This is a genomic window from Haloprofundus halophilus (assembly GCF_003439925.1).
In the GTDB taxonomy this organism is placed as follows: Archaea; Halobacteriota; Halobacteria; order Halobacteriales; family Haloferacaceae; genus Haloprofundus; species Haloprofundus halophilus.
In genome coordinates, this window is record NZ_QQRR01000002.1 from 444,667 (window position 1) to 553,468 (window position 108,802).

Consider the following 108,802-nt stretch of genomic DNA (forward strand, 5'->3'; position numbering starts at 1 on the left):
TGGCGTCGTTGGCTCGCTTCGCTCCCGAGTCGCTCCTGCGTGTACCTCGCTCCCGAACCGCCCCCGTGTTTACCTCGCTCGCTCCCGTACATCCCACGATGGACACAGACCGCATTCCGGACGGCTGGTACGAGGAGTCCGACCCCGAGTTCATCGACCGGAAGTACGACCCGCGACCGGTCACCGTCTTCCGGCACGTCGACCACGGCGCGACGCTCGTCGCGATGCCGTCGGAACCGAACACCGAACACGCCGAGACGGACACCTACCGCCTCGCCGTCGCCCGCGAGGAGACGTCGAACTTCGGCGACGTGGAGCCGTTCGCGGAGGTACGCGGCGACGACGCGGCGCTCGATGCCGCCGAGACGTTCGCGAGGGCGTACAACGACGAAGGCGGCGGCGACGCCGGCGTCGAAGCCGGGAAACGGGCGGTGTCCGAACAACGGGAGCGGAAAACGGAGTAGACGCGGCTCAGACGAGCTCTTCGGCCACGACCGACGCCGAGAGCAGTTTCGGGTCGACCGCGAGGTCTGCCTGCCCCTTCGCGAACTCCGGGAGCGACTGGTTCGCGTAGACGACGACGCGCACGTCGGGGTTCAGCTCCTTCGCCAGCGGAATCGCCGTCGCCTCCGCGACATCGGTGAGGACGACGAGGGCGGCGTCGACGACGCCGGCGTCTTCGAGCGCCGGGCGGGTGACGACGCCGTCGATGCGCGTGAGTTCGACTCCCTCGTCGGTGAGGGCGTCGGCCAGTCCGTTCTCGTCGGGACCGCAGAGTATCGCTTTCATAGATTACGTGGGGTGTGAAGGGCTGTCGAAGCGGGCCGAGTCGGGTCGCGATCGTCGAGTTACTCGTACTCGATGGTCGCGGGCGGCTTGTGCGTCACGTCGTAGACGACGCGCGCGACGTTGTCGTTCGTTCCGGTGATTCGGCTCTGGATGCGCTGGAGCGTCTCCCAGTCGAGTTCCTGGGCGCGGGCGGTCATCCCGTCTCGGCTCTCGACCGAGCGGACGGCGACGATCCACCCGTGGACGCGGTTGTCGCCTTTCACGCCGGTCCCTTTGCCGACGACGGCGGCGAACGCCTGCCACGGGTCGTACTCCTCCAGTTCCTCTTCGACGACGTGGCACGCCTCGCGGGCCACCTCGACTTTCTCCTGTGTGACTTCGCCGATGACGCGGACGGCCAGACCGGGGCCGGGGAACGGCATCCGCTCGGCGACGACCTCCTCTAAATCGAGCGCGCGGGCGACTTCGCGGACTTCGTCCTTGTAGAGGTCGCGGACCGGTTCGACGATGCCCTCGAAGTCGACGACGTCCGGGAGGCCGCCGACGTTGTGGTGCGACTTGATGCCGCCCTCCGACTCGATGCGGTCGGGGTAGATGGTCCCCTGCACGAGGTAGTCGGCGTCGGTGTCCTTCGCTTCGCGCTCGAACTCGCGGATGAACTGCTCGCCGATGACCTCGCGCTTCTTCTCCGGGTCGACGACGCCCGAGAGCGCCTCGAAGAAGCGCTCGTGCGCGTCGACGACGCGGAGGCTCTCCATGAAACTGAAGATTTCGCGGATGCCCTCGGTTTCGCCTTTGCGCATCAGGCCGGTGTCGACGTAGACGGGGGTGAGCTGCTCGCCGACGGCCTCGTAGGCGAGCGCGGCGGCGACCGAGGAGTCGACGCCGCCCGAGAGCGCGATGACGGCGTTGGCGTCGCCCACTTCTTCTCTGATCTCTGCGACGGCTTCGTCGATGAACGAGTCGGTGTCGACCATCAGGCTTCGACCTCCGTGACTTCCTCAGTTTGTTCGAGAATCGCCTCGACGAGACCGACGAACGGCGGACTCGCCCTGTCGGGCCGCGAGCGGTACTCGGGGTGGAACTGCGTCCCCAGGAAGTACGGGTGGTCCCCGAGTTCGACGATCTCCATGCGGTTTCCGGACTTCCCCGAGAACGTCAGGGCACCGGATTCGAGTTCCGAGAAGTACTCGGGGTTCACCTCGTAGCGGTGTCGGTGCCGTTCGGTACAGGTGTCGGCACCGTAGACGCGATGTGCGAGCGTCCCCGGCTCGATGTCGGTGTCGTGCGCGCCGAGGCGCATCGTCCCGCCCATATCTTCGAGGTCGTACTGGTCGGGCAGGAGGTCGATGACGGGGTGGGTAGTGCCGGGGTCGAGTTCCGCCGAATGGGCGTCCTCCCACCCGAGAACGTTGCGAGCGTACTCGACGACCGCCATCTGGAAGCCGAGGCAGAGGCCGAGGAAGGGGATATCGTTCTCGCGGGCGTAGCGGATGGCCGCTATCTTCCCCCTGGTGCCCCGGGAGCCGAATCCGCCGGGGACGACGATGCCGTCGGCGCTCTCCAGGCGTTCGGTGTGGTGGTCGCGCATCTCGTCGGAGTCGACCCAGTGGACGTTCACCTCGACGCCCGTCTCGATGCCGGCGTGCTTGAGCGCCTCGCGGACGGACATGTAGGCGTCTTCGAGGTCGTACTTGCCGACGAGCGCGATATCGACGGAACCTTCCCGGTTGCGCGTCACGAGGTCGCGCCAGCGGTTGTCGCGCTCGCCTTCGGGGAGCGCCTCGTCGCCGAGTCCAAGCCGCTGCATCACGTACTCGTCGAGTCCCTCCTCCTCGACCATCAGCGGGACGTGGTAGATGTCGTCCACGTCGGGGTTCGAGAACACTGCCTCGGTGGGCACGTCGCAGAACAGCGCGATCTTCTCCTTCGTGTCGATGTCGAGGCGGTTCTGGTTGCGGCCGATGAGGATGTCCGGCTGAAGCCCGATGCTCCGCAGTTCCTTGACGCTGTGCTGGGTGGGTTTCGTCTTCTGCTCGCCGTTCTTCGAGTCGGGGACGAGCGTGACGTGCATGAAGAGGATGTCCTCCTCGTCCTCCTCGTGGGCGAACTGCCGGAGCGCTTCGAGGTACGGCATCGACTCGATGTCGCCGACCGTCCCGCCGACCTCGACGAGACAGACGTCGGTACCCTCGGCGGCCTCGCGCACGCGACGCTTGATGTCGTCGGTGATGTGCGGGATGATCTGGACCGTCTTCCCGAGGTAGTCGCCGGCGCGCTCCTTCTCGATGACGTGCTGGTACGTCTTGCCCGTGGTGACGTTATGGTCGGAGGTCATGTCGACCCCGAGGAACCGCTCGTAGTTCCCGAGGTCCAGGTCGACCTCGCCGCCGTCCTTCAGCACGTACACCTCGCCGTGCTGGTACGGGTTCATCGTTCCGGCGTCCACGTTCAGGTAGGGGTCGATCTTCACCGCGGTGACGTCGAACCCGGCGTTCGACAGCAAGCGCCCGGTGCTGGCTGCCGTGATTCCTTTGCCGAGTCCGGACATCACACCCCCGGTGACGAAAATGAACTTCCTCCCTAAGTTCGGGTTGTAGCCCGTGTCGGGTTCCGTCGGCATACCGACTGTGCGCGAGGCCCGTTGAAGAACGTTTCGTCACGCGCAACCGTTTGCGAGAGGCCCACAAAGACGCGCTCCGTATTGGCGTCGCAGTCGCCATCTACCGGACAGCGGACGGCGCCTCCGCGGTCCCCTCGTCCGCGCTCGCTGCGGGTTCGGCACGAACTACCGCGTCCGAATCGGCAGCAGAAACGTCTATCCGCGTGCCCGTCTATGGACGAACGTGCCGCCGACTCACGACTACCATATTCACTCGACGTACTCGGACGGCAAGTTCCTCTATCGGATGCTGCGCGCGGCCGAGGAGGCCGGTCTCGACGCCGTCGGGTTCGCCGACCACTGCAACGCCTCCACCCGCGACCAGGCCCGCCGGCGGACCTACGAACTCGGGTTCAACCTCGACCAGACGTATCCGCGTCGGCGGGCGGCCATCGACTCGCTCCGCGAGTCGTTCGACGTCCGCGTCTTCGACGCCGTCGAGATGGACTACGACCCGCGCGACGAGGACGACATCCGCGCGTTCCTCGACGACGCCGGGTTCGATTACGCCGTCGGGAGCGTCCACCGACTCGACGGGACGAACGTCCACACCGAGGGGTTCTTCGCGGCGAAATCCGAGGCCGAACAGCAGGCGTACGTCGACGACTACTTCGAGAAAGTCGTCTCGCTCGTCGAGTCGGAACTGTTCGAGATCGCCGCCCACGTCGACCTCGTCGAGCGAAACCCCGCGCTCCGCGGCTACGCCACCGCCGACCACTACGAACGCGTCGCCGACGCGTTCGCGCACTCCCGGACCGTCCCCGAGATAAACGCCGGACGCGTCCTCCGGGAGTACGGCGAGGTCCACCCGTCGCCGCCGCTTCTCGCACTGCTCTTGGAACGCGACGTCGGTTTCACCGTCGGCACCGACTCGCACCGCCCGCGCGAACTCCGCGAGCGCCTGCCGGTGTTGCTGGAGTACTTCGAGGAGTACGGTATCGAACCGGTCCGGTTGTTCGACTGACGGCGGTTACTCGTCCGGTCTGGCCTCGTCGTCCGAGTTCGCCTCCGAGTCCGCTTCCGCGTCGACCCCGCTGGTTTCCCCGTTCTCGTCCGTAGCGTCTGACTCTTCCTCGTCCGCAGCGTCCGACTCGCCCGTCACAGCGGCGTCGTCGTCGGCTTCCTCGACGACTTCGCGCTTCTCGATGACCTCGTCGTCGACTCCCTCTGCCGTCTCGTCGTCGGACTCGATCTCGCTCACGTCGCCCTCGGCTTCGTCGACGTTCTCGGACTCTTCGGCTTCGTCGACGTTCCCGAGTTCTTCGGCTTTGTCGACGTTCTCGGACTCTTCGGCTTCGTCGCTCGCTCGAACGTCGTCGTCGGTTCGCTCGACGCCCGGTACCGCTAAAATCAGGTCGGGGCCGAACGCGCTCGCGGGCGTCTGATACCCCGGCGGCGCGTCGCCGGCGAGCGTCTTTTCGGCGCACAGAATCGCTGTCTCGGCCGTGAGCGCGTAGGCGTGCGGCGTTCGGAGTCGGGAGACGACGCGCTCGTCGCCGTCGGCGGCCGCCTCGCCCCAGACGTACACCGTCGCGTCCGCTCGCTCCTCGGCGCTCGGATTCCCGGCATAGCGGTCGGCCAGCCGTTTGAGCAACCGCTTCGCCGGCTTCGTCTCCAGCAGCGGAGCGAGGTACCGCTGCGCCTCCATCGTCCGCCGCGTCGATTCGGGGAACGCCGCGTACACCTCGATGTTCGGGATGCCCGTCGTCGTGTACGCCGTCGACACGTCGCCCCACGGGATGGTGACGGCGGTGCGCCACCCGCGGCCGAAGTCGATTTCCCGCGTCTTCCACCCGCTCGGCACGTGGTGGAGATTTCCGTCCTCGCGAATCGCGCCACCCTCGCCGAGGCCTTCGATAGCCGTCTTCAGCGTCCCCGTCGACAGCGACCCCGAGGTGTCGAACCCCAGCGAGAGGTGCGTCGCCTCCGGGAGTCTCTCGGCGAGGTGAGCGGCGAGACAGTCGGTCGGCACCACGTCGAAGCCGACTCCGGGCAGAATCGTGACGCCGGCTTCTTCGGCCTCCGGGCCGCGGCGCTTCAGCCGCTCGAACACCTGTATCTCGCCGGTGATGTCGAGGTAGTTCGCGCCCGCGTCGAGGCAGGCGTCGACCATCGGTTCGGCCGTCTCCGAGAACGGCCCGGCGCAGTTCAACACGGTGTGGGCGTCGTCGATTCGGTCGGCGACGGTGTCGAGGGAAGCGACGCGGGCGCGGACCCCGAGTTCGTCGGCTTGGGCGGTGACTTTCTCGGCGTCTCGCCCGACGAGAATCGGGTCGAGACCGCGATCGACGGCCTTCTCGGCGACGAGCGACCCGGTGTAGCCGTACGAGCCGTAGATGACGAGTTCGGACATACTGTCGCTGTACGGGACCGTGACTGTTGGGCGTTGCGGCGTCTCTCACCCGGCGAGCGCGAAGTAGACGGTCCTGCCGCGACCGGAGGATTTTGGCGTCGTCTCCGCGAACTGACCCCATGGAGTTCCCACGACTCGGTCTCGGTACGTACCAGAACAAAGACCTCGACCAGTGCGCGACGAGCGTCGAGACGGCCATCGACGTCGGTTACCGCCACGTCGACACCGCCCAGGGCTACGAGAACGAGGAGGCCGTCGGCGACGGAATCGACGCAGCAGGTGTGTCTCGCGACGACCTCTTCGTCGCGACGAAACTCGACACCGGAAACCTCGGCTACGACGACGTGCTGGAGACGACCCGCGAGAGCGCCGAGAAACTCGGCGTCGACACCATCGACCTCATGTACGTCCACTGGCCGCTGAACACCTACGACCCCGAGGAGACGCTGCCCGCGCTGGACGAACTCGTCGACAAGGGCGTCGTCGAGCACGTCGGCCTCAGCAACTTCCGCCCCGACCAGCTCGACGAGGCGAAAGACCACCTCGACGCGCCCATCTTCGCCCACCAGGTCGAGATGCACCCGATGCTCCAGCAGGACGAACTCCGCGAGTACGCCCGCGAAGACGACCACTGGCTGGTCGCGTACTGTCCCATCGCCCGCAACGGCGTCGCCGACGTCTCCGAGATTCGAGAGATTGCCGAGAAACACGACGCGAGCCCCGCGCAGGTCGCGCTCGCGTGGCTGCTCTCGAAGGACGAAGTCGCGCCCATCCCGAAGGCGACCGGCGAGGAGCACATCCGGCAGAACTTCGAGGCCGAAGCGCTGGAACTGGACGACGAGGACGTCTCGACCATCGACAGCCTCGACCGCGAGGAGCGCATCGTCGACTTCGACGACGCGCCGTGGAACCAGGTCTGAGGCCCCGTACGGGGTAGCTACGACGCGGCCTCGACCGCACAACCACTTTCACCGTGGTTGGCTCGCGCTTATTGCAGCCAAAGCCGTCTGAGTAAAACACGAGCATCAGCAGTGGTCGGTGGTGGGACACCGACGCGGTGCTCGTTCCCCTTGAGAGGATTGAGCATGTGGAGACAGACGGTTTCACGACATAGGAGTTTCGACGAACCGAACGAGAGACGCCATCGCGCCGCCGGAGGTGCGCGATGAACGCTGAAGCCGACGACGGCGTCGACGCCGACGAGAAGACGGAACCAGACGGGAGAACGGAAACCAGCGAGAGGACGGAAACGGACGAAACCGACGAGAGCGCGGCCAGACGCGGTCAGACCCGCACGGTCGTCGCCGTCGCGCTCCTCTTCTCGCTCCTCGGCGCGACGCTTCCGCGACTGGCCAGCGGCGACCCGCTCGCGGCGTGGGAGATTCTCCTGCTCTCGACGCTCGGGCTCGCGGCGGGCGTCGCGACGCTCGGCGGCGAGTCGATTCGGACCGCCGCCGCCGTGTTTCGCGAGAGCGGACCGTGAATCGATCGACGGGCGATGCGGGACCGGTCAGGCGACTGGTTGCGCCAGCGCTCGCATCGTCGCCGCGCCGACGACCAACACGACCCCGAACAGCGCCAGTGTGCCGAGCGGAGACGTCGCGTCGGCGACGACCCCGCCGACCACCTCGAACGGGACCACCGCCAGCGAGTAGACCATCGACGCCGAGGAGAGCACCGTCGCCCGCCCGACCGAGTCGATACGGTCGTTCAGATACTGGTTGCCGAGCGTGACCGAGGCGGTGTTGACCGCGCGGGCGACGAAGAACGCCGGGACGGCCAGAATCGGCGCGACCCAGAGAGTCGCGAACAGCGCGCCGACCAGAAACGGGACCACAGCGAACCACCGCCGGATGCCGATTCGACGGTCGTCGCTCGCCCGTCGGAGGGCCGACGTCAAACTAAGTAGCTCCTCGCTGCACACCCGCACAGCCGTGCCACGCGAAACAGCCTACGAACTCTCGATAGACCACGTGCAGGTGCTGGAGTCCGACGGGAGCGTCGACGCCGAGTTGGAGCCCGACCTCTCCGAGGACGACCTGCTCGAGATGTACTGGACGATGAAACGATCCCGCCGACTCGACGAACGGGCTATCGCCCTGCAGCGGCGGGGCGAGCTCGGCACCTACGCGCCAGCCACCGGACAGGAGGCCGCGCAGGTCGGCAGCGCCCACGCGCTCGCCGACGAGGACTGGATGGTGACCTCGTTCCGCGAGACACCCGCTTACCTCGCCCGCGGGACGCCGCCGCACATGCTCCTGTGGTACGCAATGGGAATGGAGGAGGGGTCGGCGACGACCCGCGAGAGTCGGAACATGCCGCCGTCGATCCCGGTCGGCTCGCAGGCACTGCACGGGGCCGGTCTCGGGTGGGCTCAGGAGATAGCGGACGAAGACGCCGCGTCGCTCGTCTACTTCGGCGACGGCGCGACATCGGAAGGCGACGTGTACGAGGCGACCAACCTCGCGGGCGTCTTCGGCTCTCACACCGTCTTCCTCTGTCAGAACAACCAGTACGCCATCTCGGTCCCGCGCGCCAAGCAGACTCGGGCGGAGACGCTAGCCCAGAAAGCCGCTGCTGCCGGCATCGAGGGCGTGCAGGTCGATGGCAACGACGTGCTCGGGACCTACGCCGTAGTGCGCGACGCCCTCGAGAGCGCCCGCGAGGGCGACCCCGTCTTCGTCGAGGCGCTGACTTACCGCCGCTCTCTGCACACAACCTCCGACGACCCCTCCGTCTACCGCCAGGAGGAGGAAGAGGAGGAGTGGGAGGCACGCGACCCACTCACTCGGTTCGAGACCTACCTCCGCAATCGGGACACTCTGGACGACGACCGCATCGCCGACATCGAAGCGTCGATAGAAGACGACCTCCGCGAGGAGATCCGACTGGGGAACGAGGGTCGCGAGGCCGTCGACGTCGAGGAGATGTTCGAGTACGCCTACGAGACGCCCATTCCGGAGGTCGAGCGCCAACGTGCGGCCTTCAGAGGTGAGGACCGTGACTGAGAAACTGCGATTGGTCGAAGCCGTCCGCGACACGTTGTTCGCGGAGATGGCACGCGACGACTCCGTCGTCGTCTACGGGCAGGACGTGGGTCGAAACGGCGGCGTCTTCCGGGCGACGCAGGGACTCCTCGACGAGTATCCGAACCGAGTGTACGACGCGCCCGTCGCCGAAGCGGGAATCGTCGGCCTCGGCGTCGGTCTCGGCGTCTACGGCTTCACACCGGTCCCAGAGATCGAGTTCTCGGGGTTCATGCACCAGGCGTTCCACCAGATACAACAGCACGTCTCCCGCCTCCGCAGTCGGACGCGCGGCGAACTCAACTGCCCGATGACGATTCGAGCGCCGTACGGCGGCGGTATACACGCGCTCGAACATCATTCCGAGAGCTTCGAGGCTGGGTACGCCCACACGCCGGGGTTGAAGGTCGTCGTTCCCTCGACACCCGCCGACGCGAAGGGACTGCTGACGAGTTCCATCCGCGACCCCGACCCGGTCGTCTTCTTCGAGCCGACGCGTCTCTATCGGTCGTTCCGCGAGGAGATGCCCGAAGGTGAGTATACGGTCCCGCTTGGCGAAGCCGACGTGGTGCGCGAGGGCGACGACGTGACGGTGGTCGCGTGGGGCGCGATGCGTCACCGCGTGCTCGACGCGGCCGAGAACGTCGACGCGAACGTCGAGGTGGTCGACCCGCGGAGCATCGTCCCGCTCGACACGGAGACGGTGCTGGAGTCGGTTCGCAAGACCGGCCGTTGCGTCGTGGTACACGAAGCGCCCAAAACAGGAGGAATGGCCGCCGAGATAACCGCCCGAATCAACGACCGGGCGCTCTACTATCTCGAAGCACCGGTCCAGCGGGTCACCGGCTACGACGTGCCGTACCCGCTGTTCGCCAGAGAGGACGACTACGTCCCCGACGAGGACCGAATTCGACGCGGTATCGAGCGGGCGCTGCCGGAGTGAGCCAGTCGGTTCACTCGCGCTCTCTCGATCCCGTTCACGCTTCGTCGCTGTTTCGCTCCATGTAGTCGCGTGCCGCCGAGAGTACCTTGTCGAAGCCGGTCGAATCCTCGGTCAGCGGCGTCCGGTGCGACGCGCCGAGTTCGCTACGGGGGACGGCGTAGGCGCTCCATCCGTCGCCCTCGCGGGCGCAGACGACGCGCTCGTCGGGTCCGAGCCACGAACGGACGTCGTCGTCTCGCTCTTCGGTCGTCCACCCGGGCGGCGCATCCTCGTCGGAGTCGTCGGTAGGGGAACTCATCGCGGGCGAGTGGGCAGTCCCCAGACGCATAGCTGTTCGCCGACTGTTCGACGGACGCTCCGCTGAAGCGAATTTCAGTAACGGTTCCGAGGGGCGCAACGGCTTTGCCCCGGGCATCGTAAGATGTTGACATGAGCCACTCCGCCGGGAACGAGTCGGTAGCCCCCGAGAGCGACGCCGGTATCGCCCCCGCCGAAGCGTTCGCCCTCCTCGGCAACGACACGCGGATCGAGATTCTCCAGGCGCTCCTGGACGAGGACGGCTCCGAGGAACCCGTCTCCTTCTCGGAGCTGTACGAGCGCGTCGACATCGACGACAGCGCTCACTTCAACTACCACCTCAAGAAGCTCACCGACCACTTCGTCCGCCGGACCGACGAGGGCTACACATTCCGGTACCCCGGCTGGAAAGTCGTTCGCGCCGTCTTCGCGGGGACGTTCACCGACCGCGCCGAACTGGAGCCGTTCGACGCCGACGGCGACTGCTACGACTGCGGCGGCGGGTTGCAAGCGTGGTACGCCGAGGAGCGACTCACCATCGCCTGCGGCGACTGCGGGACGGTCCACGTCAGCTACCCGTTCCCGCCGGGCGGCCTCGACGACCGGACGCCAGAGGAGCTGCTGCAGGCGTTTCACCACCACGTCCGCCACCACTACTGTCTCGCCGCCGACGGCGTCTGCCCCGAGTGCATGGGGAAGATGGAGACCGCGCTCTCGCGGGAGACGACGTACCCGGGACTCGACGTGCAGGTCACTCACGAGTGCCACCGGTGTCACAATCGCCTGCACTCGGCGGTCGGGCTCAACCTGCTGGACAACGCCGACGTGATGACGTTCCACGCCGAGCGAGGCGTCGACCTGAGCACCCGACCGTTCTGGACGCTCCCGTGGTGCGTCAGCGACGAGCGAACCGACGTCGTCTCCTGCGACCCGCTGGAGATCCGACTCGATATCTCCACCGGAGGGGACTCGATGTGTATCGTCCTCGACGACTCGCTGAACGTCCTCGACGTCGACGGCTGTGCCCGCCCCGTCGGCGCGTCGGAGCGATAGCCGCCGAGAGCGACGAATCGCCCCGCCGCGGGAGAGAGAGAAAGGGGGAGCGACACCTCGGCGCGTTCGTCGTCCGAGAAGTCGCTCCGTGCCAAAAATTACGTACGAAGCGACCGTCCGTCCGGTATGTACGCGTCATCGACCTCGGAGTTCGTCAGCGTCGCAGGCGGTCGGTACCGTGAGTGAACCCGACGGCGGCGAGCCGGTCGGGCTCCTCGGCAGGCAGACGCCGGCGCGCGACATCCTCGAAACGCAGATAGAGGAGGGCCTCCACGAGATAAACCGCGAGCTCGACGGCCTCTTTCTCTCGGGGCTGTCGGCGGGACTCGACATCGGCTTCGGGCCGTTGTTGATGGCCGTCGTGCTCACGCTGTCGGCCGGCAGCTACGGCGACCTGCCGACCGAGCTACTGCTCGCCAGCGCCTACTCCATCGGGTTCATCTTCGTCGTCCTCGGCCGGTCGGAGCTGTTCACCGAACACACGACGCTCGCGGTGCTCCCCGTCATCGACGGACAGGCTTCGTTCACCGAACTCGGGCGACTCTGGGCGGTAATCCTCGTGAGCAACGTGCTCGGCGGGCTGGTGTTCACCGCCTTCGTCGTCAACGTCATCCCCAGCATCGGCGTCGCCCGCCCCGAGTCGTTCATCACCGTCGCGGAGAAACTCATCCACCACGGTAACTGGGGGATGTTTCTGTCGGCTATTCTCGCCGGATGGCTGATGGGGCTGCTCTCGTGGCTCGTCACCGCCGCCCAGAGTACGACGAGCCGTCTGCTCATCATCTGGCTCGTCACGGCGGCCATCGGCCTTCTCCACCTCCCCCACTCCATCGCGGGCAACGTCGAGGTGCTGTTCGGGCTGTTTCTCGGCCCCGAGATAACGGTCGCGGACTACGCGCGATTCCTCGTTCTCGCCACGGCCGGTAACGCCGTCGGCGGCTCCGTGTTCGTCGCGCTGCTCAAGTACGGTCACGTCACCCGAGCGTAACGGTCGAAGAGCCGCGTGGAGGGGGCCGGGCGGTGACCCCGGAGTCGCCCGGTGAGCGTCCGCGGGAACGGGAGACAGAGCGTTTACGTGGACGAGAGGCGAGGCGAACAGGCCGCACCCGGTCCGGAGTGTCGGTCCGCACCTCTCCTGTAGGAAAGCCCGTGAAAGAGCGCTTTGGCTCGATAGTCGAAAGGCGAGAGCGCCCGCTCCCGTCCAGTCCGGGTCCGAAGCTATCGACGCCCGTCGAACGCCACGTCGCCGTCGACGACGGTCATCGCCACGTCGATCTCTCGAATCCGGTCGGGGGCGTCCCACGGCGACTCGTCGAGGACGGTCAAGTCGGCGCGCTTGCCGACCTCGACGGTCCCTAATCGGTTCTCGTCGAATCCCGCATAGGCCGCGCCGAGCGTGTACGCCCGAAGGGCCTCGGTGACTCCCACGCGCTGACTCTCGGCGGGGGCGTTGACCGCCCAGTGAACGCCCAAAAGCGGGTCCAGCGGCATGCAGTCGGAGCCGAACGCCAGCGGCGCGCCCGCGTTGAGCAGCGCCGGGTAGCGGTTCGTCTCCGTTCGTCTGTCGCCGAGTCGGGCGTCGTACAGCCCGTCCTCGCCGGCCCACTTGAGGAAGTTCGGCTGGACGGAGGCGACGACGCCCATCTCGCCGAACCGCTCGATGGCCTCGTCGGAGGCGAGTTCGACGTGTTCGACGCGGTGGCGCATCTCGCCCGGGTTCTCCGTCTCAGAGTACGCGTCTAACACGGCGTCGACGGCCTCGTCGCCGATGGCGTGCGCCGTGACCTGAAATCCAGCGTCGTCGGCGCGGGCGACGATGTCGCTCAGTTCGTCGGGCCCGACGACCCACTGGCCGGTCGCCGACGCGTCGTCGCTGTAGGGTTCGGAGAGTTTGGCGGTCCGGCCGCCGAAGCTCCCGTCGGTGTAGCTCTTTATCGCGCCGGTCCGCACCATCTCGCTGCCGTGGTTCGTCCGCAGACCCGCCTCCGTGACGGCGTCGAGGTGGTCGGCCCAGTAGTTGATTCGCACCCGGAGCGAGAGCTCGTCGGCGAGGTCCAGTTCCCGATACACCTGCGGCGCGTACGAGTGGCGAACCATGTCGTGGACGCCCGTGACACCGAGTTCGTTCGCGCGGCGCTGAGCCGCGGTCAACAGTTCGCGCATCTCCTCGGGCCCGGGTTCGACGGCCTCGAACACCGGGTCGACGGCCTCCTCGACGACGACGCCCGTGGGGTCGCCGTCTTCGGTGTGGATGTCGTCGTCGGGCATCCCGTCGCGGCAGCGGTCCAGAGCGACGGAGTTCAGCGACGCGACGTGCATGTCCTCGCGGAAGGCGACCACCGGCCGGGAGTCGGAGACGGCGTCGAGGTCCTCGCGGGTGAGGTAGCGCGACTCGTCCCAGGTGCTCTCGTCGTAGCCGTAGCCCTGAATCCAGCCGTCGGAGCCGACCTCGTCGGCCCGTTCGCGGAGGCGGTCGACGGCTTCCGCCGGCCCCGACGCCCCCGAGAGGTTCGCGTGGACGAGGTAGCGCCCGGTCATCGAGAGGTGGACGTGCGCGTCGACGAATCCGGGGAGGACGACCCGGCCGTCGAGGTCGACGACCTCGGTCTCGGCTCCGGCGAGGAACTCCACGTCGTAGGTGGTTCCGAGTCGGACGATTCGGCCGTCTCGGACGGCGAGCGCTTCGTACACCTCGTCGGCGTCACCGTCGGTGGCTCCGTCGGCGCCGGCGAGGCTGTGGACCTCCGCGTTCACGAGGAGGAGGTCTGCTGCGTCGGTCATGGTGGCTCTGCGGTGGGGAACTGGCAAAACCGTTCGGGAACCGGCTTTTCGGAGGTGGAGAAAACCGACAGTCCTTAGCGACCGCCGCGAGGACGACACAGCATGACCGACGCCGAAGCCCTCGCCGACCGCGTCCGCGACGGCGACCTCAGATTCCACGAACTCGAAGACCACGCCGACGCCGACACGGCGTCGGCGGCGCGTCGACTCCTCGTCGAAGCACAGTCGGGTGCGTCGCTCGACGCCGTCGGCGACTACGGATTCCCGGCCGAGCAGGCCGACCCGAACATCGAGAACATGGTCGGTGCGGCCCAGATTCCGATGGGCGTCGCCGGTCCCGTCACCGTCGACGGCGGCGCGCTCTCGGGCGAGCGCTACCTCCCGCTGGCGACGACCGAAGGGGCACTTCTCGCATCGGTCAACCGCGGACTCTCCGTCGTCGACGGCGCAGGCGGTGCACGAGCGCGCGTCACCAAATCCGGGATGACCCGCGCACCGGTGTTCAGCGTCGCCGACATCGTAGAGGCCGAGGCACTCGTCTCGTGGGTCCGCGACAACGAACCGGCGCTGAGGGAAGCCGCCGAGGAAACGACGAACCACGGCGAACTGCTCGACGTGACGCCGTACGTCGTCGGCAACTCCGTCTTCCTGCGCTTCCGCTACGACACCAAGGACGCGATGGGGATGAACATGGCCACCATCGCCACGCAGGCGGCCTGCGACGTGGTCGAGGAGGAGACGACGGCGTCGCTCGTCGCGCTCTCGGGCAACCTCTGCACCGACAAGAAACCGGCGGCGATAAACGCCGTCGAAGGCCGCGGACGAAGCGTCACGGCGGACGTGACAATACCCAGAGAGACCGTCGAAGAGCGACTCCACACCACGCCCGAAGCCATCGCCGAAATCAACACGCGAAAGAATCTCGTCGGCAGCGCCAAGGCGGGCAGTCTCGGCTTCAACGCCCACGTCGCCAACGTCGTCGCCGCGATGTTCCTCGCCACCGGGCAGGACGCCGCGCAGGTCGTCGAAGGGTCGAACGCCATCACGACGGCGGAGACGACGCCCGACGGAGACCTCTACGTCTCCGTCTCCTTGGCGAGTCTGGAAGTCGGCACCGTCGGCGGCGGCACCAAGTTACCGACGCAATCTGAAGGGCTGGACATCCTCGGCGTCCGCGGCGGCGGCGACCCGGCGGGCGCGAACGCCGACGCTCTCGCCGAGGCCATCGCCGTCGGGTCGCTCGCGGGCGAACTCTCGTTGCTCGCGGCGCTCGGGTCGCGGCATCTGTCGAGCGCGCACGAGGAACTGGGCCGGTAAGTCGGTCGGGAGCCACCTCCGAAGATTTGAAACGTGAGCTGAGGTGGAATTAAGCCGCGAACGCTCACAATCGAGCTATGGATTCGCAACGAGTTGCCGTTCTCAGCGCGCTCGACGACATTCGCACCGTACTCTTGGGACTCTACTTCGCGGCCGTCGGCCTGTTCTGTGCGCTCGCGTTCGGCGACTTCGGCGTCGGTGCCGGAATCATCTTCTTCGTCGTCGGCGGGGTGCTCGCGCTGGGCACCGAACTCTGAATCTCTCGGAGGGCTCAGAGCGACCGATACCGCCCGCCGCTCTCCGACACCTCGCCGCGACGGGCGAGTTTCTCCAAGATGTCTCGTGCTTTTTCTCCGGGCACACCACGGTCTGCGGCGTAACTGACGACCTCCTCCTCGGTGGGTCGATTCTGCTCTGCTACCGCGTCTTCGACGAGTTCGCGCCGCGATTTCGACGAGGCGGACGGCGACGACTCGTCGCCCGCGGCGGCGACTTCGTCGGCATTGAGGCCCGACCGTTCGAGATACTCGCGGTCGGAGATGTGGGCGTCGTCGAGTTGCGTCTCCATCTCCGACACCGAGTCGAGAGTCGAGAACGCCTCCGACGCGCCCTGTTTCTCCGCGAGTATCGCCGAGCGAACCTGCCGGGCGGCGTCGTGGTCCTCGGCGGTGTACATCTTCCGCAGTTTCTTCGTCTGGTGGCGCTTGCCGCAGCGAGAACACTGCGCCGATGCCTGCTCGCGCGGGTTTTCGAGAATCCAGATGTTCGAACAGCCGTTGCAGCCGACGACGGCGTACATATCTCGCTGTGGTCGGGCGACGGGTTTGAATCTACTGTTCACCCGAGAGTTATCGGCTGCGAAGACAGTCACAGACGGCGTGGAGAAACGATTTACTCCTAACCGTTGCAGTGTGTCCGTGAGCAGTGACTCTACGTGGGACTGACCAGTACGCTGCGAACCGTCGTCCGCGTCGCGCGGGACCGAGATATCGCGTTTCTCGCTGCCGGATTCGCTTACTACGCGCTACAGTCGCTCATCCCGCTTGCGATTCTCGTGTTCGTACTCGCGACGTCCGTCGGCGAGGGACAGGTCGTGATGCAGTTGCTCGACCGGGTGAGCGCGTACGTCTCCGAGAGCGGGCGACAGGTGCTCGAACAGGCGTTGACCAGTTCCGCGGGCCGCAGAGGGGCGAGTCTCGCCAGTCTCGGATTTTTGCTCTGGGGCGCGCTGAAGATGTTTCGCGGACTCTCGAAGGCGTTCGGGGAGGTGTACGGCAGTTTTCACTCCATCGGCTTCTTCGGACGGTTGCTCGACGGGTTGCTCGTTCTCGGTGTCGTCCTCGTCGCCATCGCCCTCATGGTCGGTGCGGGCGTCGTCGTCACGTTCGTCGACCTCTCGATTCCCTACCCGACGTTCGTGACGACGCTGTCGCTGTTCGTGTTGCTCGTCCTCGTCCTTCTTCCCATCTACTACATCCTTCCGCCGGTTCCGGTCACGTTCAGACACGTCATCCCCGGCACCGTCGTCGCCGCCGGCGGGTGGATTCTCCTCCAACTGGCGTTTCTGTACTACGCGCAGAACGCCTCGCAGTACCAGGCCTACGGTATCCTCGGCGCGGTGCTGTTGTTCGTGACGTGGCTCTATCTCGGCGGCGTCCTCGTTCTCCTCGGCGCGGTGGTCAACGTCGTCATCGAACGGCCGACGCCGTACGCGGAACTCCGTGCGCCGCGCTAGCTTTATTCGGTCGGCGCGCAGTCACAGTCTATGGAACGACTGTCGCTGTCCGACGTAGAGACGACCGAAGCCGTACCCGACGTTCACCTCGCGCAACTCGCCGCGGGTGAGGAGATGAGCGTCCAGCACTTCCACATCGCCGCCGGAGCGTCGGTCCCCGAACACGACCACCCCCACGAGCAGACGGGCTACATCACGCAGGGGACGCTGACGTTCGTCGTCGACGGGGAGGAGATCCGCGTCACCGAGGGCGACTCCTACGTCATCCCCGGCGGCGAACCGCACGGCGCCGAGAACCGCGGTGACGAACCCGTCCGCGGCGTCGACATCTTCAGTCCGCCTCGAACGAACCCCGACTGGCAGGAGTGAGGAGTCTCGACCGGCCCGTTTCACCGCAGTCGGTCGACGTGTCACCGCAGTCAGTCGGTGCCCGACCGGCCGGGCGCGCCCGACTCGCGCCACGCTTTTTCGCGCCGTCGTACACGCTCGCCTGACAGTTCGACGCGGTGAGATAACGTTGATACCGTGGTTCGTGTTATCACTGAACGGAGAAACATGTTGTCGAGAAACACTTTGACGGAGCTGTACTCCGAGATGGTGACCGCGCGGTACTACGAGGAGCGCCTGCAGGAGGAGTATCTGGAGGGCAAACAGCCGGCGTTCGACATCTCGGCGGGACCGATTCCGGGCGAACTCCACCTCGCGGCGGGCCACGAGGCGTCGGCGGCCGGCGTCTGCGCGCACCTCCGCGACGACGACACCGTCACGGCTCCGCACCGACCGCACCACGTCGCGATCGCCAAAGGCGTCGACCTCGACCGGATGACCGCCGAGATATTCGGTCGACGGACCGGTCTCTGCAAGGGGAAGGGCGGACACATGCACCTGTTCGACCCGGACGTGAACTTCGCGTGCAGCGGCATCATCGCCGAGGGCTGTCCGCCCGCGGTCGGCGCGGCGTTGGCGGCGAAGAAACGCGGCACCGACAGCGTCGCCGTCGCGTTCCTCGGCGAGGGCGCGATAGACCAGGGCGGCTTCCTCGAATCGCTCAACCTCGCGGCGGTTCAGGAACTGCCCGTGGTGTTCGTCGTCGAGGACAACGACTGGGCCATCAGCATGCCGAAAGGACGCGTCACCGACGTGGAGAACGGCGCACAGCGCGCCGACGGCTTCGACATGCCCGGCGTCCGCGTCGACTACAACGACGCCGTCGCCGTCTACGAGGCCGCCGCGGACGCGGTCGGACGCGCCCGCGCCGGTAACGGGCCGACGCTCCTCGAAGTACAGGTCCACCGCCACATGGGGCACTTCATGGGCGACGCGGAGGGCTACCGACCGAAAGACGAGGTCGACCGCCTGAAGCGACTCGACCCCATCGACAGACTGGCCGACGACCTCCGCGCCGAGGGCGTCGACGACGAGACGCTCGACGACCTGCGAACGGAGGCCGAACGACGCGTCGACGACGCCATCGAGTTCGCGAAGGAACAGCCCGAACCGGACCCCGAGGAGGCGTACGAGGACGTGTTCTCGAACCCGCCGGCTTCGGGACCCACCGCCGCGACCGACGGGGGAGCGGCGGCGGATGAGCCTACCGCGGACGAGACGGGAGGTGAGCGCTGATGGCGACCGAAGAGCGAGAGAGCGGCGCACAGCAGGCGGGAACGGCGGACGCGACCGACGCCGGCGACCGCGAACTGACGATGAGCCGGGCGATGGTCGAGGCCGTCGCGACGGAGATGCGCGAGGACAACGAGGTGTTCGTGATGGGCGAGGACGTCGCCGACTACGGCGGCATCTTCGACAGCACGGAGGGGTTACTCGACGAGTTCGGCCGCGAGCGGGTGATGGACGTACCCATCAGCGAGACGGCGTTCCTCGGCGCGGCCGTCGGCGCCGCGCAGGCCGGGATGCGCCCGATTGCGGAACTGATGTTCGTCGACTTCTTCGGCGTCGCGATGGACCAGATCTACAACCAGATGGCGAAGAACACGTACATGAGCGGCGGCGCGGTCGACGTGCCGATGGTGCTCATGTCCGCCGTCGGCGGCACGTACAACGACGCCGCCCAGCACTCCCAGACGCTGTACGGCACGTTCGCGCACCTGCCGGGGATGAAGGTCGTCGTGCCGAGCACGGCGTACGACGCGAAGGGGTTGATGCACAGTGCCATCCGCGACGACGACCCGGTCGTCTACCTGTTCCACAAACGGCTGATGGGACTCGGGTGGATGCCGTCGCCGCCGGGACCGAAGACCGCGGTCCCCGAGGAGGCGTACGAGATACCCTTCGGCGAGGCCGACATCAAACGCGAGGGCGACGATGCGACGGTCGTCACGCTCGGGCTGCACGTCCACCGGGCGCTCGACGCGGCGGAGACGCTGGCCGACGACGGCATCGAGGCCGAAGTAATCGACCTGCGAACGCTCGTCCCGTTCGACACCGAGACGGTGCTGGAGTCGGTCCGGAAGACGGGGCGACTCGTCGTCGTCGACGAGGACTACCGGTCGTTCGGCCTCACCGGCGAGGTCGTCGCCCGCGTCGCCGACGAGGCGCTGTCGGAGCTCGACGCCGTCGAACGGGTCGCGATGCCCGACGTCCCCGTCCCGTACGCGCGACCGCTGGAACAGGAGGTCAACCCCGACGCCGGCGACATCGCCGCGGCGGTTCGACGCACGCAAGAATGAGCGGAGACGCCGTCGCCATCGACTCCGAGGACGTGTGGCCCGACGACTCCGACGATATCGACGAGGCGGTCGTCGCCAACTGGTTCGTCAGAGAGGGCGGACGAGTCTCCGAGGGCGACACCGTCTGCGAGATTCAGATAGAGAAGGTGAGCATCGACGTGCCCGCGCCCGCGTCGGGCGAACTCGCCGAGCAGTCGGTTCCCGAGAACGGCGAGTTCCGCCGCGGAGACGTGCTCGGTCGGATTCGACCGAACTGAAGCCTCGTGGGGTCGGTTTCGCCGACCCACGGTGCTCTCTTCGAAGTTGTTTCGTGTGTGAATCCGAGTTCGTTTCACCAAAAATCAGCGGTTTACTGGTAGTCGAAGTGTCGTCTACGACAACTTTTCGATGTCTTCGCGGCTCCGCCGCGAAGGTCAGCGAAACTCTCTACGAGAGTTTCTCTATGTTCGCGCGGTTTCACCGCGCGAGCCAGAGAAGTTGTCGTAGACAACTTCTCTATATTCTCGAAAATCTACGATTTTTGAGCGCTTGAAAAGCTATCTACGATAGCTTTTCGATGTCTTCGCGGCTCCGCCGCGAAGGTCAGAGAAACTCTCTACGAGAGTTTCTCTATATTCTCGACGACGGCGTCGGCGAACTCGCTCGTGGCGAGTTTGTTACCGCCCTCGATCTGGCGGTGGAGGTCGTACGTCACGTCGCCCGAGGAGATGGTCTCCTCGACGGCGTCGCGGACGAGTTGGCCGGCGTCCTTCCAGCCCATGTACTCGAGCATCAGGCGGCCGGAGAGAATCATCGCCGTCGGGTTGACCTTGTCCTGACCGGCGTACTTCGGCGCGCTGCCGTGGACCGGTTCGGCGAGGCAGCGGGCGGTGCCGAAGTTCGCGCCCGGCGCGATGCCGAGGCCGCCGATCTGCGCGCCGGCGGCGTCGGACATGTAGTCGCCGTTCAGGTTCATCGTGGCGATGACGTCGTACTGGTCCGTCCGCGTGAGGAGCTGCTGGAGCATGTTGTCGGCGATGCGGTCCTTGACGACGACCTTGTCCTCGGGACGCTCACCGTCGTACTCCTCCCAGAGTTCGTCCTCGGTGATGGTCTGGTCGTACTCCTCCTCTGCGACCTCGTAGCCCCAGTCGCGGAACGCCGCCTCGGTAAACTTCATGATGTTACCCTTGTGGACGAGCGTCACCGACGGGCGGTCGTTCTCGATGGCGTAGTCGATGGCCTCGCGGACGAGACGCTTGGAGCCGAACTCCGTGATGGGCTTGACGCCGATGCCGACCGGACCGTCGTGGATGGTCGAGTCGTAGCCCATCTCGTCTTCGATGAACTCCTTGACTTTCTGGACGTCGTCGGTGCCGGCTTCCCACTCGATACCGGCGTACACGTCCTCGGTGTTCTCCCGGAACGTGACCATATCCATCTTCTCGGGGTGTTTGACCGGCGACGGAACGCCGTCGAGGTGGTAGGTCGGGCGGACGTTCGCGTAGAGGTCGAGTTTCTTGCGCAGTGCGACGTTGAGCGAGCGGAAGCCCGACCCGACGGGCGTCGTCAGCGGGCCCTTGATGGCGACGTTGAACTCCTTGATGGCGTCGACGGTGTCGTCGGGGAGGTTCTCGTCGTACTTCTCGCGGGCGGACTCGCCGGCGTAGACGCGCATCCACGAGATGGAGCGGCCCGTCGCCTCGGCGGCGGCGGCGAGCACCTTCTGCGCGGCGGGACCGACGTCCGTCCCGATTCCGTCCCCGTGGATGATGGGGATGATTGGGTTCTCCGGAACGTCGAGTTCGCCGGTTTCCTCGTCGGCGACCGTAATCTTCTGGCCCTCCTCGGGGACCTCGACTTTGTCGTAGCTCATGAACAACGGTGAGTTTCCGAGGCAGCGTAAAAGGCCTGCCGTTCTGTAGTTCCCGCGGCAATATTTGACCGTCTCACCGCCGCACCTTCGGTCGCGACTCGTCGCCCCGTGCCGGGCGTCGACAGCGCTCGCCGCATCCGGTGACGCTCGAAACGGAGTGTCCGTCCGAGTGGCGTGTCAAGTCTCACGTTTCTCGTGAACGTTACCGCGTCGGTGACACTCCGAAACCCGGACCGGACTCGTCCGGTGAGCTAAGCGCCGAATAACTATTCTACCGCTTTCGGTAGCTCACTCGCCGGAAACGTGCGGTTCGGCTCGGGCGACGGGACTACATCGAGGTTCGGATAGCTACTACTGTGCTATTATTTCTTATAACAAAGCAACGAATTAAAGTCGCTCGGGGCCCTCTCGTTACGTGGTCATGTCCACACCAGATACGAATTCACGTACCGACTCCGAACACTCGACGAACGCCGCGTTCGTCCCGTTCGTTCCGCTGTTCGTCGCCCTACAACTCGGGGTCCCGGAGTTCCTCCAGGACACCGTCTCGTCGATAGTCGCGTTCATCCCGCGGTTGATCGGCGCGCTCGTCATCCTCCTCATCGGATGGGTCGTCGGGCGCGTCGTCGCGCGTGTCGTCCGCGAGGTCGTCGATAGAGCCAAAATCGATCAGATGGCGTTGCGGACCCCCGTCGGCCGTGCGCTCGGAGGGACCGAACAGGCCGTCTCGGGAGCGTTCGGAAAACTCGCGGCGTACTACATCTACCTGCTCGCCGTCCTCGCGGCGGCGAACGCGCTGGCAATCAACCTGCTCTCGCAGTGGGTCAACACGGCCGTCTCGTACCTGCCGGCGTTCCTCGCGGGCCTGCTCGTCATCGTCCTCGGCTTCATCGTCGCTGACTTCATCGCCCGCGTCGTCCAGCAGAGTTCGACGGCGAGCGAGACGCGCTACAGCGGCATCCTCGCCGACGGCGTTCGACTGTTCCTCTACTTCAGCGTGCTCGTCATCGGCCTCGACACGATGGGCTTCAGCGTCCGCGTGCTGTACATCGTCGCGCAGGCCGTCGCCTACGGACTGGGTGCGGCCATCGCCATCGGCGTCGGCCTCGCGCTCGGCTTCGGCGCGCGCGGCTGGGTCGCCGACAACATCGGCAACTGGGCCGGACGCGCCAGTCGCGGCTCGCCGGGCTTCAGCGACGGTACGGTGAGCTCCGACGACGACTGAAGACGAACCGGCTCCCCCTCGACCGCGCAATTTTTTCACGCTCTCGCCCGCCGAGCGCGTCACATGCCTCGCTGGCCGGTTTACTCGCGTTTTTAGGTACAGAGCGTGCACCCGCCGGCATGCACGTCATCGTACACGGCGGCGCGGGTGGCACTCCCGACGAACCCGACCTTCGGCAGGCGACGCTCGACAGAGCGGCCGAAACCGGCGCAACGCAGTCGACGCCGTTGGATGCCGTCGAGGAAGCGGTGAAGGTTCTCGAATCGAACGAGCGGTTCAACGCCGGCGTCGGCGGCGCGGTCCAGTCCGACGGCGTCGTTCGAACCGACGCAGGCGTGATGACGAGCGACCGCGAGGCGGGCGCGGTGGCGAGCATGCCGGGCGTCGAACACGCCGTCTCCGCCGCTCGCGTCGTCGCCGAGGAGACGCCGCACGTCTTCGTCGTCGGTGACCACGCCGTCGACCTCGCCGCCGACTACGGCGTCGAGACGGGCGTCGACCTGTTCACCGAGGAGAGCCGCGAGCGCTGGGCCGACAGCGATGCGCCCGACGGAAGCCCCAGCGAGCACCTCCAGTGGCTCCGCGAGCGGTTCGGCGGTCACGACACCGTGGGGGCCGTCGCCGGCGACGGCGAGACGTTCGCCGCCGCGACGTCGACCGGCGGACGCTGGTTCGCGCTCGCCGGACGGGTCGGCGACGTGCCGCAGCTCGGGTCCGGATTCTACTGTGCGCCCGCCGGCGGCGCGAGCGCGACCGGCGCGGGCGAAGATATCGCCAAAGCGACGCTCTCGCGGCGGGCGGTGCGCCACCTCGAAGACGGGATGGACGCGCAGGCAGCGGCCGACCGCGCGATGGCGGAGTTCGGCGAACTCACCGGCTCGGAGGCGGGTCTCATCGTCCTCGACGACGACGGCGCCGGAAGCGCGTTCAACACCGACGGGATGCAGACGAGCGTCTCGACGCGATAGTCGTCGCGGCGAGAGTCGCAGCATCACTGCGCGCGTTCGCGTCGCTGTCCGGACGAATCGGCGTCAAAAAGGAATCCCGTCTCGAAGAGACGGAAGGGCGTCAGTTAGCTGTCGCTGCTGTTTCCGCTGTCGTTACCGTTCCCGTTGCCAGCGTCACCGGAGTTACCGGGCGCGGTGTCGTTGGCGCTCACGGGGACGGTGTAGGTAGTCTTCGACGTGGTGGCGATGTGCTGCGGCGAGTTCGTCCGTTCGAGTGCGGTCTGACTCGGGCCGCGAACTTCGAGTTCTACCTGCTGGGTCTCGCCGGGTTCGAGCACGACCAGTTCACTGGTCGGTGCACCGAGACCGGCGCGGTAGGTGACCGTGTCTGCGGTCGTCTCGTCGGTCGGGTTCAGCACCGTCACGGTGACGTTGTACGTCTCGTCGGCCGAAATCTCGGACGGTCCTTCGACCCCGGTGACGGCGAGACTGTTCCAGTCGGAGGCGACGCGGACCGACGTGGTACCGGTCGTCATCTCCTCGACTTCCACGGTGCCGACGTCGACGGCGTCGATGACGACCATGTCACCGGTACCGGAGCCGACCTGTCGGGCGTCTTCGGGCAGTCTCTCGACTGCGCCCTGAATCTGTTCGTCCGAGACGTCGGACTCGTTGACCGTCGAGCGGATGCTCTCGGCCGACTCGGTGAGCTCCTGGGATTCCTCCTCGGTCACCTCACCGTCTTCGACCGCCGCGCGAACGTTGGCGAGCCCCGACTTCAGCTGGACGTACTGCTCGTCGGTGAGCTGCTCTCGGTTGTCGTCGATCGCCGTCTCCGCTTGGTCGATGGCCTGCAGCGCCTCGTCGGTGTTCTCACCGAGCGAGAAGTTCTCCGCACCCTCCGTGTCGTCGAACGCCGACGGCATCGGCGTCGACTGCTGGAGCGTCTGGATGGTCAGCGAGTCGACTTCCATCTCGTCGACGTTGACCTCGCGCACGAGGACCGTCGTCCCGTTGGAGTCGCCGGCCTGACTCGATTCGCTCTCGTTCGCCATTGAGTCGCTCTCGCTGGAGTCACCCATCGAGTCGCTCTCGTTGGAGTCGCCGGAGAGCAGCCCCGTCTGGTCTTCCTCGACGTTCACTTCGCCGACAGAGAGCGTGTCGACGCGGAGCGTCCCGACGACGACCTGGCTAACCTGCTCGTTCGAGTCGAGGTAGCCGCGTGCCTGGGCCTCGTTCACGTCGTCGTCCTGAACTTCGATGTCCTCCATGGAGACGCCGCTGACCTCGATACTGTCGAACGAGACGTCCTCGAAGACGCCCTGTTCGACGGTACCCTGGTCACCGATCTCCACTTCTTGGACAACCAACCGCTCGACCGTGACGTTCTCGACGGTCCCGCCCTCGACTTGTAGCTCACTCACCGATACGTCGGTGAACGTTACCTCCTCGTCTGCCGTCGTCGCCGCACCACCCATCGCGGGTTGAACGCCTGCTGTTACGAGCAGAAGCGCGGTCACTAACGCGACGGCCGTCCGTATGGTTGTTGAACTCACGCCTTTAATCACTACAGATTCGATAATAAACCAGAGCGGCTGTTTTTACCCAACAAGCGGTGCTTATCTCGACAACCAATCGGTGCCCCGTCACGGGGTTTTCTGCGAAAAGCTCTAATTACTGACTTGAAACTGACCTGTTTGACCGTTCGCGCGTCGTCGAGGGCGACCGCCGACTCGGGGGTCGGCCGCTCCCTCGTCCCGCAACCTCTTTGCGTCGGTCGGTCAAAGCCTGCGGGTATGAGCATCGGACATCTCGACGACGAGACGGTCGAAAAGTACCGCGAGGCGGGCGACATCCTCCGAACCGTGTTGGACGAGTCCGCGGAGATGATCGAACCCGGCGTGACGCACCTCGAAGTCGCCGAGTACGCCGAATCGCGCATCGCAGAACACGGCGCGGGCTGTGCGTTCCCGGTCAACATCAGCGTCGACGAGGAGGCGTCGCACGCGACGCCCGCCCGCGACGACGACACGGAGTTCGGCGAGGACATGGTCTGTCTCGACGTCGGCGTCCACGTCGACGGCTACATCGCCGACGCCGCCGTCACCGTCGACCTCACCGGGAACCCCGAACTCGTCGAGGCGTCCGAGGAGGCGCTCGCTGCCGCGCTCGACGCCATCGAACCCGGTGCGGAGACGGGCGCTGTCGGCGCGGAGATCGAGGACGTCATCCGCGGCTACGGCTACACGCCTATCTTGAACCTCTCGGGCCACGGCGTCGAGCAGTGGGACGCCCATACGGGACCGAACATCCCCAACCGCGGCGCGGAACGCGGCGTCGAACTCCGAGTCGGCGACGTGGTCGCCGTCGAACCGTTCGCCACCGACGGCAGCGGCAAGGTGACCGAAGGCGCGAAAGAGGAGATTTACAGCCTCGAAAACGAGCGCTCGGTCCGCAACCGGCAGGCGCGACAGGTGCTCGACCACGTGAAGGAGAACTACCGCACGCTCCCCTTCGCGGCCCGTTGGCTCGACGTGCCGCGCGCGGACATGGCGATTCGCCGCCTCGAACAGAACCACGTCCTCCACGGCTACCCCGTCCTGAAGGAGGACGACGGCTGTCTCGTCAGCCAGGCCGAACACACGGTCATCGTCACCGAGGACGGCTGCGAGATCACGACGGACTGAGTCGAGAGCCGCGGAATCGAGCGTCGTTCGTGCAGTCGACCGACGAGAACGCGACGCCGTTACCGACGCCGCCCGTCGGGGTCCGGGGTTCTGGACTCGGCCCGTTCGAGTCGCCCGTCAGCGGTCGCTGTCTGGTTCGCTATCCCGAACCGAAGTGAAGGGAATGGCTCAGTAGGCTCCGCCGTCCTCACGCGTTGTTCATCCGCTGTGTCTTCTCCGAGCCGCAGACGCCGCAGACCGAGATTCGGTACGGTTCGCGCGAGAACTCCGCGTTCTCGCGCTTCTTGCTCTCGGTTCGAATTTCGACACGGACGTCGTGTGTCGTCTCCCTCCCGCAGCGGTCACACGCCTCCGTCACCCCGTCGGGTCTGGATTTCGTCGCCATTTCGGACAACAGTATGGGCGATTTACGAATAAAGACACACCTCCGTTCCGCAGCATTTCGACCGTTCATCGCAAGACGGCGGCGACTTTAACCGGACATAACGGGGTAACCGTTCAAACCGTTTAGCGCCGTCAGACGGGGTAGGACGGTGTTGGACGGTGCGTCGACGCGTGTGAGAGGTTCTCGAACGTCGACGCCGAGACCACGTTCGTCCGCGCTATCACTCGGCGGCGGCCGCAGTGAGGTACGCCTAAGCGACTGGCGACTGTGACTGTGCTATGGACCAACTGTTCGCGCCGTGGCGCATCGAGTGGGTCGAGCGCGACGGCGACGGCGGCGACGGCTGTCCGTTCTGTACGCTCCCCGACGAGAACGCGGACAGAGAGAACCGCATCGTCGCCCGCAGCGACCGCTGTTTCGTCCTCCTGAACAACTACCCGTACAACCCCGGTCACGCGATGGTCATCCCCTACCGCCACACCGGCGAGTACACCGACCTCTCCGACGCGGACCTGCTCGACCACGCCCGGCTCAAGCAACGGACGTTCGAGGCGCTTCGGACCGCCATCGGCCCCGACGCGTTCAACGCCGGGCTCAACCTCGGCGGCGCCGCCGGCGGTTCCATCGAGGACCACGTCCACACCCACGTCGTCCCCCGGTGGTCCGGCGACACGAACTTCATGCCCGTCGTCGGCGACACGAAGGTGCTCGTCGAAGCGCTCGACGACACGTACGACCGCCTCCACGACGCTTTTTCCCGGCAGGAGGGTGCAACCGTCGGGGACGACGACGCCGCGGTTCGGGTTCGGTTCGACTGAGTGTCGCTCGGACTCTCGACACCTCGCGGCACACCCGACGCCGAGTGAATCACCGGCACAGACCGTCACTCCAAAGCACCTTTCAGCGGCGGTGTCCTACGACGACCGATGGACCGGCAGGCCGTCGTCAGGCGAGTCGGGGTGGTCGTCCTCGTGGCGAACCTCGCGCTCGCCGCGGCGAAGGGGGCGGCGTGGTACACCACCGGGAGCCTCGCCGTCGGGTCCGAGGCGGTCAACAGCCTCTCGGACGCCGTCTACAGTTTCGTCGTCCTCGCCGGCCTCTACATAACGACGCAACCGCCGGACTTCGACCACCCGCACGGCCACGAACGGATCGAACCGTTCGTCTCGCTGTTCGTCGCCGTCGGCATCTTCGCGGCCGGCGCGGCGGTGCTGTGGCGAGCCGTCGAGTCGGTACTCACCGGCAGCTACGGCGAGACGGTCGGACTTGCCGCCGTCGGCGTCCTCGTCGCCAGCGCCGTCGTGAAGTACGCGCTGTACCGGTACTGCGGTCGAGTCGGCGAGAGAGAGAACTCTCCGGCGCTCGTCGCCGCCGCCCTCGACAACCGAAACGACATTCTCACCGCCAGCGCGGCGCTCGTCGGCGTGCTCGGCACCCGACTCGGCGCACCGATTCTCGACCCCGCCGCCGCCGCGGTCGTCTCCCTCGGCATCGGCTACACGGGCTACGAAATCGTCCGCGACAACGTGAACTACCTCGTCGGGCGTGCGCCGCCGGAGAACCTCCGCAGCGAGATCATCCGCCGCGCGCTCTCGCATCCGGACGTCCGCGGCGCTCACGACGTGGTCGCTCACTACGTCGGCCCCGAGATCGACGTGAGCCTCCACATCGAAGTCGAAGGCGACATGACCGTCCGAGAGGCCCACGACATCGAGACGGATATCGTCGTGTCGATACGGGAGCTCTCGGAGGTCGACGACGTGTTCGTCCACGTCGACCCGAAGGAGCTCGGCGAGTGGAAAGAAGACGACGAGACCGACCGTCTGGCCGGAGAGACGGGCGTCGACGGACGACGCTGACCGTCCTCCCGTCCCCGACACAGCCTCGCGTACGCGGAGTCGCTAAGAGTAAACTGCGGTGGGTTGAGTTTCGCGGCTCACCAGCAGGAGACCTCTCGGAGCGGTTCCGAGCCCTCCGCAACGAGGCGAAGCCAGCCGAGACACGGAATCCGAACGCCGGCCTTCGCGCGGACCCACTCCTCTCTGACGACGGGTGCGATACCTTTCGCCTGGTCGTAGACGCCGTTGGCGTCGCCCATCGTCACGTAGCCGTCGTGCGGGGCCGGACAGTTCCGAAGGTCGTCACAGCTGTCGACACCGGCGGGGAGGTACGACCGGTTCGCCCGCTCGTACCAGTTCTCGCCGTCGTCGACGCGGAAGCGCGCGCGGTGGATTATCGGCGTCTCGCGGTTCGGCGCGTCGTAGATTATCACGTCGCCGTCGCCGACGAAGCGCCGGTAGTCGCCGTCGTCGTCGGCCGTCACGACGCCGGCGGCGTCGGCGGTTCCCCCCGAGAACCGGTCGGTGGCGGTGACGACGACCATGTCGCCTTTCTGCATATGGGGGTCCATGCTCCCGCTCTCGATGGCGACCATCGGGGGCCACACGCCGCTCACTAACACGAGGACGAGAAACACCGCCGTGACGACGGCGACGGGTTGGAGGACGTCGCGGAGGAGGGGGCGGCTCATACAGTTGGGAGAACAGGTCGATGAGTAAGAGCGTTGCGGGATACAGAGTCGACCTGTTGCGCGAATCGCCGTTACGCGGTGTCCGTCGCCGCGCTCGACGCGGTCGTCGTTTCGGTGTCGAGGTCCACCGTCTCCGACGCCGAGACCATCCCGTCGACGCTCGCCGTCACCTCCCCGTTCTCGTCGCCGGAGTACTCGGTGCTGAACCGTTGGCTCCACTCGACGCGTCCGCCCGCGTCGACGTTTTCGCGGACGATGGTCGACTCGTCGTCGTCGGCGATACCGGCCGTCGGCCAGTACACCGCCGCGAGGAACTCGCCGTCGACGTCGCTCGTGTTCTCGGCGACGAGCGAGAGTTCGACGTTCGCTCCCTCGCTCACGAGTTCGGCGCCGAACGAGCGTAACTCGAACGTCGGCGCACGGCGGCCAAGCTCTGAGGCGGTACCCGCCGACAGCGCCCATCCGGCGGTGTCGCCAGTGTGGCGGCACCGAATAGCGGCTTCGTCGGCGTCGAGCGGCGACGGTGGCTCGAAAGCGACCCAGCCGACCGTTCGCGGTTTCAGCATCGGCGGCCCGTCGTACCGAATCCGGCCCCGGTCGGCGAACGAGGTGGTGTACGCGCCCGTCGTTCGCTGCTCGATCTCGACTGTCGGATACGTCTCGCCGTCGACGACGAGTTCGAAGGCGTCGTACGGCGGTTCCGTCGAGGCGTTCGGGTTCACTTCGTCGCGGTGCTGGACCTCGGCAACGACGAACTGGCGGTCGGCGGGAGCGAGCACGCCGCCGGAACCCATTATGGACTCGTAGGCCGCCGCCTTTCTGACGGCGGGATTTGCGACGGCGATTCGCACGTCACCGACGGTCCGCACCGACGACTCGGGCAGGACGAACGGCTCGTTCTCTGGAATCTCGGTCGCTGTCTCGCTCGGCGCGGGCGTCGGGGTCTCGGTCGGCGTCTTGCTCTCACGACCGTCCGCGCCGTCGCTCCCGTCGGTCGCCGGAGCGGTACACCCGGCGGCAACGCCGAGCGCCGAAAGTCCCGTCGCACGCAAAAAGGTCCGTCTGGAGGGCATCGTCACTCCAGACAGTCACGTACGTGGATAAATGCTTTCTCCCGATACCGGCCGACGGAGAAGACGTCTACGAACCCGGACAGCCGAGCTGGTACTGGTTCTCGTAGGCGGCCGACGGGATGGTGACGGTCACTGACTCGCCGTATCCCGCGTATCGGGTCGCGATATCCGCGGTGGCGGTTGCACCCCGTCGAGAGAGTTCCAGATGGAGGGCGGATTTGACCGGGCGGTTCGTCTCGGGGTCTATCCAGAGGCGCGCGGTCGCGTTGTCGAACGAGTTGCCGCCCAGTCCGGCGGTTTCGGTCCGACGACGCTCCACGAGCGACTCGACGGTGTCGTCGCTCGGATGGGCGACGACGAGGACGGTCCGATTCCCGTCGACGGTCCGGTTTCCGCGCCAGTAGACGTTCGAGCGCTCGAACAGTTCGAACTGGCGGTGAAGCGGTGTCACGGTCGCCCAGTCTCCCGAGTCCGAGACGTTCTCGACGGCGTACCCGCTCCACGGTTCGGAGCACTCTTGATAGGACTTGCCCTCCGTAACGTAGGAGTCGAACGTTTCACCTTCGACGTCCGACGTTGCGTGCATTCGCTTCGACACGAGGTCGACCGAACCGGTGCCGTCGACGGTTGCAGTTCGAGACTGCTCCCCGTCCGACGCGGAGACGCGAAGGCTCGTATCGAAACGGTACGTCTCGACGCTCGCGACCGTGTCGTTTACTTCCTCGACGGCGGCAACAGCGCGGTCGTCGCTGGGCGGCGGGCTGTCGAACGGGAGCGCGCTACAGCCTGTGAGGAAGACAGCGAGACAGACGACGAGGACCAATCGACGCATAGGATGGCCACTTTCGTGTCTCTATAAATGTATTTTGATGAGAGATATGTCGTCGAAAACTGCCCTGTCGTTTCTTCGCGCCGGTCACACCGGCTCTGCGAACGCGTACACCGTCTGGTGACCCGTCACCTCGACCTCCAAGAAGTCGCCGGGTTCGACGCCGCGTTCCGACGCGTTCTGGACGATGATCTGTCGGTACGCGCCGTCGCGGCACTTCACCGAGTCGCCGACGCCCTCCTCGACGACCAGCACCTCCCGTCGAGTGCCGACCATCTCCTCGTACGCCTCGCCGACGACGTCCATCTTCAGTTCGGACATCGCCTTCGAGCGCTCCTTCTTGACGGTGCCGCCGAGGCCCTTCATGTCGGCGGCGTCGGTGCCGGGGCGCTTCGAGAAGCGCGTGATGTTCACTTTCTCCGGGCGAATCTCCCTGAACAGCGCCATGCTCTGGGCGTGGTCGTGGTCGGTCTCGGTGGGGAAGCCGACGATGAAGTCGGTCGAGAGCGTCCAGTAGTCGAGTCGCTCGTCGAACGTCTCGACGATGTCGAGGAACTTGTCGACGCGGTGCTGACGGCGCATATCCTCCAGTACGTCGTCGCTGCCGGACTGGACGGGCAGGTGAATGAAGTTGTACAGCTTCTCGTTCTCCGCGAACACGTCGGCGAGTTCCTCGCGGATGCCGTGGACGCCGCCGGGGTTCGCCATCCCCACTCGCACGCGGAACTCGCCCTCGATGTCGCAGATACGGTCGAGCAGCTCCGCCAACTTCCGGTCGCCTTTGTCCCAGCCGTAAACGCCCGTGTCCTGCCCCGTCACGCGAATCTCCGTCGCGCCGGCGTGGACGAGCGCGCGGGCCTTCTCCACGTTCTCCTCGACGGGCGGCGAGTCGATGCGCCCGGTGGCGAACTTCGTGATGCAGTACGAGCAGTTCGACATGCAGCCGCGGGCGATGGGGAGAATCCCCACTTGACCGTCCAGAACTGGCTGGGTGTCCGGCGTGACGGTCGGACACTCGCCGTTCATCGCCGCGTTCGGCACGTCGTCCCAGTGGAGCACCTCGGCGTCGATACCGGCCTCGCGGAACTCGTCGCCCTGCGCGAGCGCCATACAGCCGGTGATGATGAGGTCAGCCGTCTCTCTCTCCAACTCCTCCGCCCGGCGAATCATGTTGCGTTCGGTCTTCTCGACGACCGTGCAGGTGTTGAGGATGGCCACGTCGGCCTCCTCGGGTCCGTCGGCGGGGTGGTGGCCGCCGTCGCGCAGCGCCTGCTCGATGTGGCGGCTCTCACCCCGATTCGACGTGCAACCGTAAGTTTCGATGTGGTACCGGGCCATTCGCTTGTGGGTTGTATCGGGTCTGCGGGCAAAAGCGCGACGATTGGGGGCGGTTCGTGGTTCGGTTCGCCGACCGCTTTCGGCTCGCCCTTGTTCTTCCGAAAATATATCACGAGTCCGGACGCACGGTCGGTGATGCCCTCCAGACGACAGCTTCTCGCAGCGGTCGGGGCGGCCGGAACGCTCGGTCTCGCCGGCTGTCTCGCGGCTGGAAACCGCGACTCGGCGGCCGGTGCGAGGCAGGTCGACGAGGACGCGCCGACGAACTGGCCGCGACCCGCCTTCGACGCCGGGTGGACGAGTTACAACCCGAACCCGGTCGGCCCGCGCTCGAATCCCACGGTGCGGTGGTCGACCGAACTGCCCGGCCTCCCGACCGGTCGCCCCGTCGTCGCCGACGGGGCCGTATTCGTCCCGTGCTCGGATACGCTCCTCGCGCTCGACGCGGAGTCGGGCGAGGAATGGTGGCGCGCGGGCGGCGAAGACGACCACTACCTTCGCTCGCCGTCGGTTCACGACGGAACCGTCTACACCGCGTCGGGTGGCGGCCGAGCGTTCGCCGTCGACGCCGAATCGGGCGAGGAACGCTGGTCCGTCGAGACCGACGCCGCCGCCAGCACGGTACCGACGCTCGACCACGACGGAGAGCTGTTCTTCGTCGGCGACAGCGACGAAACCATCTACGCGTTCGACACGGGAACCGGCGAGGAGCGGTGGCGACGGAGCCTGTTCGGCTCCGCAAGCCGTTTCGTCGCGTCGGTCGGCGTCCTGACGGTCGGCACCGAAGGCGGCGAGGTGTACGCGCTCGACCCGTACGGAGAGCGCGGTTACTGGCGGACCAAACTCGGCGGCGCGGTACAAGCGCTCGCGGTCACGGACGAGGACGTGTTCGCCGGGGGGTTCGGCGGCCCGCTCGCACGACTCGGTTCCGGCGCGCTCGCCGGAGCGCCGCGCTGGGAGAGCGACGCCGTCAGCGCCCACAGTTCGCTCGTCGTCACGTACGAAACCGTCTACGGGACCGACGGTTCGGGACTCGCAGCCGTCGACGCCGCCTCGGGCGAGACGCGCTGGACGGCGGGCGACGACTACTTCTCGGGACCCGCCGCCGCGGGCGACACGGTCTACGTCGGCGGCGAGAACCGCGTGGACGCCTACGCGATGGACGGCGGCGTCGGCGTCGACGACGTCCGATTCGGCGCGAAGCGGTGGACCGCCGACGTCGAAGGCGGCGTTCAGGAGGGACTCGCCGTCGCCGACGGCGCTGTCTTCGCGCTGACCACCACCGAAGACAGCTCGCGGGCGTACGCCATCGAGGAACGGAGCGATTGAGGCCGGTCGAACGCCGGTCTCGTTCAGTCGTCGTCCGACCGCGACCCGAACAACCGCTCCCGCAGCGACCGCTTGCTCGGGCGCTCCGCCAACAGCACCGAACACTCCACCTCGTCGACGATGTCGTAGACGAGCGACCCGGTCAGCAACCGCGAGAGCAGGCCGCGTTCGGTCGCGCCGATGACGACCATCGACATCTCCTCGGAGTGGCGGCCGATAGCGCCCTCGACGTCGCCGGAGGAATCGACGCGAATCTCGGCGTCTCCAAGGTCGCGCTCTTCGGCCCACTCGCGGAGGAACGTCTCGCCGGCTTCGCGCTCGCCCTCGCCGTCGACGACGTAGAGCAGCGACACGTTCGACCCGCGGTCGAGGAGGATGCGCGCGACCTCGGCGCTGAGGTCGGAGTCGCCGCCGCCCGCCGTCGGGACCAGTACGTCGGAGGGGTCGAACCCCTCGTCTTTCAGGACGAGGAAGTCGCAGGGGAGGTTCCCGGCGAGTTCGTCGAACGTTCCCTCGACGCGGCCGGCCGACCAGAACGGCGACCCGCCCCACCCCATCACGACGAGGTCCGCGCGGTGGTCGCGGGCGGCGTCGAACACCTCTTCGACGGAGCGGTGCGAGACGATGGTCCGCGTCTCGACCGGCGCGCCGAACGTCTCGGCGCTCTCGCGGGCGGCCGCGAGCAACTTCGACGACTCGGCGTCTATCTGCTGAATCCGCTCGGCACCGGCCGACAGCGGCACCTGGTCGGGGACGGTGACGACGTGGATGGCCTCGACGGTTCCGCCGCGCGCCGTCGCCATCAGACTCGCCAACTCGATGAGATGCTTCTCCGTGCGGGGGTTCGCAAGCGGCACCATCACGCGGTAGTCGCCGCCGTCGGGTTGGACGGTCGTCGCGGCGGAGACGGCGGCGTCGGGCATCGTCTCGGAGCGCGAGAGCACGTACTGGCTGAGCAGTCCCCCCGTCTCGACTTTCCTGCGCGCGTAGACGAAGTACCAGACGACCGCGGCGACGACGAACACCGCCGAGAGCGCGATCTCGATGTCGTCCATGAACGCGACGAGACCGAGCGACAGCAACGCCCCGGCTATCGGCGTCACCGGGTAGAACGGCACGCGGAACTCCGGTTCGTAGTCGATAGCCTCGGACTCGCGGAAGACGATGAGCGCGACGTTCATCAGCGCGTAGACGATGAGATGGAGCACGCTCGCCGCCTTCGCCAACACCGCCAACCTCTGTCCGAGCGCCGCGATGAACACGACGATGATGAGGCCCGTGACGAGAATCGAGCGGTACGGCGTGGCGAACTTCGGGTGTATCTCGTTGAGCCAGTTCGTGACGATCTTCTCGCGACCCATCGCGAAGTTGATGCGCGCTGACGCGAGAATCGAGGCGTTGGCGCTGGAGGCCGTCGCCAACAGCGCTCCGAGCGTCATCACGGTCGCCGCGACGCCGGCGATACCGCCGGGGAACGCGACCTCGGCGGCCTGCGCGACCGGCGCATCCCGACTGAGGTCCGGCCACGGGACGACGCCGAGCATCACCGTCACCAGGATGGCGTAGAGCACGGTGACGAGCGCGACGCTACCGATGATGGCGATGGGGAGGTTTCGACCGGGGTTTTTGAGTTCCTCGGCGACGGTCGCGATCTTCGCGTACCCCAAGAACGAGACGAACACCAACGCAGTGCCGGGGAGGATGGCGCCGAAGCCGAACGGGGCGAGGCCGTCCTCGCCCGCGAGCGTCGCGTAGTCGAACGTCGTCCACCCCGCGACGGCGAACGCGCCGAGAATCGCGAGGAGAAGCAAGACGATGACGGTCTGGATGCCGCCGGTCTCCTTCGCGCCGATGTAGTTGACGCCGACGAAGACGAATCCAGCGAGCAGCGCGCCCACCTGTATCGGCGAGAGGAAGAGGACCCCGGGCAGGCCGACGAGTTCGGCGAGATACTGACCGAAGCCGATACAGTAGAACGCCGAGGCGAACGCGAGACCGACCCAGTCGCCGAGACCGGCGATAGAGCCGAACAGCGGGCCGAGCGCGCGGTTGACGTAGTAGTAGCCGCCGCCGGCCTTCGGCATCGCCGTGCCGAGTTCCGACACGGAGAGGGCGTTGACCATCGCGATGAGCCCGCCGACGACGAACGAGACGACGACGATGGGACCGGCCTCCTGGGCGGCGACGCCCGGCAGGACGAAGATGCCCGCCCCGATCATCGTCCCGATGCCGATGGTCATCGCCGACAGCAACCCCAGGTCCTTCGCTAACTCCTCGTCAGCCATCGCGTCTCTCCTTCGGGTGACGACCCGGCGACTCCGCGTTAGTTCCGCCCGTCCCCTCGATTCGAACGCTCATACTGCACCGTTCTGAATGAGGAATCATAATTCAATCGACTCACATCTGCTTGATGCAAAATCTAATATATAAATGTCCTACTCTGCAAGTATCTGCACTAGAATTACACACGAACAAAAGTGTGACTCTCTGCGTCGCCACTCAGCGAGGTAACGTTTCGAGCAACGAGCGTCTCGGAGCGACGCCGATCGATTCCAGTCTCCGAACTACTCGGTGTTCCGGAGCGCGGCGAGCGTCTCGTCGGGAACGTCACCGCGGGAAAAGAGCGTCACCTCGTCGCCGGCGCGGAGGACGGTGTCGCCCCGCGGCGTCACGACGGTGTCGCCGCGGTCGACGGAGATGACGAGGGTGTTTCCGCTCAAGAGGCCGCGCTCGTCCGCCTCCGAGAGCGTCAACCCGTCGATGGTCGCGCCCTCGCCGATAGTCGCTTCGACGATCTCGGAGCCGCCGGTGAGGCTGACGAAGTCCGAGAGCGTTCCCCGGTGTTCGTCGCCTTCGGGTTCGTACGCCGCGTACGGGAGATACGTGTCCGCCTGCACGAGATCTTCGTCCTCGATCTCGATGCCGAGACTGGAGAGCGCCCGCGCGACTCGTCGGAGGTCGGCGATGTCCTCGCCCACCGCGAGCACGTGGAGGTTCCGGCGACCGGTCATCAGCTCCCGGACGTGGACGACGCCCGGGACGGTTCGGACCCTCGCGGCGATGGACTCCCGCTCGGCGACGGGGGCGTTACAGAGATAGAGGTTCGTCAGCCGTCCGTCGGCCCGCTCGAAGTCGACGTGCGCGTGGTACCCTTTGATGATGCCCGCGTCCTCCAACCGGGCGATTCGGTTGCGAATCGTCCCCGCGGAGACGCCCAGTCCCTCGGCGATTGCGGGCGCGGAGGTGTTACGTGCGTCCGCCATCAGCGCGTGGATGACTCGGCGGTCGACCTCGTCAAGTTGGAACTCTCCCTCCATTCTCACTCCGGTGCGCCGTCGAGAATCGCCGTACCGCTCGATGCACCGATGCGCTCGGCTCCGGCTTCGAACATCGCCATCGCCTCGTCGTAACTGCCGACCCCGCCGCTGGCCTTCACCGGCAGGTACTCGGCCATCAGTTCGACGTCCTCGACCGTCGCGCCGCCCTCGGCGAACCCGGTCGAGGTCTTCACGAACGCGGCGTCCGCCTCCTTCGCCGTCTCGCAGGCGCGGTGTTTCTCCTCGTCGGTCAGAAGCGCCGTCTCGATGATGACCTTCACCGGTATCGGCACCGCGGCGACGACTTCGGCGACGTCGGCTTCGACGGCGTCGTCGTCGCCCGCTTTCAAGCGGCCGACGTTGATTACCATGTCCAACTCGTCGGCCCCCTGCTCCCAGGCGTCGACGGCCTCGACGCGTTTCGTCTCCGTCGAGTGCTGCCCGTGCGGGAAGCCGACGACCGTCGCCAGCGTCACGTCCGGGGCGTACTCGGCGGCCTCGGCGACGTAGCAGGGCGGGATGCAGACGTTCATCCCGTACTCGGCGGCCTCGTCGAGAACGCGCTCGACGTCGTCGAGCCTCGTCTCCGGGCCGAGAACGGTGTGGTCGATGCGGGCGGCGAGTTCGCTGCGCTCCATGGCCGTCCCACGACGGCGGGCGTTAAAATCCCGCCGGAGACCGGCGCGCAGTCGTCGAAGCCCACCCCCCGGCGCGGCCGTCTGCGTTCGGTAAGGCTTTCACGGCGGCCCCACACTCCTCGCCCCATGCAGGTGTTGCCCGAGGGGTTCGCGCTGCCGCCGCTGCCGTACCTCCTCGCGCTCGTCGTCGGTCTCGCCGCTGTCGGCTACGCGCTGTACCGCCGCCGACCCGCGTTCACCGACCGCCACGTGCTCGCGCTCGCTCCGTGGATGGTCACCGGGTCGGCGCTCCACGTCGCCTACGCGCTCGGGGTTCTTCCGCCCGTAACCGAACCGCTGATGGGGACGCCCTCCGTCTACCTCTCGGTCGCCGTCGTCGCCGGCGGCGTCTGGGTCGTCGCCGACGCGGCCGACGTAGCAGTCCCCACGACGCTGGCCGCGTCGGGAGTCGTCGCCGCGGTTCCGGCAGTGGGGCTACCCGTCGCGGCGGCGCTCTCGTCGGGGTCGTTTCAGCCCTTCTGGTCGATTGTCGCGCTCGCGGTCTCGCTCGCCCTCGGTGCAGCCGTGTGGTTCGGACTGAAAACCGTCCGGCCGGAGACGGCCGTCACTCGGTGGGCCGGCGCGCTCGCGGTGTTCGGCCACACGCTCGACGGCGTCTCGACGGCCGTCGGCCTCGACGTGCTCTCGTTCGGCGAGCGGACGCCGCTGTCGCGGCTCATCTTCGAGTTCGCCGCCGAGTTGCCGACCGCCGAGCTCATCGGCTCGGGGTGGCTGTTCGTCGTCGTCAAACTCCTCCTGGCCGGCGTCGTCGTCTCGCTCATGGCCGACTACGTCCGCGACGAACCCGGCGAGGGCTTTCTGCTCCTGACGCTCGTCGCGGCCGTCGGTCTCGGGCCAGGGGTCCACAACCTCGTCCTCTTCGCCGTCGCCTGACCCGTCGACTTCTCGTCGTCTTCGCCCACTTCTGTCGCCGACGGACGACCGCGTCGGGTGGCTTTTTCTCGCCGCCGACCGAGAGTCGTCTCATGCCCCGCGTCATCTGCGCCGGTCACGTCAACTGGGACGTGACGCTCCGCGTCGACCAGCTCCCCGAACCGGACGGCGAAGCGGCTATCGAGGCACAGTCCGGCGCGGGCGGCGGCAGCGCCGCGAACGTCGCCGGCGGCCTCGCCGGTCTGGGCGTGGCGACCGACATCTTCGGGAGCGTCGGCGACGACGGCCACGGAGCGGAGGTCGAGGCGGAGCTCGCCGACGCGGGCGTCGACTGCGAGACGCTGGTGCGAACCGAGGGGCCGACCGCGGTGAAGTATCTCGTCGTCGCCGCCGACGGTCGAGTGATGGTGCTCGGCCGCGACGGAGTCAACGAGGCGTTTTCGGCGACTGACCTCGCGCCGGAGCGACTCGCCGCGGCCGACCACCTCCACCTGACGAGCCACGACCCCGAGACGGCCGCGACGCTGGTCGACCGAGCCCACTCGGTCGGCGTGCCGGTCAGTTTCGACCCGGGCCGACGCGTCGGCGACCGCGGCTTCGAGGGCGCGCTCGACGGAGCCGACATCGTGTTCCTCAACGACCGCGAGGCGGCGGCGGCGCTCGACGCCGACCTCTCGCCGAACGGTCGGACGCTCGTGTTGAAACACGGTCCGCGCGGCGCGGAGGTTCGCACCCCGACGGAGACGTACACCCATCCGGGGTTCGCCGTCGACACCGTCGATACGACCGGCGCGGGCGATGCGTTCGCCGCCGGCTTTCTGGCGAGCCGCCTCGACGGCGACGGCTACGACCGAGCGCTCGCCGTCGCCAACGCCTGCGGCGCGCTCGCCGCCTCGTCGTCGGGCGCGCGCACGGCGCTCGACTGGGGGACGGTCGGCCGACTGCTCGACGACTGAGACGCCGTCGAACACCTGTCAGACGCGTCGATAGTCTCCCGCACGTTTATACGACTGCACGGACTTTTCCGGGGTAATGTTCGTCGACATCGCCCTCGACACGGCGGCGGCGCAGAGCGCCGCGTCGCTGGTTCGCCTCGTGCTGGGTGCGCTGGCGGGTTTCGTCGCGGCCGTCGTCATGGGTGTGCCGATGGGTCGACAGGAGGGCGGCTTTACGCCCGCCTACGTCGCCGCCTCGGTGCTGCGTCGAACGACGCCCGACGAGGTGAGTCTCCGCGACGCGACCGTCGTCCACCACGGCGCGGGGATGCTCGCGGGCGTGCTCTACGCGTTCGCGTTGATAGTCGGCGAGTCGGTCGTCCCTCCCGTGTGGTCGCTCGGCGGCGTCGACCTCCTCTCGCATCTGGTCGCCGTGGGCGTCGTCGTCGGGTTCATCTACGGCCTCTTCGCGCACGTCGTCCTCCCGCGAGCGGGCGGTCGCATCTACGAGGAGCAGTCGACGGCGGTTCGCGGCCAGTGGCTCCGCTCCTCGCTCGTCTTCGGCGCGGCGCTGGCCGTCGTCGCGCCGTTTCTACAGGCGTTCGCGTGACGCTCGCCTCTCGACGCTCGCCTCCGAATGTCCGCCCCCCCGACGCTCACTCCTCGGGCGGGAACGGCAGCCCTCCGTCGCCCTCCCGGCGCATCACGTCGCGGGCGAACAGTCGAATCCCGTCGACGAGGTCCGCCTCGTCGTCGTACGACCGGACCGTCGCGTCCCACCGGTCGGCGACGGCGCGAATCATCGCGCTTCTGACGCCCGCCTCGTGGACGAACAGCACCCGCTCGCGCGCGTGGTCGGACATGTCCTCTAACACCGCCCCGACTTCGATACCGACACCGAGATTCTGCCCGTCGCCGGGAACGACGAAGACGACGGCGTTGCTCGCGCGGGCGAACCGAAGCGACTGCGTCCCGGCGTCCATCTCGTCCAAGTCGATGCCGACGTCGGTGGCGAGGAACGCGTTGAATCCGACGTCCCGCAGGTCGTCGCGCAGCAGTTCGAGGAAGGCGAACATCTCGGCGTTCTCCCCGCGGTGAGCCTTGTACGGGCCCATGATGTAGACGAGGAACCGTCGATATTTCGTCGGCGGGAGGGTGTCGAGGAGGCGGTCGCGCATCGTTGACGGCGATTCTCGGGGATAGGGTATAAAAATAGCGGCTGTTTCAGGAGACGTTGACTCAAGAAGTGTTATGTGTCACTAAGCGCTACGTAGAGACAGTAAGTGGTCGCCATGTCCAAAGCCGAACTCCCCAACATCCCCGAACTCCCCGAGGACGGCGTCCTCACGCTGAGCGAGTACCTCGCCATGCAACGCGCCATCGGCGAGGAGACGCGCTACCGCGTGCTCGCCGAACTGCTCCGCGAGGGCGAGCTGAGCGCGAGCGAACTGTCGGAGAAACTCGACAGCCCCTCCAATCGCCTCCACTACCACCTCGACAAACTCGTCGACGTGGGGCTGGTGGCGAACCGGAAGCGCCGCGAGCGCGGAACGGACGGCCTCTACTCGTACTACGTGGTGACGGCGCTCGGCGAGGCCATCATGACCCACGGCGTGAGCGAACTCATCGCCGAGGAACGCGAACTGCTGCAGCGGTACGCCTGAGTTCGGGCGGGCGACACCGGAGACCAATCAGTTTTTCCCGATTACCCGTGACCCTCGGATATGGCAAAACAGCCGCACCTGCTCGTCGAGGAGGGAGACGTACACGACATCGCGCTCGTCCCCGGTGACCCGGGCCGCGTCGACCGAATCGCGAAGCAGTGCGAGAACGTCGAAGAGGTCTCGCAGAACCGCGAGTACAAGATCGTCAACGCCGAGTACGACGGCGTCCCCCTGACAATTTGTTCGACCGGTATCGGCTGTCCCTCCGCCGCCATCGCCGTCGAGGAACTGTCGCGCGTCGGCGTCGACACCGTGATTCGCGTCGGCACCATCGGCGCGCTACAGGAGGACATCGAAATCGGCGACATGATAGTCGCGACGGGCGCGGCCAAAGAGGAAGGAACCTCGAAACGCTACGAGTCGGCGGTGTACCCGGCGGTGCCCGACTACGAGATTCTGACGGCGCTCGTCGACTCGGCCGAGGCGAACGGCGAGGACGTCCACGTCGGTCCCATCGTCTCCGACGACGCGTTCTACAACGAGTCCGACGAGTACGTCGAAGAGTGGAACGCGGCGAACCTCCTCGCTATCGAGATGGAGGCGGCCACCGTCTTTTCGCTCGCGCGCCGCAAGGGGATGCGCGCCGGCGCGATCTGCACCGTCGACGGCAACCTCGTGAAGGGCACGCAGAAGGGCGCGGACTCCGACGAGGAACTCCCCGAGAAGGCGAAGAACAACGTCGAACGGGCCATCGGTCTCACGCTCGACGCAGTCGTCTCGCTGTACACGTGACTGTCGATCCGCACGACTTCGAATCGCTCCCCGAAACGACGGTGGCCGACGCCTGAGGACGCTCGGTCCGTCGAGTCTGTCGCTGTCAGGGTTCGACTGAGTCTTCGCTGTCAGGGTTCGACTGAGTCTTCGCTGTCAGGATTCAACCGAGCCTGTCGCTGTCAGGGTTCAACCGAGCCTGTCGCTGTCAGGGTTCAACCGAGCCTGTCGCTGTCAGGGTTCAACCGAGCCTGTCGCTGTCAGGGTTCAACCGAGCCTGTCGTTGTCAGGGTTCGACCGAGCGGTCGTGGAGTACGCTGTCGGCGACGTCCTCCGCTCCTTCGTCGCCGAGCGCGGAGGCCGCCAACAGGTGGCCGCCGAGCGCGGCGGGGCTGATGACCGTGTCCGCACCCGCTCGCTTCAGTTTCGGGATGTTTCGGCGCTGGGCGGCGGCCGCGACGATGGTCACGTCGGGGTTCATCTGCCGGGCGGTGAGAATCGAGAGCGCGTCCTGGGCGTCGTCGTTCGTCGCGACGACGACGGCGCGCGCGTCGGCGACGCCCGCTTTGACCAGCGGTTCCTCGTCGCTCGGGTCGGCGGTGAGGACGGGGACGTCGCGCTCCGTGAGTTCCTGTGCGCGGGCGGGGTCGGGCGTCACGACGAGGAACTCGCATCTTCCCTGCAGTTCTTCGATAATCGGTTCCGTCAGGTCCCCGTAACCGAGAACGAGAACGTGGTCTTCGAGGAGTGAGAGCTGTGTGTCTGTCATGCGTCCGAGGGCTCTGGCGAATCGAGCTTCGATGGCTGGCGTCAAAAGCGCCCCGAGGGCGACGGCGAAACTCGCCGTTCCGGTGAGGAGCACCGAGATGACGAACAGTTTCCCGGCCTGGCTCGCCGGGGTCACGTCGCCGTATCCGACGGTGCTGGCGGTGACGAGCGTGAAGTAGAACGCGTCGACGATGGTGTCGACGCTTCCGAACTCGTCTCGGAGGGCGTACGTACCGACAGTGCCGTACAGTTGCGCGAGGGCGATAGCCGCCAGCGCCGCCTGCTGCGTCGTCGTCAGCTCGGTGGGCTTTTCGAAGTGCCGGTGGTTCGCCAGCACCACGAGCAGCGCCAGAAGCGAGAGGACGACGAGCGGGTACGCGAGCGGACTCGACTGCAACAGCCCCTGTGCGGCCGAGAGCGGGAGCAGGAGAACCGCGGTGTACCATCCGATGCGGCGGCCGTTGCGGAGCGCGAACACGCTCGTCAACAGGAGGAAGCCGGTGAACGCGCCGGTGAACGCGGCCGCCTGTTGGACGAACGCCGGGACGTACGCCGCGAGCGGGCCGTCGACTCCCGGCACGTCGAGACCGAGGATGCCGAACCCGGCGACGCCGGTGATAATCGACAGCATCGCCGCCGCGAACGTGAGCACGACGGCGAGCCGCGCCCCGAGTCGCTCCCGATTCACCTCCATACGACCGCCTTCGTCGGCAACGACACATAAATTCGCCCGAAGTGCGCCGGAGCGGGACAGCCTCCCCCGACGTACAGGTTCGGTAGAGGTTTATCCGGTCCGCCTGTGGCGAGGCTATGGTGCAGTCGATACCGGTGGAGGTGCTCCGGGGCCTCTACCTCGGCGTGCTCACGGGGATCATCCCCGCGCTGGTCTCCGCGGGCCTCGGCTTCGTCTTCAAGTACTTCACCGGCGTCTCCATCCCCGGGTTCGGTGTCGTCGCCTTCGCGCTCGCTATCGCCGGGGCCAACGGCGGTCTGCTGGCGCTGGCCGACGACAGCCTCACCGAAGGACAGCACGGCGTCGCGCTCACGATCGCTATCCTCGTCGTGCTGATGCTGTCGCTGTACGCGCACGCGCAGGGCGACAAACTCGGGAGCACGCTCCCGAAGCGCATCACGTTCAAATCGCTCCGCGAGCGGACGCTCTCGGGCGACGTGGTCGAGTTCGTCGGCGGCCGCCGCCGGGTGACGGTGACCGTCGCCGGCGAGGTCGACGACATCGAGGGCTACCCGCCGCTCTCGCCCGCGCTCCGCACGGAACTCCGAGACGACGAGTGGGAGTTCCCGGCGGACGTCCCCGTCTCGGAACTCGAAACGCGACTCGCCGAACGACTCCGGACCGACTACGATCTCGCGGAGGTGGCGGTGTCGCTCGACGAGCAGGCCCGCGCGACGCTCGCGGCCGCGCCGCCGGTCGGCGGTCTCTCGAAGCGTCTCTCGCCGGGCGAACGCGCCGTCTCCGTCGAGACGCTCGTGCCGACGGGCGTCGCCCGCGGGGAGTCGGTGACGCTCCGGACGGCCGACGGAAACGTCGACGGAACGGTCGTCTCGGTGAGGACCGGGGAAACGTCGACGTCGAGTCCGCCGACGCCCGACGCCGCCGCCGACGCCGAGTCCGACGACGAGGGTGAGGGCGACGGCGAGGAAAAAACGACGGTCGCCCCCGCGGCCCCCGTCGCCGCCGGCGGCGAGGGCCGCCTGACGGTCGCCGTCGACCGCCCCGACGCGGAGGTGTTGCTGTCGACGGACGTGTCGCAGGCGGTCGTTCGCTCGCGCGGCACCAGACGCGAGTTCGAGCTGACGACGCTGCTGCGCCGGGCGGGTCGGCGCATCCAGCGGCTGTCGGTTCGCGCCGACAGCGTGCTCGACGGGACGACGCTCGGCGACGCGGGCGTCCGCGACACCTACGACGTCGCCGTCCTCGCGGTCCGTCGCGACCAGTGGCGCTTCGCTCCGCGCGGTGACACCCACCTGGCGGCGGGCGACGAACTGTTCGTCGTCGGGTCGCCCGCCGCGCTGGCGTCGTTCAAGGAGGTGGTCGCGTGACGGGCGTTGCGTCTCCGGCGGCCGCCGCGCTGACGCTCCTCCAACTCGCCGGGACGCCCGACGGACCCCTCGGTTCCGAGACCGGTTTCCTCGGCGACGCGTTCTACATTCTCGGACTCGCCTTCGCCGCCGCCGCCGTCGCCGCGGCCGGAGCGTTCGGCTACCGTTGGTACTTCCGCGAGCGCCCGCCGCGGGGGCTCACCGTCCTCGTCGGTCTCTCGGCCGTCGTGCTCTACCTCAACACGGCCAAACTGAGCGATATCGCGCTCGGCAGCGGGAGCGACGACCTGTTTCTCCCCGGCAACGTGCTGTTCAACCTCGGGGCGCTCGCGGCCGCCACGGTCGCGGCTCCCGTCGGCGCGCAACTCGGCGACACGCTCGCGGCGAACACGTCCGCGTTCTCCGGGGCCCGCGAACTCGAGGGCGACGTCGGCCGAGTCGTCCGCTCCGTCGGTCGCGTCATCTCCGTGACGCTGCCCGAAGAGATCCAGGATATGGACGAGTACGACCCCGTCGCCGACGCGACGAAGGAGTCGCTCGCCGGCAAGACGCTGCTGTTCCCCCGGCGGCTCACCGTCGCCGAACTCCGCGAGCGACTCGTCGCCCGTCTCCGCGAGGACTACGGCGTCGGCCACGTCGACGTCGACCTCACGGAGGACGGCGACGTCGAGTATCTCGCCGTCGGCAGTCGCCTCGCCGGCATCGGACCGACGCTCGCGCCCGGCGGCGTCGCCGTCGCGGTCCGCGGCGACCCGTCGCTCGACGCGAGTCCCGGCGACACGGTGCAGGTGTGGCACGCCGACGACGACGGCCCGGCGCGGGTGCTCACCGGCGAGCTCCGCGCGACGACCGACGAGGTGGCGACGCTCGCCGTCGACGAGACGGACGTCGACCGTCTCGACGCGACGCAGTCGTACCGACTCGTCACGCTCCCGGTCGACCCAGGAGTCGAACGCCAGTTCGCGGCGCTGCTTCGGACGGTCGAGGAGACGATGGGCGTCGTCTCCGTCGCCGAGACCGACTCCGGCGCGCACGCCACGGTCGGCGACCTCGCCACGACGGTCGTCGCCGTCCGGCCGCAGAGCGGCCCGGTGGAGGCGATACCGGCGCGCTCGCGGCGACTGTCCGCCGGTGACACGCTGTACGTCATCGCCCGCCCGGACGAACTCCGCCGCCTCGAACGGACCGTCGGCGCGACCGCGGGCACCGCGAGCGACGACTGACCGCGACGGCGGCCGACTACGAACAGCGACCGACAACGAGCGACGACCGACAACGAGCGACGCCCGACAACGAGCGACGCCCGACAACGGCGACGCCCGACTACGAGCGGCGACGGCGCAGGCCCGCAACCCTCATGTCGACTGCGCGGCGAGTAGCGCGCATGCAGTGGAAGCTTTTCGCAGACCTCGCGGAGACGGCCGGCACGCGGACCGTTTCGCTCAACGCCGACTGCGACACCGTCGGCGACGCGCTCGACGTACTGCTCTCGTCGCGCCCGGCGCTCGAATCGCGCGTCCTCGACGACGGCGAGGTGCGCGACCACATCAACGTCCTCCGAAACGGCGAGAACGTCTTCACCGGAGAGGGGCTCGACACACCCGTCGCCGACGGCGACGAGCTCGCGCTGTTTCCGCCGGTCAGCGGCGGCTGACGGGTATCCCCGAGGAGACGACCACCTCGCGGCGTGACTCGACGACGGTCGGAAGCGAGCCGAAGTGAGTCGACGGCGCGTCCGCTCGAGAGTGTGAACGCCGCGCCGTCTGTTCGCCTCGAAGTGTCGTCTACAGAGCTTCGAGAGAACGGAGAGAAGGGAGCGTAGAGAGCGTAGAAGGCGTAAAGGGATTCGGCGTCGATTACTCGGGGCGCGGTCGGGCGACGAACAGCGTCTGGACGACGCTGAACGGGTCGTACACCGACTGGTGGCACTGACAGTACACGCCGTTGGCACCGCCGAACGTCGCCGACGACCCCGTCGTCTTGTAGCCGGGGACGCAGCAGAAGTGCGTACACTTGTTGAGCCACGCGATGACGCCCTGGGAGGTGCTCGCCTGGAGCCACTGGTTGTTCTGGGCGGCTTCCTCGATGCGCGTGCTCCGAACCATCTGGACGGGGATGACGTCTTCGGTGTCCTCGGAGCGCCACGTACCGGAGGCCGGCTTACCGACACCTTCCTGTCCGATACCGTTGCCCCACGTCTCGTAGTCGTCGAGGTCGCTGATGTTGATTCGGTCGCCCTCGGACTTCGCCTCTTGCTGCCAGGCGTACGGCGGCGCGGAGCCCGACAGGAAGTAGTTGTCGCTCTCGTAGGAGGGGCTGAGGCCTTCGTACGACTCGACGCCGCAGTACTGGAACCACTCGGAGGTGTACGTGGTACCGCCCAGCTGCATCTCGGCGATCTCCACTTCGACGCCGTTCTGTTCGACGGTCTTCACCTCGGGCCAGACGCCCTTGATGTAACCCTCGTCGTCGATTTCGATGGGGATCTGCGGCATCCCGCGCGGTGCCGGTCCGGCGACGTTCTCGATGGCGTACGCCTGCGTCGAACCGCCACCCGCACCCGAGGCGTTGGTCGCGGCGTTGATGCTCGTGGTCCCGAGGACCCCGACGCCCGCGAGAGTAGCGCCGCCGACGACGCCTTTCACGAACCGACGCCGCCCGGATTCAGCGGGATACTTGTCGCTTTCGCTCATATCTACCCCTTAGGGTGACCGATAAAAAGACTGACGAAGTGAGCGGGGGCAGCGGCCGTCGTCGCCGACTCGGACCGACCCGCGACGTCGTCAGACATCACTCGTTGCGTTTCTCGTCTCTTCCCCCTCTCTTCGTTTCGGCGACGAACACAGAATACCATGGAAGATAGTACTCGATTCCGAGGCAATTTTTCGGCGATTGTCGCGGACTTTTACCCTGTGCCACTCGTACACGTACGCATGAACCTGCACAACCGGACGGTTCGCCAGGACGTCCGCGAACTCGGCGCGTTGCTCGGGGACGTACTGGAGGCTCAGACGTCGACCGAGGCGTTCGAGACGGTCGAAGAGCTTCGGACGAACGCGATCGGCTACCGGAAGGGCGACGTCGAGTCGAGACAGGAACTGTACGACGTGCTCGGTAGACTCCGTTCAGGCGACGAGAGCGTCGTCGCTCGCGCGTTCACGACGTACTTCGAACTCATCAACCTCGCCGAGGAGCGCGAACGCGTCCGCGCGGTCAGACGCGGGTCGCAGGACGGGACGCTCGACGACAGCCTCGTCGACACCGTCGCCGCCCTCGTCGAAGACGACGCCGACCCCGACACGGTTCAACGGGTCCTCGACGACGTGCTCGTCGAACCGACGTTCACGGCCCACCCGACCGAGGCCCGCCGAAAGACGGTGAAGTCGAAACTCCGCTCCATCGCGGCCGACTTGGAGACGCTGGACGAGCGCCGCCTCACCGACCAGGAACGGGAACAGACGTGGCACGAGGTCGACGCGGAGGTGACGAGCCTCTGGCAGACGGCGCAGGTCCGCAACCGCCGCCCGGAACCGACGGACGAGGCCCGGAACGTCCAGTGGTACCTCGAGAACACGCTGTTCGACGTGACCGGCGAGGTGTACAGCGAACTCGAAGATATCGTCTCGGAGGCGTACGGCGACGAGGTACGAGTGCCGAAACTGTTCGAGTTCCGCTCGTGGGCCGGTAGCGACCGCGACGGCAACCCGTACGTCACCGTCGACGTGACCGAGGAGACGCTCGAACGCCAGCGCTCGGTCGTCCTCGACCGCTACCGCAACGCGCTCAAGCGGCTCTCCGGTGTGCTCAGCCAGGACGGGAGCCGCATCGACGTGGGACCGGCGTTCGAGCAGTCGCTGGAGGCCGACCGCGAGCGACTGCCGGCGACGGCCGAGGAGGCGACGACGCGCTACCCCGACGAGCCGTACCGCCAGAAACTGAAACTGATGCGCGAGCGCCTCGAACGCGTCGAGGACGTCCGGCCCGACGGCTACGACGACGCGGCCGAACTCGCCGCCGACCTCGACGTCATCGCGCAGAGTCTGAAACTGAACGGGGCCGAGCGCGTCGTCTCCGCGTACGTCGAACCGCTGGTGCGACAGGTCGACACGTTCGGCTTCAGCCTGGCGAGTCTCGACCTGCGCGACCACCGCGAGAAACACACGAGCGCCATCGCGGAGGCGCTGGCGGTCGAGGGCATCGAGTACCGCTCGATGGACGAAGACGAGCGCGTCGAATTGCTCACCGAGGCCGTCCTGCAGGAACAGCCGGTGCTGGACCTCGACGACCTCGAACAGTTCTCCGACGGGACGAGGCGGGTGCTCCGCCGCTTCCGCAAACTCGGCGACTGGCAGCACGAGTACGGCGCCAGCGCCATCGACACCTACGCCATCTCGATGACCGACGAACCGAGTCACGTCCTCGAAGTGCTGTTCCTGGCCGACCAGGCCGGCGTCGTCTCGCTCCCCGACCACTGCGGCATCGACATCGTTCCGCTTCTGGAGACCGAGTACGCGCTCAACGGCGCGCGCCGCATCATGGGCACGCTGTTCGAGAACGAGGCCTACTCGCAGGCGTTGGCCGCCAGAAACGGCCTCCAGGAGATCATGCTCGGTTACTCCGACTCGAACAAGGAGAACGGCTTCCTCGCGGCGAACTGGGACCTCTACAAGAACCAGCGCCGCCTCGCCGAAATCACCGACGAGCACGACGTCGAGATGCGGCTGTTCCACGGCCGCGGCGGCTCCATCTCCCGCGGCGGCGGCCCGATGAACCAGGCGATGCTGGCGCTGCCGAACGAGACGGTGTCGGGGCAGATCAAGTTCACCGAACAGGGCGAGGCCATCGCCGAGAAGTACGCGAACCCGCGCATCGCCGAGCGCAACCTCGAACAGATGCTCGACGCTCAGATTCGGTCGCGTTACGAGGCGCTGCAGCAACCGAAAGAACACGTCCCCGACGAGTGGGCCGACGCGATGGATACGATGTCCACCGCCGCCCGCGAGGAGTACCGCGACCTGTTGGAGACCGACGGATTCGTCTCCTACTTCGAGCAGGCGACGCCCATCACGGTCATCGAGGAACTGAACCTCGGCTCTCGTCCCGCCTCCCGGTCGGGCGAGCGCACCGTCGAGGACCTCCGCGCCATCCCGTGGGTGTTCTCGTGGACGCAGTCGCGCTGCATCCTCCCCGGCTGGTACGCGCTGGCGACGGGGCTGAACGCCTACCTCGACGACGGCGGCGACGAGGAGACGCTCCGGGAGATGTACGACGAGTGGCCGTTCTTCCGGACGACGCTCGACAACGCGGCGCTCTCGTTGGCGCGGACGGACCTCGAAATCGCCGCGGAGTACGCCAACCTCGCGGACGCGTCGCTGCGCGCCGAGTTCTTCGGTCGCATCGAGGACGAGTACGACCGCGCGACCGAACTGGTTCACTCCGTCTCGGAACGCGACTCGCTGCTGAAGCGCGAGTGGCTCGGCGAGAGCCTCCGCCGCCGCAACCCCTACGTCGACCCGCTGAACCTGCTGCAGACGCATCTGCTGTCGCAGACGCACCGAACCACCGAAGAGGAGCGGACGCTCCGCCTGACGGTGAAAGGCATCGCCGCCGGGATGAAGAACACGGGGTAGTCGGAACGGCTACCTGCGGGTGAACCGCCGAAGAGCAACACTTAGCCTCCCCCCGTTCGACCCGCCTGCAATGAACTTCTTCGACCGCTTGGCCGACCGCATCGCGACGGTCGACAGCGTCGTCTCCGTGGGCTTGGACGCCGACCCGTCGCGTATCCCCGAACACCTGCAGGGGAAGGAGCTGCCGCAGTGGGCGTTCAACCGCCGCATCATCGACGCGACGCACGAACACGCCGCCGTCTACAAGCCGAACGCCGCGTTCTACGAGTCCGAGGAGGGGTGGCGCTCGCTGCGCGAGACCATCGCCTACGCCGAGGGGAAGGGCGTTCCTATCCTCTTGGACGCCAAGCGCGCCGACATCGGCAACACGACGCGACAGTACGCCAAACTGCTCGACGACGTTGACGCCGTCACCGTCAACCCCTACATGGGCCGCGACTCGCTCGAACCGTTCCTCTCGCGGGAGGACAAAGGCGTGTTCGTCCTCTGTCGAACCTCTAACCCGGGGGCGGCGGACTTACAGGACCTCGAACTCGAAACCGGCGAGCCGCTGTACGAGCGCGTCGCGGCGCTCGCCGATCTCTGGAACCGCAACGACAACGTCGGGTTGGTCGTCGGCGCGACGGCCCCCGAGGAACTGGAGTCGCTGCGCGAGCAGGTGCCCGAACTTCCCTTCTTGGTCCCCGGCGTCGGCGCGCAGGGCGGCGACGCCGAAGCGGCGGTGGAGTTCGGCCTCCGAGACGACGGCGTTGGCCTCGTCAACTCCTCGCGCGGCATCATCTTCGCCGGCGAGGGCGAAGGGTTCGAGAAGGCGGCCGGACGCGCCGCGCGGCGGATGAAGCGGCGACTCAACGAGTTTCGGTCGTAGTCTCGGTACTCGACCGGCCGCCGTCCGAAGTGACTGGATGCTGTGCCGACTTCGAGAACGTCTCGCTCTCGTATCCGTCCGCCCGTCCGATTTCTGTCAATAGAGTTAATTAATCGCTCGTGGTACACTGCCCTCGGATGGTACGTCAGCAGACGCGGCGGCAGTTCCTCGCGGCGGGAGCGACGGCGACGACGGCAGCCGTCGCGGGCTGTCTCGTCGGCTCGGCCGACGCAGAGGGCGTGTTCCGACCGCCCGTCGACCTCCGCGGGGCGATATATCTCCCGGCACGGGCGTACAACACGTACCAGATGTGGGCCGACTACGACGAGGCCGTCGTCGAGCGGGACCTCGGGTACGCGGCGTCGCTGAATCTCAACGCCGTCCGGACGTGGGTGAACTACGAGTTCTGGATGGAAGACCCCGAAGCGCACCGCCGCGCGATCGACCACTTCCTCGCCGCGGCGGCCGAACGCGATATCGGCGTCCTCCTCGGACTCTTCGAGGGCGTCGGACAGCAGCCGACGGAAGCGAATCTCGAAGACACCGACCCGCTCACGGCGACAGCGGTTCAGTCACCCGCGCTCTGGCACCTCGAGCGGCGCGACCGGTGGGAGAACTCGCGGCGGTTCGTCCGGTGGTTCATGGCGCGCTACCGCGACGACGAGCGACTGCTCGCCATCGAAGCGATGAACGAGCCGGGGTGGGCCTCGTTGAAGCTTCGGTTCGCCGAGGCCATGTTTCGAACGCTCACCGAAGAGCGCGGGTCGGTGCCGCTCACCGTCGGGTCGACGAGTCTCGCAAACAACGCGCAGTATCTCGATTGGGGCGCGGACATCCTCCAGTTTCACTACAACTTCGCCAACCGCCCCGGAACCATCGAGAACCTCCTCGCGGACGCAAATCGACTCGCGTCGCGCGTCGACAAACCCGTCTGGTTCTCCGAGTGGCAGCGAATTCGAACGGGCGTCGGATTCACCGGCGAGGTGACACACGACGACTGGTATCCGAACTACTCGTCGCTCGCACCCGTCATCCGCCGTGCGGGCGTCGACAACTTCTTCTGGTCGCTGATGATCAAACCGGCCTACGTGGTCGTCCAGCGGAAAAACGGCGTCGTCAACGGTGTCTTCCACGAGGACGGCGCGGTGTGGAGTCTCGACGACGCGCGGGCTCTCAAAGCGATGTCCGGCGACGACGAGTTCCACGCCGAGGAGCGCCCCGAGTGGCCCGCGTGGGCGGAGTCAGCGACGCAGTGGGTTCCACGTGGACCCTCCGAGCAGTGATCGGGGTTCGAGTCGAGCGACTCGCAGTCTGTGCGTCTCACCGACTCAGCATCTAGTCCACGCGACCAGTTGCCGGAGGGACGGGAAACCCCGGTGGACGTCGGTCCCCTGGTTACGCTGGGCCTGCACGCCGGAGAGTCGGTTGACCCACCGGACCGTCTCGACGCCGACGATGTTCCCCCGGGGTTCGCTGTCGGCGACCCGGATACCCGCTGCACGCTCGAGAGAGAGCCCGTAGGTGTTGTTCGTCGCTGTGACGGTGCTGATGCGTCCGCAGGTGCTCTTGCGGTAGTCGATACCGCGGTGCCAGTCGCGCACCTCGAGGTCGGTGACCGTGACGTTCCGCGCGTCGGCGGCGGTGACGGCGATACCAGTCGTGTTGCTCACGCCGTTCCCGTCGACGCGGTGGCCGTCACCGTCGAGGACGACGTCGCCGGCGTCGATACGGATACACGCACGAGACAGAAGCGTCCCGCCCCCGTTCTCGATGTCCTCGGTGAGCGCGTATCTGCCGGGTTCCGAGATAGTCGTGCACGAATCTATCGGCGTCACCCCGGAGGTGACGTCGGACGGCCCCGTGGCCGACCTGCCGTCGGCAGCGACGGGAGTCCCTACTGACCCCGCCGTGATCGTCACGAGCAAACCGAGCAGGACGACCGGTAGCCACTGTCCGACCCTTCGGCGCATTGTGGGAGAGAACGACGGAGGTGAAGTTAACGTATCGGAACTATCGAAAATATTACTAAACGAATCGCGAGACTACCGCTCCCGCGGGGAGGCGAGCCGTCGACCTCAGTCGACCAACCTGGCGTCGCGGACGTGCGCGTCGAGCGCCTCCTCGGTGTCGAACTCCTCGCCGCACGACTCGCAGACGTACGACTCCGGTTCGGCTCCGTCCGTCGACTCCGCGTCGTCGCCGGATTCGGTCATCGCATCACGTCAGACTGGTCGACTTCGCCCGTCTCGCCGCCGGTCTGTCGCGCCGCGGCCGCACACTGAACACAGACGCTCAGTTCGCGGTCGTAGTGCTCGTCGCAGACCATCGCGCCGCAGTTCGGGCACGTGTGCGTCGCTTCCGCCGACTCGCACACCTGGCAGACGCCGCTGACACTCATACGCACGGTACGACGGCGAGTCACTTGAGCGCTGGGCAGGTCGCCGGCGCCGCCTCGAACCGCAGGCGCCGGGCGAGAGCCTTAGGTCCGTGCGGTCCGTAGCGCCCCTGTGGAGCGCGACCAGCTCGTCATGGGACTCGCCGCCGTCTTCGCGGGGATAACCGTCCTCCTCGCGGTGCTCGGGTTGAGCTACTCGCTCTTTCTGCTCGTCGTGGCCGTCCCCTTCGGCGCGACGACGTACTTCATGTGGTATCAGGCGAGCGGCCGACTCGCCGAACAGGCGCGCACTCGTCGCGTCCGTCGAGAACCGTCCGGGTTCGGCGCGGGTGCGCGCCGCGAGAACGTCCGGGAGAACCGTCGGCGCGCACGCCGCAACGGGCGCGGCGGCGGACAGAGCAGCGGCCGTTCGAGCACCGACGCACCGCGGACGACGCGGAGGCCGACCCGCGCCGAGGCGTACCGCGCGCTCGATCTGGAACCCGGCGCGAGCACCGCCGAGGTGAAACGCGCCTACCGCTCGAAGGTCAAGGAGGTCCATCCGGACACCGAAGACGGCGACGAGGAGTCGTTCAGACGGGTGAACCGGGCGTACGAGTCGTTGAACGAGTAGGCGGCCCGTTCGACGGTGTCCCGCGGTTCGCGTCGGGTCACTTCGCCTTCCGCGCCTTCGCGGGTCGGACGTATCGAACGGGTCCGAGGGCACGCTCGAAGGAGGATTCGGCACCAGCGGACTTCGAGAACCTCGTACCGTCCGGCGCGACGACCGTGGTATGCTCTTTCACGACACGAAAAAGGTTTTAGCAAACCGACGCTTACCGCCGCCCATGAGCGCCGACCGGGCCGCCCTCGAAGAGGCCCTACAGCGCGGAGAAGAAGAAGGCGGGTACATCGAATTCAAAGAACGGCTCTCCAAGGAGGTCCACCTCTCGGGTGGCCGCATGGAGAGTCTCGCCGCCCAGCTCCGACACCGAGTCCTCTCCGGGGAGGGCGAGGCGACGTACGTCGTCGGCGTCACCGACGACGGCGGCATCGCCGGAATCTCGCCGGACGCCTTCTCGGAGTCGATGGACGTCCTCTCGCTGCTCGCCGAAGAGGCAGGCGCGCACATCGAAGACGTAGATACCTGGGGTGTCGGCGACGAGACGCGACGCGCCTCGAACGGGTCGGGCGGGGGGACGACGCGAGGCGACGACCCCGACGCCGGCCTCGTCGGCGTCGCCACCATCCGCGAGGGGGCGATGCTCGAAACCGACGAGGAGCACATCGTCGTCGGCACCGCGGGCCACGTCGACCACGGGAAGAGCACGCTCGTCGGCTCGCTCGTCACCGGACAGGCCGACGACGGCGACGGCGGGACCCGCGGGTTCCTCGACGTGCAACCGCACGAGGTCGAACGCGGTCTCTCGGCGGACCTCTCGTACGCCGTCTACGGCTTCGACGACGACGGTCCGGTCCACATGCGCAACCCGCACCGCAAGAGCGACCGCGCCCGCGTCGTCGAGACGGCCGACCGCCTCGTCTCCTTCGTCGACACCGTCGGCCACGAGCCGTGGCTCCGCACCACCATCCGGGGACTGGTCGGCCAGAAACTCGACTACGGGCTGCTCGTCGTCGCCGCCGACGACGGGCCGACGAAGACGACGCGCGAACATCTCGGCATCCTCCTCGCGACCGAACTGCCGACGCTCGTCGCCATCACGAAAGTCGACGCCGTCAGCGACGAGCGCGTCGCCGAGGTCGAACACGAGGTCGAGAAACTGCTTCGCGACGTGGGCAAGACGCCGCTGGCGGTCGAACGCTACGGCGTCGACGCCGCCGCCGAGGAGATAAGCGACTCCGTCGTCCCCATCCTCCGGACCAGCGCGGTCTCCACGGAGGGGCTGGACGACCTCGACTACCTGTTCGAGACGCTCCCGAAGACGAGCGACGGCCAGGGGCAGTTCCGGATGTACATCGACCGCAGCTACAGCGTCACCGGCGTCGGTGCGGTCGCTTCCGGGACGGTGAACTCCGGCACCGTCGAAGCGGGCGACGAACTGCTGCTCGGGCCGATGCCGGACGGCAGTTTCCGCGACGTGGAGGTGCGCTCCATCGAGATGCACTACCACCGCGTCGACGAGGCGAAGGCGGGCCGCATCGTCGGCATCGCGCTCAAGGGCGTCAAGGAAGCCGAGATAGAGCGCGGGATGGTGCTCGTCCCGAAGGCCTCCGACCCGCGAGCCGTCCGCTCGTTCGAGGCCGACGTGATAGTGCTCAACCACCCGACGCGCATCGGGACGGGCTACGAACCCGTCATCCACCTCGAAACCATCAGCGAGGCGGCGGTGTTCCACCCCGACGAGGGGCGTCTCCTCCCCGGCGACACCGGCCACTCGCGCGTCGAGTTCAAGTTCAGACCGTACCTCATCGAGGAGGGCCAGCGGTTTGTCTTCCGCGAGGGGCAGAGCAAAGGCGTCGGTACCGTGACCGACGTGCACTACGACTGAGCCCGCGCAGCGCGACGACCCGTGTGGAACGTCCGCCGACCCGCGTGGAACGGCCGCCGACCCGCCGGCGCTGCTCCCGCAACGTCCTTCTCTCCGAAGCGAATATTCGACGCATGGAACAGCGACAGGTCGTGCTGACGGTTACGGGAGCGCTGCTGGCGGGCGTCGTCACGGCGGTACTCGGGTCGACGGGACTCGACGGGCCGCTCGCCATCGTCGCCGGCGTCGCGGTGGCGATACCGCTGCTCAGAGCGGAGACGTTCGGCGGGTTCGACAGCCCCGGGTCGTTCGACAGCGGCGCGGCGTTTCTCGCCTCCCTCGGCGCGCTGGTCGTCGGTACCGTCGCCGTCTACGCGGCGGGTGCGCTCGGGGTGGGCCAGACGGTGACGGTCGGCCTCGGCGGCGGGGGCGCGTTCGCGGGGAGCTATCTGGGTGACGTGTTCGTCCAGCGGCGGTCGTGAGCCGACGCGTCGGCGCTCAACACCGGACGTAGCCGTCCTCGAGACGCTCCGCGAGGTCGAGCAGCACGAACCACTCCAGCACGTCGCCGACGCGTTCGCGCCAGATCTCCTCCCAGCGGTTCGGGTTCTTGAAGTGCTCCCACTGCGGCACCCGGTCGCGGACGCGGTCGTACGCCTCGTCGGCGCTCACCGGCTCTTCGGCGTCGTCGAGTACCGCGAGCAACTCCTCGGCGGTGAACACGCGGCGGACGAACGCGTCGCGCAGGTGGTCGGGCGTCGGGTCGTTTCGAAGCCGCTTGAAGCCGCCCGGCGTCTCGGTGGCCAGTTCCAGCGCCCGGAGGAACGTCAGCCACGTCCGAGCGGCGTCTCGACTCGGGAAGCCGACGCGACGTATCAGGCGCTCGCAGCAGTCGTCCTCCGAGTCGGGAACCAGCGGCACCGCTCTCTGGGCGTCGGCGACGACGCCGAGGTCGTCGGGCGCGGGCGGGACGAGTTTGAACTGCACGGCTCAGAGCTCGCGGAGGCCGAACGACTCCGCGAGCAGGTCTTCGTCCGTCTCGCCGAAGACGCGCGTCGACCCGTCGACGACGTCGACGGTCACCTGCGCTGGCGCGAACGCAGACACCGGCACCTGCGAGAAGTCCCAGTCGTTCTCGGCGAAGATGTCCTCGAAGGGCGTGCCGTACTCGTCGGCGGCGGTCGACGGAACCTCGTCGAAGCGGTCGAACTCGTCGCGGACCGTCAGGTGGACCTGGCCGCCGTAGGCGAGCGCGTCGTTCGTCCGGCCCATCGCCACGCCCTCGTCGTAGCTGACGGGTGCCATAGGGGCGCTGCCGCTGACCGAGAGCACGTCCCGGGGGTCGTAGCCGAGCTCGAAGAGGCGGAAGACGGCGAGTTCAGATGCCCGAGACGCGATGTTGACGCTACCGGCGATGGAGCCGACGGCGAACGCCGGCAGGAAGACGGCGCTCGGTTCGACCTCCGCGAGGTCGGCGACGTGTTCGGCCACCTCGTCGCCCGGCAGGTCGATGCTCTCGACGGCGAGGACGGTGAGGTCGAACTCGTCGTAGTAGCCGACGGCCTCGAACTCCGACTCCTGGCCGACGAGCGCGCGTGCGGGGCCGCTGCCGAGGCCGTCGAAGCGGTCGAACTCCAGCTCCCAGCCCGCCTTCTGCGAACAGAGCAGCGCGATGGCGGGGTGGTCCGTCGACAGTTCGACGTGCGGAATCGGCGCGCCGTCGACCGTACCCATCCGCGTCTGGACGGTGGCGAGCCCGGCGGTCTGTATCTCCGTCAGCAGCAATCCCGCTTCGACCCCGCCCGTGGCGTCGACGCCGAAGTCCAGCACCGTCGCGCCCGACTCCAGTTCGTACGAGCCGACGTTCAACTCGTCGGCGAAGTCGAGCGCCTCGTCGACGAGTTCTATCGCCATCCGATTGAGACTGTCCATACCTCCGGTTGCGCCCATTCGGATAAAGGGTTTGGCGGTCGGCGGTCGCCCCGACACCGACTTCGGGGACTACGACCCCGGACGCTGCGGTCGGGCGCGTCGCTCTACTCGCCTCCGCTTCGTGCCTCGCGGCCGAGTTCGCGTTCGACGGCCTCGACTTTCTCCCGCGCTCGTTCGTCGCTGGTCCGCTTGTCGTCGATTTTGAGGAACGTACTCACTCGGTCGGCGTCGACGGCGTTGTGTGCGGCGGCGACGGCGTCGAGCAGCGTCTCGACGTCCGCGGCTTCGACGACGGTTCCCATCGGATTCGTCTCGTACTCGACGTCGAACTCGTCGAGCGCGGCGACGGCGTCGGCCACGTCGGCGGCCATGCTCTCTTCTGTCACTGGTGCGACGCTCAGCAGTGCGATGACGGTCATACCGGGGGGTCTGCAGCCAGCGTCCTAACTTTGCGGGTCGATCTCGTCGGCGAGCCGAGCGGTCTCGTTTCCGTTCTCGCGCCGGCGAGCGCAGTTGAACTCGACGGTGACCGTGTCGACGACGCTCCCGTCGGGGGCGACGCCGTCGAGTCGGTAGACGCCGTTCTGCGGACGCGGTCCGAGCGTCTGTTCGTACTCGATAACGCCGGTACTCGGATACTTCCCCTGCGGCGCGTTCGGTTCGTGTTCCGAACGAACCGGCACGACGAACGCCGGGGCGTCCTGCCCGCGTCGATACGCCTCGACGTACGCCGCGCCGGACTGCTCGATTCGGTCCCGTTGAAGCGGTATCACCAGTACGACGTTCTCCCCGTCGGCTTCGATGTGCGCGCCGTTGTTGAGGAGGCTCCCCTCGCCGTGGCTCGTCGCCCACGTGCTGCAGGCGTCCACGTCGTTGCTGGAACTGCTCTCGGAGCTTTCCCCGGAGAGACAGCCCGCGACGGTTGCGGCCGCGACGACACCTGCGGCGGTCAGTAGCTGTCGGCGCGTACGGGTTCGTGGATGGGCGTCTCGGGAGTCGTACTCTGTCTCCCGTCGACGTGTCGTCTCGGAGGGCACGGGGGACGGTTCGGCGACTCGTCGCATCAAACTGCTGACTTCGGCCGCCGACGGTGGGTGGCCATCTCGCTCCCGGCGGGCTTCGCTCCTACCGTTCCCGCGGTTCCGAACGCCCTCGGTTCCGACGAGTCGCCGTTTTATCACCGCACACTGTGTATAGATACCGATGGACGCGATTCACTCATCTCGAACACGGACCAGCGACTCGACCGCCGCCGGCGCGATTCCCCGACGCTCGGTCGTCAGAAACGAACGACTCAGCAGCTCCGCGTTCGGCGAAGCGTACCTCGTCTGGCGCTGTCACCGCTGCGGCGAGACCGGCGATTTGGAGGCGTTCCCCGTCGCCTGCTCGAACTGCGACGCGCCGCGCGAGGAGCTGTACTACTGGACGGAGGACTGACCGCTTCGCCCGACTGGAACCGAGCTCGTTTTTGTGCGCGACCGAACTGCATCCAGTATGTACCTCTCACACCCTGTGCGTCGGATGCGCGACGACCCCATCGACGGCGAAGAGGTGACGCTCGTCGTCGAACTCGACGGCGGCGCGGACCGCGACGCGTTCGAATCGACCGTTCGGGAGGCCGGCGGTACCGTCGAGCGCGACCTACAGTTTCGCGCCGTGCTGGTGCGGGTCCCGGAGTCGGCGGTCACGTCGCTCTGCGAACTCGACGACCTCGCGCGAATCGAGACCGGAGAGACGCTCTCGCTCGGCGTCGACGAGGACGCGACGCTCCCGAGCGACGACGCTGGCGACGAATCCGGGTTCGACGACCGACTCGAACCGGGCGACGAACGGCGTTAACGCGGCCGTCGGGCGACGAGCGCGTGGGCGGTCCACGAGATGACGACTTCCTCGCGCTGGTTGACGCCCGTGATTTCGACGTCGACGTAGCCGCGCTCGGGGTCGGAGTCGGAGACGCGCATCTCGCCGAGTTCGACCCACCCAGAGAGGGTGTCGCCGGGTCGAACCGGGCGGTGCCACCGGAAGTCGTCGAGGCCGCGGCCGCAGAGAAACGCGACCCGCTGAAAGAACGCCTCGGTCGCCAGTCGGTTGCAGACGCAGTAGGTGTGGAGACCGCTCGCGATGAGTTCGCCGAACATCGACTCCCGCGCCGCGTCCTCGTCAACGTGGAACGGTTGGGGGTCGTACTGCTCGGCGAACGCGACGATGTCGTCTCTCGTCAACGTCGCCGTCTCCAGTTCCCAGCGACCCGCCGGGTCGAGGTCCTCGTAGTACTGTCGGGTGGAGGTGGCGGCGTCGGGTTCCATACCGAACGACGGTTCGCTGACGGAATTACCGTTCCGGTATCGACGAACGAGCGACATCGCGGCGGGTCGCGCCGACCTCGCCGCGACTGGCGTACGACCGCATCGACCGGCCCCGCGGACCGCGACGGCCCGGTGTCTGCTCGTCGCTGGGCGGGCCGGTCGGTGGACTTCCCCCACGATGCGGTGTACGGCGTGCCGACGAAGCGTCGACTCTCTGCTTCGCTACAGAACTCTCGGTGCCACAGTCGCGTGCCCGATTTCGGTTCGTCGGCAGCGATTACCCTCTTGCGAGATGTCGTTATCAACTTGCGGGCCACCCGTCCGTTCGGAAGAGTGTGAGCCGAACGAGAGTCTGTGTGCTCCGTGACGGAACCCGTCGCTCGGAGTACTAAATTTAGAGACGTGCGCCGGCCAGGACCGAGCAGACCGGAGGTCTGCGAGGGTTGGGCAGCGTACGACCGAAGGGAGTGCGCTGGCCAGGATTCGAACTGGGTCAGACGGTCGCACTCGCTGCGCTCGTGCGCTGCGACTGATCGGCTCAAATCCTGCACATCGAATTTACCGCTTCAGAGCCTCGCGGCGCGACGAGACGCACCGCTCGGAGGTACTGAAATCGTAGAGATGCGCTGGCCAGGATTCGAACACTGGGTTGCGGCCGTGGAAACGACCGCGTGTTGACCGCTACACTACCAGCGCAGGGTGACTGTCTGCACTCTCACCAACACGCGCCAGTAGTAAAGGCGTTTTCTCCCTTATCACGTCGCGAGACTGGCACTAGAAGAGATGCGGGTGGTGAAGCCGCATCTCAGATTCGAGTTGTGTAACCGTGTTCGACAGCGCTACGGAGGAGTTTTCTCGTCCGCAGGGTCCACTCTCGGCGGACGGACTCTCGGAGAGACGACTTTCCGTGGAGAGAACACGCTGACTGGGTATTCACCGAGCGCGACCGAAGGGAGTGCGCTGGCTGGGACCGAGCAAATCGAAAGTTTGCGAGGGTCGGCGGGGCTACTGAACGAAGTGAGCGAAGCGAACTGAGAGAAGCAGCCTCGCCGGGATTTGAACCGGAGCCGGACGGTCCTGCTCGGCTCACGTTGTTCGCTGCGGGCGATTTGCAGGGCTCAAATCCCGTCACCTATTCACCGATTCGGAGCCTCGCGGCGCGATAAAACGCGCCGCTCGGAGTATTGAAATCGTAGAAGTGCGCTGGCTGGGATTTGAACCCAGGTTGTGACCATGGCAAGGTCACGTGATACCACTACACTACCAGCGCCTGACTGCTGCATTTCCACAATCGCGGCATTTGTTGATAAGGCTTGCGAATCAGCCCCGAATCGACAGCGGGCGTGGGGGTAGTTCGCATCCCAAAAACAGGCTGAATGTGTCGTCAGCAGTCATGTGAGCGCGTCTCACGGGCATTTGTATTCCGCTACCCTTTTTAGTGCGTGTCGGATAGCAACGTCACAGTCTAGTGGCGAGACACCCAAACGACGGCATGACACTCACCGTATGCGTGCCGTCGTCGCTCGTCCGGGAAGCCGAGGACCAACGCGAGGCGACTCGCAAAATCGGCTACGTCGCCCGCGCGGCGACGGTGTTCCGGGCGGACCGGTTGGTCGTCTTCCCCGACGGGGAAGGCGAGCGCCGATGGGGCGGCGAGTTCGTCGCTACCGTACTCGAATACGCCGCGACGCCCCCCTACCTCCGACAAGAGGCGTGGGGCAAGCGCGACGAGTTACGGTACGCCGGCGTGCTGCCGCCGCTCCGTGTCTCGCCACGGACCGGCTCCGAATCCGACGATTCGGGGTCGTTAACACAGGGAATCGTGACCGAGGTCGGACCTGAAGGTCGCGTCCGGGTCAATTGCGGACTGCAACACCCGATCTCGCTCTACACGCCTCCGGAGATGGAGGCCGAGGAGGGAGAGCGCGTCACCGTCAGGATCTCTTCGAGAGAACCGGTCCGTGCGCGCATCGTCGACGAGACCCCACCGGGGTTCGTCGTCGAGCGCATGGACCTGTCGGAAGCGCTCGGCCGTGAGGACGCCGGCGTGAAAATCGCCACCTCCCGATTCGGACAGGAACTGTCCATCGGGCGGCTGTCGACGCTGGCCGGACGAACCGCCGACGGAATGACCGTCGCCTTCGGTTCGCCCGAGAGAGGGCTTCCGGACATCTTCGGGTTTCCGCCCGAAGCCGTCGCCGACGAGGAGTCGGCGGGCACACGAGTCGAACCCGGTCCGGGGTTCGACCTCTGGCTCAATACGGTTCCGCGACAGGGCAGCGAAGTGGTGCGAACGGAGGAAGCGATGTTCGCCTCACTCGCCTGCCTAACACTCACGGAGTGAAACAATGCCACAACCAAGCAGACCACGAAAAGGCTCGATGGGCTTCGGCCCGCGTACGCGCGCAGCCAAAGAGGTTCCGCGCATCAAGTCGTGGCCCGACGACGAGGGCTCCCCTGCACTGCAGGGCTTCGCCGGTTACAAAGCCGGGATGACCCACGTCGTCATGGTCAACGACACGGCGAACTCGGCCCGCGAGGGGATGGAAGAGTCCGTCCCCGTCACGGTCGTCGAGACGCCGCCAATGCGCGCCGTTGCACTCCGAGCCTACCAGAACACGCCGTACGGACAGAAACCGACGACCGAGGTCTGGGCGACCGACCTCGACGAGGACCTCGACCGCGTCCTCGACCTGCCGTCGGAAGACACGTTCGAGGAGGACGCAGACGACCTCCGCTCGCTGCTCGACGACGGCGAGGTCGATGACCTTCGCGTCATCACCCACACCGTCCCGAGCGGCCTGAAGAACGTCCCGAAGAAGAAACCCGACGTGATGGAGACTCGCGTCGGCGGCGGTTCGCTCGACGAACGCGCCGACTTCGCGCTCGACCTCCTCGAAGCGGGCGGCGAGCACGCGATGGCCGACGTCTTCCGCGCGGGCGAGTACCTCGACGCGGCCGGCGTCACCAAAGGCAAGGGGACGCAGGGTCCCGTCAAGCGCTGGGGCGTCCAGAAGCGCAAAGGCAAGCACGCCCGCCAGGGATGGCGGCGTCGCATCGGTAACCTCGGCCCGTGGAACCCGAGCCGCGTCCGCTCGACGGTTCCCCAGCAGGGGCAGACCGGTTACCACCAGCGCACCGAACTGAACAAACGCCTCGTCGCGATGGGCGACGGCGACGACGCGTCCGTCGACGGCGGCTTCGTCAACTACGGCGAAGTCGACGGCGACTACGCGCTCGTCGAGGGCTCGCTCCCGGGCCCCAACAAGCGCCTCCTGCGCTTCCGCCCGGCCATCCGACCGAACGAACAGCCGCGCCTCGACCCCGAGGTGCGCTACGTCTCCACCGCGTCCAACCAGGGGTGACTAACGAATGGAAGCAACAATCAAGGACCTGAACGGCGACGATGCCGGCACGCTCGAGCTTCCGGAGGTCTTCGAGACGACGTACCGTCCGGACCTCATCAAGCGCGCCGTCCTCGCCGCACAGGCGAACCGAACGCAGGCCTACGGAGCCGACCCCCTCGCCGGGATGCGAACCCCGGCCGAGTCGCTCGGCAGCGGCCGCGGTATGGCGCACGTGCCCCGAGAGAACGGGCGCGCACGTCGTGTCCCGCAGGCCGTCAGCGGTCGCAAAGCGCACCCGCCGAAGGCCGAAAAGGAGCACGGCAAGAAGATCAACAAGAAGGAGCGCCAGTTGGCGGTCCGCTCGGCCATCGCGGCGACGACCGACGCGGAAGTCGTCGCGGAGCGCGGCCACCAGTTCGACGACGGCGTCGAACTCCCGCTCGTCGTCAGCGACGAGTTCGAGGAGCTCGTGAAGACGCAGGAAGTCGTCTCGCTGCTCGAAGCGCTCGGCGTCGACGCCGACATCGAGCGCGCCGAGGACCGCAAAGTCCGCGCCGGACAGGGGAAGGCCCGCGGTCGCAAGTACAAGCGACCCAAATCCATCCTCTTCGTCACCAGCGAGGAGCCGTCGAAGGCGGCTCGCAACCTCGCCGGTGCCGACGTGGTCACCGCCGCCGAGGTCAACACCGAGGACCTCGCGCCCGGCACCCACGCCGGTCGCCTGACCGTCTGGACCGAGAGCGCCGTCGAGGAGGTGGCCGACCGATGAGCGTCATCCGCCACCCCCTCGTCACCGAGAAGGCGATGAACGAGATGGACTTCGACAACAAGCTCCAGTTCATCGTCGACCTCGACGCCTCGAAGCCCGTGGTCAAGGAAGAGGTCGAATCGCGCTACGACGTGACCGTTTCGAGTATCAACACGCAGGTCACGCCGAAAGGAACGAAGAAGGCGACCGTGCGTCTGTCCGAGGACGACGACGCACAGGAGATCGCCTCCCGAATCGGGGTGTTCTAGATGGGACGTAGAATCCAAGGCCAACGTCGCGGACGCGGCACGTCCACGTTCCGTGCGCCGTCGCACCGCTACAAGGCCGAACTCACGCACAAGAAGGAATCGAAGGACGGCGACACCATCTCCGGTACCGTCGTCGACATCGAACACGACCCCGCGCGCGCCGCGCCGCTGGCCGACGTCGAGTTCGAAGACGGCGACCGGCGGCTCGTGCTCGCCCCAGAGGGCGTCACGGTCGGCGAGACCATCCAGGTCGGTGTCTCCGCCGAGATCAAGCCCGGCAACACGCTGCCGCTGGCCGAAATCCCCGAGGGGGTTCCGGTCTGCAACGTCGAGCGCCAGCCCGGCGACGGCGGCAAGTTCGCCCGCGCCTCCGGCGTCTCGGCGCAGCTCCTGACCCACGACAAGCGCGTCGCGGCCGTCAAGCTGCCCAGCGGCGAGGTCAAACGGCTCAACCCGCAGTGCCGCGCCACCATCGGCGTCGTCGCCGGTGGCGGTCGGACGGAGAAGCCGTTCGTCAAGGCGGGGAAGAAGCACCACAAGATGCGCGCCCGCGGTACCAAGTACCCGCGCGTCCGCGGTGTCGCGATGAACGCCGTCGACCACCCGTTCGGTGGCGGCGGTCGTCAGCACCCCGGCAAGCCGAAGTCCGTCTCGCGCAACGCGCCGCCGGGACGGAAGGTCGGAGACATCGCATCGAAACGCACCGGACGAGGTCGTAACAAATGAGCACAGATTACCGCACCGGCCGCGAGGGCGAGTTCACCTACCGCGGCCACACGCTCGACGAGCTGCAGGAGATGGAGCTCGAAGAGGTCGCAGAACTGCTCCCCGCGCGCATGCGGCGAACCATCAACCGTGGTCTGGGCGTCGAGCAGGAGAAACTGCTCGAGAAAGCCCGGAACAAGACCGAAGAGGAGACCGCGAACAACCCGATTCGGACGCACCTGCGCGACATGCCCGTCGTGCCCGCGTTCGTCGGACTGACGTTCGCCGTCTACAACGGCCAGAGCTTCGAGCGCGTCCAGATTCAGCCCGAGATGATCGGCCACTACCTGGGCGAGTTCCAGCTCACCCGCAACTCGGTCGAACACGGGCAGGCCGGCATCGGTGCGACCCGGTCCTCGAAGTTCGTGCCACTCAAGTAACACCATGGGAATCAACTACAGCGTCGAGGCCGACCCCGACACGACGGCGAAAGCCATGCTCCGGGAGCGGCCCATCAGCCTGAAGCACAGCAAGGCCATCGCGCGCGCCATCAAGGGCGAGCGCGTCGACGACGCCGAGTCGTACCTGCAGGACGTCATCGACGAGAAGCAGTCGGTGCCGTTCAAGCAGCACAACTCCGGCGTCGGCCACAAAGGCGACATCGACGGGTGGGACGCGGGTCGCTACCCGAACAAAGCCTCGAAGGACTTCCTGAAGCTGCTCGAGAACGCGCGTAACAACGCCAACGAGCAGGGCTTCGACGGCGAATCGATGGTCATCAAACACGTCGCCCCCCACAAGGTCGACGAGCAGATGGGGCGCAAGCCCCGCGCGTTCGGACGAGCGGACCCGTGGAACACGACGCTCGTCGACGTGGAGCTCATCATCGAGGAGGTCGAAGAATAATGGCAGACGAACACCAGTTCATCGAAGACGGACTCCAGCGCTCGCAGATCGACGAGTTCTTCGCCGAAGAGCTCGGCCGCGCCGGCTACGGCGGCATGGACGTCGCCAAAACGCCGATGGGGACGCAGATCGTCCTGAAAGCCGAGAAGCCCGGCATGGTCATCGGCAAGGGCGGGAAGAACATCCGGAAGGTCACCCGCCAGCTCGAAGAGCGGTTCAACCTCGACGACCCCCAGATCGACGTTCAGGAGGTCGACGAGCCCGACCTGAACGCGCGCATCGTCGCGGACCGCCTCGCCAACGCGCTCGAACGCGGCTGGTACTTCCGTAAGGCCGGCCACACGACCATCGACCGCATCATGGACGCCGGCGCACTCGGCGCGGAGATCAAGCTCAACGGCAAGGTCACCGGCGCCCGCTCGCGCGACGAGAAGTTCAACCGCGGCTACATCAAGCACAACGGCGAACCCGCCGAGGAAGTCGTCGACACCGGCCAAGGTGTCGCCGTCATGAAGCTCGGCACCATCGGCGTGACGGTGAAGATCATCCCGCCGGGAGCGCAGCTCCCCGACGACTTCTCCGTCGCCGAGGACGTCGAGGTCGAAGCGGTCGAACAGATCGCCGAGACCGAGGGCGTCGAGGACCTCCTCGAAGAGCCCGAAGACGAGAAAGTGCCGGACGTCGGCGAAGATGCCGACGACGTGCCCGCCGAACACGCCGGCGAGGACGACGCCCAGGACGCCATCGACGAGGAAGTCGTCGAAGAAGTGGTCGAGGAGACCGGCGAGACGGCCGACGCGCAGGAGGAACCGGTCGCCACCGGCGACGTCGACGACGACGAGCACGCGCTCGACGAAGACGAGGAAGCCACCGACGACGTGGAGACGGAGCTCTCCGAACTCGACGAGGAAGTCGAGCAGGAGGCCGCCGACCTCGTCGCCGAGATGGAAGCCGACGAGGAGGAGGGTCAGTAGATGGCCATCTTCTACCCCGACGAGATCCGCGACATGACGCCCGCAGAGCGCGAGGCGGAGATCGAGGAACTCGAGACGGAGCTCCTGAACGCCCGCGCCGTGCAAGCGGCGGGCGGCGCGCCGGAGAACCCCGGCCGAATCGGCGAGATTCGCCGGACCATCGCCCGAATCAAGACCATCCAGAACGAAGAGGGCGACGACGAGTAAGATGGCCCTGACGCCCGAACGCCTCGCGCGACACGAACTCAACGGCCTGCCCGTCCGGGTGGCCGCCGCCGACAACCCCGACCTCGTCGGGATAGCCGGCCGTGTCGTCGTCGAGACGATGCAGACGCTGCACGTCGACTGCGACGTGCCCGCTGCCGCTCGACTGTTCGGCGACGAAGTCGCCGAGCGAGGCGCTCGGGTCGTTCAGGTGCCGAAACGCGGAACGACGTTCGAGTTCGCGCTCGAACGAACGGACGGCGGCCCGACAACCGGGCCGTCGCGCACAAATGAAGCCGCCGGGAACCGTCGAGACCACCTCGACGAGTCGTCGGACACGCGCCGACGACGCCGCAAGGCCCCGGGGTCTGCGTCCAAACGGGAGTCGGAAACTGCCGGTGATTTAGCCGGTCAGTCTGGGTCGACCCGCGAGGGCTCGTCCGACGACGGTTCGTCGGACGACTGCGAGGGCGCAGTCTACGTTACGGTGGATGGTGCAAAGCTGCTCTCACGACCCGCATTGCGCACCGAAAACGTAGGTGAATCTACATGGCGATAGGACTGAACGTACCAGAACCGGAGGAGAGCTGCTCCGACGCGAACTGTCCGTTCCACGGCTCGCTTGCCGTGCGAGGACAGACGCTCGAGGGCACCGTTGCCTCCACAGACATGGACAAAACCGTCATCGTGGAGCGCGAATACGACGTTCGCGTTCCCAAGTACGACCGCTACATGAAGCGGCGTAGTCGCGTTCCCGCCCACGCACCCCCGTGCGTGGAGCTCGAGGAAGGCGATACGGTTCGCATCGCAGAGACACGACCGCTGTCGAAGACGAAATCGCACGTGGTCGTCGAGAAAATCGCGTCGCTGGAAGTCACCGAGGGCCTCGCGGCCCCGGAGACGGCCGGCGACGAGTCGGACGAAGAGGGTGAGGCGTGATGGAGGCGCTGAAAGCCGACGTCACGCAGGGCCTCGAACGGGGCTCGCTCATCGTCTGCGCCGACAACACCGGAGCCCGCGAGCTGAAAGTGATCAGCGTCGCCGGCTACTCCGGAACGAAGAACCGACACCCCAAAGCGGGCGTCGGCGACAAAGTGACCGTCTCGGTCACGAAGGGCACCCCCGAGATGCGTCGACAGGTGCTCGAAGCCGTCATCGTTCGCCAGCGGAAATCCATCCGCCGGCCCGACGGCACGCGCGTCAAGTACGAGGACAACGCCGCCGTCATCATCGACGAGAACGGCGAGCCTCGCGGGACCGAAATCAAGGGTCCCATCGCGCGGGAAGTCGCCGAGCGCTTCGGGAGCATCGCATCCACGGCTACGATGATCGTATAGCATGAGCAAGCAACCACGCAAACAGCGAATCCAGAACCGCGACGCGCCGCTGCACGAGCGACACACGCAGGTCCGCGCGACGCTGTCGAGCGACCTCCGCGAGGAGTACGGTCGACGCAACGTCCGCGTGAACGCGGGCGACACCGTCGAGGTGCTCCGCGGCGACGACGCCGGAACGACCGGCGAAGTCGTCGACGTCGACCTCAAGCGCGAGGTCATCACCGTCGAGGGCGTCGTCGTCGAGAAGGCCGACGGGGAAGAAGTCCCCCGGCCGCTCGACACCTCGAACGTCCGCGTGACGGAACTGGACCTCGAAGACGAGCGCCGTCAAGCGCGTCTGGAGGGTGACGAATGACGAAGCATCAGAAGCGACTCTCGGTCCCGAACTCGTGGCCGGTCGAACGGAAAGAACAGGTCTGGACGGTCAAAGCCGGCGCCGGTCCGCACGGCGAACAGGGTGTCCCCCTGCTCATCCTGCTGCGGGACGTTCTCGGCTACGTCAACACGAAGAAGGAAGCGCGCTACGCGCTCAACGAGGGGACCGTCCTCGTCAACGGCGACAACGTCGCCGACGAGCGTCGTCCCATCGGGATGTTCGACATCCTGGCGTTCACCGCCCGAGACGAGTACTACCGCGTCTTCCCCGACGAGGGTGGTCGCCTCGCGCTGACCGCCATCGACGAGGACGCGGCGTCGAGCCGCCTCGGCAAGATTGTCGGCAAGCGGCAGGTCGCCGGCGGCGCGTTCCAGCTGACGCTGCACGACGGAACGAACGTCAGCCTCGAGGACGCCTCGGAGTACAGCAGCGGCGACTCGGTCGTCGTCGACAACGAGTCGAAAGAGATCGTCGCGCACTTCCCGTACGAGGAAGGTGCGCTCGTGACGGCCGTCGCCGGGGGCCACTCCGGCGAAATCGGCGAGATCACGGAGATCACCGTCACGCTCGGCAGCGGCGACAACACCGTCACCGTCGAGCAGGAAGACGGCGAGAGCTTCGAGACGGTCGCCGACTACGTCGTCGTCATCGACGAGAACTTCACCGGCGGCGAGCCGGAAGTCACCACCACCGGAGGTGACGACGAATGAGCGAGTCCGTCCACGAGATGCGCCAAGCGCGCGTCGAGAAGGTCGTCGTCCACATGGGCATCGGCCAGGGTGGCCGCGAACTCGCCAACGCCGAGGACATCATCGAGGCCGTCACCGGCCAACAGAGCGTCCGCACCACCTCGAAGCGTGCCGGACAGGACTTCGGCGTCCGCATCGGTACGCCGGTCGGCGCGAAGGTGACCCTTCGCGGCGAGACGGCCCACGAGTTCCTCGAGACGGCGCTGCCGCTGGCGGACCTCTCGGAGAGCAACTTCGACGACACGGGTAACTTCAGCTTCGGCGTCGAAGAACACACCGAGTTCCCGAGTCAGGAGTACGACCCCGAGATCGGTATCTACGGGCTGGACGTGACGGTCAACCTCGTCCGCCCCGGCTACCGTGTCGCGAAGCGAGACCAGGTGACGCGGAGCATCCCCTCCAGTCACCGCCTGACCCCCGAGGACGCCGTTTCGTTCCTCGAGGAGTCGTTCGACGTAGAGGTTGAACAATGAGCGAGAGTGAATCAGACGTGACGGGCGAACACGCCACGCAGCGCACCGGCCAGCGCCACGAGTGCCGCCGATGCGGTCGCAAACAGGCGCTCGTCGGCAAGTACGACATCAACCTCTGCCGGCAGTGCTTCCGCGAGATCGCCCGCGAGATGGGATTCAAGAAGTATCGATAACAATGGCTGACAACGACCCACTCAGCAGCGCGCTCTCCGGCGTGGACAACGCCGAGAGCGTCGGGCATCTGTCCCACGAGGTACAACCCGCCTCGAACATCATCGGCTCCGTTCTCGAGGTCTTCTACGACCGCGGGTACATCGACGGCTTCGAGTTCGTCGACGACGGCAGAGCCGGTCGGTTCGAGGTCGAACTGAAAGGCGCTATCAATCACTGTGGCGCAGTCAAGCCCCGCTACTCGGCGGGCGCTGGCGAATTCGAGAAATGGGAGAAGCGATTCCTCCCCGCCCGTGACTACGGGGCGCTCATCGTCACGACGAGCCACGGCGTCATGAGCCACTACGAGGCCCGCGAACAGGGCATCGGTGGACAAGTAATCGCATACGTCTACTAATATGAGTCGAGTCGAAATCGAAATTCCAGACGACGCCTCCGCCGAGGTAGACCACCTCGACCTCACCGTCGAGGGACCGAACGGGTCCGTCACGCGACGACTCTGGTACCCGAACGTCTCCGTCAGCGTCGACGACGACCGCGTGGTCGTCGAGAGCGACGCCGAGAACGCGAAGACGAACGCGACCATCGGAACGTTCGAGAGCCACATCCGAAACATGCTCCACGGCGTCACCGACGGTTGGGAGTACCGGATGGAGGTCTACTACGCTCACTTCCCGATGCAGGTCAGCGTCGAGGGTGACGAAGTGGTCATCGAGAACTTCCTCGGTGAGAAGGCACCGCGCCGCGCGCAGATCCGCGGCGACACCGACGTACAGATCGACGGCGAGGAGGTCATCCTGACCGGCTCCGACAAGGAAGCCGTCGGGCAGACCGCCGCGTCCATCGAACAGCTGACGCGCGTCACCGACAAGGACACCCGCGTGTTCCAAGACGGCGTCTACATCACCGAGAAGCCACAGGCAGGTGGTGCATAAATGGCCGACGACGAACCGGAGACGCTCGAAGAGATCAGCGGCGTCGGGCCGAGCAAGGCCGAGGCGCTGCAGGAAGCCGGCTACGAGTCCATCGAGGACGTGAAGGCGGCGAGCCAGTCGGAGCTCGCCGACGTCGAAGGCATCGGCAACGCGCTGGCGGCCCGCATCAAAGCGGACGTCGGCGGACTCGAAGTCTCCGAGGAGACCGAGGCCGAAGTCGAAGACGAGGGCGAACCCGAAGCCGACGAGGCCGACGAGGACGTCGAGACGGAGCTCCGTCCGCGCGGCCACGCCGACAAGACGCCGAGCCTCGACGACGAGACGGCGCGCGCGCTCGGGCAGAAGCACCGCGAGGGCATGCCCGCGTTCCGCCGCCAGAAGTACCACGCGAAGAAGCGAGTCCCCGAGTCGTGGCGCAAGCCGCGCGGCGGACTCTCCAAGCAGCGACGCGGCATCAAGGGCAAAGGCTCGATGGTCGAAGCGGGCTACCGCACGCCGAAGGCCGCCCGCGGTCTGCACCCGAGCGGCTTCGAGGAGGTCTACGTCCACAACGTCGGCGACCTCGAAGACGTCGACGGCGACACGCAGGCCGTCCGCATCGCCAGCAAAGTCGGCGCTCGCAAGCGCGAGCGCATCGAGGACGTCTGTGAGGACCGCGAGATTCGCGTCCTCAACCCGACCTACGTCGAAGTGGAGGTCGACCAATGACGGATCTGAGCGCACAGCGACGCATGGCCGCCGACGTCCTCGACGTCGGCAAGAGCCGCGTCTGGTTCGACCCGGACGAACAGGCCGAGATCGCCGAAGCCATCACGCGCGAGGACATCCGCGACCTCGTCGACAGTGGCACCATCCGCGCGAAGGACGCCAAGTCCAACTCGCGCGGACGCGCCCGCGAGCGGCAGGCCAAACGAGAGTACGGCCACCGCAGCGGCCCCGGCACCCGCAAAGGGAAAGCCGGTGCGCGGCGAGACTCGAAAGACGAGTGGATGAGCCGGATTCGCGCCCAGCGAGCCCGACTCAAGGAGCTGCGCGACGACGGTCCGCTGAACCGAACCCAGTACCGCGAGCTGTACAACAAGGCCAGCGGTGGGGAGTTCGACAGCGTCGACCGCCTCGAAGCGTACGCACGGAACAACTACGAAATCGAACTGGAGGACCAATAGATGGCGACAGGACCACGATACAAGGTACCGATGCGACGCCGTCGCGAGGTCCGGACCGACTACCATCAGCGGTTGCGCCTGTTGAAATCCGGCAAGCCGCGGCTCGTAGCCCGCGTCAGTAACAAGCACGTCAGGGCGCAGCTGGTAACCCCCGGACCCGACGGCGACAACACACACGCCGCCGCTTCCTCCGAGGAACTCGCCGAGTACGGCTGGGAAGCCCCCACGGGCAACCTCCCGAGCGCGTACTTGACGGGCTACCTCGTCGGCAAGCGAGCGGTCGAAGCCGGCCTCGAAGAGGCCGTCCTCGACATCGGCCTGAACACGGCGACGCCCGGCAACAAGGTGTTCGCCGTTCAGGAAGGAGCGATAGACGCTGGCCTCGAAATCCCGCACAACGACAGCGTGCTGGCCGACTGGTCGCGTAACCGCGGCGAGCACATCGCCGAGTACGCGGAACAGCTCGACGAGCCGCTGTACGGCGGGGAGTTCGACGCCACGAAACTACCCGAGCACTTCGACGACGTGCTCGAACAACTACAGGACGACGAATGAGCAGAAACAACAACGGCTGGGAGCCGCGAACGCGCCTCGGCCGAATGGTCCAGAACGACGACGTCACGTCGATGGAGCAGGCGCTCGACACGGGCCTGCCGCTGAAAGAGCCCGAGATCGTCGACCAGCTCCTCCCCGGACTGGACGACGACGTGCTCGACATCAACATGGTCCAGCGGATGACCGACTCCGGCCGCCGGGTGAAGTTCCGGTGCGTCGTCGCCGTCGGCAACCGCGACGGGTTCCTCGGCTACGCCGAGGCCCGCGACGACCAGGTCGGCTCGGCGATTCAGAAGGCCATCGACGTCGCAAAGCTGAACATCATCAAGGTCGACCGAGGCTCCGGTTCGTGGGAGGACCGCGCGGGCGGTACCCACTCGCTGACCCGGAAAGCCGAGGGCAAAGCCGGGTCGGTGACCGTCGAGGTCATCCCCGCGCCGATGGGTCTCGGCCTCGCGGCCGCGCCCACCGTCCGCAGCATCCTCGAACTCGCGGGTGTGCAGGACGCGTGGACGAAGTCCGACGGCAACACGCGGACGACGGTCAACCTCGCGAAGGCGACGTACAACGCGCTTCGGAACGCCTCGCAGTCCCGGACGCCGCGGCACGCCCGCGAAGTCCAGCAAGAGGTGAGCGAGTGATGCGCGCAGTCGTTCAGATTCGCGGTGACGTCAACATGAGCGAAGCGGTGCACGACACCCTGAAGATGCTCAACATCCACGGCGTCAACCACTGCGCGTTCGTCCCCGAGACGGACACTTACGAGGGCATGGTGACGAAAGTCAACGAGTACGTCGCACACGGCGAACCGAGCGCCGACGTCGTCGAGACGCTGCTGCGCAAGCGCGCGGAGCCGCTCGAAGGCGACGCGACGGTCGACGACGACTACGTCGCCGACAACACCGACTACGACGACCTCGGCGCGCTCGCGGAGGCGCTCGTGGACGAGGAGACGACGCTGCGCGAGCAGGGTCTCTCCCCGTCGCTTCGGCTCCACCCGCCGCGCGGCGGGCACAAGGGTCTCAAGCACCCGACCACCGAAGGCGGCCAGCTCGGCAAACACGAGGCCGAGGACATCGACGAACTCCTGGAGGCGATGCGATAATGACATCCAAGAAACGTCGACAGCGCGGTTCCCGAACCCACGGCGGCGGCACGCACAAGAACCGGCGCGGCGCCGGTCACCGCGGCGGCCGCGGCCGCGCGGGACGCGCGAAACACGAGTTCCACAACTACGAACCGCTCGGCAAACACGGCTTCACCCGTCCCGACGACACGCAACTCGACGTCGTCGAGGTTCGACTCCAGAAGCTCGACGAGGACGCGGCGCTGTACGCCGCGGAGGACCTCGCCGAGGAGGAGGGTGACGGCTACCGTCTCGACGCCCGAGACGTCGTCGACGCGCGAAGCGACACCGACGTCGTGAAAGTGCTCGGCGGCGGGCAGGTCCGCAACGAACTGCACGTCGTCGCCGACGCGTTCACGTCGACGGCCGTCGAGGACCTCGAGGAGAACGGCGGCAGCGCCGTCCTCTCCGAGTACGGTGAGCATCTCGTCGCCGAGGCCGAAGCGGCCGAGGAAGACGAAGACGCCGAAGACGACGAGTAACTCCGTCGTCCACGCGCGATTTCTCGCGTTATCGCTCTCGCGAGCGACTGCGCCGTCGACGACGTCGCGCCGAGAGTAACAATCAAACCCCTGGCACGCCGACCTGCTGCCGTGACCGAGACGACCGAGGAGTCGACCCGACAGAGTCGCTCGGAGACGGACTCCGAGGAGACGCCGCGCGGGCGACCCTGTCCGTTCTGCGGCGCGTCGATGCAGCACCGCCACTGCAAGTACGTCTGTCCGACCCACGGCGTCGTTTACGACTGCAGCGACACGTTCTGGTAACTAGGTCCCGTCGGCGCCGCGGCGGCGGCCAACCGAGCGACGAGAGGAGGAGCGCCGGCCGGTTTCCAACTTGTATCGGTACTAACGATTATGAGCCTGCACTCCCTAGAGATGGTAGCTCATGCGCTGTTGTGACCCGAGTAGACGATGGACAGGGCAACCGCAGGAAGCGAGCCCATGGTGAGAGACGAGCAAGTCGCCCGAAGTAAAGCAATACAACAGCGAACTGGAAAGACGTTCCACTTCGCCACGCGACTTCTCCCCCAGCGGGTTCGCCACGCGACGTACGTCCTGTACGCGTTCTTCCGACTGGCCGACGAAGTCGTCGACGACGCCGGCGACGCGAGCCCCGAAGAACAGCGCGCGGAACTCGAACGGCTCCGCGCCGCGGCGCTCGGGGAAGCCGAGACCGACGATCCGGTGCTGTCGGCGTTCTCGGAGATGCGCGAGGAGTACGGCATCGACGACGCGGACGTGAACACGTTCGTCGACGCGATGGCGACCGACATCACGAAGAGTCGCTACGAGACGTACGCCGAACTGGAGGCGTACATGGACGGCTCGGCGGCCGCGGTCGGTCGGATGATGACTGCCGTCATGGACCCCGAAGAGAAGGGGCGAGCGCTGCCGCACGCGACGAAGCTCGGCGAGGCGTTCCAGATGTCGAACTTCCTGCGCGACGTGCGCGAGGACATCGACGAGCGGGACCGCATCTACCTCCCGCAGACGACGCTCGACGAGCACGGCGTGACGGAGGCGCAGCTCCGGCGCTACGAGCTCACCGAGGGCTTCACCACCGCCATGGAGTCGGAGCTCCACCGAACGGAGACGCTCTACCGCGAGGGCGTCGCCGGCATCAAGTACCTCCCCGAGGACTGCCAGTTCTCGGTGCTGTTGGCCGCCGTGCTGTACGCCGACCACCACCGCCTCATCCGCGACCGGAACTACGACGTGCTCTCGGCGACGCCGCAGTTGAGTCGACTCCGAAAACTGAGCCTGTTCGCCCGCACCCGCTACCACTGGATGTGGACGAAAGACCCCGAGACGGTGTTCTGGCGCGTCAGCTCGGTGTCGAAACGCGGGTCGCCGACGGCGGGGGCGGGACGCCACGACGGGCTTCCGGCGCGCTGAGTGGACCGCACTCCTCTCCTCTACTTCCAGTTCGAACTCACCGAAGCCACGACGGCCGCAGCAGCCCCGCGTCGAACCGCTCGGTTCGCAGCAGACCGACTCCGAACAGCACCGCGACCAGCGCGGGGACGTAGTTGCCGAAGACGACGTTGACGCTCCCCCAGAGGATGACGAAGCTCACGAGGTCGTCGAGCATGAACTCGCAGCGCGAGAGTCGCGCGAGCAACGCCCGGCGGTCGAACGCCCAGTCGAGCGTGACGACGGCGACGGTGGCGCTGACGACCCACCCCGCGTAGTTCGACAGCGGGACGCCGTAGAAGCCGCCGCCGGGCGGGACGTCGGGGTACACCCAGAAGCCGAGCGCGACGGCACCGGGGTCGAGCACCACGTCCATCGCCAGCACGGTCACGACGACCGAAAAGAGGCGGACCGCCGGGTTGTCCGCGCGGTCGCCGAGCAGCAGCAGACAGAGCAGATACGAGTTCATCACCAGCGGGAGAAAGAAGATAGGGAGCCCCAGCGGAATCCCCTCGACTGTCGGCCCGAGGTCGACGCCGTAGTAGAACTCGCCGTAGGGCCACCCCGTCTCCACGCCGGTGTACTCGATGGCGTAGGCGTACAGCGCGAGCGCCGAGACGCCGACGACGGCTCGACGGTCGAACAGCGGGAGCGTGCCGACGACGAGCGGCGAGCGCATCACGAACGTCCCGAGGAGGATGAGGAGGGCGTTGAACGCCAAGGGCGGCGGGAGCAGTTCGAGTCGACTGGCGACGAGCAGCACGCCGCCGACGACCGGGAACACCACGGAGATGGTGAAGCGGTTCTCGCGGACCAGACGGTCGAGACGGGCCTCCATCTCCGTGCGGTTCGAGGGAACGTACTCGGAGACCGTCGACATCGAATCAGCCACGCAGCAACCTCCAGAGTGCGCCCATCGTGAGCACCATCCCGACACCCGTGTTCAGCGCCGGATACCACCAGTACGCCCGCGAGACGTCCACGTCGGACAGATAGATGGCGAAGACGACGACCGGATACGCCAGGAGCAACAGACCGATGCGGAGGTCGACGAGACCGAACGCGAGCGCCGCCGCGAGCCAACACCCCGCGCAGTACGCGTAGGTCCGCGTCTCGCCGAGCACGGTCGCGGTCGTCCGAATGCCCGCCTCGCGGTCGGGTTCGATGTCGGGGATCGCCGAGAACGTGTGCATCCCCATCGTCCAGAGCCAGCCGCCGAGGACTGCCGCGAGCGGCGGCTGTTCGCCCGCGACGGCGGCGTAGGCGGCGACGCCCGGTAGGACGTACAGCCCGTTCGAGACGGAGTCTAAGAGCGGCTTGGTCTTGAACCGAAACGGTGGCGCGCTGTACTCCACGGCGAGAAGGAAGTGCGCCGCCAGCCAGACCCACGCCACTCGCGGGGTCACGGCGAAGAGCGCCAGCCCCGCGAGTCCGGAGGCGACGACGACGCCGACGACGACGGGGTCGCCGCCGAATCTGACCTCCTTGTCCTCCTTCTTCGGGTTCTCGGCGTCGATTTCGGCGTCGAACACGTCGTTGACGCCGTACAGGAACACGTTCGCCGGGACGAGGAAGTAGCCGAACAGCGCCAGCGCGAGGGGGGCGAACAGGTCCGAAACCGACTCGGCGGCGAAGGCGACGCCGACGACGACGGGGCCCGCGAGGTAGAACCAGAAGCGCGGGCGCGAGAGCTTCAGCAGGTAGCCGAGGCGACCCATCAGTCGTCCGTTCGACTCGCCTGCTCTCGGCGTGTCGTCTCGTCGTCGGCACCACCGGACTCGGTCACGCTCCCGTCGGCCCGGACCGTCTCGTCCTCGACCGGCGGCCGCGGCTCCTCGCGCCCCGAGTGCTTCGCCATCGACTCGGCGGTGAGTCGGCCGCTGATGAGACACATCGGCACCCCGATGCCGGGTGTCGTGTACGACCCCGTGAAGTACAGTCCCGACACCTCCTTCGAGCGGTGCGGCGGGCGGAGCAGGGCGGTCTGGCGGAGCGTGTGTGCCATCCCGAGCGCCGTCCCCTGCTGGCTGTTGTAGCGCTCCGCGAAGTCGTCGACGCAGAACGACTTCTCGAAGACGATTCGGTCGCGCAGGTCGACGCCGGTGTTCTCGGCGACGTCGTCGAGAACGAGTTCGCGGAACGACTCGCGGAGTTCGGGGGTGTCCTCCAGTCCAGCGGCGATGGGAACGAGGACGAACAGGTTGCTGTGGCCCTCGGGGGCGACCGAGTCGTCGGTCTTCGAGGGGACACAGAGGTAGTACGCCGGGTCGTCGGGCCACGAGTGGTCGCCGAAGATGGTGTCGAAGTGCGGTTCCCAGTCCGTGGGGAGGACGAGCGTGTGGTGGGCCAGTTCCTCGACGTCGCCCTCGACGCCGAGATAGAGGAGGTACGCCGACGGGGCGTAGGTTCGGGAGTCCCAGTAGTCGGCGTCGTACTGTCGCTTCTCCGGCGGGAGGAGTTCCTGTTCGGTGTGCGCGTAGTCGGCGTCGGAGACGACGAGGTCCGAGAGATACTCCTCGCCCGACTCGGTGCGGACGACGAACCCGCCCTCGCGTCCTCGGATTTCGGTGACGGCGTCGCCGGTGTGGAAGGTGACGCCGAGTTCCTCGCCGAGGTCGACCATCGCGTCGACGACGGCACCCAAGCCGCCGTCGGGGTAGTAGACGCCGAGTTCGAAGTCGACGTGGCTCATCAGGTTGTACAGCGCCGGCGTGTTCGACGGCGCGCCGCCGAGAAACACTAACGTGTACTGCATTATCTGCTGGAGCTTCGGGTTGTCGAAGTACTCCTCGACGTGGCCCTGCATCGACCCGACGAGCGAGAGCCCCCACGCGTGCCGGAGCACGTCGGTGTCGACGTAGTCGCGGAGGCGGGGACGGTCTTTGTAGACGAAGTGCTCCATCCCGATGCGGTAGTTGCGCTCGGACTTTTCGAGGTAGCGTTCGAGCGTCTCACCCGCGCCCTCCTCGTAGGAGTCGAACAGCAGTTTGTTCGTCTCCATGTCGGGGACGAGGTCCACGCGGTCGCCGTCTTTGAAGAAAATCCGATAGTGAGGGTCGAGCCGTTCGAGGTCGTAGTACTCGGTGGGTCGCTTCCCGAAGTAGCCGAAGAAGTCCTCGAACACGTCGGGCATCAGATACCACGACGGCCCCATGTCGAAGCGGAAGCCCTCGGCCTCCAGACGGCTGGCGCGCCCGCCGAGCTGCTCGTTTTTCTCCAACACGGTGACGTCTGCTCCGGCGTCGGCGAGGTAGCAGGCCGTCGAGAGACCGCCGAAGCCGCTGCCGACGACGACGACGGATTGGCCCGACAGCGCCGACAACGCCTCGCGGACGCCCTCGCGGTCGCCGTCGAGACCGGACCCGAACCGTCGCCCGACGTCCGCGGCCGGGGTGTTCGCCTCGACGTCGCCGACGGCGTCGGCGTCGCCGGTGCCGTCGCCGTTCGTTGGAAAGGTCATGACACGCACTAGGGGCGTTCGGAGCATAAAACGACTGACTGTGTCACTGTCTCGCAGTCTGTCGTCGTCGACCGCTCTCGACGGCGGGCTACCGTCGAACTACGGCTCCGCGTCTTCGGGGTCGACTGTCGTCCCGTCGACGGCGGCTTCGACGGCTTCGACGACGGCCGTCACTGCTTCGTCCGGCGAGAGCGCGAGAAAGATACCCTCCTGGTCGAAGTAGATGCGGAGAAACTTCAGGTAGTCCATCGCCGTCGTGACGTAGTTCACGCGGTCGGCGACGGGGAACAGCTCCTCGGTGAGGAGGTCTATCTCCGCGAAGTCGATACCGGCGTAGCTGTGTATCTGGTCGAAGTGAGCGACCATCTGCTCGCGGTCGCGATAGAACGTCTGTGTAGCGTCTTCGACGTGGAGCAGTTCGTACACGTCCGGCGTGTAGACGGCGAACGAGTAGAGCGGCCCGTCGACGGCTTCCCGGGCCGCCCCGAGCGCAGCGTCCGCGTCGAACGTCACGACATCGGAACCGTGTGTCATACTCCCACAGAGACAGCCACCGACAAAAGTCTGTACGCTTCCGCTCGGGCGAGGAGACGCACCTTTAGGTCGGATTCGCCCTAACCGAGGGTATGGACGATACGACGGTCGTCGTCACGGGTGCGAGTCGGGGAATCGGTCGCAGCGTCGCCGCAGCGTTCGCCGCGGAGGGCGCACGCGTCGTCGCCTGCGCCCGCGACGACGAGGCGCTGGACGAACTCGCGGCAGCGGTCGACGAGAGCGGCGCCGCGATACTCACCCAGCGAGCCGACGTCCGCGACGAGTTCGACGTTGAGCGTCTGATGGAGCGCGCGGCGCGGGAGGGTCGGCCGATAGACGTCCTCGTCGCGTGCGCGGGCGTCAGCCACGGAACGCCCGGCGAGATGCCGACCGCCGAGGAGTCGTACGCGCGCTTCGACGACACGATGCGGACGAACGTCCGCGGCGTGTTCGCGGCGGTCAAAGAGGCAGTCCCACACATGGCCGACGACGCCCGTGTGCTGGTCCCGTCCGGGTCAGTCGCCCGCGAGGCGAAAGCCGGGATGGGTTCGTACGCCGTCTCGAAAGCCGCCGCCGAGGCGTTGGCGCTCGGATTCGCCGCCGACCTCTCACAGACCGTCGGCGTCGTCGACCCCGGCCTCGTCGCCACCGACCTCACCGACGAACGGGGCCGCGACCCCGACGACGCGGCGTCGATGTTCGTCTGGGCGGCGACGGAAGCGGATGCGAGCGAACTCGACGGGGAGATTCTCGACCTCCGGACGTGGAAGGAGGCGACGAGGTAGACCCGATTCACACCGAAGGCGGCTGGAAGCGGTCCGTCGTGGAGGAATCTGTCCGCGGACCGACGACCATATTAATCCGAGCCGTCCAGTTCACAACGTGCAACGACGCTCGGCGATAGGCATCGGTTCGGTCGCGCTGCTGGTCGCTCTCTCGGCCGTCGCGCTCCAACGCGGAGCGAGAGACCTCCTCGTCATCTCGTGGGTGGCGTTTCTGGCGATGGCCGTCGCGGGGTGGTTCGGCGCGCGGCGGACCGACGAGCGAGCGGACGTTCTCGTCTGGGGCTACGGCCTCGCCAGCGGCGCGATGATAACCAGCGCGGCGGTGTTCCTGCTCCCGCAGGCCATCGGCGTCAGCGGCGGGGTTCCCCAGTACGGCGGCTTCGGCGTCGCACTCGGGCTGTTGGTCGGCTTCGGTTCGCACACAGTCGGCCACCGCCTCGCCCATCTCGACTTCCCGTTGGACCGAACCGCGACGGAGCTATCGGCGCACGCGCTCTCGGCGGGCGCTATCATCGGCATCGTCTACGGCAACATGGAGGTCGGCCTGACGCTCGGACTGGCCATCGTCTCGCACAAGGGGCCGGCGGGGTACGCCGCCGCGACGCGACTGCGCCGCGCCGGTCGGGAGTGGTCGGTGCTGCTGCTGCCCGCGGCGGGCGTCGGTCTCGCGGCCATCCTGTCGAGCGTCGTCGTCCTCCCGGCGACGGCCGCGGTCCGAGGTGTCGTCTTCGGGTTCGCTGCGGGCGTCTTCCTCCACGTGGCGATGGATTTCCTGCCCCGCTGCGAACTCGGCAGCGAGATTCACGAGACGCTCAGCGTCGAGGGTGACGCCCACGCGCTGCTCGACCGACTCCGGCTGCACGCCGTCGTCAGTACGAGTCTCGGCGGCCTCGTCGTCTTCGCCGCGTGGGTCGCGCTGTGAACCGAATCAGAGGTTGAGGCCGATGGGCCACTCGCAGGAGGGGCAGGTGAACGCCACCGAGATTTTCTCGGGGTCGCGCCCCTCGAAGAACGTCGGTTCGTACGTCGAGAGCGTCGCGTAGTGCCCGCACTCGGGACACTCCTCGGTGAGTTCCGAGAGGATGTCGTCTCGAATCAGTTCGACCGCGGCGTCTCTCTCCGTTCTGGGGACGGCGATAGCGCACTCGTGCTGTCGCTTCGTCTTCGGGTCCATCGCCCCCGTCGTCGGGTCCATGGTGGTTGGGGTCGGCGGCCCACTCATAGGCCTTCTGAACCGTCTCGTGTCGGCGACGTAACCGGAGACGCGTCGGGTCGACGCCGTCAGTCCAATCGCCGCAGTTGCAGCGAGATGCCGCCGACGCAGAGCAGGAGCACGACGAGGTTGAACGCCGCGCGGAAGAAGATGCGGTAGTCGGGGGCGACCCAGCGGTCGATGACGCCGCCGACTGCGGTGTACAGTTGGACCGCGGTGACGAGCGCGAACAGCACCAACACGGCCAGTGCGGCGTAGTTGATGAGCGTCCGCACGTCTCGACCCGACCGGTCGCGGTCGTCGCTCGGATTCGTCTTGCTGTTCGCCGTTCCGCCGTCGGTTCGTGCTGTCGCGCTGGTGTCTGTGTTCATCGCTGTAGTCGTCGGTTCGTCGTTCGCGTTCATTCCGAGCGCCTCCGGGCGAATAGCGCCGTCGAGAGCAGGGCGACGACGGCGACGACGACGCCGAACCCGGGCGTGTCGGACTGCGTGGTTCCCCTGTTCGCGCCGCCGTCTTCGGCGGCGGGCGGCTCCTCGTCGTCGGACTCGAAGTCCTCCACCTCGAACTCGACTTCCTGTTCGGTGACGTCCGCGCTGATGCGCTCGGTCGGGTCGAGGTTCGCCACGCTCTGGGCGGAGTCGACGTGGACGTCGTCGCGCCAGAGGATGGCGTCGACGTAGTAGTTGTACTCTGCGGGCACCGTCACCGAGGCGTCGGCGGTCGAGGTTCGCCCGGCGCGAATCTCGTCGACGGGGACCGTGACCCGGTCGGCGACGACGTTCGACTCCGCCTGCCGGACGACGAACGTCACTTCGAGGTCGCCGGTCGGCGCGTCGCCGCCGTTCGTCAGCGCCGCCGAGAGGTCCAGTGTCACCTGGTCGCCGTCGGCGGAACCGACCGAGACGGAGACGGGTTGCAGCCCCGTCGACTCGGCGAACTCGACGTTCGACCGCGCGTAGGCGGGGGTGAGCGCTTCGAGGCCGCTGACGCGCCGACTGGCGGTGTCGACGCGTTCGCCGTCGCGGAAGACGACGGTCTCTATCTCGTAACCGCCCTCGCGGGCGACGGTGAGATTCGCGCGAACGGGCGTCTCGCGGTCGCCCGTCAGTTCGCCGACGTCGACGGTGCGACTCGTCTCGACGAGGTTCGACTCGCTGTCGATGGCGCGGAACAGTACGGTCACGTTGTCGGTGGGGTTGCCTCGGTGTTCGAGTCTGGTTTCGACGGCCAGCGTGGCCGTCTCACCCGTCACAGCGCCGGGCGTGATGGGGACCTCCTCGACCTGGACGGGGCCGGGACGGAGCGGCCCGTCGTCGGTCGGGTCGGCGAGGGCACCGGGGACCACCGCGGCGGCGACGAGCGACACCACGGCCACGACGGCGGCCGCGGCGACGAACGTCGTTTCACGGTTCATGTCACGGCGGTTACGTGCCGAAGTTAAATGTTTTGTGTAGTTCCGGCGTGAAAAGAGTAGAAGGCACGAACCCGGGTGCGGTCTCGGGCGGGCGACCGCTCGACTTCGGTTTCGGACGCTGCTCGGTTGGGATACTGGACTCGTCTCTCGGCCCCGCCTCCGGCGCTACTGCTCGGCCTCGGCTTCGAACACTTTCTCGGCGAGCGTCGGGACGAACGTCCCGATGTCGGTCACCATGCCGATGGCCTGCGACGACCCGCGGTCGAGCAACTGGGTGACCGTCGCGGGGTTGATGTCGACGCAGACGGTTTTCGTCGTCGACGGGAGGCAGTTACCGACGGCGACCGAGTGAAGCAGCGTCGAGAGCATCAACACGAGGTCGGCCTCGTGGGCCTGCTCGCGGATGGCGTTCTGCGCCTCGACGGCGTCGGTGATGGTGTCCGGCAGCGGGCCGTCGTCGCGGATGGAGCCCGCGAGCACGTAGTTCACGTCGTTCCGGACGCACTCGTACATCACGCCCTCCTGGATGAGTCCGGCGTCGACGGCCTCGGGGATACCGCCCGCGCGGATGACCTCGCTGATGGTGTAGATGTGGTGTTTGTGCCCTTTTCGGGGGTGCTCCATCGTCTCCATGTCCATGCCGAGGGAGGTGCCGTAGAGGCCGCGTTCGATGTCGTGGGTGGCGAAGCCGTTGCCCGCCGAGAGCCCGTCGACGAACCCCTCGCGGACGAGGTCCGCGAGCGCGTCGCCCGCGCCCGAGTGGATGAGCGCCGGCCCGGCGACGACGAGCACGTTGCCGCCGTCGCGCTTCGTCTCGACGAGCGCCTCGGCGACTTCGCGGATGAGCGACTCGGAAGGGCGCTCCGAGGAGACGCCGCCCTGCATGAAGCCGAACGGCCCGGAGGCGTCGCGGGGGCGCTCCGGCGGCTTGACCCTGATTCCCGACTCGCCGACGACGACGAGGTCGTCCTCCCGAATCGCGTTCAGCACTTTCGTCCGGGCGCTGCGTTCGCCGTCCGCACCCTCCTCGATCACGACGGCGCAGTCCATCTCGATGTCGTCGACGGGAATCCACTCGTCGCGGTAGAACACCTCGGTCGGGTGGTTCGTCGTCGAGTAGAAGCCGGCGGGGACGACCCGGTCGTCGGGGGCGGGTTCGACTGAGGCCGGGCGCGGGTCGGCGGGGTTCGCGCCGTTCTGGTGGAGTTCGTGGACGATGGTCTGCAGGTCACCTTCGGTGTCGGCGGAGACGCGCATCCGGCAGTAGGTGGTGGCGTCTTTGTGGCGGCCGACCTCGAACTCCTCGACCTCGAACGAGCCGCCGAGGTCCATCACGATGCCGAAACACTGGCCCATCATCCCCGAGTCGATGATGTGGCCCTCCAGTTCCACGGTGCGGGAGACGGTCATAGCGGAGAGACGCGGGAGACCGAAAAGAGAGTTGCGTCGCGGGGGAAGCTTGCGACGCGAGCGGTGAGCCGGGTCGTCGGTCGTCCGCTCTCGCCGTCAGTTGGCGCCGGTCGCCGTCCGCCTCCACCGTCTGGCGTCAGTCGTCCGCTTCCGCCATCAGTCGTCCGCCGGGTCGCCGACGACGCGGTCGAGGAAGGCGAACTGGTGGGCCAGCGCCTCCTCGAACGTCTCCCCGCCGTAGACGTCGAAGTGCCCCACCGGAAGTCGGAGGAACGTCCCGTTGGGGAGCTTCGACGCGGCGCTCTCGACGTCCGAGAGCGAGACGAGTTCGTCGTGTTCGCCCGCGACGACGAGCGTCGGGCAGTGGACCTCGTCGGTTTTCGTCCCGGGTCGGTAGCCGGGAATCGAGAGGAACACCCGCGCGGGCGTCTCGTTCTCCCAGTCCGAGCCCGACGGCACGAGGTCGAAGAAGCCCGTCTTCGCGCCCGGTTCGTTGATGACGGCGAACTCCTCGGGGGTGCCGACGACGGGAACCGTCTTCGAGCGTCCGACGAACGAGAGGAGTTTGTCGGCGAGCGCCAACGGCAGCGACTTGGCGGCGAACTTCAGGCCCTTGCCGAGCGTCATCGACCGGCCGTCGACGAACGGAACCTGCGAGACGACCGCCGCGACGTGCGGTTCGCCCGCCGCGACCTCCAGGACGTGACCGCCCGCGAACGACGACCCCCAGAGGACCAGTCGGTCCGCGTCGACGCCGTCTAACTCGTCGGCCCGTTCGATGGCCGCCCGCCAGTCGGCGATCTGTTTCGCGGGGCTGACCAGATTTCGCGGCTCCCCCTCGCTGTCGCCGAAGTGGCGGTGGTCGAAGAGGAAGACGGCGTAGCCTCGCTCCGCGAACCGCTCGGCGTAGACGGGGAGGCCGAACTCGCGGTCGGAGCCGAACCCGGCCGCCATCAGAACCAGCGGCGGGTTCTTCGGTCGGTCCGGGCGGTACAACGTCCCGACGCAGCGCTCGTCGTCGCTGTCGAATCGGACGCTGACCGTCGAGAACTCGTAGCGGGAGGGACGACGCTGCTCGCCCGTCGTCGCGTCGACGCCTTCGCGGTGTCGCCACGCGCTCTCCTCTCGGCTCATCTGTCGCCTCCGGCGAACATCGACGGCTCCTCTTCGAGCGTGTCGAGGACGAGTTCCGAGAAGTCCTCGTCGGAGAGGTTGTACGAGAGGTAGTCCTCGAACCAGCCGGCTTCGACCCGCCAGCGACCCTGCACGTCGTCGTCGATTCGAATCGACGTCGCGCGGACCGGTTCGGGGCTCCACGCGCCCTCCCGCGCGAGGTCGATGAAGGCGGTCAGTGCCTGGCCGACTTCGCGGCGATTGACGTGGGCGGCGGGGAACGCCGTCATGTACGTCAGGTCGACGCCGCCGGTCTCGTCGACCCCGTCGTCGACGTCCACCGATTCGACGCTGATTCCGTTGCCCCGGAGTTCCTCCTCGATGACGCTCGGGTCGGTCATAGGACGGGATACGAGCGCGGGGGGCTAAACGCTTGCCGCGCGGACAGTTCGGTTCGGGGTAGAACCAGACCGGCGACTACGCCGACGGCGGCCGCTCCGTCGACCGCAGGTCGTCGGCGTCGAGCCCCAGGGAGCGACAGAGAAAGCCCCACTGCTCGGCCTGTTCGGTGACGTACATCGAGGTGGGTTTGCCGAGGCCGTGTCCCGCTTTCTCCTCGGTGCGGAGCAACACCGGTTCGTCGCCGGTGTTGACCGCCTGCAGTCGCGCGGTCATCTTCCGGGCGTGGCTCGGGTGGACGCGGGTGTCGCCGGCCGCCGTCGTGAACAGCGTCGCCGGGTACTCGGTCCGCTCGACGTTGTGGTACGGCGAGTACGCACGGATGTACTCGTAGTCGACGGGGTCGTCGGGGCTGCCGTACTCCGTCGTCCACGACGGACCGAGCAGGAAGTTGTGGAAGCGCAGCATGTCCAACAGCGGGACGAGACACAGCGCCGCGCCGAAGAGGTCCGGGCGTTGCGTGATGAGCGCACCGACGAGCAAGCCGCCGTTAGAGCCCCCGGAGACGGCGAGGCGGTCCGGGTTCGTGTACCGGCGCTCGACGAGGCCCTCGGCGACGGCGGTGGCGTCGTCGAACACGTTCTGTTTGTTCCCGCGTCGACCCGCCTCGTGCCACTGTTCGCCGAACTCCGCGCCGCCGCGCAGCGTCGCCGACACGTAGACGCCGCCCGCTTCGAGAAACGGGACGGCAAAGCGGTTGAACGTCGGCGTGCGGTTGACCCGGAAGCCGCCGTAGCCCGTCAGAACCGTCGGGTTGTCGCCGTCCAGCTCGAGGTCCGAGCGGTGGACGACGAACGCCGGGATACGCGTGCCGTCGGCGGACTCGAACCACTCCTGTTTCACTTCGAGGTCGGCTTCGATTCCGACCTCGGGTTCGTCGAGCGTGCGCGTCTCCTCGGTTTCGAGGTCCGCACAGCAGACCCGCGGCGGGCGCTCGAACGACTCGACGGTGTAGAACAGCTCGCCGTCCCACGCGTACGTCCCGGCGACGGCGGCGTACTCGGGGAGGTCGATGCGACCGACGCGCTCGCCGTCGCGGGTGAACGTCGACAGCGCCGAGTGCGCGTTGCGGTGGTAGTGGGCGACGATTCGGTCGTCGCCGAGGGCGATGTCGCGGAGAATCTCCTTGTGTTCGGGGACGACGACGTCCATCTCGTCGGGGTGCGCGTCGCCAGAGAGCGCCGTCTCCACGTCGCAGCCGAGCAGTCGGGAACGCGGCGCGTCGAAGTCGGTGAGCAAGTAGAGGTAGCCGTCGCGGAGCGTCGGCTCGAACGTCGCGTCGAACTCCGTGACGACGGGGACGAGGTCCACCGGTTCGGTGCGTCCGGCGTCCGGCGTCTCGTCGAGCGCGTACACCTCGGAGCGGTCCCAGCCCTCGTAGTACTGGACGACGAGGACGTCGTCGTCGGTTTCGAGCACGGGCCAGACCTGCTCTTCGAAGTCGTCGACGACGAGCGCGTCGGTGTCGCTCGGCGACCCGAGCACGTGGTGTCTGATCTCTTTGTCGAGTTGGCGGACGCCGTCTCCCTCTCGGGTGCCGGTAGAGACGTAGTAGAAGCCGTCGGCGGTCCACGCGAAACCGGTCGCGGAGATGCGCCCGACGCCGACGAGTTCGTCGACCAGGTCGCCGGAGACGACGTCGATGATACGAACGTCGTACTGCTCGTCGCCGCCGGTAGCGACGCCGTAGGCGAGGAACTCGCCGTCGGGGTGCGGGACGAACCAGTCCATCGAGACGGTGCCGTCGTCGGACCACTCGTTGGGGTCGACGAGCGTCCGTCGGTCGCCGTCGAGCGAGTCCCGGACGCACAACACCGGCTGTTCGTCGTCGTGGGCTTTCACGCGCTGGAAGTAGCGGCCGGCCGCGGGCCGCACCGCCTCGTAGTCGGTGGCGCGAGCGAGTTCGTCGAACCGCGCTTCGAGAACGCGTCTCGCCGGAACGTCCAGCATAGACTCGGCGTAGGCGTTCTGTCGTTCGACCCACTCGCTGACTTCGGCAGACTCGGCTTCCAACCAGCGGTAGGGGTCGGTAACCTCCTCGCCGTGGAGGGTGTCGACCACCTCACGGCGCGGCGTCTGCGGAGGTTCGTGCATACTTCGCGGTTGCGGACGCTCGTTATATAACTGTGGGCGTCGGTGATTCTCCGCCGGGGCCGGCGTGTACCGCGGTTCGACGCGTTCGAGCGGCCGTTTCGTCGCGCCCTCGTCGGCGGCCCGTCGGCGGCTCGTCGGCAACTCGTTCGACGGCGGGCGGCCTTCGAATAATAACGATTAATAGCTCAAGGGCAGTGAGTTAATACATGACCGTCGTCAGCGTCTCCATGCCGGAGGAACTGTTGGCACGCATCGACGCGTTCGCCGAGGACCACGGCTACACCGGCCGCAGCGAGGTCGTCCGCGAAGCCTCCCGCAACCTCCTCGGCGAGTTCGAGGACACGCGCTTGGAAGACCGCGAACTCATGGGCGTCGTCACCGTCGTCTTCGACTACGAGACGACGAGCGTCGAAGAGCGGATGATGCACCTGCGCCACGAACACGAGAGTCTCGTCGCCTCGAACTTCCACAGTCACGTCGGCGCGCACTACTGTATGGAACTGTTCGTCCTCGAAGGGACGCTCGAAGAGATTTCGACGTTCGTCGGCAAGGTCCGCGCGACCAGAGACACGCTCTCCGTCGACTACTCGGTGATGCCCGTCGACAAGTTCGGCCCGCTGGCCGACGTCGAGTGAGGCGGTCGCTTTCCTGCGCGGTGTCCGGTCGCGGTAGTGAGGCGGTTGCGGTAGAGAGCCGACTGTGTCGCAGCGATGTTACGGCCGGCCCTCTGCGTTTCTGACGTCCCCGCCGTCGGCGGTGGCCTCGGTCGCCGTCTCGGAGCGCCGGGGGGCGACCCGGTCGCCGACGACGGCGACGGCGTAGAGGCCGATGGCGACGAGGACGATGGCCCCGCCGGCGGCGACGCCGTACTGGTAGGAGGCCGCGAGGCCGAGGAGGACGGCCAGTTCGCCGACGACGACGGCGACGAGCACCGACTCGCGGAAGCTGCGGGCGACCTGCGCCGCGGCGGCGACGGGGACGACGAGCATCGCCGCGACGAGGATGACGCCCATAATCTGCATGGCGGCGACGACCACGAGCGCCGTCAGCATCACCATCAGGCGGTTGTACAGCGGGACGTTCACCCGGGCGACGCGTGCGGCCGTCTCGTCGAACGTGACGAACAGGAGCTGTTTGTACGTCAGGCCGACGACGCCGACGACGAGCGCGCTGAGCAACAGCAGCACCGAGGCGTTCTCCAGCGTCACCGTCGAGAGACTGCCGAAGAGGTACTGGCTGATACCGACGGCGATACCGCCGTCGGTGAGACTGATGACGACCGTTCCGAGCGCGAAGCCGCCCGAGAGGACGATGGCCATCGAGACGTCGCCGTAAGCGTCGGTGTAGTCGGCGATGAGTTCGATGAGTAGCGCCGAGAGGACGGCGACGACGAGCGCCGTCACGTACGGCGAGACGCCGATTTCGAACGCCGACCCGAGAAACAGCCCGATAGCGACGCCCGCGAAGGCGGTGTGCGCCAGCGTGTCGCCGATGAACGCCATCTCGCGGTGGACGAGGAAACTGCCGACGAGCGGCGCGACGACGCCGACGCAGAGGCCGGCGACGAACGCCTGTTGCATGAACTGATAGCAGAGAATCTCGAAACCGAGCGGTCGCGTCGCCGCGCACATCCCGTCGCCGAACAGCTGCACTAACCGGTTCACGAACTCCAAGAGGAGCACGGTCGAACTCTGTGGGAGCGGCGCGGCGGTCATGGTTGCGAGCGGGTGCTGTCGTGGCTGTGGTCGTGGGTGTGGTCGTGGGCGTGGTCGTGGCTGTGGTCGTGTTCCAGCATCCGCTGGTTCGCGCCGTACGCCCGCGAGAGCGCGTCGCTCTCGGCGAAGCCCGAAGGCTCGCCGTGGAAGAACAGCCGACGGTTCAGGCAGGCGACGGTGGTCGCGTGCTCGGTGACGACGCCGATGTCGTGTTCGATGAGCACGACGGTCAGGCCGTCATCGTTGAGGTCCCGGAGGAGGTCGTAGAACGCCTCTCTGGAGTCGGCGTCGACGCCGACGGCGGGTTCGTCCAGCGCGAGCAGGTCCGCCTCTCCCGCGAGCGCGCGAGCGATGAACACGCGCTGTCGCTGCCCGCCCGAGAGGTGCGCGAGACGGCGGTCGGCGAGCTCGGCGACGCCGACGGTGTCGAGCGCGTCGGCGACGATGCGGCGGTCTTCCGCGCCGAGTCGACCGAAGCCGACGTGGGGGTAGCGACCCATCTCGACGACTTCGCGGACGGTGATGGGCATCTCCGTCGCGGCGTTGGCGACGTCCTGGGCGACGTAGCCGAGGCGCTCCCCCGCGTCGAACGACCGCGCGGACTCGCCGAACAGTTCGACGGTCCCCGCGTCGGGGCTGGCGAGTCCGAGCATCAGTCGCAGGAGCGTGCTCTTACCGGAGCCGTTCGGCCCGACGAGGCCGAGGAACTCGCCCTCCTCGACGCTGAGCGACACGTCTTCGACGACCGGCGTGTCGGTGTAGCCGAACGTGACGTCGGATAGCTCGATTGCGGTCATACGTTACTGGCGTCCGTCCCCTCGGTGGCGATCGTCTCTGCGTTCACTCGTCTCTCCATCTCTGCGTTCACTCGTCTCTCCATCTCTGCGTTCACCCATCTCTTCATCTCTGCGTTCACCCGTCTCTTCGTCCGCTCCGACGGTGCCGCGGGTGAAGCGTCTGACGGAACGGCCGTGTCGACCGGCGTTCATTCTGCCCCGAGCGCGGTCTCGAGGCTGCCGAGGTTCACCTCTCGCATCACCTCGACGTACCCCCACCCCTTCTCGTTCCACTCCTCGGTCACGCCCGGAATCGACGTGACCGGGAGGGTATCCTCGGCGTCGGTCTCTTCGACCAGCTGTCGAGCGGCGCGGTCGGACTCGAACACGGGCGCGAAGACGTGCGTGATGCCGTGCTCCTCGACGAGCCCCTGTGCCCGTGTGATGTCCTGCGCCGACGGTTGGTCGTCGGGCGAGAGGCCGGTCAGCGCGTGGACGTGGAACCCGTAGCGGTCGTCGAGATACTGGAGCGCGTTGTGTCCGGCGACGAGGACGTCGTCGCGCTGTCGCCCCGACAGCCTCTCCTCGAACGTCGCGTCGAGTTCTTCGAGCGTCTGAACGTAAGCGTCGGCGTTCTCGGCGTAGACGTCGGCGTTCGACTCGTCGAACTCGGCGAAGCCGTCTCTGATGGTCTCGACTGCAGTCGCCGCGCGCGTGGGGTCCAGCCAGAAGTGGGGGTCCGCATCGCTGTGCTCGTGTTCGCGGCCGCCACTGTCCTCGGACTCGTTGTGATGCTCCTCTTCGTGAGTTTCGTTCTGATGCGCTTCGTCGCCGTGGTCGTCGCCGTGGTCGTCGCCGTCGCTCGGAGCACCGAGCAAGTCGACCCCATGACGCGCTTCGATGACAGCCACGTCGCTCTCTGCGTCTTCGAGGTTCGTGACGACGTTGTCCGCCCACGGCTGGAACCCCTCGCCCATGTAGACGAACGCGTCCGACTGCAACACCGTTCGCTGGAGGTCCGGTCCGGGTTCCCATCCGTGGCCGTGCTGGCCGAACGGAACGAGGTTCTCGACGGCGGCCGCGTCGCCGGCGACGCTCGACGCGAAATCCGAGAGGACGAAGAAAGACGCCTGCGCCGTCGGCTCGTCCTCCCCGTTCGCCCCGCTGGACCCCCCGCTCGCGTTCGTATCCGTACACCCGGCGAGTGCCGCGGTCAGGAGCCCGGCGCCCATCCCCAGGACATCTCTGCGGTTGTGAAGACTCATGCTCTGGTTACTAATCCGCCCTCTCTGGTTAATAAGTTCTACTATCCAGTTGTGAACTGTTGTTAGCTGGTGGCGAAAGTGTATGAGAAGAGAGGCGGAGAACGACGCGACGAGGACCGAGCCGTCACTGTTGGGCGGGAAAGAATCGACACCGGCGACGGACTCTCGGTGACCAGCGAGACATCCGGAGGTAACTACCGAGAGGAGTGCACACACGAGAGGGAGTCGAAGAGGAGGAGCCGCTCGTCTACCGACCGAACATCTGGCGCATCATCGGATGCATCTCCATGAGCTGCTCCTCGGCGATCTCCTCGTACAGTTTGTACGTGATGGAGACCGTCAGCAGCAGACCCGTCCCGGAGACCTGGCCGATGGTACCGAGCATGTTCGCCATGACGGCGAGCAGGCCGACGAGCGCGCCGCCGATGACCGTCACCTGCGGGATGTAGCGCTCCATCACTTTCTCTATGACCTGCGGGTTACGACGGAACCCGGGGATCTGCATCCCGGAGTTCTGAATCTGTCGCGCCGTCGACTCCGGGCCCATCCCGGTCGTCTCGACCCAGAAGATGGCGAATATCGCGCCGCCGATGACCATGAACGTCAGGTCGATGGCGACCCGGATGAGAATCTGCCACGGCTCCGCCGCCGTCCCGGCGAGGAACCAGAGCCAGTCCTGCGGGGCCTGAATCGGCGCGAAGTAGTAGAACAGTCCGCCTACGGGCTGTCCGTCGGAGCCGTACTGACCGAGCCACGGCATCGACGTCCCGAACAGCGTAATCGCGTTAGCGCCGGCGGGACTCTGCGAGTAGAGGATGCGGCCGAGGAACTGGACGTTCGCCTGCAGCGCGCGGACGAGAATCATCGGCAGGACGGACGCGTAGATGAGCTTCACGGGGAAGCGCCCGCGAGCGCCCTTTACGCGGGCGTGGCTGAGCGGAATCTCGACGCGGACGGATTCGGCGTAGACGACGATGGCGAAGATGAGCACCGTCGTGAACAAGGCGAGAATCTGTCCCGGTTGGAACAGTAGCGCCTGGATACCCGCACCGGTGAGTAACTGACCGTCGGCCAGTTGCTGCGAGCCGGTGAGGATACCGATCCACGTCGGGATGAAGCCGGGCGCGCCGCCGAGCGACGGCCACGCGAACAGCCCGCCGACGAGCTGCTGGCTCACGCCGGCGATGATGAACAGCCCGACACCGGAGCCGACGCCCCACTTGCTCACGATCTCGTCCATGAACAGGATGAGGACGCCGCCGACGAATATCTGGGCGAACAGCAGCGTTCTCACGCCGGTCGCCGAGATTCCGAGCGCCTCGGCGACGGCCTGACTCGGCGGGAGGAAGTTCCCGGCGAACACCATCGGGATGCCCGTCAGACAGATCATCACGACGACGAGGAACTTCTGCAGTCCCTGATAGAGGATCTGGTCGCGCGGGTCGTTCGTGTCGAGTCCCAGCAGGTCCGCACCACCGAGCAACTGGAGGACGATGCTCGCGGTGACGATGGGACCGATACCCAACTGTAGAATCGACCCCTGCGCCCCGGCGAGGATAGACCGGAAGCGTCCGAACAGGTCGCTTTGCGTCGAAACGTCTAACCCGAAGAGGGTGACGTTCGTGAGGAAGAAGTACAACACGAGAATCCCGGCGGTCCAGCCGAGCTTGCGCCGGAAGGGTACGTGCCCCTCCGGACGCTCGACTGCGGGCATCCGCGTTAAAACTGGTTCGGCCGTCTCTTTCCAACCCATATACCGGCTACTTCGCATCGGGATTTGTATGTTCTTCGCTTTTGTTGCCGGCCGGTTGTGGACTGGTATCATCGGCCGAGTAACGAGAATCAGACGCCGAAATCGGTAGACTGGAAGCCGTTCGCCGAGTCGTTCGCCGAACTACGGGAGGCGAGTCGACCCGTCAGCGACGCACGCCCCCGATACCGAGTGAATTCGACCGAACGGTAGTCGTCGTCTGCGCTCGGCGGGATGTACCGGTGTCTCCTACCGAGAGTACTGCACTCGGGGCGTTACATTCGGAACACTACATTCGGAGCGTTACATTCGGAATACTGCAATTGGAACACCACGTCCGGAACACCACGTCCGGAACACCGTACTCGGAGCGCGGTTTCGCGACCGCGTCGACGAACGGCGACGACCTCGGTGACGCTCAGGCTCTGCGACCGCTGTCACCCCTCGAACCGAGTGAAACGCTTCACGAGCGCACCACGACTGTAGCCGAAACAGTACCGGGTTCTCGCGTATATTATATATTTATCTATACAAGCAAAAACAACAACAGAAATTTTCACAGTTCGCCGACTCGAACCGCAAAACAGAGGCTTTTCTCATCACCGTGACAGTGTGGAGCACGGAGTATATATACGGGCGGCGTTCGCTCGGGTTCTCGACGACTCTCCCACCCCATTCACTCACCATTTCACTCGGTACGGGGGGTGGGGGATTACCGCTCCCGCGGCTTCCGACCCGGACGGCGTTCCCGTGCCGTCGTTTGGAATGGGTCGAACTTCACTCGGTACGAGGTCGGCAGTTTTATCTCACTGCCGTGTAGCTACGTGAGTCGATGACCGACTCGGAGGCCGGAGGACGAGAGCGTCGTGACCGGAGACGACGAGGCGGTGAGTACGACGCCGACCTCCGGTCGTACGCGACGAGCGAAGATACGGAGACGAGCGAAGATACGGGGACGAGCGAAGGTGTAGAAACCGCTAGAACTGACACACCCACCGCAGTGACGACCGACGGCGGGGACCCGCGTCGAGACGACGACTCGTACGGGGATCCGTTCGCCGTCGGTTCCATCTTCGCGCGCGAGGAACTGCTCCGCGTCGGCTACGTTCCCGACCGGGACCGCATCATCGGCCGCGACGACGAGATTCGCGCGGTCGGGAAGGCGCTCGGTCCGGCCGTCAGGGGCGGTCCGCCGCGAAACCTCCTCCTCTACGGCAAGACGGGCACCGGAAAGTCGCTCGTCTCCAAGCACATGGCCCGCGAGGCGGGCGCGCGCGCCGGCGAGAACGGCGTCGACCTCATCTACCAGTACGTCGACTGCTCGAACGACGACACCGAGACGCGGGCGGCCCGCGAACTCGCGCTCGGCGTGCGCGACACGCTCGAACCGGACCTCTCGATTCCGCGGAAGGGAATCGGCGCGGCCGAGTACTTCAGACACGTCTGGGACCTGCTCGACGACCACGACGTGCGCTCGCTCATCGTCATCTTGGACGAGGTGGACAAACTCGACGGCGACGACGACATCCTGATGACGCTCTCGCGCGCCGAGGAGTCGGGTAAGACCGACTCGTACGTCGGCATCATCGCTATCAGCAACAAGATCCAGTACCGCGAGTCCATGGGCGAGCGGGTCGACTCCTCGCTGCAGGACCGCGAGTTCGTCTTCCACCCCTACGACGCGACGCAACTGCGGCAGATACTCGAAAACCGGCGCGACGCTTTCCAACCGGACGTGCTCTCGGCGGACGTCATCCCGAAGGTCGCCGCGCTGGCCGCCCGCGAACACGGCGACGCGCGGAAGGCGATCGACATCCTCCGCTACGCGGGCGCGATAGCCGAAGAGTCCGACAGTGCGCAGGTGCTCGAAGAGCACATCGACAGCGCGATGGAGCGCGCGGAGGCCGACCGATTCGCCGAACTCGTCTCCGGCAGCACGCCCCACGTGAAGTTCATCCTCGTCGCGCTCGCGTCGCTGACGATACACCGCGACGAGGAGGAGTTCGCCAAACAGGACATCTACTCGACGTACAAGCGGGTCTGCGCGAACGAGGGCTCCGACCCCATCTCGTGGGACCGCGTCTCCCGCCTGCTGAAAGAGCAGTCGTTTCTCGGCATCACCGAGAGTCGCCACACCGGCGGCGGCTACGAGAAGGGAAGTTACCGCGTCCACTCGTTGAACCGCGACCCCGAAATCGTACTGAAGGCACTAGACTCGGGCTCTGAACTGTAGTCGGACGCTTCGTCGCTCCCGCACCGAAACGAAGCGTGTTGGCGTCGCCGCTCCGTTTCGGTACTGGCGCTCTGTTCCAGTACTGGTAGTTTGCCTCGATACTAACGCTCTGTTCCAGTACTGGTAGTTTGCCTCGGTTCTGACGCTTTGTTCCGACGCTCTGCTCCGGTACCGCCGCTTCGCTCCGGCGAACCTCGCGGCGTCGAACGAAACGAGAAAAGAGGGAGCGAGAAAAGAAGAAACGAGACGAAGAGAAGAATCGGAGGGTCGCTACGGCACTGCTATCTCAGCACTCCGACCAGCCGCAGGACTCGCACGTCTTGCAGCCCTCCGAGAAGTACAGCGTCAGGTTACCGCACTCGGGGCACTCGGGGCTCTCGCCCGCGGCCAAGAGGTCGTCCATCGCGTCCGACTTCGAACCGTCGGAAGGTGAAACCGACGCGCCGCCGTCCGGTTCGGGAGCCTCTTCGGCGTCCGCTTTCGCGTCGGCGTCCGTCGCCTCTTCTTCGATCTCGGTGAGGCTCTTCTGCTTGGGGTACGGCTTCTCGATCTCGCCGTCGAGGTAGCGCCGCATCGCCACGCCGATGGCGTCCGGGATGGAGTTAATCTGCTCGCCTTTGTCCCAGGCGACCTTCGGACTGCGGATGCCCTGCAGGTCGGCGGCGATCTCGCGCGGGTCGACGCCCGAGCGCAGCGAGTAGCTGATGACTTTCGCCAACGCCTCGGTGAAGGAGTTGGTGAAGCCGCCGGAGTTACCGATGGTGGCGAACAGCTCGAACGGCTCGCCGTCCTCGTCCTCGTTGATGTTGACGTAGAGCTTCCCGTAGCCGGTGTCGATTCGCTGGGTGATGCCGTGGAGCACGTCCGGACGCGGACGCTCCTGCGCGTAGGCGCGGCCCTCGCGGGTCGCCTCCACGAACTCCTCGACGTCCCCGCCGAGGGCCTCGCGGACGCCCTCGTTTTCGAGGAACGCGTCGAGTCCGCCGAACGCCTCCCGAATCTGGTCGGCGATGACCTCCGCGGCTTCGTCCTCGTCGGCGAACTCCGCGTTGTCGGCGCGCGTCGTCAGCACCTGCTTCGAGCGGGTGCCGTCGCGGTAGACGGTGACGCCCTTCCCGCCGTGGTCGTAGATGTACCTGTAGACTTCGTCCATATCCTCCTTCGACGCGGAGTTCGGGAAGTTGCAGGTCTTCGAGATGGCGGAGTCGACGCCCTGCTGGCAGGCGCACTGAACCGCGGCGTGGTCCTTGCCGGAGAGGTCGGCGGTGACGACGAACAGTTCGGAGATGGCGTCCGGAACCGTCGACAGCGAGTCGACGCCGCCGAACTCGTTGTTCGCCATCTGCTCTTGCGCCTCGCGTTTGACCTCGTCGACGTCGATGTCGTTGGCCTCCAGCACGCGCAGGAAGTAGTCGTCGAACTCGACGAGCATCTCGTCGCCCTGCACGTCGTCGGAGACGTTCTTGTAGTAGGCGACGTTGTAGATGGGTTCGCAGCCGCCCGTCGTGTTGCCGACCATCGACGTGGTGCCCGTCGGGGCGATGGTCGTCGTGTTGTGGTTGCGGACCGAGAAGCCGTCTGCCCACTCGTCGGCGTCGAGGCCCGTGTGGTGCTCGAACCACTGGCGGTACTCGGTCGGGTCGGCGTACTTCGAGTCGTCCCAGTCGTCGAACGAACCGCGCTCCTCTGCGAGTTCGTGGCTGGCCCACTTCGACTGGTGGTTCATGTGGGTCATCAACTGACTCGCGACCTCGTTGCCCGCGTCGGAGCCGTAGCGGATGCCGAGCTGGATGTACAGCTGGGCGAGACCCATGACGCCGAGGCCGATCTTGCGCATCTCGCGCACCTTCTGCTCGATCTTCTCGACGGGGAAGTCCGACATCGTGACGACGTTCTCGAGGAAGCGCGTCCCGAGGTCGATGCGGCGGTCGAACTCCTCGAAGTCGATGGCGTCCTGCAAGAAGGCCTCGACGGCCGCCTCGTGGGAGTCGTACTCGTCGAGGTGCTCCTCGGACCAGACGCGCCAGTCGGGCGCGTCGAGCGACGCCAGCGTCGAGAGGTTGATGTGGCCGAGGTTACACGCCTCGTACTCCTCGAGCGGCTGCTCGCCGCACGGGTTCGTCGCGAGGATGCGGTGGTCGGGGTGTTTCTCGACGTCGAAGGAGTGCTGTTTGTTGACGCGTTCGAGGTAGATGATGCCCGGTTCGCCGTTCTCGTGGGCACCGGAGACGATGTGGTCCCAGAGTTCGGCGGCCGGAATCGAGAGCACCTCGCCGACTTCGACGTGCTCGCCGAGGCCGAACATCTCGTACAGCTCCTTCGTCTCGGGCGTGGCGACGTGCGGTTCCTCGGTTCGAGGATTGGTGAAGACGAACTCCTCGTCGTCGTACAGCGCCTCCATGAAGTCGTCGGTGACGCCGACGGAGATGTTGAAGTTCGAGAGGTGGCCCTCGACGGCGTTGCGGAGGTGTTTGGGAACCCGACCCTCCTCGTCGATGAGCTCGCGCGCCTCGTCGAGCGCGTCGGCGAACTTCGTGTGCGTGTAGTCGTCGGGGTCGTTGAGACGGAGCGAGTGCGCCAGCGAGACGTCCTTGTTCTTCGCGTGGATGAACTGGATGACGTCGGGGTGGCTGACGCGCATGACGCCCATCTGCGCGCCGCGGCGCGCGCCGCCCTGCGCGATGGTCTCGCACATCTGGTCGTACGTCCGCATGAACGTGATGGGGCCGGAGGCGATGCCGCCGGTGGAGCCGACCGCGTCGCCGTACGGGCGGAGCTTCCAGAACGCGTAGCCCATCCCGCCGCCGGATTGGAACACCTCGGCGGCTTCCTTCATCGTCTGGTGGATGTCGGTGATGTCGTCGCCCGGCGAGTCGACGAAACACGCCGAGAGCTGCTGGAGCTCGTCGCCGGCGTTCATCAGCGTCGGCGAGTTCGGGATGAAGGAGAGCTGCTCCATCAGGCTCTGGAACTGCTCGCGCCGAGCTTCGACGGTCGACCGAACCGCCTCGGGGAGTTCGGGAACGACGGTGTCGTAGGCGAACTTGTTGACGTTGTAGACGGAGAGCGTCGTCTCCGCGTCGCTGTCGGCGGTGACGCCCTTGCCGAACACCTCGGCGGCGAGTTCGTCGCGGCGCGGGTGGTCCGGCTTCAACTGGTCGGGCGTGACCGTCACCGACTCGCCTGCCCGCTCGGCCTCGTAGACGGCCTCCGCGAGTGCGATGTTCTTCGCGACGCGGGCGAACAGCTCCTCCTGCGTCTCGGTGAGGTTGCCGTCGGCGTCCTTGCGGAGATACCGCGCGGGCAGGATGTTGTTGTACGCGTTCGAGGTCATCCGCGCTTCGAGGGTGTCGCCCTCGGTGCGCTTGACCGGGAGTACGAGTTCGTCCGCGCTCAAGTTGGCGTTACTCATCTGTCGCTCTCTCCTCCGTTCGTGGGCGTGTAAGTGGCTGCGTATAGGGCATGTTGTCGACTCCGGCTCGTCATCTATGACGGAACGTTTGATACGGCAGTGACCCATTAATGCTTTCGAAGCCGGGTATTACCAACTAAATGACTTATGTGATATGTGAGTGTTCCGTCGGCTCGACTCGCCTTCACTCGCCTATCGAGTCGGCGACGACATAACGATGTGCAGAGTGTGGTGAAAGTGATTATCAGGTGCTTCGAACCACCAGCGGGCGCGGCGATGTCCAGCGGAACAGAAGGGGGGTTTCGGGCGTCGCCTCCCGCCGTCCGCGGCGAAAACCTGTCGGCTCTCGAATTAGTGTCCGACACAGGCTTATGAGGTCGGAGATGCTATCGAGGTGTATGGACGCCCTCCCCGTCGCCGAACTGCTACTACAGACCGCACTCAGCGAGACGCCGTACGGTTCGCTGTTCGTCGGACTGCTGACGCTCGGCGCGGTCGTCCTCGTCGGCCGCGTCCTCCTGCATCTCGCGTGGCGACTCGTAACCATCGCAATCGTCGTCGTCGGCTTGCTGGTCGTCGTCTCGATGGTCGCACCGGGACTACTGTAAGAGCGCTCTCAGCCTCAGTCGGCCGCGGACCGCGGCGCGTCGGCGACGCAGTTCCGCAAGAAGTTCTCGACGACGTCGTGACCGACGGCCGTCAGCACGCTCTCGGGGTGGAACTGGACGCACTCGATGGGGTGTTCGCGGTGGCGGACGCCCATCACCAACTCCGTCCCCTCGTGGTCGGTCGTCGCCGTGACCTCGAAGCAGTCCGGCACGTCCGTCGCCACGAGCGAGTGATACCGCCCGGCCGGAAACCCCTGTTCGAGTTCCGCGTAGACGCCTCGCCCGTCGTGGTCGACCGCGAACGCTTTCCCGTGGACGGGGTCGGGGGCGTGGCCGATCTCGCCGCCGTAGGCGTACACCGCCGCTTCGAGTCCGAGACAGACGCCGAGCGTCGGCACCTCGGGGCTCAGTTCCCGGAGCACGTCGAGCGTCACGCCGACGTCGCGGTCGTTCTCGGGGTGGCCCGGTCCCGGACTCAGGACGATGGCGTCGGCGCCGACGCCGCGAACCTCGTCGAGCGACGCCGTGTTCTTCAGCACCTCCACGTCGACTCTCTCGGAAGTCCCTCCGCGTTCGACCCGCGCCTCCGAGAGGTACTCGACGAGGTTGTAGGTGAACGAGTCGAAGTTGTCGACGACGAGCGCCTTCATCGCGTCGCCTCCGCTGGCGCTTTCTCGTCGTTCGCTCCGCGTTCGATGCGTTCGAGCGCGTCGAGCACGCCGCCCATCTTCTGTTCGGTCTCCTCGTACTCGGCGGCCGGGTCGCTGTCGGCGACGATGCCCGCTCCCGCCCGAACACGGACCGTGTCCTCGTCGCCGTCGCGTTCGATAGTCGCCGTCCGGATGACGATGGCCACGTCGGCGTCGCCGGTCCACGAGTAGTAACCGACGCCGCCGCCGTACAGTCCCCGAGGAGTGGTCTCCAGCGCGTCGATTATCTCCATCGCGCGGACCTTCGGTGCCCCTGAGAGCGTCCCCGCCGGGAACGACGCCCGGGTGGCGTCGAACGCGTCCGATTCGCCGTCGAGAGTGCCCGAAACGGTCGACTCGATGTGCTGGACGTGGCTGTACTTGAGGACGTTCATGAACTCCTCGACGCGGACGCTGCCGGCTTCGGAGACGCGGCGCACGTCGTTTCGCGCCAGGTCGACGAGCATCGTGTGCTCGGAGCGCTCCTTGGCGTCGGCGAGCATCTCGCCCGCGAGTCGACGGTCCTCGACGGGGCTGTTCCCGCGCGGACAGGTCCCCGCGATGGGGTTCGCGACGACCCGGTCGCCGCGCACCGAGACGAGCGTCTCCGGACTCGCGCCCACGACGGTTCGGTCGCCGTGGCGGAGCAGGTACATGTACGGCGAGGGGTTCACCTCGCGCAGCGACGCGTAGAGGCCGAGCGGATCGATCTCTCCGCTGAGCTCTCGGGTTCGGGAGATGACGCCCTGGTAGATGTCGCCGTCGAGGACGTGCTGTTTCGTCTCGCGGACCGCCGCCTCGTACGCCTCCCGCGATTCTGCCGTCTCGCGGCGCTTCTCGAACCCGCCGTGGTCGGGCGTCTCGGCCCCGGCGAGCTTCTCGCGCAGGCGCGTTGCCTCCGTCTCGAGTTCGTCGTAGACCGCCTCGGGGTCGTCGTCGGGGCCGACGACGGGCGTGAAGACGAGCGACACCGAGTCGGTGGCGTGGTCGAAGACGAGCGTCTTCGTTGTCAGGACGAACTGCGCGTCGGGCGTCGAAGATTCCTCGGCGCGGGCCGCGGGCCGTTCGACACCGACTTCCTCCAACCAGAGGTCGTAGACGGCGTCGTACGCCAGAAAGCCGACCAGGCCGCCGTCGAGGCGCTGGCGGGCGGTCCCCTCGCCCTCGTCGAACCCGACGCGTTCGACGTCCGGGAGCGCGCCGCGGAGCGCGTCGAGCACGTCGCCGTCGTCGGGCGTGACGTAGTCCGACGCGCGCCCGCCGAGCGACTCGACCGTCGCCCCGTCGGCGTCGACGGTGACGACGGCCTCCGGGTCGTAGCCGACGAACGAGTAGCGGGCGTGGCGGTCGGTCGCCGTCCCGGGCGAGAACGCCCCGTCGGGGTCGCTCGACGGCGTCTTCTCGGCGCTCTCCAACAGGAAGCCGTAGTCGTTCTCGTCCGACAGCGCCGCGTACGCCGACAGCGGGGCGGTCGACGGGAGGTCGAGCGTCGCCGTGATTCGGGCCACCGCGGGGCCGTCGACGCCGTCGAACAGCGACGCGAAGGACGCCCGAGTCCGGTCGAGCGAACTCACGCCGACACCTCCTCGCGGAACGTCGCCGCCTTCGCCCGGTAGACGAACTCACGAACCGCGTCGCGGTCCTTGATACCTCCGGCGAGTTCGACACCGCTGGCAGCGTCGACGCCGTACGGGTCGACCGTCTCGACGGCCGCCTCGACGTTCTCCGGCGTCAGCCCGCCGGCGAGGACGACCGGCGAGCAGAGCCGCTTCGCGAGTTCGGCGGTCGCCTCCCAGTCGTGAGTCTCGCCGGTTCCGCCCGCGCCCTCGTCGGTCACCGAATCCAGGAGCACCGCGTCGACGACGGGGTCGAGTTCCCGCGCCCGTTCGGGCTCTTCGGCGTCGACCGCGGTGACGAGCTTCGTCTCCGCCTCGGCGCGGACGTACTGGAGTTCGTCGACGGTGAACTCGCCGTACAGCTGGAGCACGTCGGGGTCGACCAGACGCGAGAGTTCGACGGCACGCTCCGGCGTCTCGGGCATGAGCACGAGGACAGTCGTGACGAACGGCGGCGTGGCGGCGACGAGGTCAGCCGCCGAGGAGGGCGTGACCTCCCGCGGGCTCTCGACGTCCGACGGGAGTTCGGTGATGACGCCGACGGCGTCGACGCCGGCGTCGGCGGCCACTCGGAGGTCCGCGGCGCGGGTGAAGCCGCAGAGTTTGACGCGCGTCATCAGTTGCTCCGGGCGGGTTCGGCCGGTGACTCCGTAAGCCGTCGGAGTTTCTCGGCGGCCGCGCCCGAGTCGATAGCCTCGCGCGCTCTGTCGACGCCGCCTTCGATGCTGTCGGCGAGGCCGGCGACGTAGACGGCCGCGCCCGCGTTCGCGAGGACGATGTCGCGCTTCGCACCGGTCACGTCGCCTTCGACGATGCCGCGGAGGTCGGCGGCGTTCTCCTGGGGGGTACCGCCGGAGACGGCCGCGATTGGTGCCGAGTCGAGCCCCATCTCCTCGGGCGTGAGCGCGTACTCGGTGATGTCGTCGCCGTCGACTTCGGCGACGGTCGTCTCGCCGTGGAGCGCGATCTCGTCGAGGCCGTCGCCGTGGACGACGAGCGCCCGCTCGACGGGCATGTGCGACACCGCGCGTGCGATGATCGGGACGAGGTCGTCATCGTAGACGCCGAGCACCTGCGCGTCGGCCCCTGCGGGGTTCGTCAGCGGGCCGAGCACGTTGAACAGCGTCCGCATCCCCAGCTCCTTCCGCGGGCCGATGACGGCTTTCATCGCCGGGTGGAACACCGGCGCGAGCATGAACCCGATGCCGTCGCGTTCGATGGCGCGTTCGACCGCCGGCGGTTCGGCGTCGATCTCCACACCGGCGACTTCGAGCACGTCGGCGCTCCCCGACGAGGACGACACGGAGTAGTTCCCGTGTTTGGCGACGGCGACGTCCGCACCGGCCGCGACGATGGCGCTCGTCGTCGAGACGTTGATCGTGTCGTAGTCGTCGCCGCCGGTACCGCAGGTGTCGACCAGCGGCGTTCGGTCGGGCGAAATCGTCCGCGCGGCGTCGCGCATCCCCCGCGCGAACCCGGCGATTTCGGCTTCCGTCTCGCCTTTCGCTCTCAGTGCGGCCAGCAGCGCACCGATCTGTGCCTCCGTTGCACCCTCGAAAACCGCGCTGGCGGCTCCGTGGGCCTCCTCGACACTCAGGCTCTCCCCCTCCGTGACGCGTTCGATGTATTCCTGCATGGTGGACACCAATGTACGTATTCGTGTTGTAGTGTACAAATCAGTACATCGGGATAAGCCTGTCGCCGAGAACCGCGGCCAGCGGGTCCATCGCACGCCGAACGCTCCTATTTGAGGGCGTCGAAAGTCGCCGACGGAACCGCGTTCCGAAACCTTCAATTACTCGGCGGGGATACGTGATAGTGCGTTCAGCAGGTGAGCGCCGGACTGGGTTTGTGGTCTAGTCTGGTTATGACACCTCCTTGACATGGAGGAGGCCGGCAGTTCAAATCTGCCCAAACCCACTACCGTTTTCGAACTCTCCGCGTCTCCGCTCTGAACTGATACGACAGTCAGTTCTCCAATCCACCGTTCGACCGAGAAACGACGGAGTAAAACGACGCCCGACGACCGCCTCGACAGCGTATCGTCCCTCTGCGCCCGTCGTTCGCGGCCCGGCCTCCCGCCCTTTCTCTCCGAATCCGCTGACTGACAGCCGAGAGACACATACCGCACGAACGTTATGTTTCTCCGATAAACGTCACAATTCAAAAGTTCAACCGATGAAAAACAAAGTAGTTGCGGAGTGACACTGGACGGGATGGGTCAAACACAGGAGACGTATCGGGTCCGAGGGTACGCCGAGTCCGACCGGAAGACGTTCTGTGACCTCTTCGGCGAGGAGTGGTTCGAGATAGACGAACAGTGGTTCGAGTGGCGGTATTCGAGTCCGTACCTCGACGAGAAGGCGATCGCCGTCGCCACGGCGAACGGGAAACCGGTCGGGTTCTTCCCGTGTATGGTCTTTCCGCTCCGGGCGAACGGCGAACGAACGCTCGCGCTCCAACCTGCGGGCGTCGTCATCGACGCGAACCACCGAAGGCGCGGACTGTTGACCAAACTCGCGACCTGGCTGTTCGAGACCTACGAAGGGACCGAGACGTCGGTGTTGTTCAACTTCCCGAACGAGGCCATCAGTCCGGGTCTCCAGAAACTGGGATGGAGGGAGATACTCTCGCTGACCTCGTACTTCCGCGTCCAACACCCGAACGCGCTCTTGCGCGCGCGCGGCCGAGAACTCGGTGCCCTCGGAGACGTGGCGCTGGACGCGCTCTCGAAAGTTCACCTCTCCTGTAGCCGGCAGTTTAGAGCCGACGAATCCGGTGTGACCGTCACCCATCACTCGACGGTACCGGCGGAGGAGTTCGAGTCGCTGTACGCCGAGAACATCCCGAACGCGATTCACGTCGCTCGTGACGCCGCGTTCTATCGCTGGCGCTACGACGCGCCGGAGCGCGACTACTGCGTCTACGTCGCTCGGCGCGACGAACCGGTCGCAGGCGCCATCACGTGCACCGAGCGGACGTCGAACGGACTCGTTCTCACCAACGTGATGGAGGCGCAGCCGATGGGCGTCGACGACAGAGATCCGGCGTTCGAGCGGCTACTGGACGCGATAGCGGCCGACCACCCCGAGAGCGACCTGATACGGGCGACGAAGGCGACGCTTCCTCGCGGGGCGGCGCTGCGTTCGGGTTACCTCCCCGACGACGAACTCCCGCTCTCGAAGGTCCGGAAACCGTCGACGAAGATGGTGGCCCGTCCGGTCTCGACGACCGGTCGGCCGTGGCGGCTGAACGGATTACCGCTCACCGACCCGGACAGTTGGGAACTCATGCTCAGTGAACGGGACCCGACGTACTGAGACGACCGCCTCAGAACGACCGCCTCAGAACGACCGCGCCGGTTCGTCGACCACTCGGTCGAACTGCGCCTTCAGTGCCCCGTCGACAGCGACGCCCGGTTGGACCGCGTGGACGCCGTGGAGCCGTCGACCCGCCGTCTTCTGCAGTACCGCCGAGAAGAACCGAGAGACGATGTCCGGTTCACAGTACATCTCTAAGACGCCGAGCGCGTCGGTGACTACGCAATCGCCCTCCGAGAGCGTCGAGAGCGCGTCGACGAGACGCATCCCGACACCCGTCACGTCGCCGGGGTGGACGACGCCCGAGAGAGTCACGGGTCCGTCGTAGTCGAGTTCGACGGGCCAGACCGACAGCAGCGTCGCGCTCGCGGGGTCGAATCCCGACTCGCGCAGCAGGCGTTCGAGCCGCTGCGGGTGGAGACGGGCGCTGACGACGAGGAGTCTGTCGGTTCGTGGTAGTGCCGCCGCGGGAAAGGGGTCGGCAGTGCGCACGAGCGTCTGTTCGCCCGGCGCCGGCGCGTTCGTCGCGTTCACATCTACGTCGAGAGCCATTGGAGATCCTGCGGCGTCGCCGCCGCGTACTCCCTCGTAAAACGGCCTCCCTTATCGACATACGCCGCCTACCGAGACCATAGCCACTCGTTACCGGATGGTTTGCTCCGCCTTCCGACGGCCTCGATGGGAGTCGAACCGACGGGAGACGACCGCCTCGCCCGCGTTCACTCGGTCTCTTCGCTCGGCGGTCCGTGCACGAGTTCGTGGATACCGACGACGAGTGACGGCACGACGACGATGAAGATGTGTTCCTCCAGGGGGATGCCGAGCAGTTCGACGCCCGTCCGCAGCGGAATCGAGAAGACGCCCACTTCGAGCGTGTACCAGTCCCACACGTAGGCGATGGGGTAGAGCACGGCGACGGTCTTGCCCGCCCGGCGGAACGCGTTCGCCCGCCAGAGGAGGACGGCCGCGAAGCTTCCGAACAACACTTCGGTTAGTAAGTACGTGTACGGTCCGAAGACGCCGATATCCGGAAGTGTCGTACCGACCAGCCGAGCACCGCCGACCGCCCGTATCCCCATGCTATAGCACACCATACCTACTATACGACGCGGTATCGGAAAGCAGCGGGGGGTGAACAACCTTCAAGCCCTCCGACGGTGTACGTAAAAATTGGACCATGGACATTACTGACATAGCACTCCAGGACTTCGTGGAGCTGGAGGCCGACACCCGACTCGGGAAGGTCCGGTCTGCGTTCGAGCGCGAGAACCCGAAGGGTATCATCATCACCGACGACGGCGACTACGTCGGGGTGGTCGGCGAGAAGCAGTTGATTCAGTCGCACATCGAAGACAACACGAAGGCCGCCGCGTTGATGCGCTCCGCGCCGCGCATCGACCGTCACGAGGATGTCCGCGAGGCGTCGCGGATGCTCATCGAGGGTGACACCCAGATCGCCCCCGTCTACGAGGGCGAGAAGCTCTGGGGCATCATCACGAGCGACGCGATTCTCGAAGCCGTCCACGACAACCTGGACGCGCTCACCGTCGAGCAGATCTACACCGAGGACGTGGTGACGATTCGGGAGGAGGACCGCAACGGGCAGGCGATAAACCGCCTCCGCGAGAACGGTATCTCTCGACTGCCCGTCCTCAACGAGAACGGCCAACTCACCGGCGTGCTGACGACGCACGACATCACCGAGTTCGTCGTCCGCAACGAGGCCCGTCAGGGAACCGGGGACCGGAGCGGCGATCTCGAACGGATGCTCGACCTGCCGGTGTACGACCTGATGACGAGCCCGGTGTTCACGACGAACCCCGGCGAGTCGGTCAAAGATGCCGTCTCCCGGATGTTCGAGAACGACATCGCCGGGCTGGTCGTCACGCCGTCGGACAGCGACTCGGAGGTGCTCGGCGTCCTCACGAAGACGGACGTGCTCCGGGCGCTCACCTACACCGAGGAAGAGCAGATGGACGTCCAAATCACGAACGTCGACCTGCTCGACACCGCCTCTCGGACCGAACTGGTCGAGAGCCTCACACAGGTGGTCGACAAGTACCAGGAGATGCAGGTCCACCACGCGCACCTCCGGTTCCACGAACACAAGGAGAAACTCCGCGGGACGCCGCTCATCCAGGCGCAGATCAGGCTCCGGACGAGCCACGGACAGGTCGCGGGCTCCGGGGAGGGCTACGGCGCGGAACACGCCTTCCGCGTCGCCCTCGACAAGCTCGAACGCAACGTTCTGGAGCTGAAGGGAATCAACGCCGACGAGCAGTACCGCGGCCAGCTGCTGCGGAAGCTCGGCGAGCTATAAAACGACCTTTTGCGCTGCGCTCGGGCGACTTCGTCGCCCTCGCTCGGCAAAAGCTCGACCAAAAACACTCCTCCTTCGCTTCACTTCGTTCCGCTCAGTCGTCGGTCGAAAATCGCGGAGCGATTTTCGAGC

Annotated in this window: 120 protein-coding genes, 3 tRNA genes and 1 pseudogene; 71 read left to right on the forward strand and 53 right to left on the reverse strand. The window is 66.8% G+C overall.

Annotated features, from left to right (window positions below; genetic code table 11):
* Positions 1–98 precede the first annotated feature (98 nt).
* Positions 99–464: a hypothetical protein gene (locus DV709_RS11830; protein ID WP_117594638.1), complete on the forward strand. Its 366-nt coding sequence runs from the start codon at positions 99–101 to the stop codon at positions 462–464.
* A gap of 7 nt (positions 465–471) precedes the next feature.
* Here DV709_RS11830 and DV709_RS11835 read toward each other — a convergent pair whose 3' ends face one another.
* The 3 genes from DV709_RS11835 to DV709_RS11845 are packed head-to-tail and all read right to left on the reverse strand — an operon-like array spanning position 472 to position 3,412.
* Positions 472–789, reverse strand: coding sequence for a DUF7126 family protein (locus DV709_RS11835; RefSeq protein WP_117594639.1), 318 nt, complete (start codon positions 787–789; stop codon positions 472–474).
* A gap of 59 nt (positions 790–848) precedes the next feature.
* Positions 849–1,766, reverse strand: a complete 918-nt coding sequence (guaA, locus tag DV709_RS11840; RefSeq protein WP_117594640.1) for a glutamine-hydrolyzing GMP synthase — start codon at positions 1,764–1,766, stop codon at positions 849–851.
* A complete protein-coding gene (locus DV709_RS11845; RefSeq protein WP_117594641.1) occupies positions 1,766–3,412 on the reverse strand; it encodes a CTP synthase in 1,647 nt (548 codons plus the stop codon). Before DV709_RS11845 ends, guaA begins: the two co-directional genes overlap by 1 nt.
* A 223-nt stretch (positions 3,413–3,635) precedes the next feature.
* Between DV709_RS11845 and DV709_RS11850 the strand changes: the two genes are divergently transcribed.
* On the forward strand, positions 3,636–4,415 hold the full coding sequence (locus DV709_RS11850) for a PHP domain-containing protein (protein WP_269801697.1): 780 nt from the start codon (positions 3,636–3,638) through the stop codon (positions 4,413–4,415).
* A gap of 6 nt (positions 4,416–4,421) precedes the next feature.
* On the opposite strand, the gene DV709_RS11855 is transcribed toward DV709_RS11850, so the two are convergent.
* Positions 4,422–5,804 carry a saccharopine dehydrogenase family protein gene (locus tag DV709_RS11855; RefSeq protein ID WP_117594642.1) on the reverse strand — a complete coding sequence of 461 codons (1,383 nt, stop codon included), beginning with the start codon at positions 5,802–5,804 and terminating at the stop codon, positions 4,422–4,424.
* A gap of 119 nt (positions 5,805–5,923) precedes the next feature.
* Here DV709_RS11855 and DV709_RS11860 point away from each other — a divergent pair, with 119 nt between their 5' ends.
* On the forward strand, positions 5,924–6,724 hold the full coding sequence (locus tag DV709_RS11860; protein ID WP_117594643.1) for an aldo/keto reductase: 801 nt from the start codon (positions 5,924–5,926) through the stop codon (positions 6,722–6,724).
* Positions 6,725–6,969: 245 nt separating this feature from the next.
* A complete protein-coding gene (locus DV709_RS11865; RefSeq protein ID WP_117594644.1) occupies positions 6,970–7,287 on the forward strand; it encodes a hypothetical protein in 318 nt (105 codons plus the stop codon).
* A 27-nt stretch (positions 7,288–7,314) separates the two neighbouring features.
* On the opposite strand, the gene DV709_RS11870 is transcribed toward DV709_RS11865, so the two are convergent.
* Entirely contained in the window at positions 7,315–7,704 is a 390-nt protein-coding gene (locus tag DV709_RS11870) for a hypothetical protein (protein WP_117594645.1), read from the reverse strand.
* Between the two features lie 34 nt (positions 7,705–7,738).
* Between DV709_RS11870 and pdhA the strand changes: the two genes are divergently transcribed.
* Together pdhA and DV709_RS11880 are read left to right on the forward strand one after the other, a co-directional pair.
* Positions 7,739–8,812, forward strand: coding sequence for a pyruvate dehydrogenase (acetyl-transferring) E1 component subunit alpha (gene pdhA / locus DV709_RS11875; protein ID WP_117594646.1), 1,074 nt, complete (start codon positions 7,739–7,741; stop codon positions 8,810–8,812).
* On the forward strand, positions 8,805–9,773 hold the full coding sequence (locus DV709_RS11880) for an alpha-ketoacid dehydrogenase subunit beta (protein ID WP_117595300.1): 969 nt from the start codon (positions 8,805–8,807) through the stop codon (positions 9,771–9,773). Before pdhA ends, DV709_RS11880 begins: the two co-directional genes overlap by 8 nt.
* Before the next feature lie 34 nt (positions 9,774–9,807).
* Here the strand turns inward: DV709_RS11880 and DV709_RS11885 are convergent, their stop codons facing one another.
* Entirely contained in the window at positions 9,808–10,071 is a 264-nt protein-coding gene (locus DV709_RS11885) for a hypothetical protein (protein WP_117594647.1), read from the reverse strand.
* Between the two features lie 131 nt (positions 10,072–10,202).
* Here DV709_RS11885 and DV709_RS11890 point away from each other — a divergent pair, with 131 nt between their 5' ends.
* Both DV709_RS11890 and DV709_RS11895 read left to right on the forward strand, forming a co-directional pair.
* Entirely contained in the window at positions 10,203–11,123 is a 921-nt protein-coding gene (locus DV709_RS11890; protein WP_117594648.1) for a winged helix-turn-helix domain-containing protein, read from the forward strand.
* Positions 11,124–11,301: 178 nt separating this feature from the next.
* The gene (locus DV709_RS11895; RefSeq protein WP_198665713.1) at positions 11,302–12,111 is read left to right on the forward strand and encodes a formate/nitrite transporter family protein; all 810 of its coding nucleotides are present in this window, start codon (positions 11,302–11,304) and stop codon (positions 12,109–12,111) included.
* Between the two features lie 230 nt (positions 12,112–12,341).
* Here DV709_RS11895 and DV709_RS11900 read toward each other — a convergent pair whose 3' ends face one another.
* A complete protein-coding gene (locus DV709_RS11900) occupies positions 12,342–13,904 on the reverse strand; it encodes an amidohydrolase (RefSeq protein ID WP_117594649.1) in 1,563 nt (520 codons plus the stop codon).
* Between the two features lie 102 nt (positions 13,905–14,006).
* Here DV709_RS11900 and hmgA point away from each other — a divergent pair, with 102 nt between their 5' ends.
* Positions 14,007–15,221: a hydroxymethylglutaryl-CoA reductase (NADPH) gene (gene hmgA / locus DV709_RS11905; protein ID WP_117594650.1), complete on the forward strand. Its 1,215-nt coding sequence runs from the start codon at positions 14,007–14,009 to the stop codon at positions 15,219–15,221.
* A gap of 77 nt (positions 15,222–15,298) precedes the next feature.
* A complete protein-coding gene (locus DV709_RS11910) occupies positions 15,299–15,478 on the forward strand; it encodes a hypothetical protein (protein ID WP_117594651.1) in 180 nt (59 codons plus the stop codon).
* A gap of 14 nt (positions 15,479–15,492) precedes the next feature.
* On the opposite strand, the gene DV709_RS11915 is transcribed toward DV709_RS11910, so the two are convergent.
* Positions 15,493–16,020: a DUF5817 domain-containing protein gene (locus tag DV709_RS11915; RefSeq protein ID WP_117594652.1), complete on the reverse strand. Its 528-nt coding sequence runs from the start codon at positions 16,018–16,020 to the stop codon at positions 15,493–15,495.
* 135 nt (positions 16,021–16,155) lie between these two features.
* On the opposite strand from DV709_RS11915, the gene DV709_RS11920 reads away from it, so the two are divergent.
* The 5 genes from DV709_RS11920 to DV709_RS11940 all read left to right on the forward strand — a co-directional run bounded on the left by DV709_RS11920 (position 16,156) and on the right by DV709_RS11940 (position 19,900).
* Positions 16,156–16,956, forward strand: coding sequence for a YihY/virulence factor BrkB family protein (locus DV709_RS11920; RefSeq protein WP_117594653.1), 801 nt, complete (start codon positions 16,156–16,158; stop codon positions 16,954–16,956).
* A 30-nt stretch (positions 16,957–16,986) separates the two neighbouring features.
* Positions 16,987–17,325, forward strand: coding sequence for a cupin domain-containing protein (locus DV709_RS11925; protein WP_117594654.1), 339 nt, complete (start codon positions 16,987–16,989; stop codon positions 17,323–17,325).
* A 213-nt stretch (positions 17,326–17,538) separates the two neighbouring features.
* Complete coding sequence (locus DV709_RS11930) at positions 17,539–18,579, forward strand: thiamine pyrophosphate-dependent dehydrogenase E1 component subunit alpha (protein WP_117595302.1); 1,041 nt, start codon at positions 17,539–17,541, stop codon at positions 18,577–18,579.
* Complete coding sequence (locus tag DV709_RS11935; RefSeq protein ID WP_117594655.1) at positions 18,579–19,643, forward strand: alpha-ketoacid dehydrogenase subunit beta; 1,065 nt, start codon at positions 18,579–18,581, stop codon at positions 19,641–19,643. The genes DV709_RS11930 and DV709_RS11935 overlap by 1 nt, the downstream gene beginning before the upstream one ends.
* The gene (locus DV709_RS11940) at positions 19,640–19,900 is read left to right on the forward strand and encodes a lipoyl domain-containing protein (protein ID WP_117594656.1); all 261 of its coding nucleotides are present in this window, start codon (positions 19,640–19,642) and stop codon (positions 19,898–19,900) included. Before DV709_RS11935 ends, DV709_RS11940 begins: the two co-directional genes overlap by 4 nt.
* A gap of 338 nt (positions 19,901–20,238) precedes the next feature.
* Here the strand turns inward: DV709_RS11940 and icd are convergent, their stop codons facing one another.
* Complete coding sequence (gene icd / locus DV709_RS11945) at positions 20,239–21,498, reverse strand: isocitrate dehydrogenase (NADP(+)) (protein ID WP_117594657.1); 1,260 nt, start codon at positions 21,496–21,498, stop codon at positions 20,239–20,241.
* Between the two features lie 421 nt (positions 21,499–21,919).
* On the opposite strand from icd, the gene DV709_RS11950 reads away from it, so the two are divergent.
* Together DV709_RS11950 and DV709_RS11955 are read left to right on the forward strand one after the other, a co-directional pair.
* Positions 21,920–22,723 (forward strand): mechanosensitive ion channel family protein, encoded by an 804-nt coding sequence (locus DV709_RS11950; protein ID WP_117594658.1) that lies wholly within the window; start codon positions 21,920–21,922, stop codon positions 22,721–22,723.
* Between the two features lie 119 nt (positions 22,724–22,842).
* A complete protein-coding gene (locus DV709_RS11955) occupies positions 22,843–23,691 on the forward strand; it encodes an isoaspartyl peptidase/L-asparaginase (RefSeq protein WP_117594659.1) in 849 nt (282 codons plus the stop codon).
* 104 nt (positions 23,692–23,795) lie between these two features.
* On the opposite strand, the gene DV709_RS11960 is transcribed toward DV709_RS11955, so the two are convergent.
* Positions 23,796–25,226: a hypothetical protein gene (locus tag DV709_RS11960; RefSeq protein ID WP_157972730.1), complete on the reverse strand. Its 1,431-nt coding sequence runs from the start codon at positions 25,224–25,226 to the stop codon at positions 23,796–23,798.
* Between the two features lie 240 nt (positions 25,227–25,466).
* On the opposite strand from DV709_RS11960, the gene map reads away from it, so the two are divergent.
* Positions 25,467–26,357 (forward strand): type II methionyl aminopeptidase, encoded by an 891-nt coding sequence (gene map, locus DV709_RS11965; protein WP_117594661.1) that lies wholly within the window; start codon positions 25,467–25,469, stop codon positions 26,355–26,357.
* 187 nt (positions 26,358–26,544) lie between these two features.
* Here the strand turns inward: map and DV709_RS11970 are convergent, their stop codons facing one another.
* The gene (locus tag DV709_RS11970) at positions 26,545–26,742 is read right to left on the reverse strand and encodes a DUF7835 family putative zinc beta-ribbon protein (RefSeq protein WP_117594662.1); all 198 of its coding nucleotides are present in this window, start codon (positions 26,740–26,742) and stop codon (positions 26,545–26,547) included.
* 278 nt (positions 26,743–27,020) lie between these two features.
* Between DV709_RS11970 and DV709_RS11975 the strand changes: the two genes are divergently transcribed.
* Entirely contained in the window at positions 27,021–27,560 is a 540-nt protein-coding gene (locus tag DV709_RS11975; RefSeq protein WP_117594663.1) for an HIT family protein, read from the forward strand.
* 108 nt (positions 27,561–27,668) lie between these two features.
* Positions 27,669–28,601, forward strand: coding sequence for a cation diffusion facilitator family transporter (locus tag DV709_RS11980; RefSeq protein WP_117594664.1), 933 nt, complete (start codon positions 27,669–27,671; stop codon positions 28,599–28,601).
* Between the two features lie 77 nt (positions 28,602–28,678).
* Here DV709_RS11980 and DV709_RS11985 read toward each other — a convergent pair whose 3' ends face one another.
* The 4 genes from DV709_RS11985 to DV709_RS12000 all read right to left on the reverse strand — a co-directional run bounded on the left by DV709_RS11985 (position 28,679) and on the right by DV709_RS12000 (position 32,512).
* Complete coding sequence (locus tag DV709_RS11985) at positions 28,679–29,272, reverse strand: S26 family signal peptidase (protein ID WP_117595303.1); 594 nt, start codon at positions 29,270–29,272, stop codon at positions 28,679–28,681.
* A gap of 71 nt (positions 29,273–29,343) precedes the next feature.
* Positions 29,344–30,345 carry a hypothetical protein gene (locus DV709_RS11990; protein WP_117594665.1) on the reverse strand — a complete coding sequence of 334 codons (1,002 nt, stop codon included), beginning with the start codon at positions 30,343–30,345 and terminating at the stop codon, positions 29,344–29,346.
* A gap of 67 nt (positions 30,346–30,412) precedes the next feature.
* Positions 30,413–31,177, reverse strand: coding sequence for a hypothetical protein (locus DV709_RS11995; RefSeq protein WP_198665714.1), 765 nt, complete (start codon positions 31,175–31,177; stop codon positions 30,413–30,415).
* Between the two features lie 84 nt (positions 31,178–31,261).
* A complete protein-coding gene (locus DV709_RS12000; protein WP_117594666.1) occupies positions 31,262–32,512 on the reverse strand; it encodes a tRNA (N(6)-L-threonylcarbamoyladenosine(37)-C(2))-methylthiotransferase in 1,251 nt (416 codons plus the stop codon).
* A gap of 135 nt (positions 32,513–32,647) precedes the next feature.
* Here DV709_RS12000 and DV709_RS12005 point away from each other — a divergent pair, with 135 nt between their 5' ends.
* Positions 32,648–33,841 (forward strand): PQQ-binding-like beta-propeller repeat protein, encoded by a 1,194-nt coding sequence (locus DV709_RS12005; RefSeq protein WP_117594667.1) that lies wholly within the window; start codon positions 32,648–32,650, stop codon positions 33,839–33,841.
* A gap of 23 nt (positions 33,842–33,864) precedes the next feature.
* Here the strand turns inward: DV709_RS12005 and DV709_RS12010 are convergent, their stop codons facing one another.
* From DV709_RS12010 to deoC, 3 genes are all read right to left on the reverse strand, one after another.
* A complete protein-coding gene (locus DV709_RS12010) occupies positions 33,865–36,126 on the reverse strand; it encodes an amino acid permease (protein ID WP_117594668.1) in 2,262 nt (753 codons plus the stop codon).
* A gap of 279 nt (positions 36,127–36,405) precedes the next feature.
* Positions 36,406–37,158 carry a winged helix-turn-helix transcriptional regulator gene (locus DV709_RS12015; protein WP_117594669.1) on the reverse strand — a complete coding sequence of 251 codons (753 nt, stop codon included), beginning with the start codon at positions 37,156–37,158 and terminating at the stop codon, positions 36,406–36,408.
* A gap of 2 nt (positions 37,159–37,160) precedes the next feature.
* Positions 37,161–37,796, reverse strand: coding sequence for a deoxyribose-phosphate aldolase (gene deoC / locus DV709_RS12020; protein WP_117594670.1), 636 nt, complete (start codon positions 37,794–37,796; stop codon positions 37,161–37,163).
* A gap of 126 nt (positions 37,797–37,922) precedes the next feature.
* Between deoC and DV709_RS12025 the strand changes: the two genes are divergently transcribed.
* The 3 genes from DV709_RS12025 (at position 37,923) to DV709_RS12035 (ending at position 40,274) form a co-directional block, all read left to right on the forward strand.
* On the forward strand, positions 37,923–38,729 hold the full coding sequence (locus tag DV709_RS12025; RefSeq protein WP_117594671.1) for a DUF63 family protein: 807 nt from the start codon (positions 37,923–37,925) through the stop codon (positions 38,727–38,729).
* Positions 38,730–38,821: 92 nt separating this feature from the next.
* Positions 38,822–39,685: a carbohydrate kinase family protein gene (locus DV709_RS12030; protein ID WP_117594672.1), complete on the forward strand. Its 864-nt coding sequence runs from the start codon at positions 38,822–38,824 to the stop codon at positions 39,683–39,685.
* A gap of 76 nt (positions 39,686–39,761) precedes the next feature.
* Entirely contained in the window at positions 39,762–40,274 is a 513-nt protein-coding gene (locus DV709_RS12035) for a hypothetical protein (protein ID WP_117594673.1), read from the forward strand.
* Between the two features lie 46 nt (positions 40,275–40,320).
* Here the strand turns inward: DV709_RS12035 and DV709_RS12040 are convergent, their stop codons facing one another.
* Positions 40,321–40,842 carry a DUF7509 family protein gene (locus tag DV709_RS12040; protein ID WP_117594674.1) on the reverse strand — a complete coding sequence of 174 codons (522 nt, stop codon included), beginning with the start codon at positions 40,840–40,842 and terminating at the stop codon, positions 40,321–40,323.
* A gap of 114 nt (positions 40,843–40,956) precedes the next feature.
* On the opposite strand from DV709_RS12040, the gene DV709_RS12045 reads away from it, so the two are divergent.
* Both DV709_RS12045 and DV709_RS12050 read left to right on the forward strand, forming a co-directional pair.
* A complete protein-coding gene (locus DV709_RS12045) occupies positions 40,957–41,328 on the forward strand; it encodes a winged helix-turn-helix domain-containing protein (RefSeq protein ID WP_117595305.1) in 372 nt (123 codons plus the stop codon).
* 60 nt (positions 41,329–41,388) lie between these two features.
* A complete protein-coding gene (locus DV709_RS12050; protein ID WP_117594675.1) occupies positions 41,389–42,120 on the forward strand; it encodes a nucleoside phosphorylase in 732 nt (243 codons plus the stop codon).
* A 265-nt stretch (positions 42,121–42,385) separates the two neighbouring features.
* Here the strand turns inward: DV709_RS12050 and DV709_RS12055 are convergent, their stop codons facing one another.
* Positions 42,386–43,561, reverse strand: coding sequence for an NAD-binding protein (locus DV709_RS12055; protein ID WP_117594676.1), 1,176 nt, complete (start codon positions 43,559–43,561; stop codon positions 42,386–42,388).
* Between the two features lie 116 nt (positions 43,562–43,677).
* Between DV709_RS12055 and DV709_RS12060 the strand changes: the two genes are divergently transcribed.
* From DV709_RS12060 to DV709_RS12070, 3 genes are all read left to right on the forward strand, one after another.
* A complete protein-coding gene (locus tag DV709_RS12060; RefSeq protein WP_117594677.1) occupies positions 43,678–44,928 on the forward strand; it encodes a potassium channel family protein in 1,251 nt (416 codons plus the stop codon).
* Positions 44,925–46,151, forward strand: a complete 1,227-nt coding sequence (locus DV709_RS12065; RefSeq protein ID WP_232819738.1) for a potassium transporter TrkA — start codon at positions 44,925–44,927, stop codon at positions 46,149–46,151. Before DV709_RS12060 ends, DV709_RS12065 begins: the two co-directional genes overlap by 4 nt.
* Positions 46,152–46,312: 161 nt before the next feature.
* Positions 46,313–46,582 (forward strand): ubiquitin-like small modifier protein 1, encoded by a 270-nt coding sequence (locus tag DV709_RS12070; protein WP_117594678.1) that lies wholly within the window; start codon positions 46,313–46,315, stop codon positions 46,580–46,582.
* 202 nt (positions 46,583–46,784) lie between these two features.
* On the opposite strand, the gene DV709_RS12075 is transcribed toward DV709_RS12070, so the two are convergent.
* Positions 46,785–47,621, reverse strand: coding sequence for a ubiquinol-cytochrome c reductase iron-sulfur subunit (locus DV709_RS12075; protein ID WP_117594679.1), 837 nt, complete (start codon positions 47,619–47,621; stop codon positions 46,785–46,787).
* A 240-nt stretch (positions 47,622–47,861) separates the two neighbouring features.
* Between DV709_RS12075 and ppc the strand changes: the two genes are divergently transcribed.
* The 3 genes from ppc (at position 47,862) to DV709_RS12090 (ending at position 52,709) form a co-directional block, all read left to right on the forward strand.
* The gene (ppc, locus tag DV709_RS12080; protein ID WP_117594680.1) at positions 47,862–50,558 is read left to right on the forward strand and encodes a phosphoenolpyruvate carboxylase; all 2,697 of its coding nucleotides are present in this window, start codon (positions 47,862–47,864) and stop codon (positions 50,556–50,558) included.
* A gap of 70 nt (positions 50,559–50,628) precedes the next feature.
* A complete protein-coding gene (pyrF, locus tag DV709_RS12085) occupies positions 50,629–51,426 on the forward strand; it encodes an orotidine-5'-phosphate decarboxylase (RefSeq protein WP_117594681.1) in 798 nt (265 codons plus the stop codon).
* 137 nt (positions 51,427–51,563) lie between these two features.
* Positions 51,564–52,709, forward strand: a complete 1,146-nt coding sequence (locus DV709_RS12090; RefSeq protein ID WP_198665715.1) for a glycoside hydrolase — start codon at positions 51,564–51,566, stop codon at positions 52,707–52,709.
* A gap of 45 nt (positions 52,710–52,754) precedes the next feature.
* Here the strand turns inward: DV709_RS12090 and DV709_RS12095 are convergent, their stop codons facing one another.
* The 3 genes from DV709_RS12095 to DV709_RS12100 form a co-directional block, all read right to left on the reverse strand.
* A complete protein-coding gene (locus tag DV709_RS12095) occupies positions 52,755–53,396 on the reverse strand; it encodes a hypothetical protein (protein ID WP_117594682.1) in 642 nt (213 codons plus the stop codon).
* A gap of 105 nt (positions 53,397–53,501) precedes the next feature.
* Positions 53,502–53,639: a hypothetical protein gene (locus tag DV709_RS17795; protein WP_157972731.1), complete on the reverse strand. Its 138-nt coding sequence runs from the start codon at positions 53,637–53,639 to the stop codon at positions 53,502–53,504.
* Complete coding sequence (locus DV709_RS12100) at positions 53,636–53,824, reverse strand: hypothetical protein (RefSeq protein WP_117594683.1); 189 nt, start codon at positions 53,822–53,824, stop codon at positions 53,636–53,638. Before DV709_RS12100 ends, DV709_RS17795 begins: the two co-directional genes overlap by 4 nt.
* A 109-nt stretch (positions 53,825–53,933) precedes the next feature.
* On the opposite strand from DV709_RS12100, the gene DV709_RS12105 reads away from it, so the two are divergent.
* The 3 genes from DV709_RS12105 (at position 53,934) to DV709_RS12115 (ending at position 56,771) form a co-directional block, all read left to right on the forward strand.
* Positions 53,934–54,434, forward strand: a complete 501-nt coding sequence (locus DV709_RS12105) for a J domain-containing protein (protein ID WP_117594684.1) — start codon at positions 53,934–53,936, stop codon at positions 54,432–54,434.
* Between the two features lie 214 nt (positions 54,435–54,648).
* The gene (locus tag DV709_RS12110) at positions 54,649–56,310 is read left to right on the forward strand and encodes a GTPBP1 family GTP-binding protein (protein WP_117594685.1); all 1,662 of its coding nucleotides are present in this window, start codon (positions 54,649–54,651) and stop codon (positions 56,308–56,310) included.
* A gap of 113 nt (positions 56,311–56,423) precedes the next feature.
* Entirely contained in the window at positions 56,424–56,771 is a 348-nt protein-coding gene (locus tag DV709_RS12115; protein ID WP_117594686.1) for a hypothetical protein, read from the forward strand.
* A gap of 16 nt (positions 56,772–56,787) precedes the next feature.
* Here the strand turns inward: DV709_RS12115 and DV709_RS12120 are convergent, their stop codons facing one another.
* The 4 genes from DV709_RS12120 to DV709_RS12135 all read right to left on the reverse strand — a co-directional run bounded on the left by DV709_RS12120 (position 56,788) and on the right by DV709_RS12135 (position 59,258).
* On the reverse strand, positions 56,788–57,276 hold the full coding sequence (locus tag DV709_RS12120; RefSeq protein ID WP_117594687.1) for a hypothetical protein: 489 nt from the start codon (positions 57,274–57,276) through the stop codon (positions 56,788–56,790).
* Between the two features lie 3 nt (positions 57,277–57,279).
* A complete protein-coding gene (gene mch / locus DV709_RS12125) occupies positions 57,280–58,221 on the reverse strand; it encodes a methenyltetrahydromethanopterin cyclohydrolase (RefSeq protein ID WP_117594688.1) in 942 nt (313 codons plus the stop codon).
* Between the two features lie 104 nt (positions 58,222–58,325).
* Positions 58,326–58,640 carry an MTH1187 family thiamine-binding protein gene (locus DV709_RS12130; RefSeq protein WP_117594689.1) on the reverse strand — a complete coding sequence of 105 codons (315 nt, stop codon included), beginning with the start codon at positions 58,638–58,640 and terminating at the stop codon, positions 58,326–58,328.
* Positions 58,641–58,664: 24 nt separating this feature from the next.
* Positions 58,665–59,258, reverse strand: coding sequence for a hypothetical protein (locus DV709_RS12135; protein WP_117594690.1), 594 nt, complete (start codon positions 59,256–59,258; stop codon positions 58,665–58,667).
* 166 nt (positions 59,259–59,424) lie between these two features.
* Between DV709_RS12135 and DV709_RS12140 the strand changes: the two genes are divergently transcribed.
* Together DV709_RS12140 and DV709_RS12145 are read left to right on the forward strand one after the other, a co-directional pair.
* Positions 59,425–59,658, forward strand: a complete 234-nt coding sequence (locus DV709_RS12140) for a DUF7130 family rubredoxin-like protein (protein WP_117594691.1) — start codon at positions 59,425–59,427, stop codon at positions 59,656–59,658.
* 57 nt (positions 59,659–59,715) lie between these two features.
* Entirely contained in the window at positions 59,716–60,060 is a 345-nt protein-coding gene (locus tag DV709_RS12145) for a hypothetical protein (RefSeq protein WP_117594692.1), read from the forward strand.
* On the opposite strand, the gene DV709_RS12150 is transcribed toward DV709_RS12145, so the two are convergent.
* From DV709_RS12150 to DV709_RS12160, 3 genes are all read right to left on the reverse strand, one after another.
* Positions 60,057–60,527, reverse strand: coding sequence for a MaoC family dehydratase (locus DV709_RS12150; RefSeq protein ID WP_117595308.1), 471 nt, complete (start codon positions 60,525–60,527; stop codon positions 60,057–60,059). The two genes, DV709_RS12145 and DV709_RS12150, sit on opposite strands and share 4 nt — an antisense overlap.
* Before the next feature lie 622 nt (positions 60,528–61,149).
* A tRNA-OTHER gene (locus tag DV709_RS12155) sits at positions 61,150–61,223 on the reverse strand.
* Positions 61,224–61,726: 503 nt separating this feature from the next.
* Positions 61,727–61,797: transfer RNA gene (locus DV709_RS12160), tRNA-Gly, on the reverse strand.
* A 222-nt stretch (positions 61,798–62,019) separates the two neighbouring features.
* Between DV709_RS12160 and DV709_RS12165 the strand changes: the two genes are divergently transcribed.
* The 26 genes from DV709_RS12165 to DV709_RS12285 all read left to right on the forward strand — a co-directional run bounded on the left by DV709_RS12165 (position 62,020) and on the right by DV709_RS12285 (position 76,466).
* Complete coding sequence (locus tag DV709_RS12165; RefSeq protein WP_117594693.1) at positions 62,020–62,871, forward strand: putative RNA uridine N3 methyltransferase; 852 nt, start codon at positions 62,020–62,022, stop codon at positions 62,869–62,871.
* 4 nt (positions 62,872–62,875) lie between these two features.
* Positions 62,876–63,892 (forward strand): 50S ribosomal protein L3, encoded by a 1,017-nt coding sequence (locus DV709_RS12170; protein WP_117594694.1) that lies wholly within the window; start codon positions 62,876–62,878, stop codon positions 63,890–63,892.
* A gap of 7 nt (positions 63,893–63,899) precedes the next feature.
* The gene (rpl4p, locus tag DV709_RS12175) at positions 63,900–64,643 is read left to right on the forward strand and encodes a 50S ribosomal protein L4 (RefSeq protein ID WP_117594695.1); all 744 of its coding nucleotides are present in this window, start codon (positions 63,900–63,902) and stop codon (positions 64,641–64,643) included.
* A complete protein-coding gene (locus tag DV709_RS12180; RefSeq protein WP_117594696.1) occupies positions 64,640–64,891 on the forward strand; it encodes a 50S ribosomal protein L23 in 252 nt (83 codons plus the stop codon). The genes rpl4p and DV709_RS12180 overlap by 4 nt, the downstream gene beginning before the upstream one ends.
* On the forward strand, positions 64,892–65,617 hold the full coding sequence (locus tag DV709_RS12185) for a 50S ribosomal protein L2 (RefSeq protein ID WP_117594697.1): 726 nt from the start codon (positions 64,892–64,894) through the stop codon (positions 65,615–65,617).
* The gene (locus DV709_RS12190; RefSeq protein ID WP_117594698.1) at positions 65,614–66,036 is read left to right on the forward strand and encodes a 30S ribosomal protein S19; all 423 of its coding nucleotides are present in this window, start codon (positions 65,614–65,616) and stop codon (positions 66,034–66,036) included. Before DV709_RS12185 ends, DV709_RS12190 begins: the two co-directional genes overlap by 4 nt.
* 4 nt (positions 66,037–66,040) lie before the next feature.
* Positions 66,041–66,502 (forward strand): 50S ribosomal protein L22, encoded by a 462-nt coding sequence (locus DV709_RS12195; RefSeq protein WP_117594699.1) that lies wholly within the window; start codon positions 66,041–66,043, stop codon positions 66,500–66,502.
* On the forward strand, positions 66,502–67,476 hold the full coding sequence (locus DV709_RS12200; protein WP_117594700.1) for a 30S ribosomal protein S3: 975 nt from the start codon (positions 66,502–66,504) through the stop codon (positions 67,474–67,476). Before DV709_RS12195 ends, DV709_RS12200 begins: the two co-directional genes overlap by 1 nt.
* The gene (rpmC, locus tag DV709_RS12205) at positions 67,477–67,683 is read left to right on the forward strand and encodes a 50S ribosomal protein L29 (protein ID WP_117594701.1); all 207 of its coding nucleotides are present in this window, start codon (positions 67,477–67,479) and stop codon (positions 67,681–67,683) included.
* A 1-nt stretch (position 67,684) separates the two neighbouring features.
* Positions 67,685–68,239 carry a ribonuclease P protein subunit gene (locus DV709_RS12210; RefSeq protein ID WP_117594702.1) on the forward strand — a complete coding sequence of 185 codons (555 nt, stop codon included), beginning with the start codon at positions 67,685–67,687 and terminating at the stop codon, positions 68,237–68,239.
* Entirely contained in the window at positions 68,230–68,619 is a 390-nt protein-coding gene (locus DV709_RS12215; RefSeq protein ID WP_117594703.1) for a 30S ribosomal protein S17, read from the forward strand. Before DV709_RS12210 ends, DV709_RS12215 begins: the two co-directional genes overlap by 10 nt.
* Positions 68,619–69,017, forward strand: a complete 399-nt coding sequence (locus tag DV709_RS12220) for a 50S ribosomal protein L14 (protein ID WP_117594704.1) — start codon at positions 68,619–68,621, stop codon at positions 69,015–69,017. The genes DV709_RS12215 and DV709_RS12220 overlap by 1 nt, the downstream gene beginning before the upstream one ends.
* Before the next feature lies 1 nt (position 69,018).
* Complete coding sequence (rplX, locus tag DV709_RS12225; protein ID WP_117594705.1) at positions 69,019–69,372, forward strand: 50S ribosomal protein L24; 354 nt, start codon at positions 69,019–69,021, stop codon at positions 69,370–69,372.
* Positions 69,369–70,103 (forward strand): 30S ribosomal protein S4e, encoded by a 735-nt coding sequence (locus DV709_RS12230; protein WP_117594706.1) that lies wholly within the window; start codon positions 69,369–69,371, stop codon positions 70,101–70,103. Before rplX ends, DV709_RS12230 begins: the two co-directional genes overlap by 4 nt.
* Complete coding sequence (locus DV709_RS12235; protein WP_117594707.1) at positions 70,100–70,615, forward strand: 50S ribosomal protein L5; 516 nt, start codon at positions 70,100–70,102, stop codon at positions 70,613–70,615. Before DV709_RS12230 ends, DV709_RS12235 begins: the two co-directional genes overlap by 4 nt.
* Complete coding sequence (locus DV709_RS12240) at positions 70,612–70,788, forward strand: 30S ribosomal protein S14 (protein ID WP_117594708.1); 177 nt, start codon at positions 70,612–70,614, stop codon at positions 70,786–70,788. The genes DV709_RS12235 and DV709_RS12240 overlap by 4 nt, the downstream gene beginning before the upstream one ends.
* 2 nt (positions 70,789–70,790) lie before the next feature.
* Positions 70,791–71,183, forward strand: a complete 393-nt coding sequence (locus DV709_RS12245; RefSeq protein WP_117594709.1) for a 30S ribosomal protein S8 — start codon at positions 70,791–70,793, stop codon at positions 71,181–71,183.
* Position 71,184: 1 nt separating this feature from the next.
* Positions 71,185–71,721, forward strand: coding sequence for a 50S ribosomal protein L6 (locus tag DV709_RS12250; RefSeq protein ID WP_117594710.1), 537 nt, complete (start codon positions 71,185–71,187; stop codon positions 71,719–71,721).
* Entirely contained in the window at positions 71,722–72,429 is a 708-nt protein-coding gene (locus DV709_RS12255; protein WP_117594711.1) for a 50S ribosomal protein L32e, read from the forward strand.
* Positions 72,426–72,887: a 50S ribosomal protein L19e gene (locus DV709_RS12260; RefSeq protein WP_117594712.1), complete on the forward strand. Its 462-nt coding sequence runs from the start codon at positions 72,426–72,428 to the stop codon at positions 72,885–72,887. The genes DV709_RS12255 and DV709_RS12260 overlap by 4 nt, the downstream gene beginning before the upstream one ends.
* Positions 72,888–73,442, forward strand: a complete 555-nt coding sequence (locus DV709_RS12265) for a 50S ribosomal protein L18 (RefSeq protein WP_117594713.1) — start codon at positions 72,888–72,890, stop codon at positions 73,440–73,442.
* Positions 73,439–74,083 carry a 30S ribosomal protein S5 gene (locus DV709_RS12270; RefSeq protein WP_117594714.1) on the forward strand — a complete coding sequence of 215 codons (645 nt, stop codon included), beginning with the start codon at positions 73,439–73,441 and terminating at the stop codon, positions 74,081–74,083. The genes DV709_RS12265 and DV709_RS12270 overlap by 4 nt, the downstream gene beginning before the upstream one ends.
* Positions 74,083–74,547: a 50S ribosomal protein L30 gene (locus DV709_RS12275; protein WP_117594715.1), complete on the forward strand. Its 465-nt coding sequence runs from the start codon at positions 74,083–74,085 to the stop codon at positions 74,545–74,547. Before DV709_RS12270 ends, DV709_RS12275 begins: the two co-directional genes overlap by 1 nt.
* Positions 74,547–75,050: an uL15m family ribosomal protein gene (locus DV709_RS12280; RefSeq protein WP_117594716.1), complete on the forward strand. Its 504-nt coding sequence runs from the start codon at positions 74,547–74,549 to the stop codon at positions 75,048–75,050. The genes DV709_RS12275 and DV709_RS12280 overlap by 1 nt, the downstream gene beginning before the upstream one ends.
* A gap of 111 nt (positions 75,051–75,161) precedes the next feature.
* A complete protein-coding gene (locus tag DV709_RS18060; RefSeq protein ID WP_168191196.1) occupies positions 75,162–75,335 on the forward strand; it encodes an HVO_2523 family zinc finger protein in 174 nt (57 codons plus the stop codon).
* A 177-nt stretch (positions 75,336–75,512) separates the two neighbouring features.
* A complete protein-coding gene (locus tag DV709_RS12285; RefSeq protein ID WP_117594717.1) occupies positions 75,513–76,466 on the forward strand; it encodes a phytoene/squalene synthase family protein in 954 nt (317 codons plus the stop codon).
* Positions 76,467–76,503: 37 nt separating this feature from the next.
* Here the strand turns inward: DV709_RS12285 and cruF are convergent, their stop codons facing one another.
* The 4 genes and pseudogenes from cruF to DV709_RS12305 all read right to left on the reverse strand — a co-directional run bounded on the left by cruF (position 76,504) and on the right by DV709_RS12305 (position 80,478).
* Positions 76,504–77,364: a bisanhydrobacterioruberin hydratase gene (gene cruF, locus DV709_RS12290; protein WP_117594718.1), complete on the reverse strand. Its 861-nt coding sequence runs from the start codon at positions 77,362–77,364 to the stop codon at positions 76,504–76,506.
* Between the two features lie 4 nt (positions 77,365–77,368).
* Positions 77,369–78,202 carry a prenyltransferase gene (locus DV709_RS12295; protein ID WP_117594719.1) on the reverse strand — a complete coding sequence of 278 codons (834 nt, stop codon included), beginning with the start codon at positions 78,200–78,202 and terminating at the stop codon, positions 77,369–77,371.
* Positions 78,203–78,333: 131 nt separating this feature from the next.
* Positions 78,334–79,944 (reverse strand): annotated as a pseudogene (locus tag DV709_RS12300) (phytoene desaturase family protein); the annotation flags it as partial.
* A 99-nt stretch (positions 79,945–80,043) separates the two neighbouring features.
* Positions 80,044–80,478 (reverse strand): hypothetical protein, encoded by a 435-nt coding sequence (locus DV709_RS12305; RefSeq protein ID WP_117594721.1) that lies wholly within the window; start codon positions 80,476–80,478, stop codon positions 80,044–80,046.
* Between the two features lie 92 nt (positions 80,479–80,570).
* On the opposite strand from DV709_RS12305, the gene DV709_RS12310 reads away from it, so the two are divergent.
* Positions 80,571–81,263 carry an SDR family NAD(P)-dependent oxidoreductase gene (locus DV709_RS12310; RefSeq protein ID WP_117594722.1) on the forward strand — a complete coding sequence of 231 codons (693 nt, stop codon included), beginning with the start codon at positions 80,571–80,573 and terminating at the stop codon, positions 81,261–81,263.
* 97 nt (positions 81,264–81,360) lie between these two features.
* Complete coding sequence (locus tag DV709_RS12315; protein ID WP_117594723.1) at positions 81,361–82,185, forward strand: ZIP family metal transporter; 825 nt, start codon at positions 81,361–81,363, stop codon at positions 82,183–82,185.
* A 6-nt stretch (positions 82,186–82,191) separates the two neighbouring features.
* On the opposite strand, the gene DV709_RS12320 is transcribed toward DV709_RS12315, so the two are convergent.
* The 7 genes from DV709_RS12320 to DV709_RS12350 all read right to left on the reverse strand — a co-directional run bounded on the left by DV709_RS12320 (position 82,192) and on the right by DV709_RS12350 (position 88,966).
* On the reverse strand, positions 82,192–82,458 hold the full coding sequence (locus tag DV709_RS12320) for a hypothetical protein (RefSeq protein WP_117594724.1): 267 nt from the start codon (positions 82,456–82,458) through the stop codon (positions 82,192–82,194).
* Between the two features lie 86 nt (positions 82,459–82,544).
* Complete coding sequence (locus DV709_RS12325) at positions 82,545–82,847, reverse strand: hypothetical protein (RefSeq protein ID WP_157972732.1); 303 nt, start codon at positions 82,845–82,847, stop codon at positions 82,545–82,547.
* A 29-nt stretch (positions 82,848–82,876) separates the two neighbouring features.
* Positions 82,877–83,890, reverse strand: a complete 1,014-nt coding sequence (locus DV709_RS12330) for a DUF7490 domain-containing protein (protein WP_117594726.1) — start codon at positions 83,888–83,890, stop codon at positions 82,877–82,879.
* Positions 83,891–84,055: 165 nt separating this feature from the next.
* On the reverse strand, positions 84,056–85,300 hold the full coding sequence (locus DV709_RS12335) for an ornithine cyclodeaminase (RefSeq protein ID WP_117594727.1): 1,245 nt from the start codon (positions 85,298–85,300) through the stop codon (positions 84,056–84,058).
* 156 nt (positions 85,301–85,456) lie between these two features.
* Positions 85,457–86,434, reverse strand: a complete 978-nt coding sequence (locus DV709_RS12340) for an alpha/beta hydrolase (RefSeq protein WP_117594728.1) — start codon at positions 86,432–86,434, stop codon at positions 85,457–85,459.
* Positions 86,431–86,814, reverse strand: coding sequence for a hypothetical protein (locus tag DV709_RS12345; RefSeq protein WP_117594729.1), 384 nt, complete (start codon positions 86,812–86,814; stop codon positions 86,431–86,433). The genes DV709_RS12340 and DV709_RS12345 overlap by 4 nt, the downstream gene beginning before the upstream one ends.
* 76 nt (positions 86,815–86,890) lie before the next feature.
* Positions 86,891–88,966, reverse strand: coding sequence for a prolyl oligopeptidase family serine peptidase (locus DV709_RS12350; protein ID WP_117595309.1), 2,076 nt, complete (start codon positions 88,964–88,966; stop codon positions 86,891–86,893).
* 206 nt (positions 88,967–89,172) lie between these two features.
* Between DV709_RS12350 and DV709_RS12355 the strand changes: the two genes are divergently transcribed.
* Complete coding sequence (locus DV709_RS12355; protein WP_117594730.1) at positions 89,173–89,601, forward strand: CopG family ribbon-helix-helix protein; 429 nt, start codon at positions 89,173–89,175, stop codon at positions 89,599–89,601.
* Between the two features lie 78 nt (positions 89,602–89,679).
* On the opposite strand, the gene DV709_RS12360 is transcribed toward DV709_RS12355, so the two are convergent.
* The 4 genes from DV709_RS12360 to secY form a co-directional block, all read right to left on the reverse strand.
* Positions 89,680–90,681, reverse strand: a complete 1,002-nt coding sequence (locus DV709_RS12360; protein WP_117594731.1) for a metal ABC transporter permease — start codon at positions 90,679–90,681, stop codon at positions 89,680–89,682.
* On the reverse strand, positions 90,678–91,478 hold the full coding sequence (locus tag DV709_RS12365) for a metal ABC transporter ATP-binding protein (protein ID WP_117594732.1): 801 nt from the start codon (positions 91,476–91,478) through the stop codon (positions 90,678–90,680). The genes DV709_RS12360 and DV709_RS12365 overlap by 4 nt, the downstream gene beginning before the upstream one ends.
* A 188-nt stretch (positions 91,479–91,666) precedes the next feature.
* The gene (locus tag DV709_RS12370) at positions 91,667–92,722 is read right to left on the reverse strand and encodes a metal ABC transporter substrate-binding protein (RefSeq protein ID WP_117594733.1); all 1,056 of its coding nucleotides are present in this window, start codon (positions 92,720–92,722) and stop codon (positions 91,667–91,669) included.
* A gap of 247 nt (positions 92,723–92,969) precedes the next feature.
* Positions 92,970–94,475 (reverse strand): preprotein translocase subunit SecY, encoded by a 1,506-nt coding sequence (gene secY / locus DV709_RS12375; RefSeq protein WP_117594734.1) that lies wholly within the window; start codon positions 94,473–94,475, stop codon positions 92,970–92,972.
* 829 nt (positions 94,476–95,304) lie between these two features.
* Here secY and DV709_RS12380 point away from each other — a divergent pair.
* Complete coding sequence (locus DV709_RS12380) at positions 95,305–96,705, forward strand: Cdc6/Cdc18 family protein (RefSeq protein ID WP_117594735.1); 1,401 nt, start codon at positions 95,305–95,307, stop codon at positions 96,703–96,705.
* Between the two features lie 286 nt (positions 96,706–96,991).
* On the opposite strand, the gene DV709_RS12385 is transcribed toward DV709_RS12380, so the two are convergent.
* On the reverse strand, positions 96,992–100,117 hold the full coding sequence (locus tag DV709_RS12385) for an adenosylcobalamin-dependent ribonucleoside-diphosphate reductase (protein WP_117594736.1): 3,126 nt from the start codon (positions 100,115–100,117) through the stop codon (positions 96,992–96,994).
* A gap of 398 nt (positions 100,118–100,515) precedes the next feature.
* Here DV709_RS12385 and DV709_RS12390 point away from each other — a divergent pair, with 398 nt between their 5' ends.
* A complete protein-coding gene (locus DV709_RS12390) occupies positions 100,516–100,725 on the forward strand; it encodes a hypothetical protein (protein WP_117594737.1) in 210 nt (69 codons plus the stop codon).
* A gap of 14 nt (positions 100,726–100,739) precedes the next feature.
* Here the strand turns inward: DV709_RS12390 and trpG are convergent, their stop codons facing one another.
* From trpG to trpD, 4 genes are read right to left on the reverse strand one after another with little or no spacing between them, the layout of a single operon-like run.
* On the reverse strand, positions 100,740–101,375 hold the full coding sequence (gene trpG, locus DV709_RS12395) for an anthranilate synthase component II (protein ID WP_117594738.1): 636 nt from the start codon (positions 101,373–101,375) through the stop codon (positions 100,740–100,742).
* Positions 101,372–102,988, reverse strand: coding sequence for an anthranilate synthase component I (gene trpE / locus DV709_RS12400; protein WP_117594739.1), 1,617 nt, complete (start codon positions 102,986–102,988; stop codon positions 101,372–101,374). Before trpE ends, trpG begins: the two co-directional genes overlap by 4 nt.
* The gene (locus DV709_RS12405; protein ID WP_117594740.1) at positions 102,985–103,647 is read right to left on the reverse strand and encodes a phosphoribosylanthranilate isomerase; all 663 of its coding nucleotides are present in this window, start codon (positions 103,645–103,647) and stop codon (positions 102,985–102,987) included. Before DV709_RS12405 ends, trpE begins: the two co-directional genes overlap by 4 nt.
* Complete coding sequence (gene trpD / locus DV709_RS12410; RefSeq protein WP_117594741.1) at positions 103,647–104,666, reverse strand: anthranilate phosphoribosyltransferase; 1,020 nt, start codon at positions 104,664–104,666, stop codon at positions 103,647–103,649. The genes DV709_RS12405 and trpD overlap by 1 nt, the downstream gene beginning before the upstream one ends.
* A gap of 209 nt (positions 104,667–104,875) precedes the next feature.
* Here trpD and DV709_RS12415 point away from each other — a divergent pair.
* Together DV709_RS12415 and DV709_RS12420 are read left to right on the forward strand one after the other, a co-directional pair.
* A tRNA-Val gene (locus DV709_RS12415) sits at positions 104,876–104,950 on the forward strand.
* 281 nt (positions 104,951–105,231) lie between these two features.
* Positions 105,232–106,350, forward strand: a complete 1,119-nt coding sequence (locus tag DV709_RS12420; RefSeq protein ID WP_198665716.1) for a GNAT family N-acetyltransferase — start codon at positions 105,232–105,234, stop codon at positions 106,348–106,350.
* Positions 106,351–106,374: 24 nt separating this feature from the next.
* Here DV709_RS12420 and DV709_RS12425 read toward each other — a convergent pair whose 3' ends face one another.
* Positions 106,375–106,902: a hypothetical protein gene (locus DV709_RS12425; protein ID WP_117594743.1), complete on the reverse strand. Its 528-nt coding sequence runs from the start codon at positions 106,900–106,902 to the stop codon at positions 106,375–106,377.
* Positions 106,903–107,069: 167 nt separating this feature from the next.
* Positions 107,070–107,444 (reverse strand): lycopene cyclase domain-containing protein, encoded by a 375-nt coding sequence (locus DV709_RS12430; protein WP_198665717.1) that lies wholly within the window; start codon positions 107,442–107,444, stop codon positions 107,070–107,072.
* 83 nt (positions 107,445–107,527) lie between these two features.
* Between DV709_RS12430 and DV709_RS12435 the strand changes: the two genes are divergently transcribed.
* Positions 107,528–108,670, forward strand: a complete 1,143-nt coding sequence (locus tag DV709_RS12435; RefSeq protein ID WP_117594745.1) for a CBS domain-containing protein — start codon at positions 107,528–107,530, stop codon at positions 108,668–108,670.
* The last annotated feature ends 132 nt before the right edge of the window (positions 108,671–108,802 follow it).

Excerpts from the sequence above, each read along its gene's own strand:
- DV709_RS11830 (WP_117594638.1), top strand. The coding sequence starts at position 99 with ATGGACACAGACCGCATTCCGGACGGCTGGTACGAGGAGTCCGACCCC.
- DV709_RS11835 (WP_117594639.1), bottom strand. The coding sequence starts at position 789 with ATGAAAGCGATACTCTGCGGTCCCGACGAGAACGGACTGGCCGACGCC.
- guaA (WP_117594640.1), bottom strand. The coding sequence starts at position 1,766 with ATGGTCGACACCGACTCGTTCATCGACGAAGCCGTCGCAGAGATCAGA.
- DV709_RS11845 (WP_117594641.1), bottom strand. The coding sequence starts at position 3,412 with ATGCCGACGGAACCCGACACGGGCTACAACCCGAACTTAGGGAGGAAG.
- DV709_RS11855 (WP_117594642.1), bottom strand. The coding sequence starts at position 5,804 with ATGTCCGAACTCGTCATCTACGGCTCGTACGGCTACACCGGGTCGCTC.
- DV709_RS11860 (WP_117594643.1), top strand. The coding sequence starts at position 5,924 with ATGGAGTTCCCACGACTCGGTCTCGGTACGTACCAGAACAAAGACCTC.
- DV709_RS11865 (WP_117594644.1), top strand. The coding sequence starts at position 6,970 with ATGAACGCTGAAGCCGACGACGGCGTCGACGCCGACGAGAAGACGGAA.
- DV709_RS11885 (WP_117594647.1), bottom strand. The coding sequence starts at position 10,071 with ATGAGTTCCCCTACCGACGACTCCGACGAGGATGCGCCGCCCGGGTGG.
- DV709_RS11890 (WP_117594648.1), top strand. The coding sequence starts at position 10,203 with ATGAGCCACTCCGCCGGGAACGAGTCGGTAGCCCCCGAGAGCGACGCC.
- DV709_RS11900 (WP_117594649.1), bottom strand. The coding sequence starts at position 13,904 with ATGACCGACGCAGCAGACCTCCTCCTCGTGAACGCGGAGGTCCACAGC.
- hmgA (WP_117594650.1), top strand. The coding sequence starts at position 14,007 with ATGACCGACGCCGAAGCCCTCGCCGACCGCGTCCGCGACGGCGACCTC.
- DV709_RS11910 (WP_117594651.1), top strand. The coding sequence starts at position 15,299 with ATGGATTCGCAACGAGTTGCCGTTCTCAGCGCGCTCGACGACATTCGC.
- DV709_RS11915 (WP_117594652.1), bottom strand. The coding sequence starts at position 16,020 with ATGTACGCCGTCGTCGGCTGCAACGGCTGTTCGAACATCTGGATTCTC.
- DV709_RS11925 (WP_117594654.1), top strand. The coding sequence starts at position 16,987 with ATGGAACGACTGTCGCTGTCCGACGTAGAGACGACCGAAGCCGTACCC.
- DV709_RS11935 (WP_117594655.1), top strand. The coding sequence starts at position 18,579 with ATGGCGACCGAAGAGCGAGAGAGCGGCGCACAGCAGGCGGGAACGGCG.
- DV709_RS11940 (WP_117594656.1), top strand. The coding sequence starts at position 19,640 with ATGAGCGGAGACGCCGTCGCCATCGACTCCGAGGACGTGTGGCCCGAC.
- icd (WP_117594657.1), bottom strand. The coding sequence starts at position 21,498 with ATGAGCTACGACAAAGTCGAGGTCCCCGAGGAGGGCCAGAAGATTACG.
- DV709_RS11950 (WP_117594658.1), top strand. The coding sequence starts at position 21,920 with ATGTCCACACCAGATACGAATTCACGTACCGACTCCGAACACTCGACG.
- DV709_RS11955 (WP_117594659.1), top strand. The coding sequence starts at position 22,843 with ATGCACGTCATCGTACACGGCGGCGCGGGTGGCACTCCCGACGAACCC.
- map (WP_117594661.1), top strand. The coding sequence starts at position 25,467 with ATGAGCATCGGACATCTCGACGACGAGACGGTCGAAAAGTACCGCGAG.
- DV709_RS11970 (WP_117594662.1), bottom strand. The coding sequence starts at position 26,742 with ATGGCGACGAAATCCAGACCCGACGGGGTGACGGAGGCGTGTGACCGC.
- DV709_RS11975 (WP_117594663.1), top strand. The coding sequence starts at position 27,021 with ATGGACCAACTGTTCGCGCCGTGGCGCATCGAGTGGGTCGAGCGCGAC.
- DV709_RS11980 (WP_117594664.1), top strand. The coding sequence starts at position 27,669 with ATGGACCGGCAGGCCGTCGTCAGGCGAGTCGGGGTGGTCGTCCTCGTG.
- DV709_RS11985 (WP_117595303.1), bottom strand. The coding sequence starts at position 29,272 with ATGAGCCGCCCCCTCCTCCGCGACGTCCTCCAACCCGTCGCCGTCGTC.
- DV709_RS11990 (WP_117594665.1), bottom strand. The coding sequence starts at position 30,345 with ATGCCCTCCAGACGGACCTTTTTGCGTGCGACGGGACTTTCGGCGCTC.
- DV709_RS11995 (WP_198665714.1), bottom strand. The coding sequence starts at position 31,177 with ATGCGTCGATTGGTCCTCGTCGTCTGTCTCGCTGTCTTCCTCACAGGC.
- DV709_RS12000 (WP_117594666.1), bottom strand. The coding sequence starts at position 32,512 with ATGGCCCGGTACCACATCGAAACTTACGGTTGCACGTCGAATCGGGGT.
- DV709_RS12005 (WP_117594667.1), top strand. The coding sequence starts at position 32,648 with ATGCCCTCCAGACGACAGCTTCTCGCAGCGGTCGGGGCGGCCGGAACG.
- DV709_RS12010 (WP_117594668.1), bottom strand. The coding sequence starts at position 36,126 with ATGGCTGACGAGGAGTTAGCGAAGGACCTGGGGTTGCTGTCGGCGATG.
- DV709_RS12015 (WP_117594669.1), bottom strand. The coding sequence starts at position 37,158 with ATGGAGGGAGAGTTCCAACTTGACGAGGTCGACCGCCGAGTCATCCAC.
- deoC (WP_117594670.1), bottom strand. The coding sequence starts at position 37,796 with ATGGAGCGCAGCGAACTCGCCGCCCGCATCGACCACACCGTTCTCGGC.
- DV709_RS12025 (WP_117594671.1), top strand. The coding sequence starts at position 37,923 with ATGCAGGTGTTGCCCGAGGGGTTCGCGCTGCCGCCGCTGCCGTACCTC.
- DV709_RS12030 (WP_117594672.1), top strand. The coding sequence starts at position 38,822 with ATGCCCCGCGTCATCTGCGCCGGTCACGTCAACTGGGACGTGACGCTC.
- DV709_RS12035 (WP_117594673.1), top strand. The coding sequence starts at position 39,762 with ATGTTCGTCGACATCGCCCTCGACACGGCGGCGGCGCAGAGCGCCGCG.
- DV709_RS12040 (WP_117594674.1), bottom strand. The coding sequence starts at position 40,842 with ATGCGCGACCGCCTCCTCGACACCCTCCCGCCGACGAAATATCGACGG.
- DV709_RS12045 (WP_117595305.1), top strand. The coding sequence starts at position 40,957 with ATGTCCAAAGCCGAACTCCCCAACATCCCCGAACTCCCCGAGGACGGC.
- DV709_RS12050 (WP_117594675.1), top strand. The coding sequence starts at position 41,389 with ATGGCAAAACAGCCGCACCTGCTCGTCGAGGAGGGAGACGTACACGAC.
- DV709_RS12055 (WP_117594676.1), bottom strand. The coding sequence starts at position 43,561 with ATGGAGGTGAATCGGGAGCGACTCGGGGCGCGGCTCGCCGTCGTGCTC.
- DV709_RS12060 (WP_117594677.1), top strand. The coding sequence starts at position 43,678 with ATGGTGCAGTCGATACCGGTGGAGGTGCTCCGGGGCCTCTACCTCGGC.
- DV709_RS12070 (WP_117594678.1), top strand. The coding sequence starts at position 46,313 with ATGCAGTGGAAGCTTTTCGCAGACCTCGCGGAGACGGCCGGCACGCGG.
- DV709_RS12075 (WP_117594679.1), bottom strand. The coding sequence starts at position 47,621 with ATGAGCGAAAGCGACAAGTATCCCGCTGAATCCGGGCGGCGTCGGTTC.
- ppc (WP_117594680.1), top strand. The coding sequence starts at position 47,862 with ATGAACCTGCACAACCGGACGGTTCGCCAGGACGTCCGCGAACTCGGC.
- pyrF (WP_117594681.1), top strand. The coding sequence starts at position 50,629 with ATGAACTTCTTCGACCGCTTGGCCGACCGCATCGCGACGGTCGACAGC.
- DV709_RS12090 (WP_198665715.1), top strand. The coding sequence starts at position 51,564 with ATGGTACGTCAGCAGACGCGGCGGCAGTTCCTCGCGGCGGGAGCGACG.
- DV709_RS12095 (WP_117594682.1), bottom strand. The coding sequence starts at position 53,396 with ATGCGCCGAAGGGTCGGACAGTGGCTACCGGTCGTCCTGCTCGGTTTG.
- DV709_RS17795 (WP_157972731.1), bottom strand. The coding sequence starts at position 53,639 with ATGACCGAATCCGGCGACGACGCGGAGTCGACGGACGGAGCCGAACCG.
- DV709_RS12100 (WP_117594683.1), bottom strand. The coding sequence starts at position 53,824 with ATGAGTGTCAGCGGCGTCTGCCAGGTGTGCGAGTCGGCGGAAGCGACG.
- DV709_RS12110 (WP_117594685.1), top strand. The coding sequence starts at position 54,649 with ATGAGCGCCGACCGGGCCGCCCTCGAAGAGGCCCTACAGCGCGGAGAA.
- DV709_RS12115 (WP_117594686.1), top strand. The coding sequence starts at position 56,424 with ATGGAACAGCGACAGGTCGTGCTGACGGTTACGGGAGCGCTGCTGGCG.
- mch (WP_117594688.1), bottom strand. The coding sequence starts at position 58,221 with ATGGACAGTCTCAATCGGATGGCGATAGAACTCGTCGACGAGGCGCTC.
- DV709_RS12130 (WP_117594689.1), bottom strand. The coding sequence starts at position 58,640 with ATGACCGTCATCGCACTGCTGAGCGTCGCACCAGTGACAGAAGAGAGC.
- DV709_RS12140 (WP_117594691.1), top strand. The coding sequence starts at position 59,425 with ATGGACGCGATTCACTCATCTCGAACACGGACCAGCGACTCGACCGCC.
- DV709_RS12145 (WP_117594692.1), top strand. The coding sequence starts at position 59,716 with ATGTACCTCTCACACCCTGTGCGTCGGATGCGCGACGACCCCATCGAC.
- DV709_RS12150 (WP_117595308.1), bottom strand. The coding sequence starts at position 60,527 with ATGGAACCCGACGCCGCCACCTCCACCCGACAGTACTACGAGGACCTC.
- DV709_RS12165 (WP_117594693.1), top strand. The coding sequence starts at position 62,020 with ATGACACTCACCGTATGCGTGCCGTCGTCGCTCGTCCGGGAAGCCGAG.
- DV709_RS12170 (WP_117594694.1), top strand. The coding sequence starts at position 62,876 with ATGCCACAACCAAGCAGACCACGAAAAGGCTCGATGGGCTTCGGCCCG.
- rpl4p (WP_117594695.1), top strand. The coding sequence starts at position 63,900 with ATGGAAGCAACAATCAAGGACCTGAACGGCGACGATGCCGGCACGCTC.
- DV709_RS12180 (WP_117594696.1), top strand. The coding sequence starts at position 64,640 with ATGAGCGTCATCCGCCACCCCCTCGTCACCGAGAAGGCGATGAACGAG.
- DV709_RS12185 (WP_117594697.1), top strand. The coding sequence starts at position 64,892 with ATGGGACGTAGAATCCAAGGCCAACGTCGCGGACGCGGCACGTCCACG.
- DV709_RS12190 (WP_117594698.1), top strand. The coding sequence starts at position 65,614 with ATGAGCACAGATTACCGCACCGGCCGCGAGGGCGAGTTCACCTACCGC.
- DV709_RS12195 (WP_117594699.1), top strand. The coding sequence starts at position 66,041 with ATGGGAATCAACTACAGCGTCGAGGCCGACCCCGACACGACGGCGAAA.
- DV709_RS12200 (WP_117594700.1), top strand. The coding sequence starts at position 66,502 with ATGGCAGACGAACACCAGTTCATCGAAGACGGACTCCAGCGCTCGCAG.
- rpmC (WP_117594701.1), top strand. The coding sequence starts at position 67,477 with ATGGCCATCTTCTACCCCGACGAGATCCGCGACATGACGCCCGCAGAG.
- DV709_RS12210 (WP_117594702.1), top strand. The coding sequence starts at position 67,685 with ATGGCCCTGACGCCCGAACGCCTCGCGCGACACGAACTCAACGGCCTG.
- DV709_RS12215 (WP_117594703.1), top strand. The coding sequence starts at position 68,230 with ATGGCGATAGGACTGAACGTACCAGAACCGGAGGAGAGCTGCTCCGAC.
- DV709_RS12220 (WP_117594704.1), top strand. The coding sequence starts at position 68,619 with ATGGAGGCGCTGAAAGCCGACGTCACGCAGGGCCTCGAACGGGGCTCG.
- rplX (WP_117594705.1), top strand. The coding sequence starts at position 69,019 with ATGAGCAAGCAACCACGCAAACAGCGAATCCAGAACCGCGACGCGCCG.
- DV709_RS12230 (WP_117594706.1), top strand. The coding sequence starts at position 69,369 with ATGACGAAGCATCAGAAGCGACTCTCGGTCCCGAACTCGTGGCCGGTC.
- DV709_RS12235 (WP_117594707.1), top strand. The coding sequence starts at position 70,100 with ATGAGCGAGTCCGTCCACGAGATGCGCCAAGCGCGCGTCGAGAAGGTC.
- DV709_RS12240 (WP_117594708.1), top strand. The coding sequence starts at position 70,612 with ATGAGCGAGAGTGAATCAGACGTGACGGGCGAACACGCCACGCAGCGC.
- DV709_RS12245 (WP_117594709.1), top strand. The coding sequence starts at position 70,791 with ATGGCTGACAACGACCCACTCAGCAGCGCGCTCTCCGGCGTGGACAAC.
- DV709_RS12250 (WP_117594710.1), top strand. The coding sequence starts at position 71,185 with ATGAGTCGAGTCGAAATCGAAATTCCAGACGACGCCTCCGCCGAGGTA.
- DV709_RS12255 (WP_117594711.1), top strand. The coding sequence starts at position 71,722 with ATGGCCGACGACGAACCGGAGACGCTCGAAGAGATCAGCGGCGTCGGG.
- DV709_RS12260 (WP_117594712.1), top strand. The coding sequence starts at position 72,426 with ATGACGGATCTGAGCGCACAGCGACGCATGGCCGCCGACGTCCTCGAC.
- DV709_RS12265 (WP_117594713.1), top strand. The coding sequence starts at position 72,888 with ATGGCGACAGGACCACGATACAAGGTACCGATGCGACGCCGTCGCGAG.
- DV709_RS12270 (WP_117594714.1), top strand. The coding sequence starts at position 73,439 with ATGAGCAGAAACAACAACGGCTGGGAGCCGCGAACGCGCCTCGGCCGA.
- DV709_RS12275 (WP_117594715.1), top strand. The coding sequence starts at position 74,083 with ATGCGCGCAGTCGTTCAGATTCGCGGTGACGTCAACATGAGCGAAGCG.
- DV709_RS12280 (WP_117594716.1), top strand. The coding sequence starts at position 74,547 with ATGACATCCAAGAAACGTCGACAGCGCGGTTCCCGAACCCACGGCGGC.
- DV709_RS12285 (WP_117594717.1), top strand. The coding sequence starts at position 75,513 with ATGGTGAGAGACGAGCAAGTCGCCCGAAGTAAAGCAATACAACAGCGA.
- cruF (WP_117594718.1), bottom strand. The coding sequence starts at position 77,364 with ATGTCGACGGTCTCCGAGTACGTTCCCTCGAACCGCACGGAGATGGAG.
- DV709_RS12295 (WP_117594719.1), bottom strand. The coding sequence starts at position 78,202 with ATGGGTCGCCTCGGCTACCTGCTGAAGCTCTCGCGCCCGCGCTTCTGG.
- DV709_RS12305 (WP_117594721.1), bottom strand. The coding sequence starts at position 80,478 with ATGACACACGGTTCCGATGTCGTGACGTTCGACGCGGACGCTGCGCTC.
- DV709_RS12310 (WP_117594722.1), top strand. The coding sequence starts at position 80,571 with ATGGACGATACGACGGTCGTCGTCACGGGTGCGAGTCGGGGAATCGGT.
- DV709_RS12320 (WP_117594724.1), bottom strand. The coding sequence starts at position 82,458 with ATGGACCCGACGACGGGGGCGATGGACCCGAAGACGAAGCGACAGCAC.
- DV709_RS12325 (WP_157972732.1), bottom strand. The coding sequence starts at position 82,847 with ATGAACACAGACACCAGCGCGACAGCACGAACCGACGGCGGAACGGCG.
- DV709_RS12330 (WP_117594726.1), bottom strand. The coding sequence starts at position 83,890 with ATGAACCGTGAAACGACGTTCGTCGCCGCGGCCGCCGTCGTGGCCGTG.
- DV709_RS12335 (WP_117594727.1), bottom strand. The coding sequence starts at position 85,300 with ATGACCGTCTCCCGCACCGTGGAACTGGAGGGCCACATCATCGACTCG.
- DV709_RS12340 (WP_117594728.1), bottom strand. The coding sequence starts at position 86,434 with ATGAGCCGAGAGGAGAGCGCGTGGCGACACCGCGAAGGCGTCGACGCG.
- DV709_RS12345 (WP_117594729.1), bottom strand. The coding sequence starts at position 86,814 with ATGACCGACCCGAGCGTCATCGAGGAGGAACTCCGGGGCAACGGAATC.
- DV709_RS12350 (WP_117595309.1), bottom strand. The coding sequence starts at position 88,966 with ATGCACGAACCTCCGCAGACGCCGCGCCGTGAGGTGGTCGACACCCTC.
- DV709_RS12355 (WP_117594730.1), top strand. The coding sequence starts at position 89,173 with ATGACCGTCGTCAGCGTCTCCATGCCGGAGGAACTGTTGGCACGCATC.
- DV709_RS12360 (WP_117594731.1), bottom strand. The coding sequence starts at position 90,681 with ATGACCGCCGCGCCGCTCCCACAGAGTTCGACCGTGCTCCTCTTGGAG.
- DV709_RS12365 (WP_117594732.1), bottom strand. The coding sequence starts at position 91,478 with ATGACCGCAATCGAGCTATCCGACGTCACGTTCGGCTACACCGACACG.
- DV709_RS12370 (WP_117594733.1), bottom strand. The coding sequence starts at position 92,722 with ATGAGTCTTCACAACCGCAGAGATGTCCTGGGGATGGGCGCCGGGCTC.
- secY (WP_117594734.1), bottom strand. The coding sequence starts at position 94,475 with ATGGGTTGGAAAGAGACGGCCGAACCAGTTTTAACGCGGATGCCCGCA.
- DV709_RS12380 (WP_117594735.1), top strand. The coding sequence starts at position 95,305 with ATGACCGACTCGGAGGCCGGAGGACGAGAGCGTCGTGACCGGAGACGA.
- DV709_RS12385 (WP_117594736.1), bottom strand. The coding sequence starts at position 100,117 with ATGAGTAACGCCAACTTGAGCGCGGACGAACTCGTACTCCCGGTCAAG.
- DV709_RS12390 (WP_117594737.1), top strand. The coding sequence starts at position 100,516 with ATGGACGCCCTCCCCGTCGCCGAACTGCTACTACAGACCGCACTCAGC.
- trpG (WP_117594738.1), bottom strand. The coding sequence starts at position 101,375 with ATGAAGGCGCTCGTCGTCGACAACTTCGACTCGTTCACCTACAACCTC.
- DV709_RS12405 (WP_117594740.1), bottom strand. The coding sequence starts at position 103,647 with ATGACGCGCGTCAAACTCTGCGGCTTCACCCGCGCCGCGGACCTCCGA.
- trpD (WP_117594741.1), bottom strand. The coding sequence starts at position 104,666 with ATGCAGGAATACATCGAACGCGTCACGGAGGGGGAGAGCCTGAGTGTC.
- DV709_RS12425 (WP_117594743.1), bottom strand. The coding sequence starts at position 106,902 with ATGGCTCTCGACGTAGATGTGAACGCGACGAACGCGCCGGCGCCGGGC.
- DV709_RS12430 (WP_198665717.1), bottom strand. The coding sequence starts at position 107,444 with ATGGTGTGCTATAGCATGGGGATACGGGCGGTCGGCGGTGCTCGGCTG.
- DV709_RS12435 (WP_117594745.1), top strand. The coding sequence starts at position 107,528 with ATGGACATTACTGACATAGCACTCCAGGACTTCGTGGAGCTGGAGGCC.